Below are 82,208 nucleotides of genomic sequence, written 5' to 3' on the forward strand. Positions count from 1 at the left end.
AGCGAGGCACCGAGTGGTGGGGCAAAGCCTTTTGCTTCCTTTTTGGCGTTTGAAAAAGGAAGTCGCTGTAAGAGCGAAACCATAAGTGGGCGTTACCGCAGCAACGGATAGAAAACAATCTCCCACAACAAGCCTCGACCCGGCATGGACCAACGTTGGTAGAGGCTCAGGAGCTACCGCAGGCTGCGATCTTTTTCTTCAACCCCGCAGCAAGTTGCCCCAACTCAAACCCCTTCCCTTACCTCCACCAATTGCCCCAACCGACTACGCGTGCGCGCCAGGTCTATAGCGTCACCGCCCAGGCTTTCGCGCAGGGAGCGCTGGCCCAGCAATGTCAGGTGCTTGTCCTGGTCATACAAGACGTCGATCAGGTTGATGAAGCGCTGCTGGGCGGCAATCGAGCAGTCGGCGAGGTCGGGCAGGTCGTCGATGATCCAGTGATCGAAGCGGCGGCACAGTTCCAGGTAATCCATGACCGCTGTGGGGTGGTCGCACAGGTCGCTGAAAGTAAAACCGACGACGCGTCCTTCGCAGTAGCGGGCCGATAGATGGCGAGTGCCGACAGCCAGGGCAATGGCCGATGCGTTCGGCGCCGGCAGGTTCGATGCCTGGCGTTGCGCCAGCGTGGCGGGCCAGACGTAGCGGCCCTGGGTGAACAGCTGGTGCGCATGGGTTCGGGCCTGGCTGCGATAGTCGTGGGGCCCGCCGACTTCCATGACCTGCATGCGCGCATTGATCAGGTCGATCACGGGCTTGAAGCGCGCATGGTAAAGCGGGTTGGGCAGCAGGCCTTCAGGCGGGTAATTGGAGGTGACCAGCAGGAGGATCCCCCTGTGGAACAGCGCCTTGAACAGTCGCGTGATGAGCATCGCATCGCCGATGTCGTGGACGTGAAACTCGTCGAAACACAGCACCCGACAATCGCTCAATAAATCATCCAGCGTGGTCGCCAGCGCATCCGGTTGGTCGCGATGGCTGAACATGCCCTCGTGCAGGCGGGCAAAAAAACCGTGGAAGTGCAGGCGCTGCTTTTGGGCAATGGGGATCGCCTGGAAAAAACCGTCGAGCAGCCAACTCTTGCCACGGCCGACGGCGCCGTGCAGGTAAAGCCCGGGCAATGTCTTGCCCGGCGTACCCAACAGTTCTGATGCGTGCTGCGCCATGCAGTCGATTACTCGTTGCTGGCTATGGCTAAGGGTGTAGCCCTGGGAACAGGCCTGGCGATGAAAGTAGTCATGAATGACCCGCGCATGCCTGCAGTGGCGGTCAGGCCCGGTCGCTACCTTGCCAAAGAGGCTGCGCAACGCCGGCCAGCGCGGTGTAAGTCGCGAATGTTTGGGTGGTCGAGCGGCCACTGTAATGTCCCCGTGATCTTCAGTCAGGCTCCTCGAGCCGCGGCGGCATAGTTTAACCATTTGGGTAGTTTCGCTTCCAGAGGGTTTCAGGGGCAACGATCGCCGTACGTCAGGCGCAATACCCGACACCATTTGTCAACTAATTACTAAGCAGCCTAACTATTACGTTGACATTGGCTGCCTAGGCAGTAATATCTCAACATACATTCACTGCCTAGGCAGCTAATCGGTGTTCAGATGAAGCATTTCACGCCAGACGATTTCCATAATTGCCACCTCGGTCTCTTGCTCGGGCGCGCTGCGCTGCTCAAGGACCGGATCATCGATACGCACATGGAACCCCACGGCATCACCGCGGCGCAGTTCAAGGTGCTGATCATCATGGCCCAGTTCGGCGTCGATTCGCCGGGTGAGCTGTGCCGGCACCTGTCCCTGGACAGCGGTTCGATGACGCGCATGCTCGATCGTCTGGAACAAAAAGGTTTCCTCGCTCGCCAGCGCTCCGAGGCAGACCGTCGTCAAATTCAGCTAGTGCTGACCGACGAGGGTCAGAAACTGGCCGATCTTCTGCCGGGCATCGGTTCTGAAGCCATGAATGAACTGGCCGGAGCCATCACGCCGGAAGAACTGAAAACCCTGGAATCCATTCTCAAGAAAATCCTGGTAGCGGCCGGTGACTCGATCACCCTGCAGCGGTTAGGTGACCAATGAACGTGAAAACCTTGCGTACCGGCGTCAGCCTGCTTCTGTTGGCCATGGGCTTGGCCGGTTGCGCCAGTTACAGTGGCCTGACCACCGAAGGTGTCAGCCTTGATGCAAAAAACCTCAAGGCGGGGCAATCCCTCAGCGGCGTGACGCTGTCGCCGGCGGCCTGGCCGAAAAGCGACTGGTGGAAAAGTCTCGGCGATCCGCAGCTCGACGGTCTGATCCGCGAGGCCCTGCGCGACAGCCCCGACATGCAGATCGCCGACGCCCGCGTCCATCAGGCCAGCGCCGCGGCCTATGCCGCCGACGCCGCGCGGATGCCGACACTGGATGCCAGCGCCGGCGTCAGCCGTTCGCGTCTGGCCCGGGACCAGGACCCGCTGGGACAGGGTGGCAATTACTCCACGGTGCGCAACATCAGCGCCATCTTCAATTACAACTTCGACCTCTGGGGCGGTCAGCGTGATGCCTGGGAAGCGGCGCTGGGGCAGGCCCGTGCCGCCGAGGTCGACCAGCAAGCCGCGCAGTTGACCCTGTCCGCTGACGTGGCCCGCGCCTACAGCGACCTGGGGCAGGCGCACATCGTCCATGACCTGTCCGCCGAAGACCTCAAGCGTACCCGGCAAATGCTTGATCTGAGCCAGCGCCGCCTGAGTTCGGGGATCGACAGCCAGTATCAGTTCCAGCAGACCGAAAGCCTGGAAGCCACTTCCGAAGCCAATTTGATCGATGCCGAAAAGCGCCTGCAAAGCGCCAGGATCGCCCTGGCTGTGCTGCTTGGCAAAGGCCCGGATCGCGGCAACGAAGTCGCTCGACCGAACATTCTCAAGCCGGGTGCCGTGGCCTTGCCGTCGGTGCTGCCAGCCGAACTGCTCGGACGTCGTCCTGACCTGGTGGCCGCGCGCTGGCGGGTCGAGGCGGCGAGCAAGACTATCGATGCCGGCAAAACCCAGTTCTACCCGAACTTGAACCTCAGCGCCGCGGCCGGTGCCGAATCATTACTGGGGGATGCGATGTTTGGTTCGGCCAGCCGCTTCTTCAATGTCGCACCGACGATTTCCGTGCCGATTTTTGACGGTGGTCGCCTGCGCGCCGACCTCGATTCCCGCGACGCCGACTACGACCTGGCGGTGGCGCAGTACAACAAAACCCTGGTCAGGGCGCTGGGCGACGTCAGCGACAGCATCAACCAGTTGCGTGACATCGGTCGCCAGATCGCGGCCCAGCAACACGCCACCGACATCGCCCAGGACTCTTACAACACCGTGGTCCAGCGCTACGGTTCCGGCATCGGTAACTATCTGGACGTGCTCAGCATCGAGCAGCAGTTGCTCCAGGCCCAGCGCCAATTGGCCAACCTGAATGCGGAGCAGATCGACCTGTCGATCCAGCTGATACAGGCGCTGGGCGGCGGTTTCCAGCCAGAGGCCATTGCCTCGGCCAATACCGCGCCAGCCACGCTGACCCAATAATTCAAGGAATTTGTCATGGCCACTGCCGATACAACGCCAACCACTGAAAACACCCCGGCCAATCCCGATTCAGGCAAGCGCAAGTTCATGCTGCTGGCCCTGGCGGTGGTGGTCGCGCTGGGCAGCGCGAGCGTCTGGGCCTATCACGAATTTTACGGACGCTGGAGCGAAAGCACCGACGATGCCTATGTGAATGGCAACGTGGTGGAAATCACCCCGCTGGTTACCGGTACCGTCGTCAGCATCGGCGCCGACGATGGCGATCTGGTCCACGAAGGCCAGGTGCTGGTGAACTTCGACCCGAACGACGCCGAAGTCGGTTTGCAAAGTGCCCAGGCCAATCTGGCCCGCACCGTGCGTCAGGTTCGCGGTTTGTACAGCGACGTCGACGGCATGAAAGCCCAGGTCAACGCGCAACAAGCCGAAGTGCAAAAAGCCCAGGACAACTTCAACCGGCGGAAAAATCTCGCCGTTGGTGGGGCGATTTCCCAAGAGGAACTGTCCCACGCCCGTGATGACCTGACCTCGGCGCAAAACGCCTTGGCCAACGCCCAACAGAAGCTCAAGACCACCGCCGCACTGGTCGATGACACCGTGGTTTCATCGCACCCGGACGTAATGGCCGCCGCTGCGCAATTGCGTCAGGCCTACCTCAACAACGCCCGAAGCACCCTGATCGCGCCGGTCACCGGCTACGTGGCCAAGCGCACCGTGCAATTGGGGCAGCGAGTGCAGCCGGGGGAGGCGCTAATGGCGGTGATTCCGCTGGATCAATTGTGGATCGACGCCAACTTCAAGGAAACCCAGCTGCGTGACATGCGTATCGGCCAGCCGGTGGAGATCGAAACCGATCTCTACGGCAGCAGCGTGAAATACAGCGGCAACATCGACAGCCTTGGCGCTGGCACGGGCAGCGCGTTTGCCTTGCTGCCGGCGCAGAACGCCACTGGCAACTGGATCAAGATCGTGCAGCGGGTGCCGGTGCGGATTCATATCAACGCCCAGGAGCTGGCCGAGCATCCACTGCGCGTTGGCCTGTCGACCGTGGTCGATGTGAACCTGCGTGACCAGAGCGGCCCGGTGCTGGCGCAGCAGCCGCCGCAAAAGGCTTCGTTCAGCACCGCCATCTATGACCGCCAGTTAACCGAGGCCGATGCCATGATCACGCAATTGATCCACGACAACAGCGCCGCGGTGAGCAAGACCGCGCATCGCTGATACCGAATTTGCGGGCGAGCCTGTGTGGCGAGGGGATTCATCCCCGTTGGGTCGCGCAGCGGCCCCAAAGCCTGCAATTAGGAATGTCAGATATACCGCATGCACTGGCTTTGCGACTGCTTCGCAGTCGGACGGGGATAAATCCCCTCACCACTCAGGCTTGTTCCCACAGGGAGCAGCTGCGCCTGTAGCGGACGCCGCGCAACTTGAGTATCAAAGGATTCGCGATGAGCAATAACGCGTCATTCACGCCCCCCAGCCTGGTGCTGAGCACCATCGGCCTGTCGCTGGCGACCTTCATGCAGGTGCTCGACACCACGATCGCCAACGTGGCGTTGCCGACCATTTCCGGCAACCTGGGGGTGAGTTCGGAGCAGGGCACCTGGGTCATCACGTCTTTCGCGGTGAGCAACGCCATCGCGTTGCCGCTGACCGGCTGGCTGAGCCGGCGGTTCGGCGAGGTGAAGCTGTTCCTGTGGGCGACCGTTCTGTTTGTGCTGGCCTCGTTTCTCTGCGGTATTTCCACATCGATGCCGGAGCTGATCGGCTTTCGGGTGCTGCAAGGCCTGGTGGCGGGACCGTTGTACCCGATGACCCAGACGCTGCTGATCGCCGTTTATCCGCCCGCCAGGCGCGGCATGGCCCTGGCGTTGCTGGCGATGGTCACGGTGGTCGCGCCGATTGCAGGGCCCATCCTCGGCGGCTGGATCACCGACAGTTACAGCTGGCCGTGGATCTTCTTCATCAACGTGCCGATCGGGATCTTCGCGGTCATGGTCGTGCGTTCGCAGCTCAAGGCGCGGCCGGTGGTGACCAGCCATCAGCCGATGGATTACGTCGGTTTGATCACCCTGGTCATCGGCGTCGGGGCGTTGCAGGTGATCCTCGACAAGGGCAATGACCTGGACTGGTTCGAATCGAGCTTCATTCTCATCGGTGCGGCCATTTCGGTGATTGCGCTGGCGGTGTTCGTGATCTGGGAAATGACCGACCAACACCCGGTGGTCAACCTGCGGCTGTTCGCCTACCGCAACTTCCGCATCGGCACCCTGGTGCTGGTGCTGGGGTACGCCGGTTTCTTCGGGATCAACCTGATCCTGCCGCAATGGCTGCAAACCCAGATGGGTTATACGGCAACCTGGGCCGGCTTGGCGGTGGCGCCAATTGGCATTCTGCCGGTCCTGATGTCGCCGTTTGTCGGCAAATACGCGCACAAGTTCGACCTGCGCTTGTTGGCGGGCCTGGCATTCCTGGCGATTGGCTTGAGCTGTTTCATGCGTGCCGGCTTTACCAGCGAAGTGGACTTCCAGCGCATCGCCCTGGTGCAGTTGTTCATGGGCATTGGCGTGGCGTTGTTCTTCATGCCGACCCTGAGCATCCTGATGTCGGACCTGCCGCCGAGCCAGATCGCGGACGGCGCGGGGCTGGCGACGTTCCTGCGGACCCTGGGCGGCAGCTTCGCCGCGTCGTTGACCACCTGGATCTGGATTCGCCGTGCGGACCAGCACCATGCCTACATGAGCGAAAGCATCAGCACCTACGAGCCCGCAACCCGCGAGGCCCTGCATGCACTGGGTGGTGCGAGCAACCCGGCGTATGCGCAGCTCGATCACGTGTTGACCAGCCAGGCGTACATGCTCTCCACCGTGGACTACTTCACGCTGCTGGGGTGGGCGTTCATGGGGTTGATCCTGATCGTATGGCTGGCGAAACCGCCGTTTGCGGCGAAGGCTGGGCCTGCTGCGAGCGGCCACTGATCTGGAATGCGGTCAAATGTGGGAGCGAGCCTGCTCGCGATGGCGATCTGTCAGCCAACATCTGTGTTGACTGTCAGGCCCTCTTCGCGAGCAGGCTCGCTCCCACAGGGGGGATTGTGTTTGGTCGTTAGATTGTGGGAGCTGGCAACCGCGGCGGCGGGGTGAAATCAAACGGTGCCAGGGCAAACCCGCTGTCATCCACCTGCAACGCCCAACCCTGTTTATCCCAATCCCCCAGCACGATGCGCCTGGCCGCCAGATCGCCGATCTGCAACTTGTGAATGGCCGGACGATGAGTATGCCCGTGGATCAGGGTTTTCACGCCATATTGCTGCATGATCCGTGGAATCACTTCAGGCGTGACATCGACAATGTCATTGGCCTTCATGCGCGTTTGCGCCCGGCTTTCACTGCGCAGCTTGCGAGCCAGCTTATGCCGGGTGCTTAACGGCAGATGCCGCAAGATGAACCGGGTGATCGGGTTGCGCAGGTAGCGACGCAGCTTCATGTAGGCTTCGTCGCGGGTGCAGAGGCTGTCGCCGTGCATCAGCAGCACGGGTTCGCCGTTGAACTGCACGACACTCGGATCTTTGAGCAGGGTGCAGCCGGCCTGTTTGCAGAAGGCCTTGCCCAGCATGAAGTCGCGATTGCCGTGCATCAGGAAAATCGCCGTGCCACTGTCGCTCAATTCGCGCAGGGCCTGGCAGATGGAACGCTGGAAAGGGGTCATGGCGTCGTCGCCAATCCACGCCTCGAAAAAGTCGCCCAGGATGTACAACGCACTCGCCGAGCGGGCGCGCCCGGCAAGCAAATCCAGAAACGCCCGGGTAATGTCCGGGCGCTCCTCTTCCAGATGTAAATCTGAAATCAGCAGTATCACGCTTCGATGATCTCGGCTTTCTCGATGATCACGTCGTCTTTAGGCACGTCCTGGTGACCGGCCTTGGAGGTGGTCGCAACGCCTTCGATCTTGTCGACTACGTCGGTGCCCGCAACGACTTTACCAAACACGGCATAACCCCAACCCTGAGCGGTCTTGGCAGTGTGGTTGAGGAAGCTGTTGTTGGTGGCGTTGATGAAGAACTGCGCCGATGCCGAATGCGGATCCATGGTGCGCGCCATGGCGACGGTGTACTTCTCGTTCTTCAGACCGTTGTCGGCTTCGTTCTGGATGCTCGGGCTCTTGTCTTTCTTTTCCTGCATGCCAGGCTCGAAACCGCCGCCCTGGATCATGAAACCCTTGATCACACGGTGGAACACGACGTTCTCGTAGTGACCTTTTTTAACGTATTCGATGAAGTTGGCAGCGGTGATTGGCGCTTTTTCCGCGTCCAGTTCGATGACGATGTCGCCGTAGTTGGTGGTCAGTTTGACTTGAGTCATGATCGCTACTCTTTATGAGGAATTCGTGGATCTGGGACATTCAGCCCCACAACCGGTTCAGCCTGCTTCGGCCAAGGTGCGCAGTTTAGCGTGACAGGCACGAATTTCGAGGCTGTTTTTTTATTTACAGCCTATTAAATGCGACGGTTTACAGAGCGCGCTCTGTCAGGTACTTGACGGCATCGGCTATGATAGCGGCTTTGTTTTGTCCGGCCTTCATTACGGCCACGCACTTGTACGTTCAAGGATCCTATGAGCAAGCCCACTGTCGACCCTACCTCGAATGCCAAGACCGGCCCTGCTGTGCCGGTCAACTTCCTGCGGCCGATCATCCAGGCAGACCTGGACTCGGGCAAGCACACGCAAATCGTCACCCGTTTCCCGCCTGAACCCAACGGCTACCTGCACATCGGGCACGCCAAGTCGATCTGTGTGAACTTTGGCCTGGCCCAGGAGTTCGGCGGCGTCACGCACCTGCGTTTCGACGACACCAACCCGGCCAAGGAAGACCAGGAATACATCGACGCGATCGAAAGCGACGTCAAGTGGCTGGGCTTCGAATGGTCCGGCGAAGTGCGCTACGCCTCGCAATATTTCGACCAGTTGCACGACTGGGCTGTCGAACTGATCAAGTCCGGCAAGGCCTATGTCGACGACCTGACCCCTGAACAGGCCAAGGAATACCGTGGCACCCTGACCGAGCCAGGCAAGAACAGCCCGTTCCGCGACCGCAGCGTCGAAGAGAACCTGGACCTGTTCGCCCGCATGAAGGCCGGTGAATTCCCGGACGGCGCACGTGTGCTGCGGGCCAAGATCGACATGGCCTCGCCGAACATGAACCTGCGCGACCCGATCATGTATCGCATTCGCCACGCTCATCACCACCAGACCGGCGACAAGTGGTGCATCTACCCCAACTACGACTTCACCCACGGTCAGTCGGACGCCATCGAAGGCATCACCCACTCGATCTGCACCCTGGAGTTCGAAAGCCATCGTCCGCTGTACGAGTGGTTCCTGGAGAACCTGCCGGTGCCGGCCAAGCCGCGCCAGTACGAATTCAGCCGCCTGAACCTGAACTACACCATCACCAGCAAGCGCAAGCTCAAGCAGCTGGTTGATGAAAAGCACGTCAACGGCTGGGACGATCCGCGCATGTCCACGCTGTCGGGCTTTCGTCGCCGTGGCTACACGCCGAAATCGATCCGCAACTTCTGCGAAATGATCGGCACCAACCGTTCCGACGGCGTGGTCGATTTCGGCATGCTCGAATTCAGCATCCGCGACGACCTCGACCATAGCGCCCCGCGTGCCATGTGCGTATTGCGGCCGCTGAAAGTCGTGATTACCAATTACCCGGAAGGCCAGGTCGAGAATCTTGAACTGGCATGCCACCCTAAAGAAGACATGGGTGTGCGCGTCCTCCCATTCGCCCGTGAGCTCTACATCGACCGTGAAGACTTCATGGAAGAGCCGCCAAAAGGCTACAAGCGCCTGGAGCCGAACGGCGAAGTGCGCCTGCGCGGCAGCTACGTGATTCGTGCCGACGAAGCGATCAAGGACGCCGATGGCAACATCGTCGAACTGCGTTGCTCGTACGATCCGGACACCCTGGGCAAGAACCCTGAAGGCCGCAAGGTCAAGGGCGTTGTGCACTGGGTGCCAGCCGCGGCCAGCGTCGAGTGCGAAGTGCGCCTGTACGATCGCCTGTTCCGTTCCCCGAACCCGGAGAAGGCCGAAGACAGCGCCAGTTTCCTGGATAACATCAACCCTGACTCCCTGCAGGTACTCACCGGTTGTCGTGCCGAGCCTTCGCTGGGCAACGCACAGCCGGAAGACCGTTTCCAGTTCGAGCGCGAAGGTTACTTCGTCGCGGATATCAAGGACTCGAAACCCGGTCAGCCGGTGTTCAACCGTACCGTGACCCTGCGTGATTCGTGGGGCCAGTGATTCAAGGATCCTCTAAAGTGCTTTCGATCTACAACACGCTCACCAAGAGCAAAGAAGTCTTCAAGCCGCTCGATGGCAACAAGGTGCGCATGTACGTGTGCGGCATGACCGTGTACGACTACTGCCACCTCGGCCACGGCCGCAGCATGGTCGCCTTCGACCTGGTGACCCGTTGGTTGCGTTTTAGCGGCTATGACCTGACTTATGTGCGCAACATCACCGACATTGACGACAAGATCATCAACCGGGCCAACGAGAACGGCGAGTCGTTCGAAGCGCTGACCGAGCGCATGATCGCGGCGATGCACGAAGATGAAGCGCGCCTGAACATCAAGAAGCCGGACATGGAACCGCGTGCCACGGATCATATCCCGGGCATGCACGCAATGATCCAGACCTTGATCGACAAGGGTTACGCCTACGCCCCGGGCAATGGCGACGTGTACTACCGCGTCGGCAAGTTCATGGGCTACGGCAAGCTGTCGCGCAAGAAAATCGAAGACTTGCGCATCGGCGCACGCATCGAGGTCGACGAGTCCAAGCAGGACCCGCTGGATTTCGTGCTGTGGAAAGCCGCCAAGCCGGGCGAGCCGAGCTGGGAGTCGCCATGGGGCGCCGGGCGTCCGGGCTGGCACATCGAGTGCTCGGTGATGTCCACCTGCTGCCTGGGCGAAACCTTCGACATTCATGGCGGCGGCAGTGACCTGGAGTTCCCGCACCACGAAAACGAAATCGCCCAGAGCGAAGCGGCCACCGGCAAGACCTACGCCAACGCGTGGATGCATTGCGGCATGATCCGCATCAATGGCGAGAAGATGTCCAAGTCCTTGAACAACTTCTTCACCATCCGCGACGTGCTCGACAAGTATCACCCGGAAGTCGTGCGTTACCTGCTGGTGTCGAGCCATTACCGCAGCGCCATCAACTATTCGGAAGACAACCTCAAGGACGCCAAGGGCGCTCTGGAGCGGTTCTACCATGCGTTGAAAGGCCTGCCGAGTGTGGCGCCGGCCGGTGGCGAAGCCTTCGTCGAGCGTTTCACCCAGGTGATGAACGACGACTTCGGCACGCCGGAAGCCTGTGCGGTGCTGTTCGAGATGGTGCGCGAGATCAACCGCCTGCGCGAGAGCGATCTGAACGCAGCGGCCGGCCTGGCTGCGCGTTTGAAAGAACTGGCCAGCGTGTTGGGCGTGTTGCAGCTTGAAGCCGATGACTTCCTGCAAGCCGGCGCCGAAGGGCGTGTGGATGCAGCTGAAGTCGAAGCGCTGATTGCTGCGCGCCTGGCGGCGCGTGCCGGCAAGGACTGGGCCGAATCCGACCGCATCCGCGACCAGCTCACCGCCATGGGCGTGGTGCTGGAAGACGGTAAGGGCGGCACGACCTGGCGTTTGGCTGACTGATTGCTGCAGTGCTTGAAAACAAAACCCGCCTTGTGCGGGTTTTTTTTATGGGCTAGGCGTAGGTTCGTCGGTGCCACGGCTGACGCCTTCGCGAGCAAGCCCGCTCCCACATTGGTTTTGCGGCGTATTTGAGTATTGAGTTCGACACAAATCCAATGTGGGAGCGGGCTTGCTCGCGAATGGTCTCAAGCCGAGCAAAGCAGATGCGGATACTTTGTCACTCCGCCTGGCGCAATCGCTTGTAAAGGGTATTGCGGCTCACCCCCAGCCGTCGCGCCAGATGCGAAATATTCCCCCCAACCGCCTGCAACTGCCGGTTCAAATCCTCGGCATCATCAAGATCCACCGCCAACGGCTCCGGCGTCTCCACCGGCTCCATCTCCAGATCGACAAAAAAATCATCCGGCAAATGCTCCGGCCGCACCGGTTGTTCCTCGGCCATGGCCAGCGCCACCTGCATCACGCTGCTGACTTGCCTTAAATTTCCCGGCCAGGGGTGACGGCTGAACAGTTCCAGCACCTCGCGACTCAATCCCGCCCATTGCGAGGGCTCGCGATGCTGTTCCCACAAGCGTTTGAACAGCGCCTCTTTATCACTGCGCTCCCTTAATGGCGGCAGTTCCAGGGTCAGGCCGCCGATGCGGTAGTACAAATCCTCGCGAAAGCGCCCCAGTTGTACCTGCTCGCGCAACGAGCGGTTGGTCGCCGAAATGATGCGAATGTCCACCGGGAACAACTCGCTGCTGCCCACCGGTTGCACACAACGCTCCTGCAGCACACGCAGCAATCGCGCCTGGGTCGGCAGTGGCATGTCGCCGATTTCATCGAGGAACAGCGTGCCTTTGTCGGCCTTGCGGATCAGGCCGATGCTGCCTTTCTGGTTGGCGCCGGTGAAGGCGCCTTTTTCATAACCGAACAGTTCTGATTCCACCAGTTCAGCGGGGATTGCCGCACAGTTCACGGCGATGAACGCCTGTTTATTGCGCGAGCTGGCCTGATGCAGCGCTTTGACGAACACTTCCTTGCCGACCCCGGTTTCCCCATGAATCAACAACGGAATGTCCTTTTCCAGCAAGCGCTCGGCCTGGCGCACGGCTTTTTCCACGCGGTTGTCGCCAAAATGCAGGGTGTTGAGGCTGATGGCGGCGGGTGGCGTGACGCTGGGCTCAGTGAACACCCGCGCTTGAACGGGCGCCATCTTTGGCCGCTTCAACAGGCACTGGAATCGATTGCGCCCGCAAGTTTGGAGAGCGAAGGGCAAGCCTTCGGGTTGATTGAGGAGTTCCAGCAAGGAAACCTTGAACAGACTCTCGACACTGACCCGTGACAGGCTCACGCCCAGCAGGTTGTCGGCGCGACGATTGGCGGACAGCACCTGGCCACTCTCATCGAAGATCAGCAACCCGGCCCACTGGCTGTCGAGATTGTTCAGGCCGGTGTTAAACGTCAGTTGGAAATGCTGGCCGTGGAACAGGTTGAGAATCAGCCGATTTTCCACGGTCTGGCTCATCATCTTGACCATCCCCAGGGTATGGGATGGCGGCAGGTAGCTGTCGCTGGACACATCCAGCACGGCGATGACCTTGCGCTCGGCATCGAAAATCGGCGCGGCGGAGCCGGTCATGAAGCGGTTGGCCTTGAGAAAGTGCTCATCGTGCTCGATATGCACCGCCTGTTCGCAAGCCAGCGCGGTACCGATGGCATTGGTCCCGCTGCAGCGCTCCATCCAGCTGGCACCAGCGCTGAAGCCACGGGTCAGGCCCGGTTCGATAAACCGTTGGGTGCCCCAGGACGTCAGCACCTGGCCCTGATTGTCGGCGAGCATGATCAGGCAGTTGGAGTTGCTGAGGATGTTTTCGTAGTACGGCAGGACTTCCTGATGGGTGGTCTGCACCAGGGAATGCTGGCTCTCCAGCAACTGCTTGATGCCTTCGGCGGGCAGTTGATCGAATGCCGGGGTGCTCTGATGGTTGAGGCCGAAGGCGCGACAACGTTTCCAGGAGTCCTGGATGATGGCGTCGTGGGATAACGCGGGGGCAGGTACGGCCATTCAAGTCAGCCTCTGAATCAGCATTTTTATTGTTGTTATAGGCACATGCTATCCCCTGTAGGAGCTGCCGCAGGCTGCGATCTGTTGATCTTGATTTTGAACAGCAAAATCAAAAGATCGCAGCCTGCGGCAGCTCCTACAGGGGGCGTGAACAGTGTGTAGATTGTTGTTCACTAATGTTCATTGTCAATCGTTGAACTGTTCAGTTGTTCAGTCCCGATTGTTCATTTGTGTTCAGCAATGAACGTGACCCGGTAGTCACTTTTAAGGATTCAGAGCCAAATCAACGACTTATATTTTTTGGCACAGATGTCGCTATACCGCTCAGGTCGCTTGACTCCAAAAATAAAAAGGCCGAGCCATGTCACTAACCCTGGAGCATGTCAGCCGCACCGTCGAGGGCCAGACCTGGATCGACGATGCGTGCCTGCGTTTCGAACCCGGATCTTTCAATGTCTTGCTCGGGCGCACGCTGTCCGGCAAGACCAGTCTCATGCGCCTGATGGCCGGGCTGGACAAGCCTGACACCGGCCGCATCCTGATGAACGGCGTCGATGTCACCCAACGCCCGGTACGCCTGCGCAACGTGTCGATGGTGTATCAGCAGTTCATCAATTACCCGACGATGACCGTCTTCGAGAACATCGCCTCGCCGTTGCGCCAGGCCGGTGTGTCCAATGAGCTGATCCAGAGCAAGGTGCTGGAAACCGCGAAGATGCTGCGCATCGAGAAGTTCCTGCAGCGTTTTCCGCTGGAACTGTCCGGTGGCCAGCAGCAGCGCACGGCCATGGCCCGGGCGCTGGTCAAGGATGCCGAACTGATCCTGTTCGACGAGCCACTGGTCAACCTCGACTACAAATTGCGCGAAGAGCTACGCCAGGAAATGCGCGAGCTGTTCAAGGCGCGCCATACCATCGCCATCTATGCCACCACCGAGCCCAACGAAGCCCTGGCCCTGGGCGGCACCACCACCATTCTCCATGAGGGCCGGGTGATTCAGAGCGGCCGGTCGTCCGAGGTTTACCACCAGCCGCAGACCGTGCTGGCGGCCGAGTTGTTCTCCGAGCCGCCGATCAACCTGATGCCGGGTCGCATTGCCGGCAACGAAGTGAGCTTCGCCAATTTCGTGCACTTCCCGCTTAACGTCGATTTGCGCCCGGTGGGCGAGGGCGAGTTCCGCTTCGGCGTGCGCCCCAGCCATATCTCGCTGGTGCCGAGTAACGACGATGACCTGGAACTGGCGGTGACCGTTGAAGTGGCGGAAATCAGCGGCTCGGAAACCTTCCTGCACGTGCGCAACGAGCATTTCCTGCTGGTGCTGCACTTGCCTGGCGTTCACGAATACGACGTCGATGCGCCGATCCGCATTTACATACCGACCCATAAACTGTTTGTGTTCGATGCGCAGGGGCGGCTGGTCCAGGCGCCCGGCCGGCGCGTCGCGAGGGTTGCCTGATGGCCGAAATCCGTTTACAGAACCTCGCTCACAGCTATACCAGTACCCCGAGTGGCCCAGAGGACTACGCGATTCGCCAGATGGACCACGTCTGGGAACAGGGCGGCGCCTATGCCTTGCTCGGCCCGTCGGGCTGCGGCAAGTCGACTTTGCTCAACATCATTTCCGGCTTGCTCAGCCCGTCCCAGGGGCATGTGTTGTTCGATGGCAAAGCCGTCAACAACCTGACCCCGGAGAAGCGCAACATTGCCCAGGTGTTCCAGTTTCCGGTGGTCTACGACACCATGACGGTGTTCGACAACCTGGCCTTTCCGCTACGTAACCAGGGCATGGCCGAAGCGAAAATTCACACCAAGGTGCGGGAAATCGCCGAGGTTCTCGACCTGCAAAGCCTGCTAGGCAAAAAAGCCAGCAACCTCACAGCCGACGAAAAACAGAAAGTCTCCATGGGTCGTGGACTGGTACGCGATGACGTCTCGGCCATCCTCTTCGACGAGCCGCTGACGGTGATCGACCCGCACCTGAAGTGGAAGCTGCGGCGCAAGCTCAAGCAGATCCACGAGCAGTTCAACATCACCATGGTCTACGTCACCCACGATCAGTTGGAGGCCTCGACCTTTGCCGACAAGATCGCGGTGATGTATGGCGGACAGATCGTGCAATTCGGCACGCCGCGGGAATTGTTCGAGCGGCCGAGCCACACCTTTGTCGGCTATTTCATCGGTAGCCCGGGGATGAACTTGATCGAGGTCGAGGTGCAACCGGGGGGCGTCGGTTTCGCTTCGACGCATCTTCCGTTGTCAGAGGCCATGCAGAAACGCATCGCCGAATCCGAATGGCACACCCTGAAGGTTGGAATTCGCCCGGAGTTCATTCATGTCTGGGACGAACCTTTTGATGACGCGCTGCGTGCACAAGTCGTACACGTCGAAGACCTCGGCACGTACAAGATCATGACCTTGAACCTCGACGGCGTGTCGCTGAAAGTGCGCCTGGCCGAAGACAAACCGGTGCCCGAAGGCACGGCGTATATCAGTTTTCCGGCGCAGTGGCTGATGGTCTATGCCGATGATTTCCTGCTGGAGCCGCAATCGGTAGGTGAGGTGCAGCCATGAACAAAGTGCAGAACAACAAGGCCTGGTGGCTGGTGCTACCGGTGTTCCTGCTGGTGGCGTTCAGTGCGGTGATCCCGATGATGACCGTGGTCAACTACTCGGTGCAGGACATCTTCGACCAATCCAGCCGCTACTTCGTCGGTGCCGACTGGTATAAACAGGTGCTGCTCGACCCGCGTCTGCACGACTCGCTGCTGCGCCAGTTCATCTACTCGGCGTGCGTTCTGCTGATCGAAATCCCGCTGGGTATCGCGATTGCCCTGACCATGCCGACCAAGGGGCGCTGGTCGTCGGTGGTGCTGATCATCCTGGCGATACCCTTGCTGATCCCGTGGAACGTGGTCGGCACCATCTGGCAGATCTTCGGCCGGGCCGACATCGGCCTGCTGGGGGCGAGCCTCAAGGCCATGGGTATCAACTACAACTATGCGGCGAACACCATGGACGCCTGGGTCACCGTGCTGGTGATGGACGTCTGGCACTGGACCTCATTGGTGGCGTTGTTGTGTTTCTCCGGGCTGCGGGCGATTCCGGACGTGTATTACCAGGCTGCACGGATTGACCGTGCCTCGGCCTGGGCGGTGTTCCGCCATATCCAGTTGCCCAAGCTCAAGAGTGTGCTGTTGATCGCCGTGATGCTGCGCTTCATGGACAGTTTCATGATCTACACCGAACCGTTCGTACTGACCGGTGGCGGGCCAGGCAATGCCACGACCTTCCTCAGCCAGACCCTGACGCAGATGGCCATCGGACAGTTCGACCTGGGGCCGGCCGCGGCGTTCTCGCTGGTGTACTTCCTGATCATCCTGTTGGTGTCCTGGCTGTTCTATACCGCCATGACTCACTCTGACGCCAACCGCTGAGGCCATCATGAGCATGAGAAAGCTTGTACCACTGCTGATCTACATCCTGTTCCTGCTGGTGCCGATCTACTGGCTGCTGAACATGTCCTTCAAGAGCAACAGCGAAATCCTCGGCGGCCTGACACTTTTCCCACAGGATTTCACCCTGGCCAACTACAAGGTGATTTTCACCGACCCGAGTTGGTACACCGGTTACATCAACTCGGCGTACTACGTGAGCCTGAACACGATCATCTCCCTGACCGTGGCATTGCCGGCGGCCTACGCGTTCTCGCGCTACCGCTTCCTGGGCGACAAGCACCTGTTCTTCTGGTTGCTGACCAATCGCATGGCACCGCCGGCGGTGTTCCTGTTGCCGTTCTTCCAGCTGTATTCATCGATCGGCCTGTTCGACACCCACATCGCCGTAGCCCTGGCGCACTGCCTGTTCAACGTGCCACTCGCGGTGTGGATTCTCGAAGGCTTCATGTCGGGCGTTCCCAAGGAAATCGACGAAACCGCCTACATCGACGGCTACAGTTTTCCCAAGTTCTTCGTGAAGATTTTCATCCCGCTGATCGGCTCCGGCATCGGCGTCACGGCGTTTTTCTGCTTCATGTTTTCCTGGGTCGAACTGTTGCTGGCGCGAACCCTGACCTCGGTAAACGCCAAGCCCATCGCGGCGGTGATGACCCGCACGGTCTCGGCATCCGGCATCGACTGGGGCGTGCTGGCGGCGGCGGGGGTGTTGACCATCCTGCCGGGCATGCTGGTGATCTGGTTTGTTCGCAACCACGTGGCCAAGGGCTTTGCCCTGGGCCGGGTATGAGGAACTGATGATGGAATGGATGAGTTGGACTGTCCCCACGGCGGCGTTCTTCAGCGTCATTGCCTTGATCCTCGTAGGCATGACGACTTGGGAATTGCGTTCGCCGAGCATATTGCGACGAGGTTTTTTGCCGATTGCCACCACCCGTGGCGATCGGTTGTTCATCGGTCTTCTCGGCAGCGCCTACCTGCATTTGCTGGTAATCGGCGTGACCGACTGGAGCATCTGGGTCGCCTTCGCGTTGTCCCTGGTGTGGCTGTTGGTGGTGATGCGTTGGGGCTAGTCGAATCGCTCGGCAATGTTGCTCCGAAACTCAATAAGGAGGTCTCTATGTTCGACAAAAACAATAAGCTGCGACATAGCATTTCATTGGCAGCCATGCTGGCACTCAGCGGTTTGAGCGCATCTGCCTGGGCCGATGCCTACGAAGACGCCGCGAAGAAATGGATCGGCAGTGAGTTCAAGCCGTCGACCCTGACGGCCGATCAGCAACTCGAGGAGCTCAAGTGGTTCATCAAGGCAGCGGAGCCGTTTCGCGGCATGAGCATCAAGGTGGTGTCGGAAACCATCGCCACCCACGAATACGAGTCCAAGGTGCTGGCCAAGGCCTTTAGCGAAATCACCGGAATCAAGCTGACCCACGACCTGCTGCAGGAAGGCGATGTGGTGGAAAAGCTGCAGACGCAGATGCAGTCGGACAAGAACATCTATGACGGCTGGGTGAACGACTCGGACCTGATCGGTACGCACTTTCGATACGGCAAGACCGAATCGATCACCGACCTGATGGCCAACGAGGGCAAGAACTTCACCTCGCCGACCCTGGACATCAAGGACTTCATCGGCATCTCCTTCACCACCGCGCCGGACGGCAAGATCTATCAATTGCCTGACCAGCAGTTCGCCAACCTTTACTGGTTCCGCGCCGACTGGTTCGAACGTGCGGACCTCAAGGCCAAGTTCAAGGAAAAGTACGGCTACGAGCTGGGTGTACCGGTGAACTGGTCGGCCTATGAAGACATCGCCAAGTTCTTCAGCGAAGACGTCAAGGAAATCGACGGCAAGCGTGTCTACGGGCACATGGACTACGGCAAGAAAGACCCGTCCCTGGGCTGGCGCTTCACTGACGCCTGGTTCTCCATGGCCGGTGGTGGCGACAAGGGCATTCCCAACGGCCTACCGGTGGATGAATGGGGTATCCGGGTCGAGGATTGCCATCCGGTCGGCTCCAGCGTGACACGCGGTGGCGACACCAACGGCCCGGCGGCAGTGTTCGCCACCACCAAATACGTGGACTGGATGAAGAAATACGCACCACCGGAAGCGGCGGGCATGACCTTTTCCGAGTCCGGGCCGGTGCCTTCCCAGGGCAACATCGCCCAGCAGATCTTCTGGTACACCGCCTTCACCGCCGACATGACCAAGCCGGGCCTGGCAGTGATGAACGCCGATGGCACGCCGAAATGGCGCATGGCACCGTCGCCACGCGGACCGTACTGGGAGGAGGGCATGAAGCTGGGGTATCAGGACGTGGGTTCCTGGACGTTCATGAAGTCCACGCCTGAGAAGCAGAAACTGGCAGCCTGGCTGTACGCGCAGTTCGTGACCTCCAAAACCGTGTCGCTGAAGAAAACCATCGTCGGCCTGACCCCGATCCGCGAATCGGACATCAACTCGCAGGCCATGACCGACCTGGCACCGAAACTCGGCGGCCTGGTGGAGTTCTACCGCAGCCCGGCCCGCGTGCAATGGACCCCAACCGGGACCAACGTGCCGGACTATCCACGCCTGGCGCAACTGTGGTGGAGCCACATCGCCGAAGCCGCCAGCGGCGAAAAAACCCCACAACAGGCACTCGACGGCCTGGCCAAGGACCAGGACGCAATCATGTCCCGGTTGGAACGCTCGAAGGCCCAAGCCACCTGCGCCCCGAAAATGAACCCCGAGCGCGACGCGCAGTACTGGTTCGACCAACCGGGCGCCCCGAAACCGAAACTGGCAAACGAGAAACCGCAGGGTGAAACCGTGAGTTATGCCGAGCTGCTGAAGTCGTGGGAGGCGGCGCGTAAGTAAAAGTTTGGTAGGTGAAATGCGAACGGCACCCGAAGGTGCCGTTTCCATTTGTGTCTGATAAGGCCTCTTCGCGAGCAAGCCCGCTCCCACATTAGATCGGCGTCGGACTCAAGTTTTGTGGTCACTGCAGATCAACTGTGGGAGTGGGCTTGCTCGCGAAGAGGCCGTCTCTGGCAATCGATATCTAATGGACGGTCAAATGTATGAAGGTTAAAAGATCGCAGCCTTCGGCAGCTCCTACAGGGTGTACCTCGTTCCAATGTAGGAGCTGCCGAAGGCTGCGATCTTTTGAGGTTGACTCAATAACAAAAACGGCACCCGAAGGTGCCGTTTCCATTTGTGTCTGATAAGGCCTCTTCGCGAGCAAGCCCGCTCCCACATTAGATCGGCGTCGGACTCAAGTTTTGTGGTCACTGCAGATCAACTGTGGGAGTGGGCTTGCTCGCGAAGAGGCCGTCTCTGGCAATCGATATCTAATGGACGGTCAAATGTATGAAGGTTAAAAGATCGCAGCCTTCGGCAGCTCCTACAGGGTGTACCTCGTTCCAATGTAGGAGCTGCCGAAGGCTGCGATCTTTTGAGGTTGACTCAATAACAAAAACGGCACCCGAAGGTGCCGTTTCCGTTTACTACCGAGTGTCGCTTAAGCGATCAACCCGCCAGACCCGATTGCTGTACCAGGTTCAACAGCGGCTGTGGATACAGGCCGAGGAAGAACGCCAGTACCGCGATGGCCAGCAGCATCACGCCGCCTGCACGTTGTTCCCAGTGCAGTTGCGCATCGTGGCGACGCAGGTTCGGTTCGATCAGGTACAGGGTGACCATGACGCGCAGGTAGTAGAACACGCCGATGGCGCTGCCCAGTACCAGGGAGCCGACCAGCCACCATTGTTGCGACTGGACACCGGTGGCGATGATGTAGAACTTGCCGATGAAGCCCGCGGTCAGCGGGATACCGGCCAGGGACAGCATCATCACGGTCAGTACGGCGGTCAGGTACGGACGGCGCCAGAACAGGCCGCGGTATTCGTACAGGGCATCGGCGTCACGGCCGTTGTACGGCGAGGACATCAGGGTGATCACGCCGAAGGCGCCAAGGCTGGTGATCACGTAGGTGACCAGGTATACGCCGATGGCTTCCACGGCCAGGCCCTTGCTCGCCACCAGGGCGATCAGCAGGTAACCGAAGTGAGCAATGGACGAGTAACCCAGCAGACGCTTGAGGTTGCTCTGGGTCAGCGCCAACAGGTTACCGAACAGGATCGACGCGATGGCGATGATGGTCAGCACGTCGCTCAGTACACCGCTGCTCGCCGCTGGCGAGATCTGGAACAGACGCACCATCACCGCGAACACCGCGACTTTGGAGGCCGTTGCCAGGAACGCTGCAACCGGCGCGGGCGCACCTTCGTAGACGTCCGGGGTCCATAGGTGGAACGGTACCAGCGACAGTTTGAACGCCAGGCCGATCAGCATCATGCCCAGGCCCAGTTGTGCCAGCGAGCTTGGCAGGCCGGTGGCCGCCAGGGCCTGGCCGATACCGACGAAGCTCAGGGAGCCGGAGTCGGCATACAGCAGCGCCATGCCGAACAACAGGAACGCGGAACCGGCAGCCGACAGCACCATGTACTTGATACCGGCTTCCAGCGAGCGCTTGTTGAAGAAGGCATAGGCCACCAGGCCGTAGACCGGTACCGAGAGCAGTTCCAGGCCAATGAACAAGCCTGCCAGGTGCTGTGCGCTGACCAGGACCAGGCCGCCGGCGGCGGCCATCAGGATCAGCAGGTACAGTTCTTCACGGTTGCCCGGGTAACCCGAACCGCCATCGCCGAGGTAGGCGTGGGCAAGGGTCACGCAAGCGAGGGTGGCGACCAGGATCAGCGCCATGTACAGGCAGGCAAAAGTATCGATCTGCAGCAATGGCGTCACGGCCAGGGGCGCGACTTTCAGGGCTGGCAGGATCGACAGCAAAGCCAGGTTCAGACCCGCCACCGACAGCAGGAAGGTCTGGGAGTGGTTGCGGCGCCAGGCAATCGCCAGCATCACCACGATGATCGTGGCGCTGGTGATCAACAACGGCGCTAGCGCGATAAAGTGTTGAGTCGTGAATTCCATAGCGCTCTTACCGGGCCGAAGCGAGTTGAGTGAAGGCGGTGCCGAGCCATTGCTGCACGCCATGCATCGTAGCGGCAGAGGTATCGAGGAACGGTTGCGGGTAGACGCCGATGTAGACCAGCAGCGCTGCCAGGCCGACCACCATGATCATTTCGCGACCGTCCATGCCATGCAGCACCGCATCCGACTTGGCCGGGCCGAAGTACGCACGGTGGATCATGATCAGCGAGTAGACCGAACCGAACACCAGGCCGGACGTCGCGATGATGGTGACCCATGGCGCGATCGGGAAGGTGCCGATCAGGATCAGGAACTCACCGACGAAGTTACCGGTACCCGGCAGGCCCAGCGACGCCGCTGCAAAGAACAGGCTGAGGGCCGGCAGGTAGGCGATCTTCGACCACAGGCCGCCCATCTCGCGCATGTCGCGAGTGTGGGTACGCTCGTACAGCTGGCCGCTGAGGATAAAGAGTGCCGCCGCCGACAGGCCGTGCGCCAGCATCTGCATCACCGCGCCCTGCAGCGCCAGTTGGCTGCCGGAATAGATGCCGATCAGTACGAAGCCCATGTGGGAAACGGACGAGAAGGCAATCAGACGCTTGATGTCGGTTTGCGCGAACGCCAGGAACGCGCCGTAGAAGATCCCGATCAGACCCAGGGTCATGGCGAACGGCGCGAACTCGGCCGACGCATTCGGGAACAGCGGCAGGGCGAAACGCAGCAGGCCGTAGGCAGCGGTCTTCAGCAAGATACCGGCCAGGTCCACGGAACCTGCGGTCGGCGCCTGGGCGTGAGCGTCAGGCAACCAGGAGTGGAACGGTACGACTGGCAGCTTCACCGCGAAGGCGATGAAGAAGCCGAGCATCAGGATGTACTCGGTGGTGGTCGACATCTTGGTTTTCAACAGGTCGGCGTAGTTGAACGTAATCACGCCGGTGTCGTTGAAGTTGACCAGTACCAGGCCCAGGATCGCCACCAGCATGATCAGGCCGGAAGCCTGAGTGAAGATGAAGAACTTGGTCGCCGCGTAGATCCGGGTTTTCTTGCCGTCCGAAGAACTGTGACCCCAGAGCGCGATGAGGAAGTACATCGGCACCAGCATCATTTCCCAGAAGAAGAAGAACATGAACAGGTCGAGGGCCAGGAACACGCCGACGACACCGCCCAGGATCCACATCAGGTTCAAGTGGAAGAAGCCCACGTGACGCTGGATCTCTTTCCACGAGCAGAGTACCGAGAGGACACCCAGCAGGCCGGTCAGCATGATCATCAACAGCGACAGGCCGTCGAGGGCCAGGTGCACGTTGATGCCGAAGCGCTGGATCCAGACGTGCTTGAACTCAAGCGCCCAGGTCGGATCGGCGCCAGGCGCCGGGGCAAACGAATAGTCGCCGTTAGCCCACAGCCAGAGGCCGAGGGCGAGCAACAGGGACATGGTGATCAGCGCAATCCAGCGGGGGAGGGTGGCGCCGAAGCGCTCACCCAGCCAGCACAGCAGGCCGCCGATGAAGGGGATCAGGATTAGCCAAGGCAGAATCATGACGGGCTCAATTCCTTTCGCAAGTTCGCAAGGTTCATATCAGACCGCTACCAGCACGACGGCGCCGATTACCAGCACGGCACCAGCAGCCATCGAGGCGGCATACCAACGCAGTTGACCCGTCTCGGTACGGCTCAGGGCGGTGTGACCGCCTTTGGCCATGCGCGGGATCAGGCCGATGGTCTGGTCCAGTGGGTCTTTGCGCAGGATGTGGCTGATCGCCAGGTATGGCTTGACGAACAGTTTGTCGTAGATCCAGTCGAAGCCCCAGGCAGCGAACCACCAGGCCGAGAGGAAACGGCCGATGCCGCTGTTGGCGATGGCGGTGACGAAGCGACGCTTGCCGAGGAACAGCAGCGCAGCCAGCAGGATACCGGACAGGGCGATGGCGCCCGAGGCGATTTCCAGGCTGTGCTTGGCTTCGCCGCCGGCATGGCCAACGCTTTGCGGCAGTACGCCGTGCAGTGGTGGAACGATCATCGCGCCAATGGCGGTGGACAATACGATCAGCACCGACAGCGGCAGCCAGTGGGCAATGCCGTGACCGGCGTGGGCTTCGGTCTTCGCTTCACCGTGGAACGCGATGAAGATCAGGCGGAAGGTGTACAGCGAGGTCATGAACGCGCCGACCAGACCTGCGTAGAGCAGACCGTGGTTGCCGCTGGCGAACGCTTCCCAGAGGATTTCGTCCTTGGAGTAGAAACCTGCGGTCACCAGTGGCAGGGCCGCCAGGGCCGCACCGCCAACGATGAAGCTGGCGTAGGCCAGGGGCAGTTTCTTCCACAGGCCGCCCATCTTGAAGATGTCCTGCTCGTGGTGGCAGGCAACGATCACCGCACCGGAGGCAAGGAACAACAGCGCCTTGAAGAAGGCGTGGGTCATCAGGTGGAAGATCGCGCCGTCCCAGGCGCCAACGCCCAGGGCCAGGAACATGTAGCCGATCTGGCTCATGGTCGAGTAGGCGAGGATACGCTTGATGTCGGTTTGAACCAGGGCGGCAAAACCTGCCAGCACCAGGGTCACACCGCCGACGATGCCGACCAGGTGCAGGATCTCCGGCGCCAGGGTGAACAGGCCGTGGGTACGGGCGATCAGGTAGACGCCCGCGGTCACCATGGTTGCGGCGTGGATCAGTGCCGAAACCGGGGTAGGACCGGCCATCGCATCCGCCAGCCAGGTTTGCAGCGGCAGTTGCGCGGATTTACCGACAGCGCCGCCCAGCAGCATCAGGGTGGCCATGACCATCCAGAAGTCGCCGGCCTGGAATTTCTGCGGTGCCAGCACCAGCAGTTCCTGGACGTTCAGCGTGCCCAGTTGGGCGAACAGGATGAACAGGCCGATGGCCATGAACACGTCGCCGATACGGGTCACGATGAAGGCCTTGAGCGCGGCGTTGCCGTTGTTGCGGTTGCTGTAGTAGAAACCGATCAACAGGTACGAGCACAGGCCCACGCCTTCCCAGCCGAAGTACAGGAACAACAGGTTATCGCCCAGCACCAGGAACAGCATGCTGGCGATAAACAGGTTGGTGTAGGCGAAGAAGCGCGAGTAACCGGCTTCACCGCGCATGTACCAGGACGCGAACAGGTGGATCAGGAAACCCACGCCAACCACCACACCGAGCATGGTCAGGGACAGACCATCCAGGTACAGCGCGAAGTTCGGCGTGAAGCCTTCCACCGCCATCCACTGCCACAGCACCAGGGTGTAGTGGCCGCCTTCAGGAGGCGCGACGTTGAACTGCCAGATCACATAAGCCGCGACGATGGCAGACAAGCCGACGGAACCGACGCCGATCAGCGCCGAGAGGTTTTCCGAGAGGCGTCCACGGGAGAACGACAGCAGCAGGAAACCAATGAGAGGGAATACGAAAGTCAGATAGAGAAGATTCATCCGCGCATCTCGCTGGCAGCGTCGATATCGAGAGTGTGGAAGCGGCGGTACAGCTGCAACAGGATCGCCAGGCCGATACTGGCCTCGGCGGCTGCCAGGCTGATCACCAGGATGAACATGATCTGTCCATCCGGCTGCGCCCAACGGCTACCGGCCACGATGAAAGCCAAGGCGGAGGCATTCATCATGACCTCCAGGCTCATCAGCACGAAGAGAATGTTGCGGCGGACCATCAGGCCGACCAGACCGAGGCAGAACAGGATGCCGGCGACCGCCAGACCATGCTCCATGGGGATAGCAGGCATCGTCATTGCTCCTTGGCTTCGTTACGGCCCAAATGGAACGCCGTGACGGCTGCGGCAAGCAGCAGCATCGAGGCGAGTTCGACCACCAGCAGGTACGGGCCGAACAGGCTGATGCCCACGGCCTTGGCGTCTACGGTGGTGTGGCCGACGGCCTCACCGGTCTGGTGGGAGAACAGCACATACAGCAGTTCCACCAGCAGCAGCGCAGCCAGGGCGACCGGGCCGCCCCAAATACCGGGCTTGAGCCAGACGCGCTCTTGCTGAACCGAGGCCGGGCCAAGGTTCAGCATCATCACCACGAACACGAACAGCACCATGATGGCGCCAGCGTAGGCGATCACTTCCAGGACACCGGCAAACGGCGCGCCGAGGGCGAAAAACGTCATCGCCACGGCAATCAGCGAAATGATCAGGTAGAGCAGGGCGTGCACAGGGTTGGTGTTGGTGATCACGCGAAGCGTGGACACCACAGCGATACCCGATGCGAAATAGAAAGCGAATTCCATCTTTCTTCCTTAAGGCAGCAAGCTCTTCACGTTGATCGGTTCGGCTTCATTCTGCGCGGAGCCCTTCGGCTTACCGGCAATCGCCATACCTGCAACACGATAGAAGTTGTAATCAGGGTTTTTGCCGGGGCCGGAGATCAGCAGATCTTCTTTCTCGTAAACCAGGTCCTGACGTTTGAACTCGGCCATTTCGAAATCCGGCGTGAGCTGGATCGCGGTGGTCGGGCAGGCTTCCTCGCAGAGGCCGCAAAAGATGCAGCGCGAGAAGTTGATGCGGAAGAAGTCCGGGTACCAGCGACCGTCTTCGGTTTCAGCTTTCTGCAGCGAGATGCAACCGACCGGGCACGCCACGGCGCACAGGTTGCAGGCGACGCAACGCTCTTCGCCGTCGGGGTCGCGGGTCAGAACGATACGGCCACGGTAGCGCGGCGGCAGGTAGACCGGCTCTTCCGGGTACTGCAGCGTGTCGCGCTTGCGGAAGGCGTGGCCGAAAATCATCACCAGGCTGCGAAGCTGGGTGTAGAAGCCATGCACGATGTCAAATATGTACTTCATGATTCTCTATCCTCACTGAGCCGCGACGGCGGGCGTGTTGAGCAACACGATCGCAGCGGTCACCAGCATGTTGACGAGGGTCAGCGGCAGGCAGAACTTCCAGCTGAAATCCATCACCTGGTCATACCGTGGGCGCGGGATCGAAGCGCGCAACAGGATGAACATCATGATGAAGAACGCGGTTTTCAGTGCGAACCAGATGAACGGGATCTGCGGCAGGATGTTGAACGGACCGTGCCAGCCACCGAAGAACAAGGTCACCAGCAGCGCCGAAATCAACACGATGCCGATGTACTCGCCGACGAAGAACATGCCCCATTTCATGCCGGCGTATTCAATGTGGTAACCGTCGGCCAGTTCCTGCTCCGCTTCCGGCTGGTCGAACGGGTGACGGTGAGTCACGGCGACGCCAGCGATGAAGAAGGTCAGGAAACCGAAGATCTGCGGAATGATGAACCACATGTTCTGCGCCTGGTATTCAACGATGTCGCGCATGTTGAACGAGCCCACCTGGATCACGATGCCCATCAGCGACAGGCCCATGAACACTTCGTACGACACGGTCTGTGCCGAGGCCCGCAAGCTGCCCAGCAGGGCGAACTTGTTGTTGCTCGACCAGCCGGCGAACAGCACCGCGTAGACCGACAGACCGGCCATGGCGAAGAAGAACAGGATGCCGATGTTGATATCCGCCACGCCCCAGGTCGGGGTGATCGGGATGATCGCGAAGGCAATCAGCAGCGCGCTCATGGCCACGACCGGTGCCAGGGTGAAGATCATCTTGTCGGCGAATGGAGGCGTCCAGTCTTCCTTGAAGAACATCTTGATCATGTCGGCGGCGATCTGGAACGCGCCGAACGGACCAACGCGGTTCGGACCGTAACGGTCCTGCCAGAGAGCGAGCAGACGACGCTCGACCCAGCTGAGCAGGGCGCCGCAAACCACCACGGCGAGCAGGATCACCACGGCCTTGAGGACCGCGATGATCACGTCGATCACTTCAGGAGTGAACAAGGTCATTGAGCTGCCTCCTGCAGACCGTCAACGGATTTACCAAAGATCGCTGGCGGAATGCCGGCGATGCCCGCAGGCAAGGCCACCAGGCCCGCGCCCAGTTCTTCGTTGATGCGCAGCGGCAGACGCAGGGTCTGGCCAGCCACGTTCAAGCTCAGCATGGCGCCGTCGTTGACACCCAGGCGGTCGGCTTCGGATTTGGCCAAGGCGACGTAGGCGGCCGGAATGCGTTCCTGGACCGGCGCGGCTTTCGAAGAGTTCTCTTCGCTGCCGAACAGGTGGAAGAACGGCACGACCTGCCAGGTGCCCGGGGCCGGGTTGAACGCGCGTGGAACACTGGCGAACCAGTTCAGCGAATCACCGGTGCTTTCGATCAGGCGGGTGCCCGGGTCGCCAGCACGGATGTGACCACCGACTTCGTCCTGGAACTTGTTCCAGGCTTGCGGCGAGTTCCAGCCCGGAGACCAGGCGAATGGCACTTGCTGGCGCGGTTCGGCCGAGCCCGAGTAACCTTCCATCGAGAACGCGAACGCGGTGTCCTTGTCCTGCGGGGTACGCGGTTCGTGCACGCTGATGTCGGCGCGCATGGCGGTACGACCGGAGTAACGCAGCGGTTCACGGGCCAGTTTCATGCCCTTGATGCGGAACGCGGCGGACGGAGCGGCATCGACGATGCGGTTCAATTGCGGCGTGCTTGCAGCCACGGCAGCGGTGACGTGGTCCAGTTGGGTCCAGTCGATCGGCTGGTTCAGCAGGGTCGCACGCAGGGCATGCAGCCAGCGCCAGCCTTCGTGAACCAGGATGCTCGCGTCCATGTACTTCGGATCGAACACCTGGAAGAAGCGCTGGGCGCGACCTTCCTGGCTAACCAGGGTGCCGTCGCCTTCAGCGAAGCTGGCGGCTGGCAGGACCAGGTGCGCGCGATCGCTGGTAGCGGTCTTCTGGTGATCAGCCACGATCAGCACTTTGGTGGCGTTCAGGGCAGCGTCGACCTTGGCCTTGTCAGTGCGGGTGTACAGATCGTTTTCCAGCACGACGATGGCGTCGGCCTTACCGTCGATCACCGCTTGGAGGGCTGCATCGACCGATTCGCCACCGAGCATGGCCAGGCCGAGGCTGTTGGCCTCTGGCACGATCAGGCTGATGGAACCGTTCTTCTCGCGCAGCTTAAGGGCCTTGGCGATGTTCGCGGCAGCTTCGATCAGGGCTTTGGAACCCAGGGAGGTGCCGGCGATGATCAGTGGGCGCTTGGCCGCGAGCAGGGCGTCGGCAATGCGCTTGGCCAGATCGAGGGCTTCGGCGTCCAGGCCTTCGACGGCCGGAGCGCTGGCGTCGAGGGCGTGAGCCACGGCGAAACCGATGCGGGCCAGGTCGTCGGGAGCGGCGTGTACGCACTCTTCGGCGATGTCGTCGAGCTTGGTTTCAGCCAGGCTGGCGATGAACAGCGGGTTCAGCGCGTGCTGGCCGATGTTCTTCACCGCAGCGTCGAGCCAAGGCTGGACGCGCATGGCGTCAGCCATGTCTTCGGCCTTGCCCTTGACCGATTGACGCAGGGACAGGGCCATACGGGCAGCAGTCTGGGTCAGGTCTTCACCGAGGACGAACACGGCGTCGTGGTCTTCGATGTCGCGCATGTTCGGCACAGGCAGCGGGCTGTCGTTCAGCACCTGCAGGACCAGACGGATGCGTTCCAGCTCGGCAGCTTCGATACCGGAGTAGAAGTGCTCGGCACCGACCAGTTCGCGCAACGCGTAGTTGCTTTCGAGGCTGGCGCGGGGCGAACCGATACCGACGATGTTGCGACCGCGCAGCAGGTCGGCGGCTTTATCCAGGGCTTCGTCGAGGCTCAGCTTGGCGCCATTGGCCAGCAGGGGCTGACGTGGGCGGTCTTCGCGGTTGACGTAGCCATAGCCGAAACGGCCACGGTCGCACAGGAAGTACTGGTTCACCGAACCGTTGTAGCGGTTTTCGATACGACGCAGTTCACCGTAGCGCTCACCCGGGGAGATGTTGCACCCGCTGGAGCAGCCATGGCAGATGCTTGGCGAGAACTGCATGTCCCACTTGCGGTTGTAGCGCTCGGAGTGAGTCTTGTCGGTGAACACACCGGTCGGGCAGACCTCGGTCAGGTTGCCGGAGAACTCGCTTTCCAGCACGCCGTCTTCAACGCGACCGAAGTACACGTTGTCGTGGGCGCCGAATACGCCGAGGTCGGTGCCGCCAGCGTAGTCTTTATAGAAGCGCACGCAGCGGTAGCAAGCGATGCAGCGGTTCATCTCGTGGGAAATGAACGGGCCCAGTTGCTGGTTCTGGTGGGTACGCTTGGTGAAGCGGTAACGGCGCTCGTTGTGGCCGGTCATTACCGTCATGTCTTGCAGGTGGCAGTGACCGCCTTCCTCACAGACCGGGCAGTCGTGAGGGTGGTTGGTCATCAGCCATTCAACAACGCTGGCGCGAAATGCCTTGGACTCTTCATCGTCGATGGAGATCCAGGTGCCGTCGGTGGCAGGGGTCATGCAGGACATGACGATACGACCACGGGTGTCGTTCTCGTCGGTGTACTGCTTGACCGCGCACTGGCGGCAAGCGCCAACGCTGCCGAGGGCAGGGTGCCAGCAGAAATACGGAATATCGAGGCCCAGAGACAGACATGCCTGTAACAGGTTGTCTGCCCCATCGACTTCGAGCGCTTTGCCGTCTACGTGGATAGTGGCCATGGTTCAAAGTTCTTCGTTGGCCCGGTGTCAGCGGGCGTGGCTAATGGAATCTTGTTATCCGCGCGAATCAACACAGCCGATAAAGGCGTCATCGCACGAACAGCGAAGGGCACGGACCCTTCGCCTTGTTTAAGCATTTACGCGCCGACTACGATCGGCCTTGCCAGAGGCGGGACGGCGGCGCTGATGGGCGCGATGCCGGCTTCGAACTCGTGGCGGAAGTATTTGATGGCGCTGCCCAACGGCTCCACGGCACCCGGTGCGTGAGCACAGAAGGTCTTGCCTGGGCCGAGGAAGCCGACCAGGCCCAGCAGGGTCTCGATATCGCCGGCTTGCCCTTCACCGTTCTCGATGGCCATCAGCAGCTTGACGCTCCATGGCAGGCCATCGCGGCAAGGGGTGCAGAAGCCGCAGGATTCGCGGGCGAAGAACTGCTCCATGTTGCGCAGCAGGGACACCATGTTGACGCTGTCGTCCACCGCCATGGCCAGACCGGTACCCATACGGGTGCCCACCTTGGCGATGCCGCCGGCGTACATTTGTGCGTCCAGGTGTTCCGGCAACAGGAAGCCGGTACCGGCACCGCCAGGTTGCCAGGCCTTGAGCTTGTAACCGTCGCGCATGCCGCCAGCATAGTCTTCGAACAGCTCGCGAGCGGTGACGCCAAACGGCAGTTCCCACAGGCCAGGGTTCTTGACCTTGCCGGAGAAGCCCATGAGCTTGGTGCCCATGTCTTCGCTGCCTTCGCGAGCCAACGATTTGTACCAGTCCACGCCGTCGGCGATGATCGCCGGCACGTTGCACAGGGTTTCAACGTTGTTTACGCAGGTCGGCTTGCCCCACACGCCAACGGCGGCCGGGAAGGGCGGCTTGGAGCGCGGGTTGGCGCGGCGGCCTTCGAGGGAGTTGATCAGTGCGGTTTCTTCACCGCAGATGTAGCGCCCGGCACCGGTGTGGACGAACAGTTCGAAATCAAAACCCGAACCCAGGATGTTTTTACCCAAAAGGCCGGCTGCCTTGGCTTCTTCCACGGCACGGTTCAGGTGCTTGGCGGCGGTGGTGTATTCGCCACGCAGGAAGATGTAGCCACGGTAGGTTTTCAGGGCGCGGGCACTGATCAGCATTCCTTCGATCAGCAGATGGGGCAGTTGCTCCATCAGCATGCGGTCTTTCCAGGTGTTGGGTTCCATTTCATCCGCGTTGCACAGCAGGTAGCGGATGTTGATGGATTCGTCTTTTGGCATCAGGCCCCACTTCACGCCAGTGGGGAAGCCAGCACCGCCGCGGCCTTTAAGGCCGGAGTCTTTCACGGTCTGGACGATGTCGTCCTGGGCCATCTCGGCGAAAGCCTTGCGCGCAGCGGCGTAACCGTTCTTGGCCTGGTATTCGTCGAGCCATACGGCTTCGCCGTCGTCACGCAGGCGCCAGGTGAGCGGGTGAGTCTCGGCCGAACGCTTGATGCGGTTGGCCGGACCGAAGGAAGTCAGGGTCATACGTAGCCCTCGAGCAATTTGGCAACGCCTGCTGGCTGCACATCACCGAATGTGTCGTCGTCGATCATCAACGCCGGCGCCTTGTCGCAGTTGCCGAGGCAGCAGACCGGCAGCAGGGTGAAACGGCCGTCGGTGGTGGTTTGACCCAGGCCGATGCCGAGTTTGCTCTGGATTTCGCTGACCACCGACTCGTGGCCGCCGATGTAGCAGACCATGCTGTCGCAGACGCGAATGATGTGACGGCCCACTGGCTGACGGAAGATCTGGCTGTAGAACGTTGCCACGCCTTCAACGTCGCTGGCCGGGATGCCGAGGATCTCGCCGATGGCGTACAAGGCGCCGTCCGGCACCCAGCCACGTTCCTTCTGGACGATCTTCAGGGCTTCGATCGACGCCGCGCGCGGGTCTTCGTAGTGATGCAACTCGTGCTCGATGGCCGAGCGCTCGGTTTCACTCAAGGTGAAACGGTCTGTCTGGATAAGCGTGCTGTTCATGCTTAGCGGTCCACGTCGGCCATAACGAAATCGATACTACCCAGGTACGCGATCAAGTCCGCGACCATGCTGCCTTTGATCACCGAAGGGATCTGCTGCAGGTGCGGGAAGCTTGGGGTACGAATCCGGGTGCGGTAGCTCATGGTGCCGCCATCGCTCGTCAGGTAATAACTGTTGATGCCCTTGGTCGCTTCGATCATCTGGAAGGATTCGTTGGCCGGCATGACCGGGCCCCACGAAACTTGCAGGAAGTGCGTGATCAAGGTCTCGATGTGCTGCAGCGTGCGCTCTTTCGGCGGCGGCGTGGTCAGCGGGTGATCCGCCTTGTACGGGCCTTCCGGCATGTTGCGCAGGCACTGGTCGATGATCTTGATGCTCTGGCGCATTTCTTCCACGCGCACGATGCAACGGTCGTAGGCATCGCCATTGGCCGCCAGCGGCACTTCGAACTCGAAGTTTTCGTAGCCCGAGTACGGGCGCGCCTTACGCAGGTCGAAGTCGCAACCGGTGGCACGCAGGCCGGCACCGGTGACGCCCCATTCCAGGGCTTGCTTGGTGTTGTAGTCGGCGACGCCGATGGTCCGGCCACGCAGGATGCTGTTGTCCAGTGCGGCTTTCTGGTATTCGTCCAGGCGCTTGGGCATCCACTCGACGAAATCCTTGACCAGTTTTTCCCAGCCACGCGGCAGGTCGTGGGCGACGCCACCGATGCGGTACCAGGCCGGGTGCAGGCGGAAACCGGTAATGGCTTCGATCACCGTGTACGCCTTCTGGCGGTCGGTGAAGGTGAAGAACACCGGGGTCATGGCGCCAACGTCCTGGATGTAGGTACCCAGGAACAGCAGGTGGCTGGTGATCCGGAAGAACTCGGCCATCATGATGCGGATGACGTCGACCTTCTCAGGTACCTTGATGCCGGCCAGCTTCTCGACCGAGAGCACGTACGGCAGGTTGTTCATCACGCCGCCGAGGTAGTCGATACGGTCGGTGTACGGGATGAAGCTGTGCCAGGACTGACGCTCGGCCATCTTCTCGGCGCCACGGTGGTGGTAGCCGATGTCCGGAACGCAGTCGACGATCTCTTCGCCGTCCAGCTGCAGGATGATGCGGAACGCACCGTGCGCCGAAGGGTGGTTGGGACCCAGGTTGAGGAACATGTAGTCCTCGTTCGGGCCGGAACGCTTCATGCCCCAGTCTTCCGGTTTGAAGCGCGCGGCTTCTTCCTCGAGCTGTTGCTTGGCCAGGGTCAGGCTGAACGGGTCGAACTCGGTGGCACGGGCCGGGAAGTCCTTGCGCAGCGGGTGACCTTCCCAGGTCGGCGGCATCATGATGCGCGACAGGTGCGGGTGGCCTTTGAAGTCGATGCCGTACATGTCCCAGACTTCACGCTCGTACCAGTTGGCGTTGGGCCAGATGCTGGTGACGGTCGGTAAGCTGAGGTCGCTCTCGGACAAGGCGACCTTGATCATTACGTCACTATTACGCTCGATCGACATCAAGTGATAGAACACGGAGAAGTCGACGCCGTTCGGCAGCCCTTGACGCTTGGTGCGCAGGCGCTCGTCCACGCCGTGCAGGTCATAGAGCATGACGTACGGCTTGGGCAGGTTGCGCAGGAAGGTCAGGACTTCGACCAGCTTGGCGCGGGCAACCCAAAGCACCGGCATGCCGGTGCGGGTAGGCTGGGCGGTGAACGCCTCCGGGCCAAAACGATTGTTCAGTTCGACGACCACATCCTGGTCGTCTGCCTTATAAGGCGGGATGTACAGAGCACTGCCTGTAGTCATGGTTATTTATCGCTTTCGGTCAACGTAAAGAATGAAGCCAGTTTTTCGTTTCTTTGAAACAGCAGAACTGGATCAGACTTCGTCGGGGCTGCGCAGGTTGGTTACCTGAATACGCTGTTCGCGGCGCTTTTCCTTTTCGGACGGCATCTCGGCGCGATACACGCCTTGATCGCCAACGACCCAGGAAAGTGGGCGACGCTCCTGGCCAATCGACTCCTGCAGCAGCATCAGGCCTTGCAGGAAAGCTTCAGGGCGGGGCGGGCAGCCAGGCACGTAGACGTCCACGGGCAGGAACTTGTCCACCCCTTGAACGACGGAGTAGATGTCGTACATGCCACCGGAGTTGGCGCACGAACCCATGGAGATGACCCATTTAGGCTCGAGCATTTGCTCGTAGAGACGCTGAATGATCGGCGCCATCTTGATGAAGCAGGTACCGGCGATAACCATGAAATCCGCCTGGCGCGGCGATGCCCGGATAACTTCGGCGCCGAAGCGCGCGATGTCGTGGGGCGCCGTGAAGGCGGTGGTCATTTCCACGTAGCAGCACGAAAGACCGAAGTTATACGGCCACAGGGAGTTCTTGCGCCCCCAGTTGATCGTGCCGTTAAGCACGTCTTCGAGCTTGCCCATGAAAATGTTTTTGTGGACTTGATCTTCTAACGGATCGGAAACGGTTTCCCGCTGGCCGATCGGATACTGCTCGTTAGGAGCATCGGGGTCGATCCTGGTGAGATTGTATTGCATTGCCAAAGCCTCATTGTTTCAGCTTCGCTTGCCGCTTGCGCCGAGCTTCCGGAGCCCAGTCAAGGGCGCCCACTCGGAATAGGTAGACAAGACCTGCCAACAGAATTGCTATGAAAACGAGAGCTTCGACGAATCCGGTCCAGCCGCTTTCGCGGACGGACACAGACCATGCAAAGAGAAAGAGGGCTTCGATATCGAAGATCACGAACAGCATCGCGACCAGATAGAATTTGGCTGAGAGCCGCAAGCGGGCGCCACCTGTAGGTAGCATGCCGGACTCGAACGGTTCGTTTTTGCTGCGGCCCCAGGCTTTTGACCCAAGGAGGCTGGAGACGCCCAGCATGAAGGCACAGAGGCCGACGACGCCTAGAAGGAAAATGGCAAAGCCCCAGTTGTGGGCCATGAGTCCTGTCGCTTCGGGCATGCTGGTAATCCTTAACAGAGAGCAAAGGTCTCTGAGCTTGAAAAGGTAACAACGCAGTGACGATATGTCGCAGCAATCAATCCTGCTGATTTTATGGCTAAACACCCAGCAAGTAAAATTCCTATAGCGAAATTATTTATAGGAATAAGGACATAGCGAGCGGCAAAAGCGCCGTAGCCCTTGCGTTGCGGGCATTAGCCGGCTTTTTGGGAAATATGTTTTGTAGGGAATGTAACGAACATAGTTTTGGCTAAATGATAATCAATATTGTTTGAAAACTGTTTATGGGATTTATGGTTGGGAAGTTGTCTTTATTGCGCGTAACTGTAGGAGCTGACGAGTGAAGCAAGGCTACGATCTTTTGATTTTTTTAGCAGCAAGATCAAAAGATCGCAGCCTCGTTTCACTCGTCAGCTCCTACAGGGTTTTGGAGTATTTGTTGGATCGCGCGCAAAAAAAAACGCCCCGAACCAGTCGGGGCGTCAGGTGTGCAGCGCTACGGTTTGCTTTCTATAGAGCCCGCAGCGGCTGATGTCTCAAGCGAAGCAGATCAGTGGAACTGTTCTTCTTCGGTCGAACCGGTCAGTGCGGTCACCGACGACGAGCCACCCTGGATCACGGTGGTCATGTCGTCGAAGTAGCCGGTGCCCACTTCCTGCTGGTGAGCCACGAAGGTGTAGCCCTTGGCGGCGTCGGCGAATTCCTGCTCCTGCAGCTTCACGTAGGCAGTCATGTCGTTGCGGGCGTAGTCGTGCGCCAGGTTGAACATGCTGTGCCACATGTTGTGAATGCCGGCCAGGGTGATGAACTGGTGCTTGTAACCCATGGCGGACAGTTCTCGCTGGAACTTGGCGATGGTCGCGTCGTCCAGGTTTTTCTTCCAGTTGAAGGAAGGCGAGCAGTTGTACGACAGCAGTTGGTCCGGGTATTCCTTCTTGATCGCTTCAGCGAAGCGACGAGCTTCTTCCAGGTCTGGCTTGGCGGTTTCGCACCAGATCAGGTCGGCGTACGGTGCGTAGGCCAGGCCGCGAGCGATGGCCTGGTCCAGGCCGGCGCGCACTTTGTAGAAGCCTTCCTGGGTGCGTTCGCCAGTTACGAACGGCTGGTCGTACGGGTCGCAGTCGGAAGTCAGCAGGTCGGCGGCGTTAGCGTCGGTACGGGCCAGGATGATGGTCGGCGTGCCGGCAACGTCGGCTGCCAGGCGGGCAGCGGTCAGCTTCTGTACGGCTTCCTGGGTCGGAACCAGTACCTTGCCGCCCATGTGGCCGCATTTTTTCACGGAAGCCAGCTGGTCTTCGAAGTGAACGCCGGCGGCGCCTGCCTCGATCATGCTCTTCATCAGCTCGTAGGCGTTCAGTACGCCGCCGAAACCGGCTTCGGCGTCAGCCACGATTGGCGCGAAGTAGTCGATGTAGCCTTCGTCGCCCGGGTTCTTGCCGGCTTTCCACTGGATCTGGTCGGCACGACGGAACGCGTTGTTGATGCGCTTGACCACGGTTGGAACCGAGTCCACCGGGTACAGCGACTGGTCAGGGTACATCGATTCGGCGGAGTTGTTGTCCGCAGCCACTTGCCAGCCCGACAGGTAGATCGCCTGGATACCGGCTTTGACTTGTTGTACAGCCTGGCCGCCGGTCAGGGCGCCCATGCAGTTGACGAAATCTTTCTCAGGACGGAAGGCTGGCTTGGCACCCTGGGTAACCAGGTTCCACAGCTTCTCGGCGCCCATTTTTGCAAAGGTGTGCTCAGGTTGAACCGAGCCACGCAGGCGGACGACGTCAGCAGCGGAGTAAGTGCGTGTCACGCCTTTCCAGCGCGGGTTTTCAGCCCAGTCTTTTTCGAGGGCTGCAATTTGCTGTTCGCGTGTCAGTGCCATGGGAGATAAACCTCGTCGCGTCTTTATGAAAAGTTGTTCTGCGGTGGAAAATTCCTGCGCTCGCTGACCAGAAGCCTAGGTGGTCAAGTCGGGTTCGGCGGGGGTGGCGACGGAATGAACGATGGGCTCGAGGGGAAGTGAGCAGGTAAAGGCGAACTGCGGGCGCATTCGGGCGTCGTGGGCCTTGGTACGAACATCAGTGTGGTGCCGGATTACCTAATTACGCTTCCGTCCCTCGGGACAACTTCGTTCCAGTCGACAACCTCGTCAAACACACCTTGTGGGCGGTACAGACACGAAGCGGTTCGCGGTGTAGGTGCGAACATCGCCTCGAAGGCCCTTGCCAGGGCCCCTGATTAGCGGGAGCGAGGCCATCATGCCTTTGCTTTTTTGACTCGTCAAACGTTTTGTAGTGCTTTTTTTCAGGCACTACATCTTTGGTCTAATACGACCTGCCAGTCAGTTTTTGGTGTCTTGGTCCAAAGTATCGACTTTCACCCGCAGGGTCATGTCATCGCGCCCCTGGGTCCCGTAGCTGCGGGCCATGCCCTGTTTGTCGGCCTGTGTCTGGCGATTCACGCCAGCCAGCAGGATCCATTCCCCCAGGCGGCCGGTGACGGTTGTGTCGGTGCTTTGCACATTCACTACATCGGGACGTTCCTGGCTCAGGCGGTCACGGTTGGTACTGATCGAAAGGTGAACGATCTCGCCGGTGACGTTGGCGGTGACGTAAAAGCCCTGGGTGACATTGCGGTATTCGGTCTGGCTGCGCAGGTCGCCGTAGGAATCGACCTGGGTGCTGGTCAGCGGCACGCTCTGGCCGACCTGGATCAGCGCCGGCATGCCGTCGGTGGCCTGGATTTGCTGGATGCCACCCTCGCGACTGGCAGTGCTATGGCTGATGATTCGGGTCTGGCTCGGCTTGGCGCCGTTCACCCGATAACCCTGATCGCCCTGGACGTTGTTTTCGTTCGTATCGACCGTGATCAGCAAGCGTTTGGGCGCCGTATCGAGTTGGCTCAATAAAGCTTTAAGTTCGTCGATCTTGCGTTGATCGGCATTGACGATAAGTTGATTACCGTAAGCGCTGACTTGACCATCCTTGCCGATGAAATCCTGCGCAACCGGCAACATGTCCGCGCTTGTGTGGTAGTTCAGCGGCACGATTTCGGTGGCCGCCATGAGCGAAAAACTGCAGGTCACCAGCAGTGTGGTGAGCAGGGTGCGTAGGGACATATCCGTTATCTCCGCAATCAAAGGTCTTGATATTGCCAGTTTGTCGGCCTGGGAGGGGGCAAGTTGAATCGTAGACAGCAAAACGCCCCGGCATCGTATGATGCCAGGGCGTTTTGTGGTGGGCTTCTAGGCCTTTGTGGCGAGGGGATTTATCCCCGTTGGGGTGCGTAGCAGCCCTGAATCTGCAACCGCTGTCCTTCAGGTTTACCGCATGCACAGTGATTGCGACTGCTGCGCAGCCGGACGGGGATAAATCCCCTCACCACAAGGTATCAGCTCGAGTGACGGACCATGTCCACATGCGGAATCCCTGCTTCCAGGAACTCCTCGCTGACCATGTGAAAGCCCAGGCGCTCATAGAACGCCGTGGCTTGCACCTGGGCGCTGAGCATCTGCTGCTTCAGCCCGCGCTCTTCGGCTTCGTCGATCACCGCGTGCATCAGCGCATCGCCGACCTTCAGGCCGCGCCAGTCCTTGAGTACCGACACCCGGCCGACGTGACCGTCAGGCAGCAGGCGGGCGGTGCCGACCGGAAAGTCGCCTTCGAGGGCAAGGAAATGCACGGCTGTGACATCGTCGGCATCCCATTCCAGCTCGGGTGGAACGGATTGCTCGGCGACGAATACCGCTTCACGAATGCGCCGGATCTCGGCGTTGTCCTTTTGCCAGTCTGCGACACGTACGTGAATCTTATTCATCGGCAAACCCCAGGCTTCCTTGCTTGACCAGTTCGCACAGCAGGCCGCGGCCATCTTCGTCGGTCAACCAGTCACCGAGGTTGTCGACGTGCAGCGCATCGGCGGCGCAGATCATTTTCAGCAGTTCGCGCAGTTTGCCCGGCAGGTAGCGGCTCTGGCCGCTGGCAAACAGCAACAGGTCGTCATCGACTTCCGACCACGCCAGGCGCGCGCTAGGGTTGCGGATCAGTACGGCGCCTTGCTCCAGCGCGCCGAGAACGTCTTCTTCCTCGAGGTCTTCAGGGCCGACCACCAGTTCCGGATAACGGGGTTCGGTCATGAACTGGCCGAACCAGGTCAGCAGCAGGCGCTCGTCGCTCATGTGCTCGGCCAGCAGGCTTTTCAGGCGATCGAGGGCGTCATGCTGGATCTGGTGCGGATCGATCGCCGGCACGGCGTCGGCGTCGGTGTAGCGCTCTTCGTCCGACAGGAACTGGCTGAGGAAGTCGGTGAAGTGGGTCAGCACTTCAGCGGCGCTCGGTGCGCGGAAGCCTACGGAGTAGGTCAGGCAGTCATCGACCGCCACGCCACAGTGGGCCAGGCGTGGCGGCAGGTAGAGCATGTCGCCCGGTTCCAGCACCCATTCATCGGTGGCCTCGAAGTCGGCGAGGATGCGCAGGTCCGCGTGTTGCAGCAGCGGGCTTTCGGTGTTGCACATCTGGCCGATTTTCCAGTTGCGCTTGCCGTGGCCTTGCAGCAGGAACACGTCGTAGTTATCGAAGTGCGGGCCGACGCTGCCACCGGGGGCGGCGAAGCTGATCATCACGTCATCGATGCGCCAGCTCGGCAGGAAGCGGAAGTTTTCCAGCAGTTCGCTGACTTCCGGCACGAACTGGTCGACGGCCTGCACCAGCAGGGTCCAGTCGCGCTCCGGCAACTTGCTGAACTCGTCTTCGGCAAAGGGGCCGCGACGCAATTCCCATGGGCGCTCGCCGTTCTCGATGATCAGGCGCGATTCGACTTCTTCTTCCAGCGCCAGGCCGGCCAGTTCGTCGGCATCGATCGGGCTTTCGAAATCAGGAATCGCCTGACGGATCAACAGCGGTTTTTTCTGCCAGTAGTCGCGCAGGAACTCGCGTGCCGTGATGCCGCCCAGAAGTTGAAGAGGAATGTCAGGATTCATGTGTAACCTATTGAAAAAAAGCACTTTTCATACGGGAATAAAAACGCCCGGCGCGGCCGGGCGTCTTAAAAGGGTCCAGCGGTCGATCAGATGCGTTTGGCTTGCGCTACAGCGTTACCGATGTAGTTCGCCGGGGTGAGCAGTTTCAGCTCGGCCTTGGCGGCGGCTGGCATGTCCAGGCCGTCGATGAAAGTTTGCAGCGCCTCAGGGCTGATGCCCTTGCCGCGGGTCAATTCTTTCAGCTTTTCGTACGGGTTTTCGATGTTGTAGCGACGCATTACGGTCTGGATTGGCTCGGCCAATACTTCCCAGCAAGCGTCCAGGTCGGCGGCAATCTTCTGCTCGTTGAGCTCCAGCTTGCTGATGCCCTTGAGGCTGGCTTCGTACGCGATCACGCTGTGGGCGAAGCCGACACCGAGGTTGCGCAGTACGGTGGAGTCAGTCAGGTCGCGCTGCCAGCGGGAGATTGGCAGTTTGCTCGCCAGGTGCTGGAACAGTGCGTTGGCGATACCCAGGTTGCCTTCGGAGTTTTCGAAGTCGATCGGGTTGACCTTGTGCGGCATGGTCGACGAGCCGATTTCGCCAGCGATGGTGCGCTGCTTGAAATAACCCAGGGAGATGTAGCCCCAGATATCACGGTCGAAGTCGATCAGGATGGTGTTGAAGCGCGCGATCGCGTCGAACAGCTCGGCGATGTAGTCGTGCGGCTCGATCTGCGTGGTGTACGGGTTGAAGCCCAGGCCCAGTTCGTCTTCGATGAAGGCGCGGGCATTGGCTTCCCAGTCGATCTCAGGGTAGGCCGACAGGTGAGCGTTGTAGTTGCCGACAGCGCCGTTGATCTTGCCCAGCAGCGGAACGGCGGCGACCTGGGCGATCTGGCGCTCCAGGCGGTAAACCACGTTTGCCAGCTCTTTGCCCAGGGTGGTTGGCGAAGCCGGTTGGCCGTGGGTGCGCGACAGCATCGGCACGTCGGCGAAGCGGATGGCCAGTTCGCGGATGGCTTCGGCGGTCTGGCGCATCAGCGGCAGCATCACGTCATCACGGCCTTCGCGCAGCATCAGGGCATGGGACAGGTTGTTGATGTCCTCGCTGGTGCAGGCGAAGTGGATGAACTCGCTGACAGCGGCCAGTTCCGGCAGCTTGGCCGCCTGCTCCTTGAGCAGGTATTCGATGGCTTTTACGTCGTGGTTGGTGGTGCGCTCGATCTCTTTGACACGCTCGGCGTGCTCCAGGGAGAAGTTTTCCGCCAGGGTGTTCAATACCGCGTTGGCTTCGGCGGAGAACGCCGGCACTTCGCTGATGGCAGGGTGAGCGGCCAGGCGCTGGAGCCAGCGCACTTCAACCAGGACACGGGCACGGATCAGGCCGTACTCGCTGAAAATTGGGCGCAGGGCCTGGGTTTTGCCGGCGTAGCGGCCGTCAACAGGGGAAACCGCAGTGAGCGAAGAGAGCTGCATGGGGTGTTCTCGGACAGTCGGGCAACGAAATGGGGCGCGTATCATACATGAAAAAATCCGCCGGTCCGTCGCCAACTGACCGGCGTATTACGCGTATTGCTAAGTTCAGTGCTGTCGATGCGGGTTATTCGTTACGCATCAATGGGTAAAGCTCTTTGAGCAATTTGCGTCGGCTGATCACCAGCTGCCAGCGATGACCACCCAATTGCCGCCACAGGCGTGCCGAACGAATGCCGGCCAGCAACAGGGCGCGAATTTTCGAGGCGTTGCTCGGTTGCTGCAGGTTGCGCATGTCACCGTGCACCTGGATGCGTTGGCGCAGGGTGCTCAGGGTATCCTGGTACAGCGCGCCGCACGCGGCGATCACGTTTTCGTGGGCCGGGCCGAAATGTTCGACCTGGGACTGGATCTGCGGCAGGCGTTTGCCGATCACGTCCAGCATGTCCTCGCGCTTGGCCAGTTGACGCTCCAGGCCCAGCATTGCCAGGGCATAACGCAGCGGTTCGCGCTGCAGGGCGCTCGGGTCGCGTTCGAGGGCGCCGATCAATGCGCGATAGCCTTCGCGCAGGTTGATGTCGTCGCCACCGTAGACTTCCAGGGTGTCCTTGGGGTCGCGAATCAGCAGGCTGCCGAGCATGCAGGTCAGGCCGGCCTCGTTGGTCTGGCCGGTCTTGGCGATCCTGTCCACGAGCACGGCGGCGAGGAATACCCCGCCCAGTGCCGTCAGTTGCTCCTGAGTGGGGGTCATTGAGCCTGGCCCTTGCTGGTGCTCTCGCTTGTCCAGGGCTCTGCCACTTCGATCACGCCGCCGCCGAGGCAAATCTCGCCGTCGTAGAACACCACGGACTGACCCGGGGTGACCGCGCGTTGCGGGTCATCGAAGGTGGCGCGGTAACCGGCGGCGGTCTTCTCCAGGGTGCAGGGCTGGTCGCTCTGGCGATAACGGACCTTGGCGGTCAGCTTGCGCGGCTGGCTCAGGTCGATCGGGTTGACCCAATAGATATCCGAAGCGAGCAGGGCGCGGGAGAACAGGGACGGATGGTTGTTACCCTGGCCAACGATCAGCTCGTTGCATTTGAGGTCTTTGCTCAGCACATACCACGGCTCTTCTCCGGCATCTTTTTTGCCGCCGATGCCCAGGCCCTGGCGCTGGCCAATGGTGTGATACATCAGGCCGTGATGGCTGCCGATGACCTTGCCGGCGGTGGTCTTGATCTTGCCGGGCTGGGCTGGCAGGTATTGCTTGAGAAAGTCGCTGAAGCGGCGCTCACCGATAAAGCAGATCCCGGTGGAATCCTTCTTTTTCGCGGTCGCCAGCTCATATTTCTCGGCAATGGCCCGAACCTGCGGTTTTTCCAGTTCGCCGACCGGGAACAGGGTCTTGGCGATCTGTTCGCCGCCGACGGCGTGCAGGAAGTAGCTCTGGTCCTTGTTCGGGTCCAGGCCCTTGAGCAGTTCGGTGCGGCCGTCGATGTCGCGGCGACGCACGTAGTGGCCGGTGGCGATCAGGTCGGCACCGAGCATCATGGCGTAGTCGAGGAACGCCTTGAACTTGATCTCGCGGTTGCACAGGATGTCCGGGTTTGGCGTACGACCGGCCTTGTATTCGGCCAGGAAGTGCTCGAACACGTTGTCCCAGTACTCGGCGGCGAAGTTGGCGGTGTGCAGCTTGATGCCAATCTTGTCGCACACGGCCTGGGCGTCCGCCAGGTCGTCCATGGCGGTGCAGTATTCGGTTCCGTCGTCTTCTTCCCAGTTCTTCATGAACAGGCCTTCCACCTCATAGCCCTGCTCGATCAGCAGGAGGGCGGAAACGGAAGAGTCCACGCCGCCGGACATGCCGACAATGACGCGCTTCTTTTGTGTGTCAGAAGGGGCTGGATCACGCATAGGGATTCAATGAGTGTCTTGAAAAAGGACGCGATTCTAACAGGCTCCAGCCCGCAAGGCTAAAGAGAAGGGCGGATCAATTCCAGGCCGAAGTGTTTGCCGTCCAGATAATCGTCGATGCAACGCATGATCAGCTCGCTGCGCCAGTTGTCGCGCCGACCGATTAATTCCTCGCGGGTCAACCACTTGGCGCCGACGATGCCCTCGTCCAGTTGATACTCGGGGTGATGTTTCAGCGGTTTGGCGATAAAGCAGACCCGCTGGTAGGTCACGCCGTTGCTTGGGGCGGTATAGAGATAGATTCCCAGTACGCCGGTGGGTTCGACGTCCCAGCCGGTTTCCTCGAGGGTTTCGCGCACGGCGGCCTCGGTCAGGGTTTCGTTCGGGTCCAGGTGTCCGGCGGGCTGGTTGAGCACCACGCGTCCGTGCTTGAGTTCTTCGACCATCAGGAAGCGGTCGTTGTCTTCGACGATGGTGGCGACGGTGATGTGGGGTTGCCAGTCCATGAATTTCCCTCGGTTTTGAATGTTGAAACCCGGTCAAATGTGGGAGCGGGCTTGCTCGCGAAAGCGGTGGGCCAGTCAACAGAGATGTTGAATGATAAACCGCATTCGCGAGCAAGCCCGCTCCCACATTTGATTTGTGTGATGGCTGAAAACACAAACCCCGGCACATGGCCGGGGTTTGTGATGTTCCCTTACAACCTTAAACCAGCGCAGCGATCGCGGCGTTGAAGGTGTTGCTCGGGCGCATGGCCTTGCTGATCAGCTCGGCATCGGCGTGGTAGTAACCGCCGATGTCCACTGGCTTGCCCTGTACGGCGTTGAGTTCGGCAACGATGGTTGCCTCGTTCTCGGTCAGGGTCTTGGCCAGGGTTGCGAACTGCGCTTGCAGTGCAGTGTCTTCGGACTGGGCGGCCAGGGCTTGAGCCCAGTACAGCGCCAGGTAGAAGTGGCTGCCGCGGTTGTCGATGTTGCCGACTTTACGCGATGGCGACTTGTTGTTGTCCAGGAACTGGCCAGTGGCCTGATCCAGGGTCTTGGCCAGAACCAGCGCCTTGGGGTTGTTGTAGGTCACGCCCAGGTGCTCAAGGGAAGCGGCCAGGGCCAGGAACTCGCCCAGGGAATCCCAACGCAGGAAGTTTTCTTCCAGCAGTTGTTGCACGTGCTTCGGAGCCGAACCGCCAGCGCCGGTTTCGAACAGGCCGCCGCCATTCATCAGCGGAACGATCGACAGCATCTTGGCGCTGGTGCCCAGTTCCATGATCGGGAACAGGTCAGTCAGGTAGTCGCGCAATACGTTGCCGGTTACCGAGATGGTGTCTTTGCCTGCGCGAGTGCGTTGCAGGGTGAACTTCATCGCGTCGACAGGTGCCATGATCTGGATGTCCAGGCCGGCAGTGTCGTGATCCTTCAGGTAAGCCTGGACTTTCTCGATCACCACGCCGTCGTGGGCACGCATCGGGTCCAGCCAGAAGATCGCTGGCGTGCTGCTTGCGCGGGCACGGTTGACGGCCAGCTTGACCCAGTCCTGGATCGGCGCGTCTTTAGTCTGGCACATGCGGAAGATGTCGCCGGCTTCAACCGACTGTTCCAGCAGCAGGGTGCCATTGGTGTCGGTCACGCGGACAACGCCGTTGGTCTTGATCTGGAAAGTCTTGTCGTGCGAGCCGTACTCTTCGGCTTTTTTCGCCATCAGGCCAACGTTCGGCACGCTGCCCATGGTGGTTGGATCGAAGGCGCCATTGGCCTTGCAGTCTTCAATTACTGCCTGGTAGATGGTGGCGTAGCAGCGATCCGGGATCACCGCCTTGGTGTCGTGCAGTTGGCCGTCGGTGCCCCACATCTTGCCGGAGTCACGGATCATCGCCGGCATCGAGGCGTCGACGATGACGTCGCTCGGTACGTGCAGGTTGGTGATGCCTTTGTCGGAGTTGACCATGGCCAGCGACGGACGAACGGCGTAGACCGCCTGGATGTCCGCTTCGATCGCGGCTTGCTGCTCGGCAGGCAAGGCCTTGATGCGCGAGTACAGGTCGCCGATGCCGTTATTCAGGTTGAAGCCGATCTGCGCCAGCACGTCGGCGTGCTTGGCCAGGGCGTCTTTGTAGAACTCGGCAACGATCTGGCCGAACATGATCGGGTCGGAGACCTTCATCATGGTGGCTTTGAGGTGAACCGACAGCAGCACGCCTTGTGCCTTGGCGCTTTCGATTTCAGCGGCGATGAAAGCGCGCAGGGCGTTTTTGCTCATCACGGCGCAGTCGAGGATCTCGCCAGCCTGAACGCTGGTTTTTTCTTTCAGGACGGTGGTGGTGCCGTCTTGGGCGATCAGTTCGATCTTGACCGCGCCAGGGGCGTCGATCAGGGCGGCTTTTTCGCTACCGTAGAAATCGCCGCTGCTCATGTGCGCAACGTGGGACTTGGAATCCGCAGCCCAGGCGCCCATTTTGTGCGGGTGCTTGCGTGCGTAGTTCTTTACCGACAGTGGCGCGCGGCGGTCGGAGTTGCCTTCGCGCAGAACCGGGTTCACGGCGCTGCCCTTGACCTTGTCGTAGCGCGCCTTGGCGTCTTTGTCGGCGTCGCAGGTCACGGTTTCCGGGTAGTCCGGCAGGGCGTAGCCCTGGGCTTGCAGTTCCTTGATCGCGGCTTGCAGTTGCGGAACCGAGGCGCTGATGTTCGGCAGCTTGATGATGTTGGCTTCAGGCGTAACGGCCAGCGCGCCCAGTTCGGCGAGGTGGTCGGCTACGGCTTTGTCGCCCAATTGCTCGGGGAAGCTGGCCAGGATGCGCCCTGCAAGAGAGATATCGCGGGTTTCAACGGCGATATCAGCCGAGGCGGTGAACGCCTCTACGATAGGCAACAGTGAATAGGTGGCGAGGGCGGGAGCTTCGTCGGTGAAGGTATAGATGATCTTCGAGCGGGTGGGCATATTCGGATTAACTCTCTCTTCTTTGCTAAAGCGTGCGCAGAAACTCGAGGGGCGCCGGGTAAGCGCGTTCGTTCAAAGTCATCCATGAGCCGAATATCGAGATTTCGTTGCTGTGATGTTGGGTGCATCAGTAGGGCGTCAAGCAGACAGGCTGCGGTAGCAGGCCGTCTCATCGGGCGCAAACACTCGTCGTAGAGCTGTTCAGCCTGACGTGACCCTTTAGTCAGCGGCGGCATTATACATAGGTAGCTGGCAATCTGCCGATGGTTCATACACATCTATTGTCGTCCATTGGTCTAAAGGTCGCAGGGACGAGCAGGGCGTATGGTCATTATTCATCCTTGAGATTGGCGTTTTTCCCTTTGCTTTCAGGCTTGTAGGTCGCGCGTTGAGTGGCTTTGCGGCAGATGGATGGAACATAGGGTTTGCGCGCCGATTTAACTGGGTTACGCTCGAACCAAGCCAGATGTTCAATCCAATCAATGGAGTTCAGCATGGGTTACAAGAAGATTCAGGTTCCAGCCGTCGGCGACAAAATCACCGTCAATGCAGACCATTCTCTCAATGTTCCTGATAATCCGATCATCCCGTTCATTGAAGGCGACGGCATTGGCGTCGACGTCAGCCCCGTCATGATCAAGGTTGTCGATGCTGCCGTGGAAAAGGCCTACGGGGGCAAGCGCAAGATTTCCTGGATGGAAGTCTATGCTGGCGAAAAGGCTACACAGGTCTACGACCAGGACACCTGGCTGCCCCAGGAAACCCTGGATGCCGTGAAAGACTACGTCGTTTCCATCAAGGGCCCGCTGACCACGCCGGTCGGCGGGGGTATCCGCTCCCTCAACGTTGCCCTGCGCCAACAGTTGGACCTGTATGTGTGCCTGCGGCCGGTGGTGTGGTTCGAAGGTGTGCCAAGTCCGGTGAAAAAACCTGGCGACGTCGACATGGTGATCTTCCGCGAGAACTCCGAAGACATCTACGCCGGTATCGAGTGGAAGGCCGGCTCGCCGGAAGCCACCAAAGTCATCAAGTTCCTGAAAGAAGAAATGGGCGTCACCAAGATCCGTTTCGACCAGGACTGCGGCATCGGCATCAAGCCGGTCTCCAAGGAAGGCACCAAGCGCCTGGTGCGCAAGGCCCTGCAATACGTGGTGGACAACGACCGCAAGTCGCTGACCATCGTGCACAAGGGCAACATCATGAAGTTCACCGAAGGTGCCTTCAAGGACTGGGGTTATGAGGTGGCGAAGGAAGAATTCGGCGCCGAGCTGCTCGATGGCGGCCCGTGGATGAAATTCAAGAACCCGAAAACCGGCCGCGAAGTCGTGGTCAAGGACGCCATTGCCGACGCCATGCTCCAGCAGATCCTGCTGCGCCCAGCCGAATACGATGTGATCGCCACGCTGAACCTCAACGGTGACTACCTCTCCGACGCCCTGGCGGCGGAAGTGGGCGGTATCGGTATCGCGCCAGGCGCGAACCTGTCCGATACCGTGGCCATGTTCGAAGCTACCCACGGTACCGCGCCGAAGTATGCCGGCAAGGACCAGGTCAACCCGGGTTCAGTGATCCTTTCGGCCGAAATGATGCTGCGTCACCTGGGCTGGACCGAGGCGGCGGACCTGATCATCAAGGGCACCAACGGCGCGATCAAGGCCAAGACCGTGACCTATGACTTCGAACGCCTGATGGAAGGCGCGACGCTGGTGTCGTCTTCCGGGTTCGGTGAAGCCCTGATCAAGCACATGTAAGCAAACGACAGGCATACAAAAACCGCCCGATTCAATTGATTGAGTCGGGCGGTTTTTTATGACTGGATGACGGTGCGGTTTAAACCGTCACGGTCTGTTGCGTGGCAGGCGTTGAGGCTTTCGAAGCATCCACAGGGTTGCCGATATTCACGGCATGCAGGCCCTTGGGGCCCTGGACGATATCGAACACCACGTCTTGCCCCGCTTTCAAGGTTTTATAGCCGTCCATCTGAATAGCGGAATAGTGCGCGAACAAGTCTTCGCTGTCGCCATCCTTGTTGATGAATCCATAGCCCTTGGCATTGTTGAACCATTTGACCTTGCCTTTTACAGTGCCTTTCGCCGACGCTGCATTCTTGTCGCCTGACATACCAACTCCCTCTGCAACAGACTCCATCACTGGAGTATCATCCAGTACATCCGCAGTCACTTCTTAGGAAAAAAGTTGACTCCGCGGACCTTTTTTACCCACTGTGGGCTCTATTGGTTGTAACACCGTTTTGCCGATAGTCAAGGTGACCAGGCAGTCGGAGTTGAAATCGCCCAAGACCGCCCCCACCACTGTATTTGCACAACTGACGAACCTTTCTTTCCATGCATGCAATCAGCCAGATTCGACTAACATTCAATCAGGATCGCCCGACTCTCCAGAAAGATCGCCCGGAGGAACACGACGACGATTCCGCAGGCATTGCTGTTCAGGAGGCCAAGCCTGCTCTACAGGCGCCGCCGATGTACAAGGTGGTTTTGTTCAATGATGACTACACACCGATGGATTTCGTCGTCGAAGTGCTCGAGGTGTTTTTTAACCTGAATCGCGAGCTGGCGACCAAGGTCATGCTGGCCGTCCATACAGAAGGGCGGGCAGTATGTGGAGTGTTTACCCGCGACATCGCCGAGACAAAGGCCATGCAGGTCAACCAGTACGCCAGGGAAAGCCAGCATCCGCTACTCTGTGAAATCGAGAAGGACGGTTAATCGCCGACCACTTGGGTATGAGGTGAAGCTATGTTAAACCGCGAGCTCGAAGTCACCCTCAATCTTGCCTTCAAGGAGGCTCGTTCGAAGCGTCATGAATTCATGACCGTCGAACATCTCCTGCTGGCCCTATTGGACAATGAGGCTGCCGCCACCGTTTTGCGTGCGTGCGGCGCGAACCTCGACAAACTCAAGCATGACCTGCAGGAGTTCATCGACTCCACCACGCCATTGATCCCCGTGCATGACGAGGATCGTGAAACCCAGCCAACCCTGGGCTTCCAGCGTGTACTGCAGCGTGCTGTGTTTCACGTACAGAGCTCGGGCAAACGCGAAGTGACTGGCGCCAACGTGCTGGTCGCGATCTTCAGTGAGCAAGAGAGTCAGGCAGTGTTCCTGCTGAAACAGCAGAGCGTTGCCCGTATCGATGTCGTCAACTACATCGCCCACGGTATCTCCAAGGTGCCAGGGCACGGCGATCACTCTGAGGGTGAGCAAGATATGCAGGACGACGAGGGCGGTGAGTCTTCATCTTCAGGCAATCCACTGGATGCTTATGCCAGCAACCTTAATGAACTCGCGCGCCAGGGTCGAATTGATCCATTGGTAGGCCGAGAGCTGGAAGTCGAGCGCGTCGCCCAGATCCTGGCGCGTCGTCGCAAGAACAATCCGTTACTGGTGGGCGAGGCAGGTGTGGGTAAAACCGCGATTGCCGAAGGCCTGGCCAAGCGCATTGTCGACAACCAGGTGCCGGACCTGTTGGCCAATAGCGTCGTTTACTCCCTGGACCTGGGCGCATTGCTGGCCGGGACCAAATACCGCGGCGATTTCGAGAAGCGCTTCAAGGCGTTGCTCAATGAGCTGAAAAAACGTCCGCAGGCGATCCTGTTCATCGACGAAATCCACACCATCATCGGCGCGGGTGCCGCGTCCGGTGGCGTCATGGATGCCTCGAACCTGCTCAAGCCGCTGCTGTCGTCCGGTGATATCCGGTGCATCGGTTCGACCACGTTCCAGGAATTCCGCGGGATCTTCGAGAAGGATCGTGCACTGGCTCGGCGCTTCCAGAAGGTTGACGTGTCGGAACCTTCGGTGGAAGACACCATCGGTATCCTGCGCGGCCTGAAAGGGCGTTTCGAGACCCATCACAATATCGAATACAGTGATGAGGCCCTGCGCGCCGCTGCCGAACTGGCTTCGCGCTACATCAATGACCGGCACATGCCGGACAAGGCCATCGACGTTATCGACGAGGCGGGTGCCTTCCAGCGCCTGCAGCCGGTGGAAAAACGGGTGAAACGCATCGAAGTGCCTCAAGTCGAGGACATCGTCGCGAAAATCGCGCGGATTCCACCAAAACACGTCACCAGTTCCGATAAAGAGCTGCTGCGTAACCTTGAGCGTGACCTGAAGCTGACGGTGTTTGGCCAGGATGCGGCGATCGATTCGCTGGCGACCGCGATCAAGCTGTCCCGTGCCGGCCTCAAGTCGCCTGACAAGCCTGTGGGTTCGTTCCTGTTCGCAGGGCCTACCGGTGTCGGTAAAACCGAAGCGGCACGGCAGTTGGCCAAGGCGCTGGGGGTCGAGCTGATTCGTTTCGACATGTCCGAGTACATGGAGCGCCACACCGTATCGCGTCTGATCGGTGCGCCTCCAGGCTATGTCGGGTTCGACCAGGGCGGTCTGCTGACCGAAGCCATCACCAAGCAGCCACATTGCGTGCTGTTGCTCGATGAAATCGAAAAGGCGCATCCGGAAGTCTTCAACCTGCTGCTGCAGGTCATGGACCACGGGACGCTGACCGATAACAACGGGCGCAAGGCGGATTTCCGTAACGTGATCGTCATCATGACGACCAACGCCGGTGCCGAAACCGCAGCCCGTGCTTCGATCGGTTTCACCCATCAGGACCACTCGTCCGATGCGATGGAAGTGATCAAGAAGAGCTTCACGCCAGAGTTCCGCAACCGCCTGGACACCATCATCCAGTTTGGTCGCCTCAGCCATGAGGTCATCAAGAGCGTGGTGGACAAGTTCCTTACCGAGCTTCAGGCGCAGCTGGAAGACAAGCGCGTGCAGCTGGAAGTGACCGACGCTGCACGAGGCTGGCTGGCGGCAACTGGCTACGACACGGCTATGGGGGCTCGCCCGATGGCACGTTTGATACAGGACAAGATCAAGCGTCCGCTGGCGGAAGAGATCCTGTTTGGCGAACTGGCCGACCATGGTGGCGTGGTTCATATCGATCTGAAGGACGGCGAGCTGACCTTCGACTTCGAGACCACGGCCGAGATGGCCTGACGTTCAGAAGCAAAAACAAAAAGGCGCCGAGAGGCGCCTTTTTGCTGTCTCGAAAAATACACTGAACCAATGTGGGAGCGAGCCTGCTCGCGAAGGCGTTGCAACAGTGAATGAAATGCTAGCTGGCACGACACATTCGCGAGCAGGCTCGCTCCCACATTGGAATTGCGGTGGGGTGTCAAATCCCAGGCAAACAAAAACGCCCGGCATAAGCCGGGCGTCTTGTATTGACCTGATTAGCGAGCGCGGTAAGTGATGCGCCCTTTGCTCAAGTCATAGGGCGTCAGCTCGACGCGCACTTTGTCACCGGTAAGAATACGAATGTAGTTCTTGCGCATCTTGCCGGAGATATGCGCGGTTACGACGTGCCCATTTTCCAACTCCACACGAAACATGGTGTTGGGCAGGGTGTCGACGACAGTGCCTTCCATTTCGAAGCTGTCTTCTTTCGACATGCAGTAAAGCCCTCGGTGTCCAATGAATGGCCCGGTGCAACTGCGCCAGGCAAAAGCGGCGTGCATTGTGCCCGAAAAATGGTGTTTAAGCCAAGGGGTTTAGGGCTTGCTCTAGTTCAGGACGACCCAGCGCTGGTTTATCAGCAGTTCGATGGGGCGATACTGGGTCTTGTAGCTCATTTTTTTGCAGTTCTTGATCCAGTAGCCCAGGTAAACCGCGTCCAGCCCCAGGCGCCGGGCTTCGGCGATTTGCCACAGTATCGCGTAGCGTCCCAGGCTGCGGCGCTCTTCGCCGGGCTCATAGAAGGTGTAGACCGCCGACAGACCGTTCGGCAGAAGGTCGGTGACGGCGATCGCCAGTAGTCGACCCTGGAGGCGAAATTCGTAGAACCGCGAAAAAGGCAGATCGCGAACCAGGAAGGTCGAGAACTGATCGCGGCTGGGCGGGTACATGTCGCCATCGGCATGGCGTTCTTCGATGTAGCGCTGATAAAGATCGAAATATTCTTCGCTGAAACCTGGCTTGGCGGGGCGGACTTGCAAGTCGGCGTTGCGTTTGAAAATGCGTTTTTGCTGACGATTGGGCGTGAATTGCCCTACCGGAATGCGCGCCGGTACGCACGCGTTGCAATTCTGGCAATGGGGGCGATACAGGTGGTCGCCACTGCGCCGAAAACCCATCTCGGAGAGATCTGCATACACGTGCACATCCATGGGCTGGCTAGGGTCGAGAAACAGGGTGGTGGCCTGCTCCTCGGGCAGATAGCTGCAGGAGTGGGGTTGAGTGGCATAAAACTTCAAACGCGCCAACTCGGTCATGATCAACCCTCGGAAAGCTTTTGGATAAGTGTAAGCCACGCGAGCCAAAGTCGCTCAGCAAACCCAGGTTGCACGATTGGGCTGATCCAGATGCCGCGCCAGGTAATCGGCAAACACCTGGCGCGGAATCGCTCGCGCACCCAGGCTATGCAAATGATCGGTGGGCATCTGGCAATCGATGAGCACGAAACCCGAGTCTTTCAGATGTCGTACCAATGTGGCAAAGCCAAATTTCGACGCGTTATCGGCCAGGCTGAACATGGATTCGCCGAAAAACAGCTGGCCCATCGCCAGGCCATACAGCCCGCCCACCAGTTCATCCTGGTCCCAGACCTCTACCGAATGCGCATGGCCGCGTTTGTGCAGTTCGATGTAGGCGTCCTGCATGGCTTCGGTGATCCAGGTGCCGTCCGCATATTCCCGGGGAGCGGCGCAGGCACGGATAACCGCGGCAAAATCCTGGTCGAAGGTCACTTGATAGCGTTGTTGGCGCAGCAGTTTGTTCAGGCTGCGGGACACGTGCAGTTCATCGGGAAACAGCACGGTGCGAGGGTCCGGCGACCACCAGAGGATCGGCTGGCCTTCGGAAAACCAGGGGAAGCAGCCATGGCGGTAGGCCTGGATCAGCCGATCGGCGGACAAGTCGCCACCGGCCGCCAGTAATCCATTGGGATCGCGCATGGCCTTTTCCAGGGCCGGGAACGTCAGGGTGTTGCGTTGTAACCAGGTCAGCATGGCATCAGGGCTTACAGAAGGGGAGGGCGATGGCGGGCGTAGGCCCGCCGTGAAGTTTGCCGTCAAACAGTGGGAATGTCGTCGAGGTATTTTTCCGCGTCCAGGGCGGCCATGCAGCCGGCGCCAGCAGAGGTGACGGCCTGGCGATAGACGTGATCGGCGACGTCACCCGCGGCAAACACCCCTTCAATGGCGGTTGCCGTCGCATTGCCTTCGCTGCCACCGTTGACCAGCAGATAGCCATCACGCATTTCCAGTTGGCCCGTGAACAGGTCGGTATTGGGCTTGTGGCCGATGGCGATGAACACGCCGGTCAGGGGCAGCTCAGTGATCGCGCCGGTATGACTGTCGCGCAGGCGCGCGCCAGTCACGCCGCTGGCGTCGCCCAGCACCTCGTCCAGATTCTGGTTCCAGTGCAGGCGAATATTGCCCTTGGCGGCTTTTTCAAAGAGTTTGTCCTGAAGAATCTTTTCCGAGCGCAACTTGTCGCGACGGTGGATCAGATGGACTTCCCGGGCAATGTTCGACAAATAGAGCGCTTCTTCAACGGCGGTATTGCCGCCCCCCACCACCGCGACCACCTGGTTGCGATAGAAGAAGCCGTCGCAGGTCGCGCAAGCTGAAACCCCTTTGCCGGCAAAGGTCTCTTCCGAAGGCAGCCCCAGATACTGCGCCGACGCGCCCGTGGCGATAATCAGTGCGTCGCAGGTATAAGTGCCGCTGTCACCGATAAGTTCGAAGGGGCGCTGTTGCAACTTGGCGGTATGGATGTGGTCGTAAACGATCTCGGTGGCAAAGCGCTCGGCGTGTTTTTGCATGCGTTCCATCAGGACCGGGCCAGTCAGGCCTTCGACATCGCCTGGCCAGTTATCGACTTCCACGGTGGTAGTGAGCTGGCCACCTGCCTGTATGCCGGTAATGACAACGGGCTTGAGGTTGGCGCGAGCGGCATACACGGCTGCGCTGTAACCCGCGGGGCCGGATCCCAGGATGATCAGGCGGGAATGCTTCGCTACGCTCATAAAAACACCTCATAAGCCTTTGTCACAAAAGAGAATGCGTGCTCAAATTGAGTCGCACGTAATGTGCTGTTGACTATGCTACACCCAAGAGTTGCCAGCATGGCATCGCACGTACAAACCCGTACAATGCCTGGCTATAACAGTGTTTGTAACAAAATCGGCATCGCATTTCGTGTTTATGAAAACCGATGCGCAGTGTTAAAAGTAGTCCCGGTTACGCCTGTTAACTTTTTTACCTGCCTGGATTGGGCAGTTTTATAGTCATTCAACAGATGGACGCGCCATTGGCGCAGGAAAAACAGGTTTTGAAGAAATCCACCGCAGCACCCAAAACAGTTGTTCCACTCTGGCGTCAGCACCTGCACTACCGCCTCAAGGAAGGTGCATTGATCGCCATCGGTGCGTTGTGCCTGTTCCTGATGATGGCCTTGCTGACCTATGGCAAGGACGATCCGGGCTGGAGCCACAACAGCAAGATCGAGGACGTTCAAAACTTCGGCGGCCCGGCGGGTTCCTACAGCGCCGATATCCTGTTCATGGTGCTGGGTTACTTTGCCTATATCTTCCCGTTATTGCTGGCGATCAAGGCCTATCAGATCTTCCGCCAACGCCATGAGCCGTGGGAGTGGAGCGGCTGGCTGTTCTCCTGGCGCCTGATCGGCCTGGTGTTCCTGGTGCTGTCGGGCGCCGCGCTGGCGCACATCCATTTCCATGCCGCGACCGGTCTGCCGGCCGGCGCCGGGGGAGCGCTGGGCGAGAGCCTTGGCGACCTGGCGAAGAACGCGCTGAACATCCAGGGCAGCACGCTGCTGTTCATCGCCTTGTTCCTGTTCGGTCTCACGGTGTTCACCGACCTGTCATGGTTCAAGGTGATGGACGTTACCGGCAAGATCACCCTCGACCTGTTCGAGCTGTTCCAGGGTGCCGCCAATCGCTGGTGGGCAGCCCGTACCGAGCGCAAGCAACTGGTGGCGCAGCTGCGTGAAGTCGATGAGCGCGTGCACGACGTGGTCGCGCCAACCGTCACCGACAAGCGCGAACAGGCCAAGGTCAAGGAGCGCCTGATCGAGCGCGAGCAGGCCCTGAGCAAGCACATGTCCGAGCGCGAGAAGCAGGTGCCACCGGTGATTGCCCCGGCGCCACCCAAGCCGCCAGCGCCGAGCAAGCGCGTGGAAAAAGAAAAGCAGGCGCCGTTGTTCGTCGACAGCGCTGTGGAGGGCACTTTGCCGCCGATCTCGATTCTCGACCCGGCGGAAAAGAAACAACTCAATTACTCGCCCGAATCCCTGGCGGCCGTCGGCCACCTGCTGGAAATCAAGCTCAAGGAATTCGGCGTCGAAGTCACCGTGGATTCGATCCATCCGGGTCCGGTGATTACCCGTTACGAGATCCAGCCAGCGGCCGGGGTCAAGGTCAGCCGTATCTCCAACCTGGCGAAAGACCTGGCGCGTTCCCTGGCCGTGACCAGCGTGCGTGTGGTGGAAGTGATTCCGGGCAAGACCACGGTCGGTATCGAGATTCCCAACGAAGACCGGCAGATCGTGCGCTTCTCCGAAGTGCTGTCGACCCCCGAGTACGACAACTTCAAGTCCCCGGTCACCCTGGCCCTGGGTCATGACATCGGTGGCAAGCCGGTGATCACCGACCTGGCGAAGATGCCGCACCTGCTGGTGGCCGGTACGACCGGTTCCGGTAAGTCGGTGGGGGTGAACGCGATGATCCTGTCGATCCTGTTCAAGTCCGGTCCGGAAGATGCCAAGCTGATCATGATCGACCCGAAAATGCTCGAGCTGTCGATCTACGAAGGCATTCCGCACCTGCTGTGCCCGGTGGTCACCGATATGAAGGACGCCGCCAACGCCTTGCGCTGGAGCGTCGCCGAGATGGAGCGGCGCTACAAGCTGATGGCGAAGATGGGCGTGCGTAACCTGTCCGGCTTCAACGCCAAGGTCAAGGAGGCGCAGGACGCCGGCGAGCCATTGAGCGACCCGTTGTACAAGCGCGAAAGCATCCACGACGAAGCGCCGCTGTTGCAGAAACTGCCGACCATCGTCGTGGTGGTCGACGAATTCGCCGACATGATGATGATCGTCGGCAAGAAGGTCGAAGAGCTGATCGCGCGTATCGCCCAGAAGGCGCGGGCGGCAGGTATCCACTTGATCCTTGCGACCCAGCGTCCGTCGGTGGACGTGATCACCGGCCTGATCAAGGCCAACATCCCCACGCGCATGGCGTTCCAGGTGTCGAGCAAGATCGACTCGCGGACCATCATCGACCAGGGTGGCGCCGAGCAATTGCTGGGTCACGGTGACATGTTGTACATGCCACCGGGTACCAGCCTGCCGATCCGGGTTCACGGCGCGTTCGTTTCCGACGATGAGGTTCACCGCGTGGTCGAGGCCTGGAAACTGCGCGGCGCGCCGGAATACAACGACGACATCCTCAACGGTGTCGAAGAGGCCGGCAGCGGCTTTGAAGGCAGCAGCGGTGGCGGCGACGGCGATGATCCCGAGGCCGACGCGCTGTATGACGAAGCAGTGCAGTTCGTCCTTGAAAGCCGTCGCGCGTCCATCTCCGCGGTACAGCGCAAGCTGAAGATCGGCTACAACCGCGCCGCGCGCATGATCGAAGCCATGGAAATGGCCGGGGTCGTGACGTCCATGAACACCAACGGTTCGCGTGAAGTCCTGGCCCCTGGCCCGGTACGCGACTGACCCGATACTGAAAAGGGGTGGCGCCCCAAGGCGCCGCCCGCACTCCCACGAATGTTATGAGGACTCCCATGCGTCTGATCCGCATGCTGTTGCTGCCGGTACTGGCTTTGAGCACGCTCTCGGCCCACGCCGATGACAAGGACGTGGCACGCCTGACCCAATTGCTGGAAAAATCCCAGACCCTGACTGCGCGCTTCTCCCAGCTGACCCTGGATGGCACAGGTACCCAATTGCAGGAAACCGCCGGCGAGATGTCGCTGCAGCGCCCTGGCCTGTTCTATTGGCACACCAATGCGCCTGCCGAGCAGACCATGGTCTCCGACGGTAAAAAGGTCACCCTGTGGGACCCGGACCTGGAGCAGGCCACCATCAAGAACCTCGATCAACGCCTGACCCAGACGCCAGCCCTGCTGCTGTCCGGTGACGTGTCGAAGATCAGCCAGAGCTTCGATATCAGCGCCAAGGAAGCCGGCGGCGTGATCGACTTCACTTTGAAGCCCAAGACCAAGGACACCCTGTTCGACAGCCTGCGCCTGTCGTTCCGCAATGGCCTGGTCAATGATATGCAACTGATCGACAGTGTCGGCCAGCGCACCAATATCCTGTTCACCGGGGTCAAGGCTAACGAGCCGATCCCGGCATCGAAATTCAAGTTCGACATTCCCAAGGGTGCCGATGTAATCCAGGAATAAAACGCGAAACCCTTTGTAGGAGCCGGCTTGCTGGCGATGGGTGGGGCAGTCGACATTAATGTTGAATGACAAAATGCCATCGCCAGCAAGCCGGCTCCTACAGGGGATGCTGTTTTCATAGCGAGGTTGTAAAAGTACGTGATGGACCTGTTTCGCAGCACCCCGATCGCCCAACCCTTGGCCGCCCGTTTGCGCGCGACCAACCTGGACGAGTACGTCGGTCAGGAACACGTGCTCGCTCGCGGCAAGCCCTTGCGCGAAGCGCTGGAGCAGGGTGCCCTGCATTCGATGATTTTCTGGGGGCCGCCAGGGGTGGGCAAGACCACCCTGGCGCGTTTGCTCGCGCAAGTATCGGAGGCGCATTTCGAAACGGTGTCGGCAGTGCTCGCCGGCGTGAAGGAGATTCGCCAGGCGGTGGAAATCGCCAAGCAGCAGGCCGCGCAGTACGGCCGACGCACGATCCTGTTCGTCGACGAAGTGCACCGCTTCAATAAGTCCCAGCAGGATGCGTTCCTGCCGTATGTCGAAGACGGCACGCTGATTTTCATCGGCGCGACCACGGAAAACCCCTCGTTCGAACTCAACAACGCCTTGCTGTCGCGCGCACGGGTCTATGTGCTCAAGAGCCTCGACGAAGCCGCCTTGCGCAAACTGGTGCACCGCGCGCTGACCGAAGAGCGTGGCCTGGGCAAGCGCAACCTGACCCTCAGCGATGAGGGCTTCCAGATGCTGTTGTCCGCCGCCGATGGCGATGGCCGACGCCTGCTCAATCTGCTGGAAAACGCCTCGGACCTGGCCGAAGACAACAGCGAGATCGGCATCGATCTGCTGCAAAGCCTGCTCGGTGATACCCGCCGGCGTTTCGACAAGGGTGGCGAAGCGTTCTACGACCAGATCTCTGCGCTGCACAAATCCGTGCGTGGTTCCAACCCCGACGGCGCGTTGTACTGGTTCGCGCGCATGATCGATGGCGGTTGCGATCCGTTGTACCTGGCCCGGCGCGTGGTGCGCATGGCCAGCGAAGATATCGGCAATGCCGACCCGCGTGCGCTTAGCCTGTGCCTGGCGGCGTGGGAAGTGCAGGAGCGCCTCGGCAGCCCCGAAGGCGAGCTGGCGGTCGCGCAGGCCATTACTTATATGGCGTGCGCGCCGAAAAGCAACGCGGTGTACATGGGCTTCAAGACCGCACTACGTGCCGCCGCCGAGCATGGCTCGCTGGAAGTGCCGCTGCACCTGCGCAACGCGCCGACCAAGTTGATGAAGCAGCTCGGTTATGGCGACGAATACCGTTATGCCCATGACGAACCTGATGCCTACGCTGCCGGAGAAGACTATTTCCCGGAAGAACTTGACCCGATCCCGTTTTACCAGCCAGTGCCCCGTGGCCTGGAGCTGAAGATTGGCGAAAAGCTCAATCACCTGGCGAAACTAGACCGATTAAGCCCCCGGCAGCGGAGAAAATAGTGCTCCCCTTGATCCTTGCGGTTTCCGCCGGCGGTGTAGCCGGCACCTTGTTACGCTTTGCCACGGGCAACTGGATCAACGCTAATTGGCCGCGGCACTTCTATACCGCGACGCTGGCCGTTAATATCGTCGGCTGTTTGCTGATCGGCGTTTTATACGGCCTGTTTTTACTACGCCCGGAGGTGCCCATCGAGGTGCGTGCCGGGTTGATCATCGGCTTCCTCGGGGGGCTGACGACTTTTTCATCCTTTTCACTGGATACGGTGCGCCTGCTGGAAAGCGGGCAGGTGCCGCTAGCCCTGGGCTATGCTGCCATCAGCGTATTCGGCGGGCTGCTCGCCACCTGGGCTGGCCTGTCCTTGACCAAACTTTGATAACGAGAGACCGACATGCTCGATTCCAAACTGTTACGTAGCAACCTTCAGGACGTAGCGGACCGCCTGGCATCCCGTGGCTTTACCCTGGATGTCGCGCGCATCGAAGCGCTGGAAGAACAGCGCAAGACCGTCCAGACCCGCACCGAAGCACTGCAGGCTGAACGTAACGCGCGCTCCAAATCCATCGGTCAGGCCAAGCAGCGCGGCGAAGACATCGCCCCGTTGATGGCCGACGTCGAGCGCATGGCGGGCGAGTTGAGTGCCGGTAAAACCGAACTGGACGCGATCCAGACCGAACTGGACTCGATCGTGCTCGGCATTCCCAACTTGCCACACGAATCGGTGCCGATTGGCGACGACGAAGACGGCAACGTCGAAGTGCGCCGCTGGGGCACGCCGACCGCGTTCGATTTCCCGGTACAGGACCACGTCGCCCTGGGCGAAAAATTCGGCTGGCTCGACTTCGAGACCGCCGCCAAGCTGTCCGGCGCTCGTTTCGCCCTGCTGCGCGGCCCGATCGCCCGCCTGCACCGCGCCCTGGCGCAGTTCATGATCAACCTGCACGTTACCGAGCACGGCTACGAAGAGGCCTACACGCCTTATCTGGTCCAGGCTCCGGCGCTGCAAGGCACCGGTCAACTGCCGAAGTTTGAAGAAGACCTGTTCAAGATCGCGCGCGAAGGCGAAGCCGACCTTTACCTGATCCCGACCGCCGAAGTGTCGCTGACCAATATCGTCGCCGGCGAAATCGTCGATTCGAAACTGCTGCCGATCAAGTTCGTTGCCCACACGCCGTGCTTCCGCAGTGAAGCCGGTGCGTCGGGTCGCGACACCCGCGGCATGATCCGCCAGCACCAGTTCGACAAGGTCGAGATGGTCCAGATCGTCGAGCCGTCGACTTCGATGGAAGCGCTCGAGGGCCTGACCGCCAACGCCGAGAAAGTCCTGCAACTGCTGGAATTGCCTTACCGCACCATCGCGCTGTGCACCGGCGACATGGGCTTCAGCGCGGTCAAGACCTATGACCTGGAAGTGTGGATTCCGAGCCAGGACAAATACCGTGAAATCTCCTCGTGCTCCAACTGCGGCGATTTCCAGGCCCGTCGTATGCAAGCGCGTTTCCGTAACCCGGAAACCGGCAAGCCGGAACTGGTACACACTCTGAACGGTTCCGGCCTGGCGGTCGGTCGTACCCTGGTGGCGGTGCTGGAAAACTACCAGCAGGCCGACGGTTCGATCCGTGTGCCTGAGGTGCTCAAGCCGTACATGGGTGGCCTTGAGGTCATCGGCTAAATGAACTATCTGCCGCTGTTCCATAACCTTCGCGGCAGTCGTGTGTTGGTCGTCGGCGGGGGGGAAATTGCCTTGCGCAAATCCCGCCTGCTGGCCGATGCCGGTGCGCTGCTGCGGGTGGTCGCACCTGAAATCGAAACCCAGCTGCGCGAGTTGGTCAGCGCCAGCGCTGGCGAGTGCCTGATGCGCGGTTACCTCGAGTCGGACCTGGACGGTTGCGCGCTGATCATTGCGGCCACCGACGACGAAACGCTCAATGCACAGGTGTCCGCCGATGCCCATCGGCGTTGCGTGCCGGTCAATGTGGTGGACGCGCCGGCCTTGTGCAGCGTGATCTTCCCAGCCATTGTCGACCGTTCGCCGCTGATCATTGCCGTGTCCAGCGGTGGCGACGCACCGGTGCTGGCGCGATTGATCCGCGCCAAGATCGAAACCTGGATTCCTTCGACCTACGGTCAACTGGCTGGCCTGGCGGCGCGTTTCCGGCACCAGGTGAAAAAGCTGTTCCCGGACGTGCAGCAACGTCGTGCGTTCTGGGAAGACGTGTTCCAGGGCCCGATTGCCGACCGGCAACTGGCCGGGCAGGGCGGGGAAGCCGAGCGATTGCTGCAGGCGAAGATTGCTGGAGAGGCGCCGGTGGCCACCGGTGAGGTGTATCTGGTGGGCGCCGGTCCCGGTGATCCGGACCTGCTGACGTTCCGCGCCTTGCGCCTGATGCAGCAAGCCGACGTGGTGCTGTACGACCGCTTGGTGGCACCGGCGATCCTCGAGTTGTGCCGTCGTGATGCCGAGCGCGTCTATGTCGGCAAGCGCCGCGCCGATCACGCCGTGCCGCAGGACCAGATCAACCAGCAACTGGTCGACCTGGCGAAGCAAGGCAAGCGTGTGGTGCGGTTGAAGGGCGGCGATCCGTTCATCTTCGGCCGTGGCGGTGAAGAGATCGAAGAATTGGCGGCCCATGGCATCCCGTTCCAGGTCGTACCGGGCATCACGGCGGCCAGCGGTTGTGCTGCTTATGCCGGGATTCCGCTGACCCACCGCGATTACGCGCAGTCGGTGCGGTTCATCACCGGTCACCTGAAGGACGGCTCCACCGATCTACCGTGGGCCGACCTGGTCGCGCCGGCGCAGACCCTGGTGTTCTACATGGGACTGGTAGGCTTGCCGAGTATCTGCGAGCAGTTGATCAAGCATGGTCGCGGTGCGGATACCCCGGCGGCGTTGATCCAGCAGGGCACTACGGTCAATCAGCGGGTGTTTACCGGCACCCTGGCGGACCTGCCACGGCTGGTGGCGGAGCATGAAGTGCATGCGCCGACGCTGGTGATCGTGGGAGAAGTGGTGCAACTGCGCGAGAAACTGGCGTGGTTTGAAGGGGCTCAGGCGCAAGTCTGAATCTCTGCATCCGATCGTTCCCACGCTCTGCGTGGGAATGCCGCCAGGGACGCTCTGCGTTCCGCTTCTGACGCTGTGACGCGGAGCGTCACGGGATGCATTCCCACGCGGAGCATGGGAACGATCAGCCTTCAGGCCCTGCGCCAAACCCCTTTCCCGCTCAACCGCTCCCGATCATGGGCGGCGGTGAAACCCTGCGCCGGCCCCTTGGGCACTATCCCCGTCGGGTTGATGGTCTTGTGACTGCCGTAGTAGTGGTTTTTGATGTGTTCGAAATCCACCGTCTCGGCAATCCCTGGCCACTGGTAAATCTCCCGCAGCCAATTCGACAGGTTCGGATAATCGGCAATGCGTCGCAGGTTGCACTTGAAGTGGCCGTAATAGACCGCGTCGAATCGAATCAGCGTCGTGAACAGGCGGATGTCCGCTTCAGTCAGGTACTCGCCGGTCAGGTAGCGATTGGCACTTAACAGCTGCTCCAGGCGATCCAGTTCTGTGAACAGTTCATCGAAGGCCTCCTCATAGGCGGTTTGCGAGGTAGCAAACCCGGCGCGGTATACGCCGTTGTTCACGGCCGGATAGATCCGCTCGTTCAGCGCGTCGATCTCGCCGCGCAGCGGTGCCGGATAGAAATCCAGGTCATTGCCGGTCAGTTCATCGAAGGCACCATTGAACATGCGGATGATTTCCGCCGATTCATTGTTGACGATGCGTTTCTGTTGTTTGTCCCAAAGCACCGGCACCGTGACGCGGCCGGTGTAGTCGGCGGTGTCGGCGGTGTAGCGCTGGTGCATGAAGTCAAAGTGATCGAGTTTGTCGCCGGTGGAGCCGTGGGACTTGTCGAACGTCCAACCGTTCTCCAGCATCAGGTAGCTGACCACCGACACGTCGATCAGGCTTTCCAGGCCCTTGAGTTTGCGCAGGATCAGCGTGCGATGAGCCCACGGGCAGGCGAGGGACACGTAGAGGTGATAACGCCCAGGTTCGGCAGCAAAACCACCGACACCACTGGGGCCCGGTTGGCCGTCAGCGGTGACCCAGTTGCGACGCTGCGCCTGTTCGCGCTGGAACGTGCCGTCCTTGCTTTCGTACCACTTGTCCTGCCAGCGACCTTCTACTAACAATCCCATGTCCATGACTCCTCAACCGATAAGCGTTGGAGAGGAGTCTATGCCGATAGGTTCGATAAAATAGCGCAAAGCTTAGTGGGTTATGATCGATTAAATTGATTTGTCCCGGGCATCCCAATACTGCTGGGCGGTCTTGAAAGCTTGTTCGCGGCTCTGGCCGAGGCCACGCAGCGCCAGGGCCATGGTCGAGATCAGGGCCATTTGCGGGTAGCTGTCCACCACCTCGCCGCGCCATACCGCCTTGAGATGCGCAGGTTCCAGGCTGGCAGGCTTGACGTGGCGCTGGCTTGACAATTGCGGCCACTCCTCATCCCAGCTCTCGCCACCGCGGGTGCCATACAAGTGGCTATCGGCGTCGGGGTTGATCTCGATTTCGCCACCATCGCCCTTGACCACGATCGCGGTGTCGCCGAGCAAACCGCTGGCATCGCGATGCACTGCCTGGTAACCGGGATGGAAGATGCTTTGCAGACCGCAACGGGCGCCCAACGGGTTGAGAATGCGCGCCAGGGAGTGGATCGGCGAGCGCAGGCCGAGGGTGTTGCGCAGGTCGATCATGCGTTGCAGTTGCGGCGCCCAATCCACCAACGGCATGAAGGCCAGGCCGCCGTTGTCCAGCGCTGTGCCGACCTGCTGCCAGTCGCGGCACAAGGGGATGTTCAGTTCATCGAGCAGTTGTTCGCTGTAGAGTCGACCGGCGGTGTGCGCGCCGCCACCGTGCATGAACACCCGCACACCGTTCTGCCCCAGGCACTTGGCGGCCAGCAGGTACCACGGCAGGTGACGCTTCTTGCCGGCATAGGTCGGCCAGTCGAGGTCGACCGCCAATGCTGGCGCTTGCAAGCGCTCGCGCAAGGCTTCGGCAAAACCGGCCATTTCCTGCGCGCTTTCTTCCTTGTGGCGCAACAGCATCAGGAAGGCGCCGAGCTGGGTGTCCTCGACCTGGTCGTCAAGCACCATGCCCATGGCGGCGCGGGCTTCTTCACGCGTCAGGTCGCGGGCGCCACGCTTGCCTTTGCCGAGGATGCGCACGAATTGGGCGAATGGGTGCTCGGCGGGCGTTTCGAGGGTCAACGCTGGGTAGTCGGTCATAAGCAATTCGTCGGTTTGGGCAGGCCCGCCAGTTTCGCGGCGAGTTTGGCAGGGGTGCCTTTGAACAGTCGGTTCAGGTGCAGGCTGTTGCCTTTGTCCGGGCCGAGTTTCAATGCGGTGTACTTGATCAGCGGCCGGGTCGCCGGCGACAGCTGGAATTCGGCGTAGAAGCTGCGCAACAGTTCGAGGATTTCCCAGTGCTCGGGGCTCAACTCGATGTCTTCGGCGGCGGCCAGGGCACTGGCGACGTCGGCCGACCAGTCACTGAGTTCGACCAGAAAACCGTCCTTGTCCAGCTCGATGGCGCGTGCGCCGACCGTCAATACATTCATAGCCAGCTGTTGACCTTGGCGTGGTGGATCGACAGTTCGACGAAGGCCGGATAATCGACAGCCGTAGCCCAACCCGGAACTTCGATAGCCCGGGCCTGGGCATCTTCGGCCAGCACGTAGAGGGCCAGGCCGCGGGCACTCAGCGCCGTGAAAGGGGCGCTGCCCGGCTGCAGGGCATAGGCGGCGTCACCGCACAGCAGCAATGCGTCGTTGGCGCCGGTTATGCGCAGGCAGCTGTTCAGGCGGTCGTCGCCGAACGGGGAATGAGACAACACATGCAAAGTCGACATCAGAGGGTGATCACCTGGTCGTAATGGTCAATGAGTGCGGTGATTTCGTGGGCGGCAAGCACGCGCGCTTCCTGCAGTGCCAGGGCGCCAGGGGCCAGGCCGCGTTCGGCAGCGCTGTCGGCACAGACAAACAGTTCTTCGACGCCGAACATCGGCAGCGCCTGCAGGTTGGCGCTCAGGTCTTTCTGTTGCAGGGCCTTGGCGTGCTGATGGGGGGCGAGCTGGAACACGCCGTCGTCGAGAAACAGAAGGCCGATCGGCAGATCGAAGGCGCCGCCCGCCAGCACGATGTCCAGCGCTTCACGCGCGCCTGGACCGGACCAGGGCGACTGGCGGCTGATGATCAGCAAGGACTTGGCCATTTCACGCACCTCCGAAGCAAATCAGGCGGTCGGCATCCTGCACCGCGTCATGCAATTGGCCGAGCCCGGACAATTCCCACGGTGCTCCGACGGCCACAGCCTCGCGCTGATAGCGCCTGGCTTCCTCCTCGTTCAACACGCCACGGCGCAAGGCGGCGGCGATGCACACCACGCCATCGAGTTGGTTTTCGCTGACGAAGGCGCTCCATTGCCGTGGCACATCGAGCTCGTCCTGGGGTGTGACCACGCTGCCGGACGCGTTGTACACGCCATCCTGGTAGAAAAACAGCCGGACAATCTCATGCCCGCCGGCGAGCAGCGCCTGGGCGAACAGCAAGGCGCGGCGCGAAGAGGGCGCATGGGCGGCGGAAAATACGGCGATGGCGAACTTCATGGCGGACTCGATCAACGAAACTGCGGCCATGATAAAGCTTTATCGGCGTTGGGGCTAAATCGATGTCGCCTGTGCGGGCCCCTTCGCGAGCAGGCTCGCTCCCACAGGGATTTGTGTGATGGCAAAGTTCGCAGCTGCACCGCAAAACCTGTGGGAGCGAGCCTGCTCGCGAAGGGCCCCCCACAGGCAGCAAAAAAATCAGCGCGGCATGTAGCCCAACTGCCAACGCCGCGGGATCTTCAGCGACAGCACTCCCAGCGCAGCCGCCAGCAGGCCGCTGGCAAACAGCGCCTTGAGCCCGAAATGATGTTCCAGCACGGCACCGAGTACCGCGCCGGCGAACATGCCGGTCCAGGGGATCAGTTGTACGCGCCAACCGTTGCGGCGCTCGCCGAGCATCCAGCGCCCCAGTCCGCGGCCAAAGCGCGACAGGGCGCCGGTCACATAGGTCAGGCCGACCGGCAGGCCGTTGACCTCTTCCACGGCGGCATTGAGCATGCCCATGGCGATGATGGCTGCCAGCAGGGCAGGCAATTGCGAGTCATAGGGCCAGGCCGCGGCGGCGCACAGCAGGGCGGCAATGCACAACAGCAAGGGCAGTGACCGGCGCCTGCCCAGGCGGCTGACGATAATGCCCAGCGCATTGCCAAAGATGAAGGTGGCGATGAGGATCACCAGGCGCAGGGTCAACCCAAGGTCGCCGGCACTGATGGCGACGGCCATCCGGGTGGTATTGCCGCTCATGAACGAGACGAAATCGCCACTGGCCATGAAACCGATCGCGTCAGTCATGCCGGCCAGCACCGAAAGCATGGCCACCAGGCTCAGGCCGATGCGCCCACGCCATTTCTGCGTGTGCAGGTGTCCGGGGCTGGCGTGGGTCTTCGAGGCGGTGGGCAGCATCGATGCAGTGATCCTCAGCAAAGGTTACGGTTGTATTCCGTACAGGTCGCAATACTCCAGCCAGTCCATGCCGGCCATTTCCGCGACTTCCCGGTGCACTTCCAGGCGCTGGGCCTGATAATCCTCAGGAGTGGCGGCGGTCAATTGCAGTGTCAGCTCCCAGGCAAACAAACCCAGGCGCTCGGCTTCGGCTTCAAAGGCCTCGTGTAAACGATCATCGCGAAACTGCGCGAGGGTCTCGCCCTTGGCCTGGGCCAGCAGCGGGTTGAGGTGGTCGAGCTCGATGCGCAGTTCGGGACGTTGGTCGAGAAACTTTTCCAGCGCCAGTTCGTGTTGTTGCTCGGGTGCCGCCATGGTCGCTCCTTGAATACGAATTACGAAGACTGCTTCTTGCTGGCCTTGGCCGCTGCCGCCAGACATTCGAGTGCAAACTGCTCGGTATAGGTCATCTGGATCGGCGTGGTTTCACCCTTGACGGTTCTTTCGCCCTCAAGGATGTAACGAATGCGCTTGTCGGTGACGCCGATTCGCTTGGCGATCCAGGACGGTGTCTGACCGATCTGGCTGATCAGCTTGTCGGCATATTCAGTGGTCGGTTTGTAAAACTCGGCGTTGGGTGTCATGGGGCGTCCAGTGAAAGGTGCAATACAGCGCTATTGGCTCGACAGGGTGCGCGAATCGTCACGCGATGTCGCGGTTTTAATGAAGTAAAGCAGAACGATACGCCCTGCCACGGTGATACAGTCCGCTTTTTCCTCATGAGTGAATGCAATGCGAATTCTGATGGTGGCGCTGGCCGCTACCTTGCTGGCGGGATGCGCGGGCTCGGCGATGAACGATGCTCGTACCAAGGCCCCGTACAAGACCTTGAACTCTGACAAGCCGGCCAAGGACGTCGCCCAGTGCGTGCAATTTTCCTGGCAGGACGAAGCGGTGTTCGGCGTTGATGCTGCGGCGTACCTGGAGCCGGGAGCAAAGGGGAGCACCACCGTCTACACCCGCTCGGCCGAGTCGTTCGTCGACGTGACCACCGATGCCTCGGGCACGGTATTGAGTTACTACGCTCAGCAAGACGACTTTGTCGCCAAGCGCCGCTTGGCGGCACTGGCCACCTGCCTCTGACCTGATGGGTTGATGCATGCCCTGTAGGAGCTGCCGCAGGCTGCGATCTTTTGATCTTGTTTTTTCTCGATCTCAAGTCCGTCGAAGATCAAAAGATCGCAGCCTGCGGCAGCTCCTACAGGGATTCGCGTTGTGGTCAGTAGTCCAGGCGCTTCTGGAAGAAGAAGTGCTTGTACCCCGGCGGGTAGTCGGCGATATGCCCAATCTCGCTGTAGCCGCATTTCCTGTAGAACTCCGGTGCCTGGAATTCAAAGGTATCGAGCCACATTCCCACGCATTTTTTCTCCCGCGCCAGGTCTTCGGCCATCTGCATCAGCTTCGTGCCCATGCCCTGTCCCCGGGCCTGCTCCGGCACCGATAGCAGGTCAATGAACATCCACTGGTAGAACAACCTGGCGTAAAGGCCGCCAAGGATCACATCGTTTTCGTCACGTACCAGCAGGGCGATATGCTCGGGTACGGCGCCGTCGGCCTTCGAAGCATTGTAGGCGCGCAGCGGCATCAGGATGGCCTGGCGCTCTTCTTCCGTGGGGGTGGGCGAGAACTCTATCCGCAGGTTCATGGCAATGTCCTTATGGCAGTGAATCGGCAGCCTATCGTGGTTGCCGCCATAGTTCCATGACCCTCAGCCAGTGGAACCGTCGCCAGTGCGCAGAGGTCACTTGTTGTGACGCGCCATTCCCGAGTGCGACTGATGAGGACATTCCGTGAATATTTTCGAAGCCTTGCGCGAAAGCCACGAGCGCCAGCGTACCTACGCCAAAGCCCTGATCCGTACCAGCGGCGATACCCCCGAGCGCGTCGACGCATACAAGCAGCTCAAGTCAGAACTGCAGGCTCACGAAACCGCTGAAGAGCGGCATTTCTACATCCCGCTGATGGAGTTCGACAATGGTGTTGACCTCAGTCGCCACGCGATCTCCGAGCACCACGAGATGGATGAAATGATGGAAGAACTGGACGGCACCGAGATGTCCAGCCCGGCCTGGCTGGCGACGGCGAAGAAATTGTCCGAGAAGGTCCATCACCACCTTGAAGAAGAGGAGCAGAAGTTCTTCCAGATGGCGGGCAAGTTGCTTGACGACAAGCAGAAAGAGTCGCTGGCGACGCAGTATGTAAAGGAATACAAGGCGCAGCTTTCTACACCGGCGTGATGTCGTCCTGTAGGAGCTGCCGCAGGCTGCGATCTTTTGACTTTGCTTTAAACAACAAGATCAAAAGATCGCAGCCTGCGGCAGCTCCTACAAGATCAAAAGCCTGGGAGGCGCGCGGTTTCGGGCCATTGGCCGCCTTCCAGCGTGAGTAATGTCTGCTTCGCCTCCAGCCCCCCGGCAAACCCGGTCAATTTCCCCGACGCGCCAATCACCCGATGACAAGGGGCGATGATCGAAATGGGGTTCCTGCCATTCGCCGCACCCACTGCCCGCACCGCGCTCGGGTGGCCGATCTGCTCGGCGATCTGGCTGTAGCTGCGGGTCTGGCCAAAGGGAATGGTCAACAAGGCGTTCCAGACCTTCTTCTGGAATGCCGTCCCGGCAAAATCAAGGTCGAGCTCGAACGCCTGGCGTGTGCCCGTGAAGTATTCGCGCAACTGTTGCGCGGTGCGCATCAGGATCGGGTTGTCCGGCGCTTCGTCCATCGGGCCGAGGCGCACCCGGCCTGGTTTGTCATTTTCCCAGAGGATGGCCGCCAGACGGCAATCGTTCGCTACCAGCTTCAACTCGCCGACGGGTGATGCCAGGGTGATGTAGGTGTAGGTCATGCCGCACGCATCGCCGAATTGCTGAACAGGTGTTAAGCATACTGCCTCGCCGGGGAGGCGCAATACGCAATCCCGACCATACTGCCTACTGCTCTTGAAGCGTTTTCCTACTTTAAAACAAAAAGAGACCGACTCATGAAGTACGAACCTTTTGCCAAATCGCTGATTGCGACCTCGTTGGCGCTCAGCTGCCTGACGGCCTATGCGGCCTCTGTGGCCCCGGTCGCGGCTGAAAACGGCATGGTGGTCACCGCCCAGCATTTGGCCAGCCATGTGGGCGTGGATGTGCTGAAGAACGGCGGCAATGCGGTCGACGCCGCTGTTGCAGTGGGTTACGCGCTGGCGGTGGTGTATCCCGCGGCCGGTAACCTGGGGGGTGGCGGTTTCATGACCATTCAACTGGCCGACGGTCGCAAGACCTTCCTCGACTTCCGTGAAAAAGCCCCGCTGGCCGCTACCGCCGACATGTACCTGGACAAGGCGGGCAACGTCGTCCCCGACCTGAGCACCCGCGGACACCTGGCCGTCGGCGTACCGGGCACCGTGTCCGGCATGGAGCTGGCGCTGTCCAAATACGGCACCAAGCCACGCAAGGAAGTGATCGCCCCGGCGATCAAGCTGGCGGAAGACGGCTTCGTGCTGGAGCAGGGCGATGTCGAGTTGCTGGAGTACGCCACCGATGTGTTCAAGAAGGACATCAAGGATTCCGGCGCGATCTTCCTGAGCAACGGCGAGCCGATGCAGGTCGGCCAGAAACTGGTGCAGAAAGACCTCGGCAAAACCCTGCGGGAAATCTCGGAGAAAGGCGCCGACGGTTTCTACAAGGGCTGGGTGGCCGACGCCATCGTCACCTCCAGCCAGGCCAACAAGGGCATCATCACCCAGGCCGACCTCGACAAATACAAGACGCGCGAGTTGGCACCCATCGAGTGTGACTATCGCGGCTACCATGTGGTCTCGGCACCGCCACCGAGCTCCGGTGGGGTGGTGATCTGCCAGATCATGAACATCCTCGAAGGCTATCCGATGAAGGACCTGGGCTACCACTCGGCCCAGGGCATGCACTACCAGATCGAAGCGATGCGCCACGCCTATGTGGACCGCAACAGCTACCTGGGCGACCCGGACTTCGTGAAAAACCCGATCGCGCATTTACTCGACAAAAACTACGCGACCAAGCTGCGCGATGCCATCCAGCCGCAAAAGGCCGGCATCTCCAAGGATCTCAAGCCCGGCGTGGCGCCCCATGAGGGTAGCAACACCACCCATTACTCCATTGTCGACAAATGGGGCAACGCGGTGTCGGTGACCTACACCCTCAACGACTGGTTCGGTGCCGGGGTCATGGCCAGCAAGACCGGGGTCATCCTCAACGACGAAATGGACGACTTCACCTCGAAAATCGGCGTACCGAACATGTACGGCCTGGTGCAGGGCGAGGCCAACGCCATCGCGCCCGGCAAGGCCCCGTTGTCGTCCATGAGCCCGACCATCGTCACCAAGGACGGCAAAGTGGTAATGGTGGTCGGCACCCCCGGCGGCAGCCGCATCATCACCGCGACCCTGCTGACCATGCTCAACGTGATCGACTACGGCATGAACATCCAGGAAGCGGTCGATGCGCCGCGTTTCCACCAGCAATGGTTGCCGGAGGAAACCAACCTGGAGACCTTCACTACCAGCCCGGACACGGTGAAGATCCTCGAAAGCTGGGGTCACAAGTTTGCCGGTCCGCAGGACGCCAACCACCTGGCGGCGATCCTGGTGGGCGCGCCGTCGCTGGAGGGCAAGCCGGTGGGCAAGAACCGTTTCTACGGAGCCAACGATCCACGGCGTAATACCGGGTTGTCGCTGGGTTACTGATGGTTGTGTTTGAATGGGGGGCGCACGCGTCCCCTGATTTTTCAACTCATCAAGGAAGGTACCATGACCACCGCACTGTTAATCATCGACGTTCAGCAGGCCCTGTGCTCCGGCGAGTACGAGTGCTTCGAGATCAAGCGGGTCATCGAAACGATCAATGGCCTCAGTGCCCGGGCGAGAAAAGCCGGCGTTGCGGTGGTGCTGATCCAGCACGAAGAAGAGGGCGACCTCTTCAAGCACGGCGCTCCAGGCTGGCAACTGGCCGAAGGGTTGCACACCTCACCCGACGATGATCGCGTTCGTAAGACCACCGGCGATTCGTTCTATCAGACCAACCTGCAGAAACTGGTGCCGGTGCAAGACTACGATCGCCTGGTCATCTGTGGCCTGCAAACCGACTACTGTGTGAATGCAACCCTGCGCCAGGCGCATCAACTGGGTTACGACGTGGTGCTGGCCGCCGACGCGCATTCCACTGTCGACAATGGCAAAACCACGGCCGAAGACATCATTGCCGAACACAACAAGGATTGGGCCGACCTGAGCAGTTCAGTGGCGCGGATCGACGTTATCCCGGCCAGTGAGATCCATTTCTGAATCCACCACCGCCCCCTGTAGGAGCGAGCATGCTCGCGATGAACCAGAGAGCGCCACGGGGTGTCAGGTTTCCACCGTTATCGTTAACGTCCATCGCGAGCATGCTCGCTCCTACAAGGGTGCGTTGAAGATATCGATCAGCTCATTGAGGAACTCACTGACCAGCTCCCGCTGCCGCGCCGAATGCCGCACCGCCGCGTGAAAGCCCACCTCGTAGCGCAGCAATTGCGGATTGAGTGGATGCAGCTGCCCGAGCTGTTCATGCCGGGCCGCATAATGCTGCGGCAGGAAGCCCAGGTGTTGGCCGGACAGGATCAGCAGGGCCGCTCCGTCCATGCTGTCGGTGAGCACGGTCAAGCGTTCGATCGAGGTCGGCGCCGGCATCTCCGGCAAGGGGTGGCTGGGCCAGACCCAGTCATGCTGGCTGACATCCTCGCGCGTCAGCGCGCCCACCTGCTCGAACAGCGGGTGTGACGGCGCGCAGTAGGCGATCTGGGTTTCCTGGAACAGCGGGAAGTAGTCGATATTGGGCAAGCGATGCCAAAAATAACCGATCGCCAGATCAATATGGCCGTTGATGATTTTCTCTTCCAGCAGCGATGACGACAGTTCGGTGAAGTGAAAGTACAGCCCCTCGTGCCGAGCCCGCAGGCGAGCAATGGCCAAACCGATTTTCTTGTTTGCCACCGGGTCGATCTGCCCCAGCAGGCCGACGTTGATGTTGCCCGAGACCTTGCGGTTGATGTGCTGCACTTCAACCCTGAAGCCCTCGGCGGCAGCCAGCAAGCGCCGCGCCGCCTCGACGAACTGACCACCCTTGGGCGTTACGGAAAATCCGCCGCGACCGCGTTCGCACAGGCGAAAACCCACCCGTGCCTCCAGCGTCGCCAGTTGTGCGCTGATGGTCGGTTGCGTGGTATTGAGGGCAGTTTGCGCCGCCGAGATCCCGCCGGCCTCGACCACCGTGAGAAATACCCGGATCAGGCGCAGATCCAGCTCCGTTACAGTTCCCAGCATGGGGGCTCCCGATCCTCGATTACATTGACGCCGATCTATGTGAACAGTGCGCCTTGGATATTTTATCGCTGCGGCCAACGCCATACATTGCAGGGAAACCAGGGTCTTCGTCAGCTTTTTCTGGAGTTTTGCCAGATCTGGACGTCGAATCGACCACTGCGCTCAAAATAAAAACAATCTACTGCATAGGAACTATCGTATGTCAGGGTCCCCACTTTCTGCGCACGCCACCGAGGCGAGCGGCGGGTTGGCCATCGAAGGCCACTCGATCGATTACATCCCGGAAAACGAACGTCACGCCAAGCTCAGCAGCCAGGGGCCGTTCTGGTTTCTCGGCAACTTCCACTTCTTCACCATCTCCATCGGTTTCGTCGGTCCCAGCCTCGGCTTGTCGGCCCTGTGGACCCTGTTGGCCGGTGCGCTGGGCATCATGTTCGGCACGATCTTCATGGCTTTCCACGGCTCGCAAGGGCCGGAAATGGGCCTGCCGCAGATGATCCAGTCCCGTGCCCAGTTCGGCTACCGCGGGGTGATCCTGGCGCTGATGGCGACGATGTTTGTGTTCGTCGGTTTCAACGTGGTGAACGTCTCGCTGATCATGAACGGGCTGGAGCATGTATTCGGCATCGACCCGACCATCGTTGCCGTGACCGTGGTGCTGATCGGCGCACTGCTGTCGATCTTCGGCCACGACCTGATGCACAAAGCCTTCAAGTGGGCGCTGCTGGCGACGCTGCCGTTGTATGCCCTGGTGACCATCGCCCTGATGTTCGGCGCGGGTTCCGAAGGCGTCACGCCGGCCAGCGACCTGGGCTTCAGCTGGATCGCCTTCGCCACCCTGTTCGCCATTGGCGCCAGCTACAACATTTCCTATGCACCCTATGTTTCCGACTATTCGCGCTACCTGCCGAAAAACACCAGCCGGCCGAAACTGATCGCGGCGATATTCATCGGCGCGTCGCTGTCGGGCAGCTGGATGATCGGCCTCGGGGCCTGGCTCGCCCAGGAACTGAAAGCGGTGGATGCGCTGGTGGCATTGAACCAGGTAGGTTCCTCGATGATTCCCGGGCTGGGCAATCTGTTGGTGGTGGTGTCGGTGGCGGGCTTCCTGCCGATCATTGCGCTGAACACCTACAGCGCCATGCTGACGCTGCTGACCGGTGTCGATTCGATCAGAAAGATCACCCCGACACCCCGCGCCCGGGTGCTGTCGATCAGTGCCATCAGCATCATCCTGCTGACCTGCGTGCTGTCGATCAAGGGTGACGGCATCGCGCTGCTGAACACTTTCCTCGTATTGCTGTTGTACTTCCTCGTGCCTTGGACCGCCGTCAACCTGGTGGACTATTTCTTCGTGCGCAAGGGCCGCTACGCGATCCCGCATTTCTTCACGCCGAAGGGCATCTACGGCGCCTGGCAGTTTCGCGGCATCGTGGCTTACCTGATCGGCTTTGCCGCCATGGTGCCGTTCTTCTACATCTACGATGCCGCCGCCAGCAAGGAAGTCTTCGTCGGTCCGCTGGCGCGGGTGCTGGAAGGCGTGGACATCGCCTGGCTGGTGGGCCTGCTGATTTCGGGCCTGACCTATTACCTGCTCAGCCGCTCCCTCGACCTTGCTGCCGAGCATCGGGTCATCGAGGCGATCAGTGACAACGAGATTATCGCCATGACCCATTCATCCATGGAGTCGGTGCGTTGAACACGGCAAAGAATATCCGGGTCGCCTGCTGCCAGTTGGCGCCGAAAATCGGCGACCTCGCGTACAACCGCACGCTCACCGAACGCGCGATCCGTTCGGCGGCCCTGCAGGGTGCCCAGGTGGTGGTGTTGCCGGAGCTGGTGCAGAGCGGCTACCTGTTTGCCGACCGCGCGGAAGCACTGGCCCTGGCGGAAACCGCCGAGGGTCCGACGTTGCGCCTGTGGCAGGCGCTGGCCAGTGAATTGAACATGGTGATCGTCGGCGGATTCTGCGAGCGTCTGGCCGGGGATGAGCTGGCCAACAGCGCGGCACTGATCGATGCCCGGGGTTTGCGCGCGGTGTACCGCAAGGCGCACCTGTGGGATGCGGAGAAAGAAGTTTTCACAGCCGGCACTGCCGCGCCGCCGGTGATCGAAACGGTCCACGGGCGCATCGGCATGCTGATCTGCTACGACCTGGAGTTCCCCGAATGGGTGCGCCTGCCGGCGCTGGCCGGTGCCGATTTGCTCTGTGCGCCGGTCAACTGGCCCGATGGCCCACGACCGCAATCCGAGCGCCCGGCGGAAGTCTTGCGGGTGCAGGCCAATGCCTCGGTCAACCGCCTGTTCATCGCGGCCTGTGACCGCCATGGCGTTGAGCGCGGGGTGAGTTGGGTGCAAGGTTCGGTGATCGTCGACGCCGACGGTTATCCGTTGGCCGGTCCGGCGGAGCAGGGTGGCGAGCAGATGCTGCTGGCCAACCTGAACCTGGCCGAGGCCCGCAACAAGCGCATCAGCGAGCGCAATGACCTGCACCGGGACCGCCGGCCGCAGCTGTATGGCTTGAGCAGTGAAGTGAAGTGACGTTTGGCCCAGAGGTTGCCGAAATCCCAAGACCTGAATAAGATACATCCGCAATTATGTCCCGCAGGAGCCGGCCGGCCGTGTTCCTGCGACCCGCGTTTTTCCATTCCACACACAACGCTCTACTTTCAGCAGGGGGCAGCCTTTCATGGATGTTCTCGCACTGATCGAGCAATACCTGTCCAGGTGGGTATTTACACCTGTCAGCAACCAGTTCCTCGGGCTCTTCGACCTCAATGGCCGTCTCTGCGTCGCCTTTCTTTTCATCTCCTACGCCGTTGCCTACGGCTTGTTCCGCTGGCGCCAAGCTCGCGGGCTGACGCACGCGCACAGCTTCTGGCAGTTCATCGGCGGCAACCGTGTGCATTTTCATCCCTCGGCGCTGCTCGATTACCGCTACTACTTCGTGCGCGCGATCCTCAAGGTCGTGCTGGTGGTGCCCATCGTCGGGCTGGTGGATCCCTACGTGCTGCGATCCGGAGACTACATCCGCTTTTTCACTCAGCTGTGGGGGGCACGGGTGCAGGTCGAGGAGCACCTGGTCCTGACCTTGCTCTATGGCCTGGGCGTGTTCCTGCTGCAGGACTTCATCCATTACTGGGCCCACCGCGCTTACCATTCGCGCTACCTGTGGGCGTTCCACAAAGTCCATCATTCGGCGACGGTGCTGGTCCCGGCCACGGCCAGTCGGGTGCATTTCCTCGAGAAAGTGGTCGAGCGGTTGACTGACCTCGTGTTCATCAGCGCCTTTGCCGGACTCTTCTGGTACGCCTGTGGCGGGGAGATCAGCCGCTACACGCTGTTCGGCGTGACCTACATGGTGTTCATCCTCAATGCCTTGGCGGCCAATCTGCGCCATAGCCATGTCTGGCTGTCCTTCGGGCCTGTGGTCGAGCATGTGCTGAACAGCCCGGCCCAGCATCAGGTCCACCACAGCGATGCGCCGCGGCACTTCAACAAGAACTTCGGGGTCAACCTGTCACTCTGGGACTGGATGTTCGGCACGCTGTACGTCACCCAAACGCAACCGGAGCCCATCCGCTTCGGCACCTGCGAAGCGGATCATGGCCGTTACCTGACCGTCTACAGCCTGATCATCACGCCCTTTGTCGAAACACTGGGCAAGATCCGCCTGGTCAGGCGCTCGCTTGCGGTCAGCGCACAGGCAGGTTCCAGTGTTCGCGCAACTGCTCGTACTGCGTCTCGGGCAGTTGCACCAGCAGCGGGGACTGGCGTGGGTCCAGCCAACTGAGCAGACGTGCGATATCCATCGGGTCCATCGCGGTGCAACCCCGCGTCGGTACCGCGGGGCCACGCCAGATGTGGAAGAAAATACAGGAACCGGCGGCGGGGGATGCGGGTGTGTTGTGCTCGATGACAATGCCCTGGCGGTACAAGTCATCATAGCGACGCATGCGCTCAGAGCTGTTCCAGTCTTGGGCCATCGTGGCGCCATCGACCAATTCGTTGTAATGAGCGGACCGGCTGTCATCCACGCATTCGATGGTCGAGGTCAGCGCGAGGTAGGGCAGGCGGGTTTCACTTGAAGCGTTGTAGCCAAAAGCGCTGCCGAGTTTGAACATCCCGGCGGGCGCCTTTCCATCGCCTTCCTGTTTCACCGGCCCCTGAAGTTGCCCGGTGTCGAGCAGTCCCTTGCCCCAGCCCATGCCGTTTTTTCCCAGCACGACGGCAAACGGCGCTTCGACTTTCTGGAAGCTGTCCCCGTGCCGTTCATAACGCTGGGCGCTGCCCTGGATGTCGTCCCAGTGCTTGCTGGTGACCACGATCAACTGACCACTACCGTCGAGCCCTTGGGCCATTGCGGCACAGGGCAGCAACAGGATCAGTAACGCGCAGATTCTGCCAAGGCTGTTCATGGTGCCAGCGGGGTGATGGGGAAGTTCATGACGGTGTTCAACGTCGCATCCCGGGTATAGGTGAAGTGCCACCACTCGGCGGAGTAACCGGTGAATCCCTCCTGCGCCATGGCGCGGGTCAGTCGCTGGCGATTTTCCATGGCCGTCGCCGTGATCGACGTCGAATCGGTATGGGCGCGCTCGTCGAAGCAATCAAAACCGGTGCCCATGTCGACTGCGCCGTCGTGCCAGCGCTGCCCATAAGGCGCCGTGCAATCGACAGGCGTGGCAGATGGCGTCCAGGTGTCGGCGGGCAGGGCGCCCGGTCCCGTCATGCTCAGGTCGACGGTGCTGCCTTTGGAGTGATTGGATACGCGCGCCACATAGCCCAGGCGCCAGAAGTCTTGCTTGTCCACCCGTGGATAGAATTCGGCCTTGAGCGGATCGCCCGGCTCAGTGGCGAAGCGCCCCATGTCCGCGACCGCGCGACTGGGGCGATAGCAATCGAACACCTTCAGGCCATAGCCTTGCGCCCGCAGTGCCGTTTGTACCCGGGCGAGGGCTTTGGCGGCATCCTGTGACAGCAAGCACTCGGGCGCTTCGTAACCCTCGAGCGGGTGCCCGGTGAAGTTGTGGGCGCTGGCATAACGAATGTCCTGTTCGATACCCGGATCTATCGTGCGTAAATACACCATGTGCTCGGGCCTGGGCTCGGCAGCGGCGACACCCGATAAGGCGAGGCTGAGGAGCGGGAGCAATGTTCGAACGACAAATGGCATCGGGTCGGGCCTGCGTAATGGCATGACAAGTCACTTCATCATGGCTTGAAATCGGCGGCACCTCCATGAAGTTGTTGGTCGGCGTGATAGGACGAGCGCACCAATGGCCCGGACGCGACGTTCTTGAAGCCCATGCGTGCGCCTTCCTCGGCGAACCAGGCAAACACGTCCGGGTGCACGAAACGCTGGACCGGCAAGTGGCTGCGCGACGGTTGCAGGTATTGGCCGAGGGTGAGCATGTCGACATCGTGCTCGCGCAGGCGCTGCATGACGTCGATCACTTCTTCGTCGGTTTCTCCCAGGCCCAGCATCAGCCCGGATTTGGTGGGGACCTGTGGCACCCGCTGCTTGAAGTTTTGCAGCAGATCCAGCGACCACTCGAAATCCGAGCCGGGTCGTGCGGCCTTGTACAGGCGCGGAACGGTTTCCAGGTTGTGGTTGAACACATCGGGCGGCTCAAGGGCGGTGATCGCCAGGGCGACGTCCATCCTTCCGCGATAGTCCGGTACCAGGGTTTCCAGTTGAATGCCCGGCGACAGCTTGCGGATTTCGCGCAGGCAGTCGACGAAGTGTTGGGCGCCGCCATCGCGTAAGTCGTCGCGGTCCACCGAGGTGATCACCACGTATTTGAGGCGCAGTTCGGCGATGGCCACGGCGAGGTTGGTCGGTTCATCCACATCCAGCGGCTTCGGGCGGCCATGGCCGACATCGCAGAAGGGGCAGCGACGGGTGCAGATGTCACCCATGATCATGAAGGTGGCGGTCCCCCCGGAAAAACACTCGCCCAGGTTCGGGCACGAGGCTTCTTCGCAGACACTGTGCAGTTTGTGTTTGCGCAGCAGTTGCTTGATCCGGTCGACCTCGGGGGAGGTCGGCATGCGTACCCGGATCCAGTCAGGTTTGCGCGGGAGGTCCTCGGTGGGGATGATTTTCACTGGAATCCGCGCGACTTTTTCCGCGCCGCGCAGTTTGGTGCCGACTTGCACTGTGTTCATAGGTGTTCCCAAGGTATGTCAGACAAGAACCGGAACTGTGGGAGCGAGCCTGCTCGCGAAGATGGTGGAACATCCAGCACAGATGTCGACTGACACTCCGCCTTCGCGAGCAGGCTCGCTCCCACAGGTTTTTCACAGGGGTTTGTGATTGTGTGATCAGTCGCGGTAGACCGGGAAGTCCGCACACAGAGCGGCCGCCTGGCGGGCAACCTGGGCCTCGACATCAGCATCGCCCAGGTGATCGAGGATGTCGCAGATCCAGCCTGCCAGCTCGATGCTCTGGGCTTCCTTGAAACCACGGCTGGTGATTGCCGGCGTGCCGATGCGCAGGCCGGAGGTCACGAACGGCGATTGCGGATCGTTGGGCACGGCGTTCTTGTTCACAGTGATACCGGCGCGGCCCAGGGCGGCGTCCGCGTCCTTGCCGGTCAGGCCCTGGCGGATCAGGCTGACCAGGAACAGATGATTGTCGGTGCCACCGGAAACCACGTCATAGCCCCGCTCGATAAACACCTGCGCCATCGCCTGGGCGTTGCGGATCACTTGTGCCTGGTAAGTCTTGAACGCCGGCTCCAGCGCTTCCTTGAAGCACACGGCCTTGGCGGCGATCACATGCATCAGCGGACCGCCCTGGCCACCGGGGAATACGGCGGCGTTGAGTTTTTTCTCAAGCTCCGGATTGGCCCTGGCCAGGATCAGGCCACCGCGCGGACCGCGCAGGGTCTTGTGGGTCGTGGTGGTGACCACGTCGGCGTAGGGCAGCGGGTTCGGGTACAGACCGGTGGCCACCAGCCCGGCGACGTGGGCCATGTCGACGAAGAAATAGGCGCCGACCTTGTCGGCGATCTCACGAAAACGCGCGAAGTCCAGGGTCTTGGAGTAAGCGGAGAAGCCGGCGATGATCATTTTCGGTTGGTGCTCGACGGCCAGGCGTTCGACTTCGTTGTAGTCGATCAACCCGGTCGCGGTGTCGATGCCGTATTGCACGGCGTTGTAGAGCTTGCCGGAAAAACTCACCTTGGCGCCGTGGGTCAGGTGACCGCCATGGGCCAGGCTCATGCCCAGCACGGTGTCGCCAGCCTGCAGCAACGCCAGGTACACCGCCGCGTTGGCCTGGCTGCCGGAGTGCGGCTGGACGTTGGCGTAGTCGGCGCCGAACAATTGTTTAGCGCGGTCGATGGCCAGTTGCTCGACCACGTCGACGTGCTCGCAACCGCCGTAATAGCGCTTGCCCGGATAGCCTTCGGCGTACTTGTTGGTCAGGCCGCTGCCCTGCGCTTCCATGACCCGTTGGCTGGTGTAGTTCTCCGAAGCGATCAGCTCGATGTGGTGCTCCTGCCGCGCGTCCTCGGCGTTCATCGCCGCCAGCAGTTCGTCGTCGTAGCCTTTGATCTGGTCCTGCTTGCTAAAAAGGGTGCTGAACATGGTGAAAGTCCTCTGTTGTTCTCGAAATGGGGGGCACCTGTAGGAGCTGACGAGTGCAACGAGGCTGCGATCTTTTGATTTTTTAAAGCCAGATCAAAAGATCGCAGCCTGCGGCAGCTCCTACGGGGGTTATGCGTAGTCTTCGATGGATGGGCACGCGCAGATCAGGTTGCGGTCGCCAAACACGTTGTCGACACGACCCACGGGCGGCCAATACTTGGCGTCGATCAGGGTCTCCAGCGGATAAACCGCCTGCTCACGGCTGTACGGATGCGACCACTCGCCGACCAACTCCGCCGCGGTGTGCGGGGCGTTTTTCAGTGGGTTGTCGTCCTTGTCCAGGGTGCCGTTTTCCACCGCGCGGATTTCTTCGCGGATGCGGATCATGGCGTCGCAGAAGCGGTCCAGTTCTTCCCTGGATTCGCTTTCGGTCGGCTCGATCATCAGGGTGCCGGCCACCGGGAAGGACATGGTCGGGGCGTGGAAGCCGAAGTCGATCAGGCGCTTGGCCACGTCATCGACGCTGATGCCGCTGCTGTCTTTCAGCGGGCGCAGGTCGAGGATGCATTCGTGGGCCACCAGGCCGTTGCTGCCGGTGTACAGCACCGGGTAGTGCTCTTCCAGGCGACGGGAAATGTAGTTGGCGTTGAGGATCGCCAGCTGCGAGGCGCGTTTCAGGCCGGCACCGCCCATCATGCGGATGTACATCCAGGTGATCGGCAAAATGCTCGCGCTGCCGAACGGCGCGGCGCACACCGCGCCTTCCTTGCGCGCCATGTGCGCGTGGCCCGGCAGGAACGGCGCCAGGTGCGATTTCACACCAATCGGGCCGACGCCCGGGCCGCCACCGCCGTGGGGGATGCAGAAGGTCTTGTGCAGGTTCAGGTGCGAGACGTCGCCGCCGAACTTGCCCGGGGCGCAGAGGCCGACCATGGCGTTCATGTTGGCGCCGTCGATGTACACCTGGCCGCCGTGCTCGTGAATGATGCCGCAGATTTCGCGGATGCCTTCCTCGAACACGCCGTGGGTCGACGGGTAGGTGATCATCAGCGCGGCGAGGTGTTCGCGATGCTCGATGGCCTTGGCGCGCAGGTCTTCGATGTCGACGTTGCCGCGGGCGTCGCAGGCGGTGACCACCACGCGCATGCCGGCCATCTGTGCGGTGGCCGGGTTGGTGCCGTGGGCCGAGGACGGGATCAGGCAGATGTCGCGACGGTCTTCGCCACGGCTCTGGTGGTAGGCGCGAATCGCTAGCAGGCCGGCGTATTCACCCTGGGAACCGGCGTTCGGCTGCAGCGAGATCGAAT

Annotated in this window: 76 protein-coding genes and 1 pseudogene; 28 read left to right on the plus strand and 49 right to left on the minus strand. The window is 60.5% G+C overall.

All coding sequences use genetic code 11. The annotated features are described in order from the left end of the window. Window positions 1-224 precede the first annotated feature (224 nt). Window positions 225-1,355, minus strand: a complete 1,131-nt coding sequence (zapE, locus tag QLG10_RS24755) for a cell division protein ZapE (RefSeq protein WP_282488206.1) — start codon at window positions 1,353-1,355, stop codon at window positions 225-227. Between the two features lie 237 nt (window positions 1,356-1,592). On the opposite strand from zapE, the gene QLG10_RS24760 reads away from it, so the two are divergent. The 4 genes from QLG10_RS24760 (at window position 1,593) to QLG10_RS24775 (ending at window position 6,507) form a co-directional block, all read left to right on the plus strand. After that, window positions 1,593-2,066: a MarR family transcriptional regulator gene (locus tag QLG10_RS24760; protein ID WP_110754357.1), complete on the plus strand. Its 474-nt coding sequence runs from the start codon at window positions 1,593-1,595 to the stop codon at window positions 2,064-2,066. Continuing rightward, window positions 2,063-3,532 carry an efflux transporter outer membrane subunit gene (locus QLG10_RS24765; RefSeq protein WP_110754355.1) on the plus strand — a complete coding sequence of 490 codons (1,470 nt, stop codon included), beginning with the start codon at window positions 2,063-2,065 and terminating at the stop codon, window positions 3,530-3,532. The genes QLG10_RS24760 and QLG10_RS24765 overlap by 4 nt, the downstream gene beginning before the upstream one ends. A 15-nt stretch (window positions 3,533-3,547) precedes the next feature. Further along, entirely contained in the window at window positions 3,548-4,750 is a 1,203-nt protein-coding gene (locus QLG10_RS24770) for an HlyD family efflux transporter periplasmic adaptor subunit (protein WP_282488207.1), read from the plus strand. 227 nt (window positions 4,751-4,977) lie between these two features. Further along, a complete protein-coding gene (locus QLG10_RS24775; protein WP_110754351.1) occupies window positions 4,978-6,507 on the plus strand; it encodes a DHA2 family efflux MFS transporter permease subunit in 1,530 nt (509 codons plus the stop codon). A gap of 127 nt (window positions 6,508-6,634) precedes the next feature. Here QLG10_RS24775 and lpxH read toward each other — a convergent pair whose 3' ends face one another. Both lpxH and QLG10_RS24785 read right to left on the minus strand, forming a co-directional pair. Beyond that, the gene (lpxH, locus tag QLG10_RS24780) at window positions 6,635-7,387 is read right to left on the minus strand and encodes a UDP-2,3-diacylglucosamine diphosphatase (RefSeq protein ID WP_282488208.1); all 753 of its coding nucleotides are present in this window, start codon (window positions 7,385-7,387) and stop codon (window positions 6,635-6,637) included. Beyond that, window positions 7,384-7,890: a peptidylprolyl isomerase gene (locus QLG10_RS24785; RefSeq protein WP_027614639.1), complete on the minus strand. Its 507-nt coding sequence runs from the start codon at window positions 7,888-7,890 to the stop codon at window positions 7,384-7,386. The genes lpxH and QLG10_RS24785 overlap by 4 nt, the downstream gene beginning before the upstream one ends. Window positions 7,891-8,142: 252 nt before the next feature. Between QLG10_RS24785 and QLG10_RS24790 the strand changes: the two genes are divergently transcribed. Both QLG10_RS24790 and cysS read left to right on the plus strand, forming a co-directional pair. Beyond that, entirely contained in the window at window positions 8,143-9,840 is a 1,698-nt protein-coding gene (locus QLG10_RS24790) for a glutamine--tRNA ligase/YqeY domain fusion protein (protein ID WP_188264983.1), read from the plus strand. A 17-nt stretch (window positions 9,841-9,857) separates the two neighbouring features. Then, window positions 9,858-11,240 carry a cysteine--tRNA ligase gene (gene cysS, locus QLG10_RS24795; RefSeq protein ID WP_110754345.1) on the plus strand — a complete coding sequence of 461 codons (1,383 nt, stop codon included), beginning with the start codon at window positions 9,858-9,860 and terminating at the stop codon, window positions 11,238-11,240. Window positions 11,241-11,457: 217 nt separating this feature from the next. Here the strand turns inward: cysS and QLG10_RS24800 are convergent, their stop codons facing one another. Then, window positions 11,458-13,290 carry a sigma-54-dependent Fis family transcriptional regulator gene (locus QLG10_RS24800; protein WP_248678791.1) on the minus strand — a complete coding sequence of 611 codons (1,833 nt, stop codon included), beginning with the start codon at window positions 13,288-13,290 and terminating at the stop codon, window positions 11,458-11,460. A gap of 361 nt (window positions 13,291-13,651) precedes the next feature. On the opposite strand from QLG10_RS24800, the gene QLG10_RS24805 reads away from it, so the two are divergent. Genes QLG10_RS24805 through QLG10_RS24830 form a run of 6 tightly spaced genes read left to right on the plus strand, consistent with a single transcriptional unit; the run spans window position 13,652 to window position 19,605 of the window. Further along, entirely contained in the window at window positions 13,652-14,746 is a 1,095-nt protein-coding gene (locus QLG10_RS24805) for an ABC transporter ATP-binding protein (RefSeq protein ID WP_020801181.1), read from the plus strand. Further along, entirely contained in the window at window positions 14,746-15,861 is a 1,116-nt protein-coding gene (locus QLG10_RS24810; RefSeq protein WP_110754341.1) for an ABC transporter ATP-binding protein, read from the plus strand. Before QLG10_RS24805 ends, QLG10_RS24810 begins: the two co-directional genes overlap by 1 nt. Further along, window positions 15,858-16,724, plus strand: a complete 867-nt coding sequence (locus QLG10_RS24815) for a sugar ABC transporter permease (protein WP_020801179.1) — start codon at window positions 15,858-15,860, stop codon at window positions 16,722-16,724. Before QLG10_RS24810 ends, QLG10_RS24815 begins: the two co-directional genes overlap by 4 nt. Window positions 16,725-16,731: 7 nt before the next feature. Then, window positions 16,732-17,532: a carbohydrate ABC transporter permease gene (locus QLG10_RS24820; protein WP_008061967.1), complete on the plus strand. Its 801-nt coding sequence runs from the start codon at window positions 16,732-16,734 to the stop codon at window positions 17,530-17,532. Between the two features lie 10 nt (window positions 17,533-17,542). Beyond that, window positions 17,543-17,815, plus strand: coding sequence for a DUF2160 domain-containing protein (locus QLG10_RS24825; RefSeq protein ID WP_020801178.1), 273 nt, complete (start codon window positions 17,543-17,545; stop codon window positions 17,813-17,815). Window positions 17,816-17,862: 47 nt separating this feature from the next. Further along, entirely contained in the window at window positions 17,863-19,605 is a 1,743-nt protein-coding gene (locus QLG10_RS24830; RefSeq protein ID WP_110754339.1) for an ABC transporter substrate-binding protein, read from the plus strand. A 651-nt stretch (window positions 19,606-20,256) separates the two neighbouring features. Here the strand turns inward: QLG10_RS24830 and nuoN are convergent. The 23 genes from nuoN to QLG10_RS24945 form a co-directional block, all read right to left on the minus strand. Continuing rightward, window positions 20,257-21,720, minus strand: a complete 1,464-nt coding sequence (nuoN, locus tag QLG10_RS24835; RefSeq protein ID WP_020799549.1) for an NADH-quinone oxidoreductase subunit NuoN — start codon at window positions 21,718-21,720, stop codon at window positions 20,257-20,259. A gap of 7 nt (window positions 21,721-21,727) precedes the next feature. Continuing rightward, window positions 21,728-23,260 (minus strand): NADH-quinone oxidoreductase subunit M, encoded by a 1,533-nt coding sequence (gene nuoM / locus QLG10_RS24840; RefSeq protein WP_110754337.1) that lies wholly within the window; start codon window positions 23,258-23,260, stop codon window positions 21,728-21,730. A gap of 39 nt (window positions 23,261-23,299) precedes the next feature. Then, complete coding sequence (gene nuoL, locus QLG10_RS24845; protein WP_110754335.1) at window positions 23,300-25,153, minus strand: NADH-quinone oxidoreductase subunit L; 1,854 nt, start codon at window positions 25,151-25,153, stop codon at window positions 23,300-23,302. Further along, entirely contained in the window at window positions 25,150-25,458 is a 309-nt protein-coding gene (gene nuoK / locus QLG10_RS24850) for an NADH-quinone oxidoreductase subunit NuoK (RefSeq protein ID WP_007946416.1), read from the minus strand. The genes nuoL and nuoK overlap by 4 nt, the downstream gene beginning before the upstream one ends. Before the next feature lie 2 nt (window positions 25,459-25,460). Then, window positions 25,461-25,964 carry an NADH-quinone oxidoreductase subunit J gene (gene nuoJ / locus QLG10_RS24855; RefSeq protein ID WP_008061982.1) on the minus strand — a complete coding sequence of 168 codons (504 nt, stop codon included), beginning with the start codon at window positions 25,962-25,964 and terminating at the stop codon, window positions 25,461-25,463. A 9-nt stretch (window positions 25,965-25,973) separates the two neighbouring features. Continuing rightward, window positions 25,974-26,522, minus strand: coding sequence for an NADH-quinone oxidoreductase subunit NuoI (gene nuoI / locus QLG10_RS24860; protein WP_032831797.1), 549 nt, complete (start codon window positions 26,520-26,522; stop codon window positions 25,974-25,976). Between the two features lie 9 nt (window positions 26,523-26,531). Beyond that, window positions 26,532-27,539 carry an NADH-quinone oxidoreductase subunit NuoH gene (nuoH, locus tag QLG10_RS24865; RefSeq protein WP_110754333.1) on the minus strand — a complete coding sequence of 336 codons (1,008 nt, stop codon included), beginning with the start codon at window positions 27,537-27,539 and terminating at the stop codon, window positions 26,532-26,534. Beyond that, the gene (gene nuoG / locus QLG10_RS24870) at window positions 27,536-30,250 is read right to left on the minus strand and encodes an NADH-quinone oxidoreductase subunit NuoG (RefSeq protein WP_188264985.1); all 2,715 of its coding nucleotides are present in this window, start codon (window positions 30,248-30,250) and stop codon (window positions 27,536-27,538) included. Before nuoG ends, nuoH begins: the two co-directional genes overlap by 4 nt. A 137-nt stretch (window positions 30,251-30,387) precedes the next feature. Further along, the gene (gene nuoF, locus QLG10_RS24875; RefSeq protein WP_110754329.1) at window positions 30,388-31,743 is read right to left on the minus strand and encodes an NADH-quinone oxidoreductase subunit NuoF; all 1,356 of its coding nucleotides are present in this window, start codon (window positions 31,741-31,743) and stop codon (window positions 30,388-30,390) included. Beyond that, window positions 31,740-32,237: an NADH-quinone oxidoreductase subunit NuoE gene (nuoE, locus tag QLG10_RS24880; protein WP_008053447.1), complete on the minus strand. Its 498-nt coding sequence runs from the start codon at window positions 32,235-32,237 to the stop codon at window positions 31,740-31,742. The genes nuoF and nuoE overlap by 4 nt, the downstream gene beginning before the upstream one ends. Before the next feature lie 2 nt (window positions 32,238-32,239). Then, window positions 32,240-34,024 (minus strand): NADH-quinone oxidoreductase subunit C/D, encoded by a 1,785-nt coding sequence (gene nuoC, locus QLG10_RS24885; RefSeq protein ID WP_110754327.1) that lies wholly within the window; start codon window positions 34,022-34,024, stop codon window positions 32,240-32,242. A 72-nt stretch (window positions 34,025-34,096) separates the two neighbouring features. Further along, complete coding sequence (locus QLG10_RS24890; protein ID WP_007970441.1) at window positions 34,097-34,771, minus strand: NADH-quinone oxidoreductase subunit B; 675 nt, start codon at window positions 34,769-34,771, stop codon at window positions 34,097-34,099. Window positions 34,772-34,781: 10 nt separating this feature from the next. Continuing rightward, window positions 34,782-35,195 carry an NADH-quinone oxidoreductase subunit A gene (locus QLG10_RS24895; protein ID WP_003223812.1) on the minus strand — a complete coding sequence of 138 codons (414 nt, stop codon included), beginning with the start codon at window positions 35,193-35,195 and terminating at the stop codon, window positions 34,782-34,784. Between the two features lie 550 nt (window positions 35,196-35,745). Then, window positions 35,746-37,071 carry an isocitrate lyase gene (gene aceA / locus QLG10_RS24900; protein ID WP_179054555.1) on the minus strand — a complete coding sequence of 442 codons (1,326 nt, stop codon included), beginning with the start codon at window positions 37,069-37,071 and terminating at the stop codon, window positions 35,746-35,748. Window positions 37,072-37,530: 459 nt separating this feature from the next. Continuing rightward, window positions 37,531-38,307 (minus strand): secretin N-terminal domain-containing protein, encoded by a 777-nt coding sequence (locus tag QLG10_RS24905; RefSeq protein WP_188264986.1) that lies wholly within the window; start codon window positions 38,305-38,307, stop codon window positions 37,531-37,533. A 272-nt stretch (window positions 38,308-38,579) separates the two neighbouring features. Further along, window positions 38,580-39,005 carry a GNAT family N-acetyltransferase gene (locus QLG10_RS24910; protein ID WP_188264987.1) on the minus strand — a complete coding sequence of 142 codons (426 nt, stop codon included), beginning with the start codon at window positions 39,003-39,005 and terminating at the stop codon, window positions 38,580-38,582. Further along, window positions 38,998-40,167, minus strand: a complete 1,170-nt coding sequence (locus QLG10_RS24915) for a cupin domain-containing protein (RefSeq protein ID WP_188264988.1) — start codon at window positions 40,165-40,167, stop codon at window positions 38,998-39,000. Before QLG10_RS24915 ends, QLG10_RS24910 begins: the two co-directional genes overlap by 8 nt. A gap of 86 nt (window positions 40,168-40,253) precedes the next feature. Continuing rightward, complete coding sequence (gene purB, locus QLG10_RS24920) at window positions 40,254-41,624, minus strand: adenylosuccinate lyase (RefSeq protein ID WP_020799537.1); 1,371 nt, start codon at window positions 41,622-41,624, stop codon at window positions 40,254-40,256. 124 nt (window positions 41,625-41,748) lie between these two features. Continuing rightward, window positions 41,749-42,372, minus strand: a complete 624-nt coding sequence (gene hflD / locus QLG10_RS24925) for a high frequency lysogenization protein HflD (RefSeq protein WP_110754318.1) — start codon at window positions 42,370-42,372, stop codon at window positions 41,749-41,751. After that, complete coding sequence (gene mnmA / locus QLG10_RS24930) at window positions 42,369-43,514, minus strand: tRNA 2-thiouridine(34) synthase MnmA (protein ID WP_188264989.1); 1,146 nt, start codon at window positions 43,512-43,514, stop codon at window positions 42,369-42,371. Before mnmA ends, hflD begins: the two co-directional genes overlap by 4 nt. Window positions 43,515-43,573: 59 nt before the next feature. After that, window positions 43,574-44,020: an NUDIX hydrolase gene (locus QLG10_RS24935; protein ID WP_020799534.1), complete on the minus strand. Its 447-nt coding sequence runs from the start codon at window positions 44,018-44,020 to the stop codon at window positions 43,574-43,576. Window positions 44,021-44,219: 199 nt separating this feature from the next. Then, window positions 44,220-46,445, minus strand: a complete 2,226-nt coding sequence (locus QLG10_RS24940; RefSeq protein WP_110754312.1) for an NADP-dependent isocitrate dehydrogenase — start codon at window positions 46,443-46,445, stop codon at window positions 44,220-44,222. Window positions 46,446-46,776: 331 nt separating this feature from the next. Next, window positions 46,777-46,941, minus strand: a complete 165-nt coding sequence (locus QLG10_RS24945; protein WP_177411678.1) for a hypothetical protein — start codon at window positions 46,939-46,941, stop codon at window positions 46,777-46,779. Between QLG10_RS24945 and icd the strand changes: the two genes are divergently transcribed. Next, entirely contained in the window at window positions 46,940-48,196 is a 1,257-nt protein-coding gene (gene icd / locus QLG10_RS24950) for an NADP-dependent isocitrate dehydrogenase (protein ID WP_007951441.1), read from the plus strand. The genes QLG10_RS24945 and icd overlap by 2 nt on opposite strands. A 79-nt stretch (window positions 48,197-48,275) precedes the next feature. Here the strand turns inward: icd and cspD are convergent, their stop codons facing one another. After that, on the minus strand, window positions 48,276-48,566 hold the full coding sequence (cspD, locus tag QLG10_RS24955) for a cold shock domain-containing protein CspD (protein WP_110754310.1): 291 nt from the start codon (window positions 48,564-48,566) through the stop codon (window positions 48,276-48,278). A gap of 224 nt (window positions 48,567-48,790) precedes the next feature. On the opposite strand from cspD, the gene clpS reads away from it, so the two are divergent. Both clpS and clpA read left to right on the plus strand, forming a co-directional pair. Then, on the plus strand, window positions 48,791-49,174 hold the full coding sequence (gene clpS / locus QLG10_RS24960; protein ID WP_020799529.1) for an ATP-dependent Clp protease adapter ClpS: 384 nt from the start codon (window positions 48,791-48,793) through the stop codon (window positions 49,172-49,174). Between the two features lie 30 nt (window positions 49,175-49,204). Further along, window positions 49,205-51,475 carry an ATP-dependent Clp protease ATP-binding subunit ClpA gene (clpA, locus tag QLG10_RS24965; RefSeq protein ID WP_110754308.1) on the plus strand — a complete coding sequence of 757 codons (2,271 nt, stop codon included), beginning with the start codon at window positions 49,205-49,207 and terminating at the stop codon, window positions 51,473-51,475. A gap of 236 nt (window positions 51,476-51,711) precedes the next feature. Here clpA and infA read toward each other — a convergent pair whose 3' ends face one another. The 4 genes from infA to trxB form a co-directional block, all read right to left on the minus strand. After that, window positions 51,712-51,930: a translation initiation factor IF-1 gene (infA, locus tag QLG10_RS24970; protein ID WP_002553999.1), complete on the minus strand. Its 219-nt coding sequence runs from the start codon at window positions 51,928-51,930 to the stop codon at window positions 51,712-51,714. A gap of 111 nt (window positions 51,931-52,041) precedes the next feature. Further along, window positions 52,042-52,749 (minus strand): arginyltransferase, encoded by a 708-nt coding sequence (locus tag QLG10_RS24975; protein WP_020799527.1) that lies wholly within the window; start codon window positions 52,747-52,749, stop codon window positions 52,042-52,044. Window positions 52,750-52,803: 54 nt separating this feature from the next. After that, window positions 52,804-53,484 carry a leucyl/phenylalanyl-tRNA--protein transferase gene (gene aat, locus QLG10_RS24980; RefSeq protein ID WP_110754306.1) on the minus strand — a complete coding sequence of 227 codons (681 nt, stop codon included), beginning with the start codon at window positions 53,482-53,484 and terminating at the stop codon, window positions 52,804-52,806. 62 nt (window positions 53,485-53,546) lie between these two features. Further along, the gene (gene trxB / locus QLG10_RS24985) at window positions 53,547-54,506 is read right to left on the minus strand and encodes a thioredoxin-disulfide reductase (protein WP_110754305.1); all 960 of its coding nucleotides are present in this window, start codon (window positions 54,504-54,506) and stop codon (window positions 53,547-53,549) included. Window positions 54,507-54,811: 305 nt separating this feature from the next. On the opposite strand from trxB, the gene QLG10_RS24990 reads away from it, so the two are divergent. The 6 genes from QLG10_RS24990 (at window position 54,812) to cysG (ending at window position 62,441) form a co-directional block, all read left to right on the plus strand. Beyond that, window positions 54,812-57,220: a DNA translocase FtsK gene (locus QLG10_RS24990; RefSeq protein ID WP_110754416.1), complete on the plus strand. Its 2,409-nt coding sequence runs from the start codon at window positions 54,812-54,814 to the stop codon at window positions 57,218-57,220. Window positions 57,221-57,288: 68 nt separating this feature from the next. After that, entirely contained in the window at window positions 57,289-57,912 is a 624-nt protein-coding gene (gene lolA / locus QLG10_RS24995; RefSeq protein WP_008062032.1) for an outer membrane lipoprotein chaperone LolA, read from the plus strand. 141 nt (window positions 57,913-58,053) lie between these two features. Further along, window positions 58,054-59,376: a replication-associated recombination protein A gene (locus QLG10_RS25000; RefSeq protein WP_282488209.1), complete on the plus strand. Its 1,323-nt coding sequence runs from the start codon at window positions 58,054-58,056 to the stop codon at window positions 59,374-59,376. Beyond that, window positions 59,376-59,750 (plus strand): fluoride efflux transporter CrcB, encoded by a 375-nt coding sequence (gene crcB / locus QLG10_RS25005; RefSeq protein ID WP_020799521.1) that lies wholly within the window; start codon window positions 59,376-59,378, stop codon window positions 59,748-59,750. The genes QLG10_RS25000 and crcB overlap by 1 nt, the downstream gene beginning before the upstream one ends. A 15-nt stretch (window positions 59,751-59,765) precedes the next feature. Next, window positions 59,766-61,046: a serine--tRNA ligase gene (gene serS / locus QLG10_RS25010; RefSeq protein ID WP_033044210.1), complete on the plus strand. Its 1,281-nt coding sequence runs from the start codon at window positions 59,766-59,768 to the stop codon at window positions 61,044-61,046. Then, window positions 61,047-62,441, plus strand: a complete 1,395-nt coding sequence (gene cysG / locus QLG10_RS25015) for a siroheme synthase CysG (protein WP_248678786.1) — start codon at window positions 61,047-61,049, stop codon at window positions 62,439-62,441. It begins immediately after the preceding gene. A 131-nt stretch (window positions 62,442-62,572) separates the two neighbouring features. Here the strand turns inward: cysG and QLG10_RS25020 are convergent, their stop codons facing one another. The 9 genes from QLG10_RS25020 to QLG10_RS25060 form a co-directional block, all read right to left on the minus strand. Continuing rightward, entirely contained in the window at window positions 62,573-63,571 is a 999-nt protein-coding gene (locus QLG10_RS25020; protein ID WP_282488210.1) for a glutathione S-transferase family protein, read from the minus strand. 90 nt (window positions 63,572-63,661) lie between these two features. Then, window positions 63,662-64,663, minus strand: a complete 1,002-nt coding sequence (locus QLG10_RS25025) for a glycosyl transferase family protein (RefSeq protein ID WP_110754297.1) — start codon at window positions 64,661-64,663, stop codon at window positions 63,662-63,664. Then, complete coding sequence (locus tag QLG10_RS25030; protein WP_077185887.1) at window positions 64,660-64,995, minus strand: TusE/DsrC/DsvC family sulfur relay protein; 336 nt, start codon at window positions 64,993-64,995, stop codon at window positions 64,660-64,662. Before QLG10_RS25030 ends, QLG10_RS25025 begins: the two co-directional genes overlap by 4 nt. Continuing rightward, a complete protein-coding gene (gene tusB / locus QLG10_RS25035; RefSeq protein WP_110754295.1) occupies window positions 64,992-65,285 on the minus strand; it encodes a sulfurtransferase complex subunit TusB in 294 nt (97 codons plus the stop codon). The genes QLG10_RS25030 and tusB overlap by 4 nt, the downstream gene beginning before the upstream one ends. Beyond that, on the minus strand, window positions 65,285-65,647 hold the full coding sequence (gene tusC / locus QLG10_RS25040) for a sulfurtransferase complex subunit TusC (RefSeq protein ID WP_110754293.1): 363 nt from the start codon (window positions 65,645-65,647) through the stop codon (window positions 65,285-65,287). The genes tusB and tusC overlap by 1 nt, the downstream gene beginning before the upstream one ends. A 1-nt stretch (window position 65,648) precedes the next feature. Further along, window positions 65,649-66,041, minus strand: coding sequence for a sulfurtransferase complex subunit TusD (gene tusD, locus QLG10_RS25045; protein WP_110754291.1), 393 nt, complete (start codon window positions 66,039-66,041; stop codon window positions 65,649-65,651). 198 nt (window positions 66,042-66,239) lie between these two features. Continuing rightward, a complete protein-coding gene (locus QLG10_RS25050) occupies window positions 66,240-66,944 on the minus strand; it encodes a YoaK family protein (RefSeq protein ID WP_110754289.1) in 705 nt (234 codons plus the stop codon). Between the two features lie 24 nt (window positions 66,945-66,968). Beyond that, a complete protein-coding gene (locus QLG10_RS25055) occupies window positions 66,969-67,298 on the minus strand; it encodes a DUF6388 family protein (RefSeq protein ID WP_110754287.1) in 330 nt (109 codons plus the stop codon). A 20-nt stretch (window positions 67,299-67,318) separates the two neighbouring features. After that, the gene (locus QLG10_RS25060; RefSeq protein ID WP_020799588.1) at window positions 67,319-67,567 is read right to left on the minus strand and encodes a hypothetical protein; all 249 of its coding nucleotides are present in this window, start codon (window positions 67,565-67,567) and stop codon (window positions 67,319-67,321) included. A gap of 148 nt (window positions 67,568-67,715) precedes the next feature. Here QLG10_RS25060 and QLG10_RS25065 point away from each other — a divergent pair, with 148 nt between their 5' ends. Continuing rightward, complete coding sequence (locus QLG10_RS25065) at window positions 67,716-68,066, plus strand: hypothetical protein (protein WP_110754285.1); 351 nt, start codon at window positions 67,716-67,718, stop codon at window positions 68,064-68,066. Between the two features lie 136 nt (window positions 68,067-68,202). On the opposite strand, the gene QLG10_RS25070 is transcribed toward QLG10_RS25065, so the two are convergent. Continuing rightward, window positions 68,203-68,628, minus strand: coding sequence for a GNAT family N-acetyltransferase (locus QLG10_RS25070; protein ID WP_020799586.1), 426 nt, complete (start codon window positions 68,626-68,628; stop codon window positions 68,203-68,205). Between the two features lie 145 nt (window positions 68,629-68,773). Between QLG10_RS25070 and QLG10_RS25075 the strand changes: the two genes are divergently transcribed. Then, window positions 68,774-69,220: a hemerythrin domain-containing protein gene (locus QLG10_RS25075; protein WP_110754281.1), complete on the plus strand. Its 447-nt coding sequence runs from the start codon at window positions 68,774-68,776 to the stop codon at window positions 69,218-69,220. A gap of 95 nt (window positions 69,221-69,315) precedes the next feature. Here the strand turns inward: QLG10_RS25075 and QLG10_RS25080 are convergent, their stop codons facing one another. Continuing rightward, on the minus strand, window positions 69,316-69,828 hold the full coding sequence (locus QLG10_RS25080; RefSeq protein WP_188265640.1) for a methylated-DNA--[protein]-cysteine S-methyltransferase: 513 nt from the start codon (window positions 69,826-69,828) through the stop codon (window positions 69,316-69,318). A 135-nt stretch (window positions 69,829-69,963) separates the two neighbouring features. On the opposite strand from QLG10_RS25080, the gene ggt reads away from it, so the two are divergent. Both ggt and QLG10_RS25090 read left to right on the plus strand, forming a co-directional pair. Further along, complete coding sequence (ggt, locus tag QLG10_RS25085) at window positions 69,964-71,691, plus strand: gamma-glutamyltransferase (RefSeq protein WP_282488211.1); 1,728 nt, start codon at window positions 69,964-69,966, stop codon at window positions 71,689-71,691. 63 nt (window positions 71,692-71,754) lie between these two features. Next, window positions 71,755-72,288: a cysteine hydrolase family protein gene (locus QLG10_RS25090; protein ID WP_110754275.1), complete on the plus strand. Its 534-nt coding sequence runs from the start codon at window positions 71,755-71,757 to the stop codon at window positions 72,286-72,288. 111 nt (window positions 72,289-72,399) lie between these two features. Here the strand turns inward: QLG10_RS25090 and QLG10_RS25095 are convergent, their stop codons facing one another. Beyond that, window positions 72,400-73,305, minus strand: a complete 906-nt coding sequence (locus tag QLG10_RS25095; protein ID WP_188265641.1) for a LysR family transcriptional regulator — start codon at window positions 73,303-73,305, stop codon at window positions 72,400-72,402. Window positions 73,306-73,504: 199 nt separating this feature from the next. Here QLG10_RS25095 and QLG10_RS25100 point away from each other — a divergent pair, with 199 nt between their 5' ends. The 3 genes from QLG10_RS25100 (at window position 73,505) to QLG10_RS25110 (ending at window position 77,098) form a co-directional block, all read left to right on the plus strand. Then, a complete protein-coding gene (locus QLG10_RS25100; protein WP_282488212.1) occupies window positions 73,505-75,004 on the plus strand; it encodes a cytosine permease in 1,500 nt (499 codons plus the stop codon). After that, window positions 75,001-75,846, plus strand: a complete 846-nt coding sequence (locus tag QLG10_RS25105; RefSeq protein WP_188265643.1) for a nitrilase-related carbon-nitrogen hydrolase — start codon at window positions 75,001-75,003, stop codon at window positions 75,844-75,846. Before QLG10_RS25100 ends, QLG10_RS25105 begins: the two co-directional genes overlap by 4 nt. 148 nt (window positions 75,847-75,994) lie before the next feature. Then, window positions 75,995-77,098 (plus strand): sterol desaturase family protein, encoded by a 1,104-nt coding sequence (locus QLG10_RS25110; protein ID WP_282488213.1) that lies wholly within the window; start codon window positions 75,995-75,997, stop codon window positions 77,096-77,098. Here QLG10_RS25110 and QLG10_RS25115 read toward each other — a convergent pair. The 5 genes and pseudogenes from QLG10_RS25115 to QLG10_RS25135 all read right to left on the minus strand — a co-directional run. After that, window positions 77,001-77,723: a hypothetical protein gene (locus QLG10_RS25115; protein WP_188265645.1), complete on the minus strand. Its 723-nt coding sequence runs from the start codon at window positions 77,721-77,723 to the stop codon at window positions 77,001-77,003. The two genes, QLG10_RS25110 and QLG10_RS25115, sit on opposite strands and share 98 nt — an antisense overlap. Beyond that, a complete protein-coding gene (locus QLG10_RS25120; RefSeq protein WP_110754262.1) occupies window positions 77,720-78,481 on the minus strand; it encodes a M15 family metallopeptidase in 762 nt (253 codons plus the stop codon). The genes QLG10_RS25115 and QLG10_RS25120 overlap by 4 nt, the downstream gene beginning before the upstream one ends. A 38-nt stretch (window positions 78,482-78,519) precedes the next feature. Further along, on the minus strand, window positions 78,520-79,476 hold the full coding sequence (lipA, locus tag QLG10_RS25125) for a lipoyl synthase (RefSeq protein WP_282488214.1): 957 nt from the start codon (window positions 79,474-79,476) through the stop codon (window positions 78,520-78,522). Window positions 79,477-79,632: 156 nt separating this feature from the next. Further along, window positions 79,633-80,901, minus strand: a complete 1,269-nt coding sequence (glyA, locus tag QLG10_RS25130) for a serine hydroxymethyltransferase (protein ID WP_282488215.1) — start codon at window positions 80,899-80,901, stop codon at window positions 79,633-79,635. A 129-nt stretch (window positions 80,902-81,030) separates the two neighbouring features. Next, window positions 81,031-82,208 (minus strand): annotated as a pseudogene (locus QLG10_RS25135) (glycine dehydrogenase (aminomethyl-transferring)); the annotation flags it as partial.

Origin of the sequence: Pseudomonas sp. V98_8 (genome assembly GCF_029967975.1) — a bacterium.
Lineage (GTDB): Bacteria > Pseudomonadota > Gammaproteobacteria > Pseudomonadales > Pseudomonadaceae > Aquipseudomonas > Aquipseudomonas umsongensis.

Coding starts and splice junctions, on each gene's coding strand:
- nuoJ (WP_008061982.1), bottom strand. CDS start 25,964: ATGGAATTCGCTTTCTATTTCGCATCGGGTATCGCTGTGGTGTCCACG.
- QLG10_RS24810 (WP_110754341.1), top strand. CDS start 14,746: ATGGCCGAAATCCGTTTACAGAACCTCGCTCACAGCTATACCAGTACC.
- glyA (WP_282488215.1), bottom strand. CDS start 80,901: ATGTTCAGCACCCTTTTTAGCAAGCAGGACCAGATCAAAGGCTACGAC.
- mnmA (WP_188264989.1), bottom strand. CDS start 43,514: ATGCGTGATCCAGCCCCTTCTGACACACAAAAGAAGCGCGTCATTGTC.
- nuoN (WP_020799549.1), bottom strand. CDS start 21,720: ATGGAATTCACGACTCAACACTTTATCGCGCTAGCGCCGTTGTTGATC.
- trxB (WP_110754305.1), bottom strand. CDS start 54,506: ATGAGCGTAGCGAAGCATTCCCGCCTGATCATCCTGGGATCCGGCCCC.
- cspD (WP_110754310.1), bottom strand. CDS start 48,566: ATGTCAGGCGACAAGAATGCAGCGTCGGCGAAAGGCACTGTAAAAGGC.
- QLG10_RS25120 (WP_110754262.1), bottom strand. CDS start 78,481: ATGCCATTTGTCGTTCGAACATTGCTCCCGCTCCTCAGCCTCGCCTTA.
- clpS (WP_020799529.1), top strand. CDS start 48,791: ATGCATGCAATCAGCCAGATTCGACTAACATTCAATCAGGATCGCCCG.
- QLG10_RS25115 (WP_188265645.1), bottom strand. CDS start 77,723: ATGAACAGCCTTGGCAGAATCTGCGCGTTACTGATCCTGTTGCTGCCC.
- QLG10_RS24770 (WP_282488207.1), top strand. CDS start 3,548: ATGGCCACTGCCGATACAACGCCAACCACTGAAAACACCCCGGCCAAT.
- QLG10_RS25060 (WP_020799588.1), bottom strand. CDS start 67,567: ATGACACCCAACGCCGAGTTTTACAAACCGACCACTGAATATGCCGAC.
- nuoH (WP_110754333.1), bottom strand. CDS start 27,539: ATGACCTTGTTCACTCCTGAAGTGATCGACGTGATCATCGCGGTCCTC.
- serS (WP_033044210.1), top strand. CDS start 59,766: ATGCTCGATTCCAAACTGTTACGTAGCAACCTTCAGGACGTAGCGGAC.
- QLG10_RS24905 (WP_188264986.1), bottom strand. CDS start 38,307: ATGTCCCTACGCACCCTGCTCACCACACTGCTGGTGACCTGCAGTTTT.
- lolA (WP_008062032.1), top strand. CDS start 57,289: ATGCGTCTGATCCGCATGCTGTTGCTGCCGGTACTGGCTTTGAGCACG.
- QLG10_RS24940 (WP_110754312.1), bottom strand. CDS start 46,445: ATGCCCACCCGCTCGAAGATCATCTATACCTTCACCGACGAAGCTCCC.
- QLG10_RS24945 (WP_177411678.1), bottom strand. CDS start 46,941: ATGCTGAACTCCATTGATTGGATTGAACATCTGGCTTGGTTCGAGCGT.
- nuoF (WP_110754329.1), bottom strand. CDS start 31,743: ATGACCCTGACTTCCTTCGGTCCGGCCAACCGCATCAAGCGTTCGGCC.
- QLG10_RS24765 (WP_110754355.1), top strand. CDS start 2,063: ATGAACGTGAAAACCTTGCGTACCGGCGTCAGCCTGCTTCTGTTGGCC.
- QLG10_RS24775 (WP_110754351.1), top strand. CDS start 4,978: ATGAGCAATAACGCGTCATTCACGCCCCCCAGCCTGGTGCTGAGCACC.
- ggt (WP_282488211.1), top strand. CDS start 69,964: ATGAAGTACGAACCTTTTGCCAAATCGCTGATTGCGACCTCGTTGGCG.
- infA (WP_002553999.1), bottom strand. CDS start 51,930: ATGTCGAAAGAAGACAGCTTCGAAATGGAAGGCACTGTCGTCGACACC.
- QLG10_RS24830 (WP_110754339.1), top strand. CDS start 17,863: ATGTTCGACAAAAACAATAAGCTGCGACATAGCATTTCATTGGCAGCC.
- nuoC (WP_110754327.1), bottom strand. CDS start 34,024: ATGACTACAGGCAGTGCTCTGTACATCCCGCCTTATAAGGCAGACGAC.
- QLG10_RS25065 (WP_110754285.1), top strand. CDS start 67,716: ATGCGAATTCTGATGGTGGCGCTGGCCGCTACCTTGCTGGCGGGATGC.
- tusD (WP_110754291.1), bottom strand. CDS start 66,041: ATGAAGTTCGCCATCGCCGTATTTTCCGCCGCCCATGCGCCCTCTTCG.
- QLG10_RS24815 (WP_020801179.1), top strand. CDS start 15,858: ATGAACAAAGTGCAGAACAACAAGGCCTGGTGGCTGGTGCTACCGGTG.
- QLG10_RS24805 (WP_020801181.1), top strand. CDS start 13,652: ATGTCACTAACCCTGGAGCATGTCAGCCGCACCGTCGAGGGCCAGACC.
- QLG10_RS24895 (WP_003223812.1), bottom strand. CDS start 35,195: ATGCCCGAAGCGACAGGACTCATGGCCCACAACTGGGGCTTTGCCATT.
- nuoG (WP_188264985.1), bottom strand. CDS start 30,250: ATGGCCACTATCCACGTAGACGGCAAAGCGCTCGAAGTCGATGGGGCA.
- nuoK (WP_007946416.1), bottom strand. CDS start 25,458: ATGCCTGCTATCCCCATGGAGCATGGTCTGGCGGTCGCCGGCATCCTG.
- tusC (WP_110754293.1), bottom strand. CDS start 65,647: ATGGCCAAGTCCTTGCTGATCATCAGCCGCCAGTCGCCCTGGTCCGGT.
- nuoE (WP_008053447.1), bottom strand. CDS start 32,237: ATGAACAGCACGCTTATCCAGACAGACCGTTTCACCTTGAGTGAAACC.
- aceA (WP_179054555.1), bottom strand. CDS start 37,071: ATGGCACTGACACGCGAACAGCAAATTGCAGCCCTCGAAAAAGACTGG.
- QLG10_RS24935 (WP_020799534.1), bottom strand. CDS start 44,020: ATGGACTGGCAACCCCACATCACCGTCGCCACCATCGTCGAAGACAAC.
- QLG10_RS24910 (WP_188264987.1), bottom strand. CDS start 39,005: ATGAATAAGATTCACGTACGTGTCGCAGACTGGCAAAAGGACAACGCC.
- QLG10_RS25080 (WP_188265640.1), bottom strand. CDS start 69,828: ATGACCTACACCTACATCACCCTGGCATCACCCGTCGGCGAGTTGAAG.
- QLG10_RS24760 (WP_110754357.1), top strand. CDS start 1,593: ATGAAGCATTTCACGCCAGACGATTTCCATAATTGCCACCTCGGTCTC.
- QLG10_RS25000 (WP_282488209.1), top strand. CDS start 58,054: ATGGACCTGTTTCGCAGCACCCCGATCGCCCAACCCTTGGCCGCCCGT.
- QLG10_RS24800 (WP_248678791.1), bottom strand. CDS start 13,290: ATGGCCGTACCTGCCCCCGCGTTATCCCACGACGCCATCATCCAGGAC.
- QLG10_RS24825 (WP_020801178.1), top strand. CDS start 17,543: ATGGAATGGATGAGTTGGACTGTCCCCACGGCGGCGTTCTTCAGCGTC.
- QLG10_RS24890 (WP_007970441.1), bottom strand. CDS start 34,771: ATGCAATACAATCTCACCAGGATCGACCCCGATGCTCCTAACGAGCAG.
- QLG10_RS24790 (WP_188264983.1), top strand. CDS start 8,143: ATGAGCAAGCCCACTGTCGACCCTACCTCGAATGCCAAGACCGGCCCT.
- QLG10_RS25110 (WP_282488213.1), top strand. CDS start 75,995: ATGGATGTTCTCGCACTGATCGAGCAATACCTGTCCAGGTGGGTATTT.
- aat (WP_110754306.1), bottom strand. CDS start 53,484: ATGCTGACCTGGTTACAACGCAACACCCTGACGTTCCCGGCCCTGGAA.
- QLG10_RS25070 (WP_020799586.1), bottom strand. CDS start 68,628: ATGAACCTGCGGATAGAGTTCTCGCCCACCCCCACGGAAGAAGAGCGC.
- nuoL (WP_110754335.1), bottom strand. CDS start 25,153: ATGAATCTTCTCTATCTGACTTTCGTATTCCCTCTCATTGGTTTCCTG.
- icd (WP_007951441.1), top strand. CDS start 46,940: ATGGGTTACAAGAAGATTCAGGTTCCAGCCGTCGGCGACAAAATCACC.
- QLG10_RS24785 (WP_027614639.1), bottom strand. CDS start 7,890: ATGACTCAAGTCAAACTGACCACCAACTACGGCGACATCGTCATCGAA.
- QLG10_RS25090 (WP_110754275.1), top strand. CDS start 71,755: ATGACCACCGCACTGTTAATCATCGACGTTCAGCAGGCCCTGTGCTCC.
- QLG10_RS24820 (WP_008061967.1), top strand. CDS start 16,732: ATGAGCATGAGAAAGCTTGTACCACTGCTGATCTACATCCTGTTCCTG.
- lipA (WP_282488214.1), bottom strand. CDS start 79,476: ATGAACACAGTGCAAGTCGGCACCAAACTGCGCGGCGCGGAAAAAGTC.
- QLG10_RS24915 (WP_188264988.1), bottom strand. CDS start 40,167: ATGAATCCTGACATTCCTCTTCAACTTCTGGGCGGCATCACGGCACGC.
- QLG10_RS25055 (WP_110754287.1), bottom strand. CDS start 67,298: ATGGCGGCACCCGAGCAACAACACGAACTGGCGCTGGAAAAGTTTCTC.
- QLG10_RS25030 (WP_077185887.1), bottom strand. CDS start 64,995: ATGAATGTATTGACGGTCGGCGCACGCGCCATCGAGCTGGACAAGGAC.
- cysG (WP_248678786.1), top strand. CDS start 61,047: ATGAACTATCTGCCGCTGTTCCATAACCTTCGCGGCAGTCGTGTGTTG.
- QLG10_RS25095 (WP_188265641.1), bottom strand. CDS start 73,305: ATGCTGGGAACTGTAACGGAGCTGGATCTGCGCCTGATCCGGGTATTT.
- nuoM (WP_110754337.1), bottom strand. CDS start 23,260: ATGATTCTGCCTTGGCTAATCCTGATCCCCTTCATCGGCGGCCTGCTG.
- clpA (WP_110754308.1), top strand. CDS start 49,205: ATGTTAAACCGCGAGCTCGAAGTCACCCTCAATCTTGCCTTCAAGGAG.
- QLG10_RS25025 (WP_110754297.1), bottom strand. CDS start 64,663: ATGACCGACTACCCAGCGTTGACCCTCGAAACGCCCGCCGAGCACCCA.
- QLG10_RS25020 (WP_282488210.1), bottom strand. CDS start 63,571: ATGGGATTGTTAGTAGAAGGTCGCTGGCAGGACAAGTGGTACGAAAGC.
- hflD (WP_110754318.1), bottom strand. CDS start 42,372: ATGACCCCCACTCAGGAGCAACTGACGGCACTGGGCGGGGTATTCCTC.
- tusB (WP_110754295.1), bottom strand. CDS start 65,285: ATGTCGACTTTGCATGTGTTGTCTCATTCCCCGTTCGGCGACGACCGC.
- QLG10_RS24975 (WP_020799527.1), bottom strand. CDS start 52,749: ATGACCGAGTTGGCGCGTTTGAAGTTTTATGCCACTCAACCCCACTCC.
- purB (WP_020799537.1), bottom strand. CDS start 41,624: ATGCAGCTCTCTTCGCTCACTGCGGTTTCCCCTGTTGACGGCCGCTAC.
- QLG10_RS25050 (WP_110754289.1), bottom strand. CDS start 66,944: ATGCTGCCCACCGCCTCGAAGACCCACGCCAGCCCCGGACACCTGCAC.
- QLG10_RS25100 (WP_282488212.1), top strand. CDS start 73,505: ATGTCAGGGTCCCCACTTTCTGCGCACGCCACCGAGGCGAGCGGCGGG.